An 84,519-nucleotide genomic window follows, 5' to 3' on the forward strand; every position below is an offset into this window, starting at 1 on the left:
CATGGCGCAGCTGAACGCGTACGCGCGCGGCCGCGGCATGGACATCGAGACGGTCCCGATCCGGGGCAACGTCGACACCCGCATCGGGTACGTCCACCAGGGCGACCTGGACGCGGTGGTGCTGGCCGCCGCCGGGATGAACCGCATCGGACGCGCCGACGAGGTGACCGACGTGCTGTCGGTCGACACGGTGCTGCCCGCCCCCGGCCAGGGGGCACTGGCGATCGAATGCGCCGCGCACGACGCGGAGCTGATCACCGCGCTCGCCGGGCTCGACGACCCGCTCACGCGGGCCGCCGTGACGGCCGAGCGTTCCCTGCTCGCCGCTCTGGAGGCCGGCTGCAGCGCACCCGTGGGGGCGCTGGCCGATCTCCTGACCGACGGGCGGGCTGTCAAGGAAATGCGCCTGCGCGGCGTCGTCGGCACGACCGACGGCTCGACGCTGGTGCAGTTGTCCACCACCGGTCCCGTGCCCGAGACGCACGAGGCGGCGACGGCACTCGGTCGCGAACTCGCCACCGAGATGCTCGCGCAGGGCGCGGCCGGTCTGATGGGGGAGCGAGCGCAGTGAGCCCCACCACCCTTCCCGCCCCTCCGGAACACGGGCACGTCACCTTCCTCGGTGCCGGACCCGGGGATCCGGGACTGCTGACCCTGCGCGCCGTGGAGGCGCTGGCGAACGCGGACGTCCTCGTCGCCGAGCACGAGGTGCTCGACGTCGTACGCACGCACGCGAGGCAGGGCGTCGCCGAAGTGCACACGGATGCCGACACGTCGGTTCCGGGCACGGGCACGCCCCAGCTGACGGTCGTCGACGGCGCGTCAACAACCGCTGGTGTTCCCGTTGTGCGGGATGCCTCACATCTTGTCATGGAGGCCGCGCGGGGCGGCAGGCGGGTCGTGCGTGCGGTGTCCGGTGACCCCGGGCTCGACGCGTACGCCGCCGAGGAGATGCTGGCGTGCGCCTCGGCCGGGGTGCCGTTCGAGGTCGTCCCCGGTGTCGCGGCGGCGGTCGGCGTCCCCGCGTACGCCGGTGTGCCGCTGCGCGACGCGCAGGGCGCGGACGTCCGTTTCGTGGACGCGCGCACGGCCTCGGACCGCTGCTGGACGGAGGTCGGCGCGTCGGACGGCACGGTGGTCGTCTCCACCACGCTGGACTCCGTGGCCGCCGCGGCGGGCGAACTGGTGTCCGCCGGGCGCAAGCCCGACACCCCGTTGACGGTGACCGTCGCCGGTACGACGACCCGGCAGCGCACCTGGACGGCGACGCTCGGCACGATCGCGCAGACGCTGAAGCAGGCGAAGGTGCTGCCGTCCCCGGACGGCGGCCGACCGGTGATAGCCGTGGTCGGTGAGCGCAGCGCCCCCGCCCGTCGCGACCAGCTCTCGTGGTTCGAGTCCAAGCCGCTGTTCGGCTGGAAGGTGCTCGTGCCGCGGACGAAGGAGCAGGCGGCGTCGCTCTCCGACCAGCTCCGTTCCTACGGCGCGGTGCCGCACGAGGTCCCGACGATCGCCGTGGAGCCCCCGCGCACCCCGCAGCAGATGGAGCGGGCCGTCAAGGGCCTGGTGACGGGCCGCTACGAGTGGATCGCGTTCACCTCGGTCAACGCGGTGAAGGCGGTCCGCGAGAAGTTCGAGGAGTACGGCCTCGACGCCCGTGCCTTCGCCGGCATCAAGGTCGCGGCGGTGGGCGAGCAGACGGCCAACGCGCTGGTCGCCTTCGGCGTGAAGCCGGACCTGGTGCCGAGCGGCGAGCAGTCCGCGGCCGGCCTCCTGGAGGACTGGCCTCCCTACGACCCGGTCTTCGACCCGATCGACCGCGTCTTCCTGCCGCGCGCCGACATCGCCACGGAGACCCTGGTCGCGGGCCTGATCGACCTGGGCTGGGAGGTCGACGACGTGACCGCCTACCGCACGGTCCGCGCGTCGCCGCCCCCGGCGGAGACCCGTGAGGCGATCAAGGGCGGCGGTTTCGACGCGGTGCTGTTCACGTCGTCCTCGACGGTCCGGAACCTGGTCGGCATCGCGGGCAAGCCGCACAACGTGACGGTGATCGCCTGCATCGGCCCGGCGACGGCGAAGACGGCCGAGGAGCACGGCCTGCGGGTGGACGTGATGGCCCCCGAGCCGTCGGTCCACAAGCTGGCGGAGGCCCTGGCCGACTTCGGCACCCGCCGCCGCCTGGCCGCACTGGACGCGGGCGACCCGGTGACGAGGCCGAGCGAGCGGCGGCCGGGGGCGCGGAGGCGTCGGTCGACGACCTGATCCCGGCGAGCGGCGGGGCGGGCACAGCACGCGCGTGCTGTGCCCGCCCCGTTCGCGTCAGTTGCCTGAGGCGTAGGGGAGGAAGGTCGCCCAGGTGGCGGGGGTGAGGGCGAGGCGGGGGCCGTTCGGGTTCTTGGAGTCGCGCACATGGACGGTTGTCGAGGCAGTGGCGGCGACCTCGACGCAGGACGGACCGTCGTCCGAGCTGTAACTGCTCTTTATCCACTCCAGCTTGCTGTCGGCTCCGTCAGAGGGCTTGAGGGTCATGACTCTCCCAGCACTTTTTTGATGAGGGCCAGCGACTCTCGGGGAGTGAGAGCCTGCGCCCGGATGATGCCATAGCGCATGTCGAGGACCGTGGTCTCTTTCGGGTCGGTGATCACCCGGTTGGTGAGCTGGATTTCGTTCAGACCTACGGCCGCTCCGTCCTTGAGCTTGAGCAGCCGGAAGGGACCGCCGAGGCCCGAGTTCTCCTCCCGGCTCAGAGGCAGGACCTGTAGGTCGACGTTCCGTAACTGAGCTACTTCCGACAGCCGTTCGAGCTGGTTACGCATCACCATCTTGCCCCCGATCAGGCGGAGCAGCGTCGCTTCACACAGTACGAAGCTGAAGAGAGGGCGTGCTGTTGGGGCGCAGAAGATCTCCTGACGATCCAGCCGAGCAGCTACCCGCTGCTCCAACTCCTCTTCCGCGAACTCCGGTCGCCGAGAGCTGAACACTGCTCGCGCATATGCCTCGGTCTGCAAGAGGCCATCGATGACGCAGTTGTTGTAGGAGCAGATCTCGACGGCTTCCGCTTCCAGGCGCTTCACGTCTCGCACCTTCTTCGGGTACCGGACCTCCGCTACGTCCTTCTTCATCGCGGCGATCTTGCCGCCCGCCCCCAGCACCTCGTCCGCCGCGTCCAAGTACTCCGGCCGGGGAATCCGTCGCCCCCGTTCCACGCAGGAGACCGTCTCCTCCCCGTACTTGATCGCCGCCCCGAACTCCGCCTGGGTGAGGCCGGCCGCCTCCCGCCACAGCTTCAACTGCCGTGTGACCGTACGCATCACGGCCCCGGCCTCTTCGTCGTCCAGCCCCGCTTCCCACTCACCCATGCTCGTCGCCTCTCGTCGCGCGCCCTTCCCCGGACCAACTCCGGCCGCCCGCACCCGGTCACCCCGGGCAGGGCGGACAGAAACCGGACACCTGGCGTACAGCCGACGGCCGTACGACCTGCCCGTATTCACAGTGTGCACACGCATGAGCACACTGGGTGGCGAGAATCGGGAACTCCGCATCGCGGACAGAGAGAGGACCCCCATGACGACATTCGCCCCCGAGGCCCCCTGGGCGCTGCGCCTGGTCACCGATCGGCTGCCGGTCGGGCCGCCGCCGTACGCGACGGTGACGCTCGACCCCGTCACGCAGACCGCCCGCTACACCGACTCCGCCGGGCTGCCGGTCGAGATGGGCAAGCACGGGACGTCGAGGACGACCGGCACCGCGTCCGTGTCGGGCGGCGGTGACGGGAACGGTCCGCAGCCCCAGACGCAGGACGACAGCACCACCGACTACGAATCGGACTGACCGATGGCCTCCACCATCTTGGTCGTCACCGCGCTGGAGGACGTCACGGCGGACGCGGTCGTCGCCGCACTGAACGCGCGCGAGGTGCCGGTCGTCCGCGTCGATCCCGCAGACATCGGGCCCGCCCTGACGTTCGGTTTCCGCGTCGACGCGGAGCGTCCGGCGTGGAGCGGGTGGCTGCGTACGGCGAGCCGGGAGGTGGAGCCGGGGGAGGTGACGGCGGTGTACTACCGCCGTCCCACTCCGTACGGCACCCGGTTCGCGCATCTGCCCCGGCAGCGGCGGGACTTCGCCGCCACCGAGGCACGGCACGGGCTCGGTGGCGTCCTGAACGCCCTGTCCGGCGCCCGGTACGTCAACCACCCGGCCGCGGTGGCCCGTGCGGAGTCCAAGCCCGCCCAGCTCCGCAGGTTCGCCCGGCTCGGGCTGGGGATTCCTCCGACGCTGATCACCAACGACCGTAAGACCGCTGAGGAGTTCGCCGCCGAGCACGGCCCCGTCGTCTGCAAGACGTTCCGCGGCCTGCCCGCCGGCGTCGACGGGCGCACCGGAGCGATCTGGACCCAGCGGGTCGACCCGGAGACCTTCGACGACACGCTCAGCGTGACCGCCCACCTGTTCCAGGCCGAGGTTCCCAAGACCGGGGACGTACGCGTCACCGTGGTCGGCCGTCGTGTCTTCGCCCAGCAGGTCGCCGCGCCCGACGGCGCGCTGGACTGGCGCCGGGGCGACTGGGACGCCCTGCTCCACGCCCCGATCACCGTGCCGCCGCCCGTCGAGGCGGCGCTGCACGCCTACCTGGCCTCGTTCGGTCTGGTCTTCGGATGCTTCGACTTCGCGCTCACCGGTGACGGGGACGACCCGGAACACTGGACGGCGATCGAGTGCAACCCGAACGGACAGTGGGGCTGGCTTCCCGACGCCGAGGACATCACCGAGGCGTTCGCCGACCTCCTCACCATGGAAGGGAAGGGCCGTTCATGACGCTGCCCGTCGACCTCGACACCGATGCCGCGCGACTGCGCGCCGTCATGGCGGAGGACCTCGCCGTACGTGGGGCGCTGGACGATCCGGCCTGGCGGGCGGCGGTGGAGGCGGTGCCCCGGCACCGGTTCGTGCCCGGCTTCTACCTGCCCGGCGAGGAGCGGGACGGGCAGGGGTTGACCCGGTGGCAGCCGGTCACCGCCGCGCTCGACCACGGGCGCTGGCTGGCCGCCGCGTACTCCGACACCACGCTCATCACGCAGTTCGACGGCGATGAACCCGACTGGGAGCACCCGGCCGAGCGGCACGGAGGGGCCCCGACCTCGTCCTCCACGCTGCCGTCGCTCGTGGTGCGGATGTGGGCCGACGCCGACGTGCGGGAGGGGCACACGGTGCTGGAGATCGGCACGGGGACGGGGTACTCGACCGCGCTCGCCTGCGAACGCCTCGGATCGGCCGGTGTGACGAGCATCGAGGTGGACCCGCACCGGCTGGAGCGGGCCGCGGGCGCGCTGCACGGCTGCGGCTACGCGCCCGCCCTCGCGGTCGCGGACGGGCTGTACGGGTACTGGCCCGAGGCCCCGTTCGACCGGATCGTCGCCGCCTGCTCCTTCCGGGCCGTGCCCCCGGCCCTGGTCGCCCAGACCCGGCCGGGCGGGAAGATCCTGCTGACGCTCTCCGGCTGGCTCTACGGCTACGCCCGCGTCCTGCTCACCGTCGCCGGGGACGGCACCGCCGAAGGACGCCTGCTGGGCGGCACGGTCTCCTTCATGCCGGCGCGTACGCACGCGGCGCCGGCCTTCGGCAACCCCGCCCACTGGACGGCGGAGCCGCCGGGGGAGGCGCGGGTCGCCCGGCACGGTCCCGAGCGGATCACCGCCGCGACCGAGGAGGCCTTCCACCTGCGCTTCCTCGTGCAGAGCGCCGTACCCGACGCCCAACTGACCACCGTCGGCGATGTCCTGCATCTGATCGACGTGGTGAGCGGGTCGGCCGCCGCGCTGACGCCGGACGGTGACGGTGGCTGGCGGGTGCGGGAGGGAGGTCCGGTGCGGCTGTGGGAACGGGTCGAGCGCGTTCTGGACGCCTACGACACGGCAGGGCGGCCGGGACCGGAGACCTTCACCCTGTGCGTCCACGACGGCGGACAGCACCTGCGGCACCCGCACGTGCCCTGCCTTCCACTGCCGTCGCCCTGAGGGGCGGCCCGGACGGAGCCGGACAGCCTCCGGTCGCACGGGCCGCTCGCCTTCACAGCAGGCGCGTGACTGAACACGCTGAGTGACATGAATCGAGGAACCGCCGCGCCGCGCACCCCGCTCCACCAGTTCACCGTGCCGCTCTCCGCCACGCGTCGGGGTGCCCGTCTCGCCCGCCTGCTCGCCACCGAGCAACTGGAGTCCTGGGAGCTGCCGTTGGACCCGGCCCGGCTGGTCGTCGCCGAACTGGCCACGAACGCCGTCGTGCACGGCCGGGTCCCCGGCCGGGGCTTCCGGCTCACCCTGACCGTCACCGTGGACGGCGTGCTGCGCGTCGAGGTGACCGACCCCAGGGGCGAGAGTGCGCCCGTGACCGGCGGCGTTCCACCGGAGCCCGCCGAGTCGGGCTACGGGCTGCTGCTGGTCGAGGAGTCGGCCGACCGCTGGGGTGTGGTGCCGGGGCCGTTCCCGTGCAAGACCGTGTGGGCGGAGCTGGAGCTCGTCCGGTGATCCGGGCCGTCAGCCGGTCGATCGCATGAGGCGGAGCGTCCCCTGTGGGGGCGCTCCGCCTCGTCGTTCTTCGCGGCCGGTTCCGTGCCTCGGGGTCGCTTCCTGCTTGGACTTGGACTTCGACTTGCAGCCTCATACCAGCAAGGTGTCCACCACCAGCTGGCATCACCCAACGTGACGAAGCGCTCCTGGGCGCCCCCATCGCCGCCTTCGGCTGGTGTGCGGGGTCCTGCCCGGTCAGGCCCAGGCTGCGGCGAGCCGATGGGCCATCGCGCGCAGGGTCGGGCGCGAGGGGGCGGGCGCGCCGGTCATCACCATCAGGGCGAGCGGTCCGCACAGTTCGGCGACGGCTGATGGGTCTTCCGGTACCGCGCCGAGCCGAGTCCGGACGTGATCCAGTACGGCGCGGGCCGGTGCGGCCAGCAGGTCGGCGTCGGCGACGAGGCGGCCGATCTCGGAGTCGTGCTGGGCTTCGCCGAGCAGCGCCCGGTAGGCGGCTCCCGCGGGTGAGGTCGTGAGGAAGGCGGCCAGCTTGACCAGGAAATCGGTCATCGTGCGGACCGGGTCGGCGTGTGCGGTGACGGCCAGCTCGCTGCGCGCGTCCTCGTCGCAGGCTTCGATCAGGATGTGCGCCTTGGTCGGCCACCACCGGTACACGGTCATCCGCCCCACTCCGGCGCGCTCCGCGATGCCTTTCATGGTCATCGCGGAGTAGCCGATCTCGACGAGCAGGTCGTCGACGGCGCGCAGGACGGCGACGCGGGCGGCCTCACTGCGTGGGCGCCCGGGGGCGGCGGGGCCGGTCATGCCGACAGGGTATCGGGACATGGCGTACCGCTACCCGCCGGCCGCGGCCCGGGGCGAGTGCGGCGTGCGACGCACGTGAGGTCTCCGGTCCTACGGGTCCGGCACCCCTTCGTATCGAGACACTGTGCATCGAATCTGCTAGAGTTTCGAAGCAGTAAGCCTCGTTATTGCCCGAGCGGGGCCGACCCCGGTCGTTCCCGACGTGCTTGCGGCGTCGCGCTCCCGTGCGGGCCGCGAGCGGCCGATGCCTTTGGGGCCGTCGTGTCCTGTACGTCGTGATGCCGTAACCCGGGTGACGCGCCCGGCCGTTTCTCACGCCGGTGTCGCAACGGCCTGTGTCACGCAGTCCTCTTCCGACCCTCTCAGCCACGGCGCGACCCGACCCGTCCGCGATCAGCCGAGGAGATGCAGCAGGATGCCCGACAACGACGAAGCGCCCATAGGCGGGCACAGCCGCCGGGCCGTACTCAAGACGGGTGGGTTCACCGCCACGCTGGTCGCCACCGGCGGTGTGCTGGGCACCGCCGTCGGCGAGGGCGCGGGTGCCGCACCGCCCGCCCCGGCCACCGAGGTGACACTCCATGTCAACGGCAGAACTCATCGCCTCACAGTCGAGACCCGGGTGACCCTCCTGGAGACGGTGCGTGAGCGTCTCGGCCTGACGGGCACGAAGAAGGGCTGCGATCGGGGCGAGTGCGGCGCCTGCACGGTTCTCGTCGACGGCCGGCGTGTGAAGTCGTGCCTGACCCTCGCGGTCATGGAGGACGGCCGCGAGATCACCACGGTCGAAGGGCTGGCCCGCGGCGAAGAACTGCATCCCGTGCAGGAGGCGTTCATCCGGCGGGACGCCTTCCAGTGCGGGTTCTGCACCCCCGGGCAGATCATGTCCGCCGTCGCCTGCATCGACGAGGGGCACACGGGCTCCGACGACGAGATCCGGGAGTGGATGAGCGGCAACCTCTGCCGGTGCAGCTGCTATCCGAACATCGTCGACGCCGTACGGGACGCCGCGAGGGAGCGTGCGTGATGAAGCCGTTCGACTACACGCGCACGGCACGTGCGTCCGAGGCCGTGCGGTTGGTGGCGGCCCGCCCGGGGGCGACGTTCGTCGCGGGCGGGACCGAGTTGCTGAACCTCGTCAGGGACCGGGCTCTCGCCCCGGACCTGGTCGTGGACATCAATCAGGTCCCGCTGTCGGGCATCGAACTGCGCGACGGCACGTTGCACGTGGGGGCGACGGCCCGGATGCGGGAGGTGGCCGAGCACCCGGTGGTCCGTTCCGGGTTCCCGGCGCTGTCCGAGGCCCTGCTGGCGTCGGCGTCCCCGCAGATCCGCAACCGGGCCTCCATCGGCGGGAACCTCATGCAGCGCACGCGGTGCTGGTACTACCGCGACGCCGGCAGCCCGTGCAACAAGCGCGAGCCCGGCAGCGGATGCCCGGCCATCACGGGGCAGAACCGCTGGCACGCGATCCACGGCGGCAGTCGCCACTGCATCGCCGTACATCCCTCCGACCTCGCGGTCGCACTGAGCGCTCTGCAGGCCACCGTCGTCGTTCTCGGCCCACGGGGCGAACGTTCCATCCCCCTCGAGGACTTCTACCTCCTGCCCGGCACGACCCCGCACAAGGAGACGGCACTGCGGCACGGCGAGCTGATCACCGGGATCACCGTCCCCGGGAGCCGGTCGGCCCGTCACTCGCGCTACCTCAAGCTGCGCGACCGGGCGACGTTCGAGTTCGCCGTGGTCTCCGTGGCTGCGGCGCTGACCATGGAAGGCGGCGAGGTGGGCGATGTCCACCTCGCCTTCGGGGGCATCGCCCCGCGGCCGTGGCGCTCGGCCGAGGCCGAAGCGGCCCTGCGCGGGCGGCCGTTGACCGACTCCACCATCGCGTCGGCCGCCCAGGCGCTGGTCAGCGGCGCGCAGCCGCGCGAGCACAACACGTTCAAGGTCGAGCTGGTACGCCGTGCACTGACCGACATCCTGACCGACCTGGGAGGCAGGCGATGAGCCGGATCGTGGGCAGGCCCGTGCCCCGCGTCGAGGGCCACGCGAAGGTGACCGGCGCGGCCGAGTTCACCGCGGACGTGCACGTCCCCGGCGCCCTGCACGGCGTCATGGTGCTCAGCACCATCGCCCGCGGACGGATCACCCGCCTGGAGACCCGGCAGGCCGAGCGCTCCGCCGGTGTGGCCGCCGTGATGACCCACCGGAACATGCCACGCTTGACGGTCCCGGAACCGCATCTGCTGGTCAAGCGCTTCCTCCCGTTGCAGGACACGGAGATCCACCACAGCGGCCAGCCGGTCGCTCTCGTCCTGGCCGAGACCCTGGAGCAGGCCCAGCACGCGGCGACGCTCGTGCGCGTCTCCTACGACACCCAGCCCGTCCGGACGGTCTTCGAGGACGCCATGGACGACGCCTGGATCCCCCCGCCCGAGGAGGAGCCCGGGGAGGCCCCCGTGCCCAACGAGCTCACCCGCGGTGACCCGGAGGGCGCCCTCGCGCGCGCCGACCTGCGCGTCGACGTCACCTACACCACGCCCATCCACCATCACAACCCGATCGAGCCGTCCGCGACCACGGCCGTCTGGCGGGGCCGAAAGGTGACGGTGTACGACGCCAGCCAGGGGGTCACCGCCGCCCAGGAGAGCATCGCCCAAGCCCTCGACCTGCCGGTCGGGCACGTTCGCGTGATCTCGCGGTATCTGGGGGGAGGGTTCGGCTGCAAGACGCCGTGGCCGCACACCGTACTCACCGCTGCCGCCGCCCGGGAGGTCGACCGCCCGGTCAAACTCGTCCTGTCCCGCTCCGACTCCTACAGCCTGCACGGGCACCGCTCCCAGGCCCATCAGCGCCTGCGGCTCGGAGCCCGGCGGGACGGCACGCTCACCGCCATCGACCACGTCACCACCCAGCAGGTCTCCCGGACCGAGGACGAGTTCCTGCCCAGCGCCAGCGTGCCCACCCGCCGCCTGTACGCCTGCGACAACCTCTCCCTCGCCCAGCGGGCAGTCCGGCTCGACCTGCCCACCCCGGCCTGGATGCGCTCGCCCGAGGTCATGCCGGCCCACGGTCTGGAGTGCGCACTCGACGAACTGGCCTACGCGGCGGGCATGGACCCGATCGAGTTGCGGCTGCGCAACCACACCGCCACCGACCCCGAGACCGGCGAGCCGTTCCCCAGCAAACACCTCAAGGAGTGCTACCGGCGCGGCGCCGCCGCGTTCGGCTGGAGCGAACGCGACCCGCGCCCCGGCTCGATGCGCGACGGCCGCATCCGCATCGGCTGGGGCATGGCGACCGCCGCACACAGCGCGGGCGGCATGCCCGGCGCAGCCGCCCGTGTCACCCTTTCCACCGAGGGCACGGCGCGGGTGCAGGTCGCCACCCAGGACATCGGCACCGGCACCTACACGGTCATGTCCCAGATGGCCGCGCACGTGCTGGGCCTGCCCCTGGGCGACGTCGACTTCGTGCTCGGCGACACGAACCTGCCCTACGCGTCGCTGTCGGCCTCCTCCGCCACCGTTCCGGCCGTCGGCGGCGCCGTCAACCGCACCTGCACCGAAGCCCGGCAGAAGCTGATCGGCCTCGCCGTCGCCGACCCGCGCTCCCCGCTGCACGACCTGCCCGCCGACGAGATCACCGCCGAGGACGGGACCCTTTACCGGACGAGCCGGCCCGAGCGGCGGGACAGCATCCGCGCGGTGCTCACCCGCCACGGCCGGCCGCTCGACGTCACCACCGAGGCCCCGGAGGAGAGCGGGGAGCAGTACTCCACCGGGGCCGTCTTCGCCGAGGTGCGCGTCGACCCACTGCTCGGCCAGGTCCGCGTCACCCGCATGCTCGGAGCCTTCGACCCCGGGCGCGTCCTCAACCGCAGAACGATCCGCAGCCAGGTCATCGGCGGCTTCATCTGGGCGGTCGGTTTCACCCTCACCGAACACACCCTTCTCGACACCCGGTACGGCCGGTTCGTCAACCGCAATCTCTCCGGCTACCTGATCCCCGTCAACGCCGACATCCCCGACATCCAGGCCCTCTTCATCGACCAGCCGGATCCGACCAGCCAGGCCCTCGGCGCCCGTGGGTTCGGCGAGACACCGATGTGCGGCATGACCGCCGCCATCGCCAACGCCGTCCACCACGCCACCGGACGCCGGATCCGCGACCTGCCCCTCACCCAGGACAAACTCATCGCGAGCGCGTCATGAACGACGCCTGGCAGCAGTTGCACCGCCTGTGGGAGTCGGGCACGCCCGGCGCCCTGGCCACCGTCGTCTCCACCTACGGCTCGGCGCCCAGGCAGCCCGGAGCGATCATGGTCTGCACCCCGCAGGGGAAGGTCACCGGCAGCGTATCGGGGGGCTGCGTGGAAGGGGCCGTGTACGACAGAGCCCAGGAGGCACTGCGGTACGGCACCGCGGTGCTGGAACGCTACGGGGTCAGTGACGACGACGCCGGCGCGGTCGGCCTGACGTGCGGCGGCACCATCGAGGTCCTCGTCGAACGCGTCGACCGCTCCTCCTTCCCCGAACTGGAGGACCTCCTCACCCGTCGACGGGCCGGCACCGCCGTCGCCCTGGCCACCCTCCTCGACGACGCGAGCGCACCCGGCTCGGGCCGGCACCTCGTCTGCTGGGCCGACGGCACGAGCGGCAGCACCGGCAGCAGCGCCCTCGACGAGGAGATCGCACGGGAAGCGAAACGGCTGCTGGCCCAGGGCCGCTCCGGCGTCGTCCGTCCCGCGACCGCCGCTACGGACGGCCCGAAGAACGGCACAGCCGGCAGCCCTCGCGTGTTCGTCAACTGCCTGACGCCCCCGCCGCGCATGCTGATCTACGGCGCCAACGACTTCGCCACCGCCCTGGCACGCCAAGGCGCCCTGCTCGGCTACCGGGTCACCGTGTGCGACGCCCGCCCGGTGTTCACCACACCGGAACGGTTCCCGGACGCCGACGACGTCGTCGTGGCCTGGCCCCACCACCACCTCGCCGCCGAAGCGGCAGCCGGACGCATCGACGCGCGCACCGCGGTCGTCTCACTCACGCACGATCCCAAGTTCGACCACCCCCTGCTGAAGACCGCGTTGCGCCTGGATCTCGCCTACACCGGGGCCCTGGGCTCGCGGCGCACCGCCGCGCGCCGGGTGGCGGGGCTGCGCGCCGCGGGACTGCCCGAGGAACGACTCACGCGCCTGAGCTCTCCCGCCGGACTGGACCTGACCGGTACCAGCCCGGCCGAGACAGCGCTGTCCATCACCGCCGAAATCCTCCACCTGCGCAACGGCGGCAGCCGGATGCGCCTGCGCGACATCCACGGACCGATCCACCGGAAGGCCACGCCACCGCGACAGCCGCTGCCGGAAGCGAGCGTCCCCTGACCCGTCGGCGAGCGGACGCCGTCCCGCCGGAGGCTCGGCGACGCCCGCGCAGCCGCGTTGTGCCACGTCGCCGACAAGCTCCTGACCGGCCTCCACTTCCACTTCTGTCCCACCCGCCAGGGGTTCCAGTAGTCGCGGTAGCCGGTGATCAGGCCGTCCCGGAAGGTGACGACGGCGATGTACGTCATGTCGTAGGCCGCGCCGGTGGCGACCACACGGCCCTCCGCGCGCATCTCGACCACGAGGGTGCCGGGGTCGTCGGTCCGGTGGATGCGCAGGTCGGGGATGTCGTGCAGGTCGATGTGGTCGGGGTGGTCGCGCATGTACGCGGCGACCGCCTCCCTGCCCCCCAGGCGCCGGGGCCAGCCTTCGGCGGCGAAGGGGAACTCCAGGACACCGTCGTCGTCCCACAGGGCGGTCCAGGCGGGGATGTCCTTGTCCAGCAGCAGGCGCAGGCTGTGGCGGAAGAGTGCCTCGGAGGAGGCGGGGGTGTGCTCGGGCATGGGGGTGTCTCCGTCCCGTAGAATGCGGACCGCCGGTCCGCTTTACGGGAGGCGACGATACGGACCGCCGGTCCGCTTTGTAGGCGTGGGAGGTCGATGATGGAGACGGAACCGGTGGACGGTGCGTCCGCACGCAGGCCGCGCAAGGACGCGGCGCGCAACCGGGCGGCCCTGCTCGCCGCGGCGGACGACCTGTTCGCGCGCTGCGACAGCCCCGAGGACATCACGATGTCCGACGTCGCGGCGGCGGCCGGCGTCGGCAAGGGCACGCTGTTCCGCGCGTTCGGCGACCGTACGGCGCTGATCACCGCGCTCTACGCGGCGCGGCTGGAGCCCCTCGAGGCGGCGGTGTCGCACGGGCCGCCGCCCCTGGGCCCCGGCACACCGCCGGCGGGACGCGTGCCCGCGCTGCTCGACGCGTTGCTGTGCTTCAAGCTGGACCACCGCCATCTCATGCTGGCGCTGGAGGGAGCGGGGTCCGGCAGCCCTTACCGGGCGGAGCACTACGGGCGGTGGCACGAGCTGCTGCGCTCCGCGCTGGCCGGTGTCCCGGGCCTCGCCGACCCCGGCTTCACCGCACACGCCCTGCTGGCCGCCGTACGCGCCGACCTGGTCGAACACCTCGCGGGCGACTGCGGTACGGACCGCGACGAACTGCGGTCACGGCTGCAGGAGTTCGTGCGCCGGGTGCTGGCCGGGCCGTGATCGGCGCGGGCGACGTCAGGTCGGCTCGCGCAGGGCCTGGCGGCGGTGTGGCGCGGCTCGGATGTCGGCCTCCCCGACGTGGACGGCGCGGTCGCGGAGCAACGCGCGGCAGGTGAGGGGTGCGGAGGTGCGGGGAGGCGGGAAAAGACCTTCGGACGCACCCGTCGGGGTGCCGAAGGCCGGCAGGCGCATTCCAGCGGCCTCGTGGCCCACCGCGGTGTTCCGCCGCCGGGCGGCCGGGGTTCAGCCGAGGCGGCGGACCGGGGTGCCGGCGAGGTAGGCCTCGATGTCCTCGACCGCCTGACCGTAGTACGTGCGGTAGTTGAGCTCGGAGACGTAACCGAGGTGGGGGGTGGCCAGGAGGCGGGGCGCGGTGCGCATCGGGTGGTCGGCGGGCAGGGGTTCCGTGTCGAAGACGTCGGCCGCCGCGCCCGCGATCCGGGACCCGTGGAGGGCGTCGAGCAGGGCGTCCTGGTCGACGAGTGCCGAGCGGGAGGTGTTGACCAGGTAGGCGGTCGGTTTCATCAGGGCCAGTTCGGGGGCGCCCAGGATGCCCCGGGTGGTGTCGCCCAGGACGAGGTGGAGGGAGACGAAGTCGCTGGTGCGGAGCAACTCCTCCTTAGAGGGCGCCAGTTCGACGCCCACCTCGTCCGTGCGGTCCTTGGTGAGGTGCGGGCTCCACGCCGTGACCTCCATGCCGAAGGCGAGGCCCACCCGCGCCACCCGGCCGCCGATCTTGCCCAGGCCGAGCAGGCCGAGGCGGCGGCCGTGCAGATCGGCGCCGACCGTCGACTGCCAGGGGCCGCCCGTGCGCAGGGCGTTGTTCTCCGGGACGATGCCGCGGGCGAGTCCGAGCAGCAGCGCCCAGGTCAGTTCCACCGGCGGGGTGGGGGAGCTCTGGGTGCCGCAGACCGTGACGCCGTTGCGTTCGGCGGCCGCGAGGTCGATGACCGAGTTGCGCATGCCGGAGGCGACGATCAGCCGCAACCGGGGCAGCCGGTCGAACAGGGAGGCGGGGAAGGGGACGCGTTCGCGCAACGTCACCACGATGTCGAAGTCGGCCAGCGCCACGGCCAGTTCGTCCTCGCCGGCGAAGTGCTCGGTGAAGGAGGTGACCTCCACCCGGTCCTGGAGGGAGCTCCAGTCGGCGACGGTGGTGGCGATGTTCTGGAAGTCGTCGAGCACGGCGCAGCGAAGCCGCATGTCAGTCCCCTTCGTCGGCGCGGTTCAGCGCTTCGGCCACGGCTCGGGCGAAGGCCTCCGGATTGTCCAGCATGATGTTGTGCCCGCAGTCGGGGACCGGGATCACCGAAACGCCGGCGGCCGTCAGCCCGTCCGTGCCGGGGAACGGGGCGTCCGCCTCGGGGAACAGGAACGTGCGGGGGACCGGCAGGGCGAGCAGCAGCTCGCGCATCGTCGGCTCGGTGCCGTCGACCAGGTGGGAGGCGCTGCGGTGCAGGGCCTCCAGACCCGCCAGCCGCATCGTCGACCACCAGTGCGCGCCCGCCCGGTCGCGGACCTCGCGCCAGCCGCCGCCCGCCACGAACTCCTCCTCCGAGTACGCCGCGATGCCGCTGCTGCCCGGGGCACCGGGCAGCCGGGGCAGCGGGTCGAGGTTGGCGTCGACCAGGACCAGCCGGGACACCAGCTCCGGATGGCGGGAGGCGAGGACGACGGCGACGGAACCGCCCATGCTGTGCGCGACCACCTCGGCGGCGGTGACCCGCGCGGTGCGCAGCGCGGCGGCGAGCGCGTCCGCGTGGTCCTCCAGGGTGTAGGCGAACGAGGTGGGACGGTCGCTGTGGCCGTGGCCGAGCAGGTCCACCAGGAGCGAGCGGTGACCCGCGAGGAGCGGGTGGACCGCGGTCGCGGTGAAGTACGCGGGGGAGGTGGCGCCCAGCCCGTGCACGTAGACGCGGGCCGGGTCCCGGCCCGGCAGCTCGACCCAGCGGATGCGGTCGCCCTCGGCCGTCACGGCGGCGCTGTGCACGGTGTGGTCCCCCTCGGGTGGTGTGATGACGGGCGACGAGCACCGTATCCCCTCGGTGACCGGCACCGGGGGTCCGGGCCGACTGCGCGTCGGCAAAGGCACGGGTGGGGCGGGCGTAGCGTAGGTGGTATGACGACGTACGGATCCTTCCCCGGCACGCGGCCGCGGCGTCTGCGTACCACCCCCGCCATGCGGCGCATGGTCGCCGAGACCCGGCTGCACCCCGCCGACTTCATCCTCCCGGCCTTCGTGCGGGAGGGCGTGAGCGAGCCGGTGCCGATCGCGGCGATGCCGGGCGTCGTGCAGCACACGCGGGACAGCCTGAAGAAGGCGGCCGCGGAGGCCGTGGCGGCCGGGATCTCCGGGATCATGCTGTTCGGCGTGCCGGAGGAGTCCAAGAAGGACGCCGTCGGGACGCCGGGCACCGACCCGGACGGGATCCTCCAGGTGGCCCTGCGGGACGTGCGGGCCGAGGTCGGGGACGACCTGCTCGTCATGTCCGACCTGTGCCTCGACGAGACCACCGACCACGGGCACTGCGGGGTCCTCGACGAGCAGGGGCGCGTCGACAACGACGCCACGCTGGAGCGGTACGCCGAGATGGCTCAGGTGCAGGCCGACGCGGGCGCCCACGTCGTCGGGCCGAGCGGGATGATGGACGGGCAGATCGGGGTCATCCGTGACGCCCTCGACCAGATCGGTCGGGAGGACGTCGCGATCCTCGCCTACACCGCCAAGTACGCGTCCGCCTTCTACGGGCCGTTCCGGGAGGCCGTCGGCTCCTCGCTCAAGGGCGACCGCAAGACGTACCAGCAGGACCCGGCGAACCTCCGCGAGTCGATGCGCGAGCTGGCGCTCGACCTGGAGGAGGGCGCCGACATGGTGATGGTGAAGCCGGCGGGCCCGTACCTGGACATCCTGGCGCGGGTCGCGGACGCGGTGGACGTGCCGGTGGCCGCGTACCAGATCTCCGGCGAGTACTCGATGATCGAGGCCGCCGCCGAGAAGGGCTGGATCGACCGGGACCGGGCGATCCTGGAGTCGCTGACCGGCATCAAGCGGGCCGGTGCGCGCAACATCCTCACCTACTGGGCCGTCGAGGCGGCCCGCGCCCTGCGCTGACGCCTGGCCCCTGCCGCATGCCCGCGGCCCGTCCCTCCCTGCCTGCCGAGGAGCGGGCCGGGCGGGACGGGCGGGCCGGGGGAGCCGGGCGGGTGCCGCGCTCTAGTACAGGGCGTTGTCCATGGTGGACTGCCAGTAGGTGACCTGCAGGGCGTCGTCGACGTGGACGCCGCCGGAGGGCAGGCTCACGGTGGCGATCGAGCCGTCACCGAACGGGATCGTGAGGGTGTTCACCGTGCGCCCGTTCCCGGCGCTGCCGTCGGCGGCCGACAGCAGCACGCCCGCGTAACCGGACTTGCCGGGCTCCAGGGTCGTCACCGCCTGCGGCTTGGTCTCCTCGAAGACCGGCGGCACGGACTGGGCCTCGCCGAACTTCGCCTGCGGGTAGGCGGGCAGGTAGCAGCTCTTCGAGCCGGTGTTGGTGGCGGTCAGCAGCAGGTGGTTGACCGGGCGCTCCACCTCGGTGGCGGTGATCTTCACGGCGGACGCGGAGCACTTGCCGAGGGTGTCCTTGTCCTGCGTGCCGGAGCCGTTCCCGGAGCCCTTTTCGTTCCTGTTCCCGGACCCGCCTGCCGTGCCGTTGTTCCCGCCGGCGCCCGAGGAGCCGGACGAACCGTCCTTGCCGCCCTGCGCGTCCGTACCGTTCGAGCCGTTCGAGCCGTTGTTTCCGGACGTGCCGGCGGAGTCCGCGGTGGACGGCTTCGCCTCGGCGGTGGCCGTGGTGGAGGAGGACGGGCTGTCGGCGCCCGTGTCCGATCCGCCCTCGCAGGCCGTCAGTGCCAGCGCCGCCAGGGCGACGGTGGACGCGGCGAACAGGCGGGTGCGGGCGGTGCGTACGAACATGGTGGAACCCCTTCGGGTGTGGCTGGAGTGTGCGGGCCGCTCAACTGGTTGTCAGGAACGGCTGCTTGGATGACCACAGCCTGTGGCACGGTCCGTCCCGGTCGCCAGCCACGGCGGGGCATGCGGGACAATGGAATGACGAAAACGGCTCTGAGCTGGGAAAACGGCGTCCCGCTGGGACGCGGTGCGGGGATGCGGGAAGGGGAGAAACGGTGGCGGGGGACGATTTCGCGGGGCTGCTGAGGGAGCTGAAGGAGCGTTCCGGCCTCAGTTACGGGACGCTGGGCAAGCGGTTGCACATGAGTGCGTCGACACTCCACCGCTACGTCAGCGGTGAGGTCGTACCGGTGGAGTTCGCCCCGGTGGAGCGGATGGCCCGGTTGTGCCGGGCGACCCCCGAGGAACTGCTGGAGCTCCACCGCCGCTGGATCCGCGCGGACGCCCTGCGGGGCATGAAGGAGGACAGCGGCGCGAAGGAGAAGGCCAAGTCCTCGGAGGGGGAGAAGGGCAAGCCCTCGGAGGAGCGGAAGGCCGAGTCCTCGGAGGAGGGCGGGTCCGTCGAGGGGCGGGGCGAGTCCGCTGCGGGAGGAGCCGAGCTCTCTGAAGGGCGGGCCGAGCCGGCCGGGGAGAAGACCGAGTCCGCTGCGGGAGGAGCCGAGTCGGCTGCGGGGCAGGCCGAGCCCGCAGACAAGAAGGCCGAGCCCGCCGGGGAGGAGGCCGAGCCCGCCGGGGTGGAGGCCGAGTCCGGCCGCGCCGGGAGCGTGCCCCCCGCCGGTGTGTCCCCGGGGGACGAGGAGGAGGCCGTCACCGTGGTCGGTGACGTGGCCCGGTCCGGTACACCGGCGGGGGGCCGCAGGCTCTCACGGCGGACCGCGCTGTACGCCGGCACGGCCGTCGCCCTCGTCGTCGCCGTGGCGCTCGGAGCGACGCTGCTCCCGGACGGGGGGACCGGACGGGACGGCTCCGCCGACGCCGCCGGAGCCACCGTCTCCCACTCGGAGTCCCCCTCGCCGTCGCGGACCGCGCGGTCGGCCTCCCCGAGCAAGAGCGCGTCGGCCGAGCCGTCCGCCTCCGCCTCCGCGTCCGCGAAGAAGGACGAGCCGAAGGCGAGCCCTTCGGCCTCCCGGGGCGGCAACGCCGGCGGTTCCACCGGCCGGGACGGCGGGGAAGAGGGGGGCGTCCCGATCACGGTCCAGACCACGCCGTACTACTGGGAGTCCCCCTGCGAGCAGAGCTTCCTCGTCGACCGCAGCCCGCAGAACATGCCGCCCCCGCCCTCCCAGCAGAGCGTGGTCGGCTGGGTCACCCCGCTCGGTGCCGTCGCCGCCGACCGGCAGATGGTCGCGCTCACCGTGCAGGGCACGGGCGAGGAGACCGTCGTCGTGCAAGGGCTGCACCTGCGCGTGGCGAGCAGTGGGGCACCGCTCGACTGGAAGAAGTACGCGGCGGGCGTCGGCTGCGGCGGCGAGGTGGCCACCAAGTCGTTCGACGCGTCGCTCGACCTGGGCGACGCCACGGTCACCCCGATCAACGGGCAGCGGAACTTCCCCTACAGCGTGACCGAGTCCGACCCCGAGGTCTTCTACGTCGACGCCCACACCTCCGGGCGCGACGTCCGCTGGTACCTGGAGCTCGACTGGTCCAGCGGATCGCGGAAAGGCACGATCCGGATCGACGACCACGGCAAGCCGTTCCGCACCAGCGCCTCGAAGACCGAGTACTACGGGTACATGCTGGGCGGCAACACCTGGGAGTACTTCGAGGGCACCTGATCCGGCGGACGGCGCATCCGGGCGGCGGCCCAACTGCCGCCCGGCGTAAGGTGATCGCCTGGGGCGCCGCTCCCGGCAGGGGGTGCGTGCGCACCGCTTCGTCCAGCACGAACCGTGAGGGAGAGACCCGTGTCCGGTGACGCGCTCAGCCAGGACCCCGCCGAGTTCCAACGGCGGATCGACAGCAGCAAGGCGCATCCGGCCCGGGTCTACGACGTGTTCCTCGGGGGCAAGGACCACTACCCCGCGGACCTGTCGGCGGCGGCCGCGGGACTGACGGCGAACCCGCGCGGGTACCTCGACGTGCGGCACAACCGGGACTTCCTGCGGCGCGCGGTGAACGAGCTGGTGGCGGACGACGGCATCCGCCAGTTCCTCGACATCGGCACCGGCCTGCCCACCGCGGAGAACGTGCACCAAATCGCCCAGCGCGTCGCCCCCGAGTCGCGCGTCGTGTACGTCGACAACGACCCGGTGGTGCTGGCGCACGCCCGCGCCCTGCTCACCAGCGGGCCCGAGGGGCGTACGGACTACATCGACGCGGACCTGAAGGACCCGGCCGCCATCCTCGAACGGGCGGCGAAGACACTGGACTTCGACCGGCCGGTCGCGCTGTGCCTGGTCGCCGTCCTGCACTTCGTCGAGGACGAGGAGGCGTACCCGATCGTGCGCGAACTCGTCGACGCCCTGCCCTCCGGCAGCCGCGTGGTGCTCAGCCACCTCACCGAGGACCTCAACCCCGAGAACATCCGGGCGGTGCAACGGACGTACACCGAACGCGGGTTCACGTTCGTGCTGCGCACGCGGGCGGAGGTGGAGCGGTTCTTCACCGAGAACTCCCTGGACGTCGTGGAACCGGGCGTGGTCCCCGTGCACCACTGGCGTCCCGACCACGCCGCGCCCGTCCCCGAGCGGCCGGAGGCCTCCTACCTGGAGGGCCTCGACCCGATCGAGCGGGTCCGGTACGCGGACATCAACGACGTGACGGACGCCGACATCAACGTGTACGGGGCCGTCGCCACGAAGCGCTGAGAGGGGTCCGGCCGTCCGGATCGCGGAAAACCGCGTGCAGGGGGCCCACAGTGCTGCTCGAACCCGGCGACACGGTCCTGGTCGAAAGCGCCTACGGACCCCGGAGGAGATCACGGAGGGGCTGCGCCGGCTCGCGGCGGGACCGCGCGGCTGAGCCGCGTGGTCACTCGTCCCACCAGCGTTCCCGTGCGTCGACCACGTCCGGATGGGCGGGAAAGCCGCCGCGGCGTTCGCCGTCGGGTCCCAGGGCGACGTTGCGGCCGAGTGCCACGGGCCGGCCGGCCTCGAGGCCCAGGGTGCTCGGGGCGCCGATGTACTCGTTCTCCACGTAGTAGCGCATCTGGACCCAGTAGGCCTCGATGGCGTTGTGCAGCGTCGGGAGGTCCAGCAGTTCCGGGCCGCCGTCGACGCCGCTGTCCAGTGCTCCGGCGAGGGCGAGGGTGAAGTTGTCGCCCGCGGGGACCTTGTCGCCATGGAGCTCGAAGTACTGGGACGGGGACTTTCCCATCACGGAGAGCGTGTCCCCGGTGCGGGAGGGGCCGTCCCCGCCCCGGTCGCGGTGGAGCCGGTCCCACACCGTTCCGAAGCCTTCGCAGTCGAGCAGCAGGACCTTGCGGGCCGCCGGAGCGTTCCGCACGGTCTCGGCCGCCGTCAGCAGGGGGGACGCCTCGCCCTCGTCCTCGACACGACGGGGGAGGACGACCTCGTCGTGGCGCCGGCCGGTGCCGACGTAGTGGAACAGCAGGACGTCCGACGCCTCCTCGGCGGCACGGCGGACGGCGTCGACCACCTCGGCGGGGTCGGTCCACGAGGTGAGCAGGGTGAGGTGCTCCGGGAGGAACGAGGGACCGGTGCGGGGGGACGTCAGCGCCTCCGCGAGTTTCACGGCACCGGCCGTGGACTGCACCTCGGGCGGACGGACGGCATCGTGGTCACAGGCGACCACCACGGCACGGGACCGCTCCAGGTCGGGCATGAGCGCGGGACGCCGATGCGGCGCGTCGGTGGCCATGCGTCCATTGTGGGCGCGCCCGCCGTGAAAAGCAGCGGCCCTTCCTCTCGACTCCCCGGAGGGGACGGACCGTCACCGGTCGAGCCGAGGCGCCGTCGGAGGCGCTCGGGCGTGCGGATGTCCAGTGGGACGTGCCCCGGTGCGGGGTGGGGGTGTGAACCTGACATCACTCGTGGGGAGATTGTTCATCGACGGTCTCAAGTGTTCCCTCGAAGCTCACAACAAGTCATATGTCACTCAAAGGTGTTCATCTAGTACGACAAAGTCACTGATCGGTTGACCAACGACCAAGCTGTGGCAAACTCGGCTCGGTAAAAGAGCACGGCGGGGGGAGCGACCATGGCACCAGTTCGTCCGGCCTTCGGGCCGGAGCTGCGCCGGCTGAGGACCGCTTCCGGGATGTCGCTGGCCCAGCTGGCCGGCAAGGTCCACTGCTCCAGGGAGTACCTGAGCAAGATCGAACGCGGCATCGGCACCCCCAGCGACCGGCTCGCGCGGTTGTGCGACGCCAAGCTCGGCGCGGGGGGCGAACTCGTCGCACTGCTGGAGCGTCCGGCGCGGGGCGCCGCGGAAGAGGCCGCGTCCGTCGCGTCGTCCGGCGGCTCCGGTCCTTGGGTGCTCCACCTGGGCACCGACGGGGCGACCGACTTCACCGCCTGCGCCCCGGCCCCGCCCGCGGACGAACGAATACCCGCCGTCGCGGCGAGGTGGGCCGTCACCCCGCGTTTCCTCACGGGCGGTTCGGTGGAGGAGGCGCTCACCGTCTTCCGGGGCGTGTACGGGCAGTGCCGGAGCCTCGGCCAGTGCTCCGGTCCCGCCGTGGTCGCGCCGATGAGCATCACGGCGACCGCGGCGCTGCGGGGCCTGGGCCGGGGAGAGCCGTCCCGTCACCGTGCCGCCGCGCTCCGGCTCGCGGCCCGTTTCGCCGAGTACACGGGCTGGATGGTGCAGGAGGCAGGCGACGACTCCGCGGCACGCTGGTGGACCGGCCAGGCCGCGAGCCTGGCGGAGGCGGGCGGTGACACCGAGATGACCGCCTACACGCTGTTACGCCGGGCCGAACTGGCCCTGTACCAGGACGACTCGATGTCCACGGTGGAACTCGCCAAGGCGGCCGGAGCCCAGGCCCAAGACGTCCGCACCAGGACGCTGGCCGCGCAGCGCGAGGCCCAGGGGTACGCGCTCATGGGCCACGAGGTCCAGTGCCGACGCGCGCTGGAGTACGCGTCCGAACTGTCGGACGGCACGGGGGAACACGGCGACGACGACCTGATCCTGGGCAGCACCCACCTCCCCGACCTCACCGCCTTCGTCACGGCGTGGTGCCTGCGGGAACTCGGCGAGGCCGAGCAGGCCGTCGCGCTGCTCGACAGCGGCAAGGAGTCCATCGCGCCCCACGCACTGCGCGCCCGGGCCCGTCACGGCGCCCGGCTGGCGCTGGCCCTGGCGGACGCCGGAGACGTCGAACGCGCCTGCGCGGAGATCGTGCCGGTCGTCCACCACGCCATGACGACCGACTCCACCACGGTCCGCGCCGACCTTCGGCAACTCCGGTCGGCGCTGGCCACCCGGCGCAAACATCCCGCGGTCCGCGACACGCTCCCCCTCATCGCCGCGAGCCTGCGCGGAGATCCGGACATCCGGGGAGGCGGCGACTGAGCCGGGGCCGGCGGGACTGAGCCGCCCGCGGGCGGAGCCGTCGGCGCCGTCCGCCGGCGAGCGGATCCCGCCGCTTCGGCCGTCCGGCCTCCCTCCCCTTCCGGGGGCCTCACGGAGCACGCGCCCCCGCACGCCCCGCCCCCACGGCGTTCCGTGGACCCCTGCGGCCTCCCATCGGCCCGTATGTGCCCTGTTGCCTGAGGAAGTGGCCACAGGCAACACATTGACCCCCTCCGGACCGGCTGAAAACGTCGATCTCATCCACCGAGTTCAGGCCCCGGCCTCACCGATCCCACACCCGGGTCCTGCCACCTCCTGAGTCCGCCCACCGCCCGCCCACCGGCAGGCGGCCCCTCCCGACCCGCACCGGTCGGGACACCGCCGGCTCCCGGGCACCACCGCGCCCATCCGGAAACACCGGATGCGCATCCCGCGAAACGAGGAACAGCATGGCACCTTCCGTCTTCATCAACTTCCGTCGCGCCGACACCGGTGGTGCCGCCCCCCACATCGACACCGGGATCCGGGGGACGTTCGGCGAGGCCGAGGTCTTCCGCGACCAGCGCTCCATCGACAAGGGCGCCCACTACCCCGACCAGATCAGGCGGAAGCTGCGCAAGTGCGAACTGCTGCTCGCCCTCATCGGCAGGAAGTGGGAGACAGCCGTGGACGAGGACCACCGCCGGTGCCTCGACGACGAGACCGACTGGGTCCGCATGGAGATCGCCCTCGCCCTGCAGTGGGGACTGACGGTCCTCCCGGTCCTGGTCGACCGCGACGAGATGCCCGACAGGGCGGATCTCCCCGAAGACATCCGGGCCCTGACGACCCGCCAGGCCCTCTACTTCCGCCCCCACCAGGAGGAGATCTACCTCCCGCCCCTGATCAAGGCGATCCGCGCGGCCGTCCCCGAACTCCGCCCCAGGCGACGGCGGAACGGCGCCGGTGGGGGCGGTGGCGGCAACGTGGAAGACGTCGGCGGCATCCAGTCCAAGAACGGCGTGGTGATCCTCGGCGGCAGCGGCCGGGGAGTGGTCCACAACCACCCCTCCGCCGACGACCCCGACGACTTCGACGACGACTTCGGCGACTTCGACGACGACCAGGACAAGGAACGATCGTGAGCTCCACCGACGACTTCTCCGGGGACGCCGCTCCCGGGAACGACGGTCCGGACCCGGACACCTCGTACGACACCGGCACCCCCGCCGACACGGCGGACACCGAGTCCACGTTCGCCGGGGACGACGCCCCCGCCGGGGACGACGCCTTCGGCGGCCCGGCCGAGGAGGGGCCGGCCGGCCGGGCGGACGACGGGACCCCACAGCCCTGGCGGACGCAGGACACCCCGAAGGACCCGCACACGACCCCGGAGCACCAGCCGCCGCCCGGACAGTGGGACGTCGGCCCGGTCGAGAGGCTGGAGTCGCTCAACGGTTCGGTCGCGTACCACGGCAACGCCGTCACGCTGAACATGGGCACCCCGACCGCCGAGTTCCAGTGGATGGACCTCGACGCCACCGAGACCAGCCGGACATGGCGGCTGCACGAGGAGGTCCCGGACCCGGAGCGGATGGCCGGGATGGCCGAAAGGCTCCGCGAACACCACCTCCTCGTCCTGGTGGGCGCGAAGGGCAGCGGGCGGGAGTTCACGAGTTGTGTGCTGCTGGCCGAGCGGTGCGGCAGCGCACGGCTCGGCGTCCTGCACGGTGATCAGGACCGGCTGGCGCGGGCCCTGATCGAGCGGAACGGCCGCCGGCTGAAGCGGGGGTACGGCGTCCGCGTGAACGTGGGCCCCCACCGGCCCGACCCGGCCACCTTGGATGCCCTGGCCCTGCGGGCCCGGGAGCGCGAGGCGTACGTCGTGGTGATCGTCGAGGACCCGCAGGCCGACCTCGGCGACCTGGGCCCGTTCGCCGTCCACCACCGCAGGCCCGAACCGCTCCCGGTGCTGAAGGCGCACCTGAGGGCAGCACTCGCCGAGCACCGCACGCAGTGTGCGGAGAACTGCACCCACGACGACACGGAGGAGTTCCGCGACCGGGCGATGGAGGACCCCCGGACGCACAGGAAGCTCGGCGCCGCCCCCTCCGTCCACTGGATCACCCGCTTCGCCCGGGACCTCGCCGGGTGCCTGCACGAACCCGAGGGAGCGCTCGACGCCCTCCTCGACGCCCCCGTGGGCGACCTGAGGAGTCTGGTCAGGCGGTTCCTGAAGCTGTCCGAGCAGGTGACGGACCCGGCGGCGGCCGGCCCGCACCACCAGGCCCTGCGCATCGCCTACCTCCTCGGCCACGAACTGCCGCTGTCCGACGTCATCCGGGCCGGCACCCTGCTCGGCATCGACATGCTGAGCGTCGAGAACCGGGACACCGCACCCGCCCGGCCCGTCTTCGAAGCCGACCTCGACCGCCTGGTGCCGCCGGGCGGGGGCATCGCCGCCGAACCGGGCGCAGGGGCGGCCGACAACCCCCGGCGGGCCCGGCTCGCGGACCCGGAGCTCATGTCGACCGCCGTCGAGGTCGTCTGGCACGACATCCCCTGGCTGCGCGAACCGCTGGTGGCGTGGCTGAGGAGGCTCGGGGCCGACGACCTGGAGCGGGTCCGGGCACGGGCCGGGGTGATCGCGGGACACCTGCTCCGGTACGACTTCGACAGCGTCTACCGCGACCTGGTGAAGGGGTGGGCGATCAGCAAGTCGGTGAGCGACCGGCGGTGCGCCGCCCTGGCCCTGGCCGTGGCGCTGGAGGCCGACAGCCCCTGGCTGACGGACCGCATCACCAGGCAGGTCGCCTCCTGGGCCGACAGCCCCAGGTGGCCGTTCCAGGACAGTGCCGCCCGGGCCTACGGCACGTCCCTGGGCACCCGGGACGTGTCCGCGACCCTGCCGGCCCTGCAGGAGTTGGCGGGCAGGCCGGCGCTCGTCCCCTACGTCTCCGTCGCCTACTCCCTCACGGCGCTGTTCCTCGCCGAGGACGGCACGGAACCGGTCACCGAGGCGCTCGGGCGGTGGATCCGGTCGAGCAACGACAACCTGCCCCGGCACGCGGTCCGGGCCCTGCTCGTCCTCGGGCCCTTCGCCGTCGGGCCGGAACTGCCGTCCCGGCCCAGGCTCGCGCAGCAGGCGATGGACGACCCGGACCAGGAGGAGACGCTCCTGCTGCTGTGGCAGCGCGCCCTGGTCGACCCGGCGCACTCCGGGCAGGCCTGGCAACTGCTGCAGCAGTGGCTGCTGGCCGCCGACCAGGACGAGGAACTCGCCCGTTTCCTGGAGAAGTTCGTGCCGCGCGTCTGCGTGCCCCGGCTCGTCCGCCGAACGCGGTTCCATCTGCGGCGGTGCGCACGAGAGCACCCGGAGGCCACCTGCGTACGGCGGGTCCTGGACTCCCTGGACCGCCCCTGACCCGCCACCCGCACCCCGGCCCACGCCACCCGCGAACCTCGCCCGATCCCGGCACTCCACGCCCGGACCTCACGGCCCCTGGGCCTCCCGGCTCCCGACCCCTAAGAATTACGGGCCTCACGGCTCCTGACTCCTATGAATCCTAGGCTCTGCGGTCCCCGGACCTCACGACCCTTAGGTCTCACGGTTCCCGACTCCTACGACCTCTGGGCCTTACGGTCCCCGGACCTCACGGCTCCCGGCTCCCGCGGCGCCCGAGCCCCGCGACTTCAGGACCCGACCTCAGACCTCACGACCCCACCACCTCAGGAGGACCGACCATGGCACGACGGCCCAAGGGCCTGTTCGCCACACTGCGCGACGCATACCGCGCGTGGCGGCGCTCGAAGCACGACGGAGACCAGGAGGCCGGCACCGGAACCGCCGACCAGGACGGCACCGGCTCGTCGCCGGTCGTCCCGCGCAAGGACGCGTTCGTCCGGTCCCGCCCGCAGGAGGAACCGCTCCTCCTGCCGGCCCGCGACGACGTGTTCTCCTTCCAGGCCTTCCCCACCCTCCACTGGACCAGCCAGACCATGTCGCAGGACATGCTGAAGACGCGCGTCCGGCAGCACGAGGAGACGGCCCGCGAGGAGCTGCTCCGGGTCGCCTGGCCGGCGGCCCGCGAGTGCGATCCGGCCGACGTGGTCGCCGCGGAGAACGCGGTCAACGCGAAACTGTCCACCGAGGGCAACTGGTGCTACGAGGACGCCGAGGGCTCCATCCGCTGCATGGCGCAGGTCCGGCTCAGGGTGGACCCGGACCTGCGCAAGCACGTACTGCCGCACCACCTCAAAGAGCTGACGCTCAAGGAGACGCAGCGGCTGGGCGTGATCCGCGCCGAGCGGGCACGGACGCTCACCGAGGCGTGGCTGGACGTGATCAGCCGGCTGGAGCTCATGGGCGAACTCGACGCGCACCAGCGGCGCCTGCTGGTCCCGTTCGCGGCCACCCTCGCGGACCCGGACTTCCGCGCGGTGATGGAGGAGCTGCGTCACCAGCGGCGTACCAGCGTCGACGCACTGGTGGCGGCCCTGAAGGGGGCGCGCGGCGACCACCAGGAGGCCGGCCTGTTCGAGTTCGCCGACGCCTACGACAAGGCACTCAGCGCCTTCTGCCGGGAGATGGGCGTCGGCCCGTTCTCCTGGGTCGAGGACGCCGTCGCGGCCGACGGGACGGACCGGTGAACGCCGGGCGGCGCGCGGTGAGCGCACTCGGCGCCCTCGCGGTCGTCCTCGGCGGGCTCACCGGCTGTTCGGCGGGCGGCCCCAGGGCGGGCTGCCGCTGGATGGACGACCAGAGCGTCGAAGCCGACGCCGACGCGACCGTGATCCTCGTCGACGGCACCGCGTCGACACGGGGCGGCAAGTCCGGCGCCGGGGACGTCGACTACGGCCCCCTGATCGGCGACCTGCTCGCCAAGGACGAGAAGAGCGGCCAGGTCATCTCCATCGGCACGTTCGGCGGCCCCGGCGGGGAGATCGACTGGACGGTGCGACGGCGGTCCGCCGACTGGCGGCGGAGCAACGACAACACCGCCAACCAGGAGAACAACCGCCAGGACGCGAACAAGTGCCTCGAGGACGACATCGCCGCGGCCCGGCGGGTGGTGCCCGCGGGCAAGGGCACCGACGTCCTCGCCGGGCTCGCGGCCGGAGCCGAGATGTTCGACGGCGTCCGGGGCGAGCGACGGCTGCTGGTGCTCACCGACGGGCTGTCCACCACCGGCTGCGCGAACCTGACGAGCGCCCGGTTCGGCTCCCGGCAGGACCTGAAGACCATCGTCTCGTTGTGCGGCGCCCAGGGCGAGTTCGGCGAACTCCCCGACCTCAAGGGAGTGCGGGTCACGTTCATGGGACTGGGCCACTCCGCGGGCGGACAGCCCTCCGCCGACAGCGCCCGGCGGGCCTGGCTGGGCGAACTGTGGAAGGACCTGTGCGAACGCGCGGGCGCCGACCGCGGGTCCTGCGTCGTCGGCAAGGCCCCCGTCGGCAGGACCGGAAAGTCCGGCGAGCACACCGAAGGCGCCCTCCCGGACGACCCGGTGGTGCCGTTCGGTGAGCGCGCCCGGACGTACCACCTGCCGGGCGCCGCCCTGTTCGCCACCGAATCCGCACGGTTGCGCGACACGATCCGGCCCGCCCTCGTCGACATCGCCGTGACCGCGCGCACCACCCCGTCCCTCGAACGCGTCGAGGTCCACGGGTACGTCGACCCGCGCGGCACGCGCGCCAACGACCGGGAACTCTCGCGGGCCCGCGCGGACGCCGTGGCCGACGTACTCGTCGAGCACGGGGTGCCCGCGGACCGGGTGAAGGCGTACGGCGAAGGCGTGTCGCGCAGGTGTCCCGATGCCGCCGTCGAGGAGAGCGGGACCCGGGAGCAGCGGCTGCAATGCGCCCGGCGCGTGGACGTGAAGATCATCGGAAAGTGAGGCCGGACGCACCGTCATGAAGAAGACCGAGATCAACGGCTCGCCCCGCAGGGACGGCCCACGCGACGCACCCATATCCTGCCCGGCCCACCAGCGCGTCACGGGCATAGGCATCGGGCCGCGCCCCGCGGGACGTCCGGCCGACCCCGTGGACAACCGGGAGCAGGTCACGCTGATGCGGGCCTTCGCCACGGCCAACACCGGTCTGAGCAGGGCGCAGACCCCCCTGGGCGAGCTGGGCAGCGCCCTGCTGCAGACCTACCAGGCCGCGCTGACGGCGATCGACGCCGTGGAACGGCTCGCGGTCGGCCGGACGGCCGGCGAGGCGCGGCGCCAGAGCGCCGCCGTGCGTGCCCGGCACACCGAGGACGGACCGGAGGGGCTGCGCCGCGGCCGTCTGCCATGGGCGTGGCTCCAGTGGTGCGCGCTCGGCGTCAACTCCCTGTTCGACCTGCCGTTCATCGGCGAGGCCACGGCACAGGCGCTGAGCATCGGCGGGGACGGCCTCATGGACAGGATCGCCCACGCCCTCGCCTACCTCGTCACCTTCGGCGTGGCCGTCCTCCAGTTCGCCCTGGGCCATCTGCTCGGCAGGTCGCTCTTCCGGTGGCGGGTGCGCGTCGGCCGCCGCCCGGAACGCGTACGGCGCACTCCGCGGATGTTCTGGCGGCACCTGTGGCGACTGGACGACCCCCGCACCGAGACCCGCCGGCCCGACGACCTGCCCTGGCCCTCCCTGTTCTGGCCCGTCCTGGCCAACCTCCTGCTGATCACGCTGCTCGCCTTCACCGCCTCCTCCCGGGTGCAGCAGAGCAATACGTCCGACTTCGGTGTCGGCGGCGGCCTCGTCGCGGTGTTCCTCGTCGTCTCGCTCAGCCTCGCCACCCTGGCGGCCACCGTCCTCGCCCACAACCCGTACGCCGACAGCGACAAGGAAGCCCGGTCCGCGATGACCGCCGCCCGGAAGAAGGTGGACAAGCTGGTGCCCCACGCGCGCGAGCTGGTCGTCGAGCACAGCACCTCCTGGCACCGGCTGCGCGCCGCACTGGAACGGGCCCGGGTCGACGCGTACCAGGTCGTCGACGACGCCTGCGCGCTGATCGTCGAACAGCGGGCCGAGACCGCCCTGGCCGGCACCGTGGACCTGCCCCTGCGGGACTACGCGTGGCCCACCACCAAGGAGGGGGAGAGCGGAGCCGCCACCCCCCGGCTGCGCCTGGAGATCCTCGGTCAGAGCCAGGCCCTGTTGCACAGCTACGCCCCCGGCCCGCTGGAGGACTGGCTGGAGGCGTGCGTCGGGGAACTGAACGGCCAGTTCGCACTGCCGGACCCCGGACCGGCCGACACCGCGCAGCGGATCCCCGCCCCGTGACCGGCCCCCGCCGCCTCGGCGAACAGGAGCTCAAACACCTGGAGCTGCTCCAGAGCGTGATCAGCCGCCTCGGCAGCAACTCGTTCGTGGTGAAGGGCTGGAGCATCACGCTCAGCGGCGTGCTCATCGCCGTGGCGGACCGCAGCCCCGCCTGGAAGCCGGTCACCGTGACCGTCGCCGTGGCGGTCGGCTTCTGGCTGCTCGACGGCTACTACCTCCGCCAGGAACGGCTGTTCCGCACCCTCTACGAGAAGGTCGTCACCGGCGACGACCCGCCGCCCCCGGCCCTCACGATGGACGCCGAACGGTACGGCGGCCCGGTCTCCTGGCCCGATGTGCTGCTGTCCCGGCCGCTGCTCTTCTGCTACGGAGTGCTCGTCGTCGCCGACAGCCTACTGATCCTCGCCCTGGACTGACCCCACCCGCTGCCTGCCCCCGGCGGCCGGGTCCTCCGGCGCCGTCCACGGCAGGAGGATGCCGTCCCCGGGGCGGCGCGGCACCACGTGGACGTGCAGGTGCGGGACCGTCTGCGTGGCCGCCGCGCCCCGCGACGTGATGATGTTGCAGTCGCCCACCTCCGCGGCGAGTTCGGCGGCGTACCGCATCGTCGTCGCGGAGACGGCCGGGTCGGCCGCCACGTCGGGTACGTGCGTCATGGGCAGCACCAGCACGTGCCCGCGGGTCACGCCCCCGCCCCGGGGCGTGATCGCCAGCGCGTCCGCCCAGCGTCGTACCACCCGCGCGGGGGCGGCCCCCCGCACGATGAGGCAGAACGGGCAGTCGGTCCCCGGGCCCCGGTCGGCGGTCCCGTTCTCCCGGTGCCCGCCCTCGGCGCGGTCGGACATGTCACTCCTCCAAAGCCGGTGGCCTCGTGTGCACGACGCGGCCCGACCTCCCACCGGGGAGAGGACGGGCCGCGCGGGGTGTGTGGGCCGTGCTCAGAGGCGCTCGGGCGTGCGGATGCCCAGCAGGGCCATGCCCCGGTGCAGGGTGCGGGCCGTGAGGTCGCACAGGAACAGGCGGTTGGCCACCTGCTCCGGCGAATCGGCCTTCAGCACCGGGCACTTGTCGTAGAACGACGTGAACAGCGACGCCAGCTGGTACAGGTACGCGGCCAGCTTGTGCGGGGCGTACTCCGCGGCCGCCTCGAAGACCGTGTTCCCGAACGCGTCCAGGTGCAGGCCCAGCGCGCGCTCCGCCTCGTGCAGCGCCAGCTCCGGGTGGGCGGCGGGGCGGACCTCGCCGGCCTTGCGGAGGATGGACCGGATACGGGCGTACGCGTACTGGAGGTAGACGGACGTGTCGCCGTTGAGCGAGACCATCTGGTCCAGGTCGAACTTGTAGTCGCGGCTCGGCGACGTCGACAGGTCCGCGTACTTCACGGCCCCGATGCCGACCTGCGCGGCCCGCTCCCGGATCTCGTCCTCGGTGAGGTCCTTCGCCTTCTCCCGGACGACCTCCGCCGCCCGCTGCACGGCCTCGTCGAGGAGGTCCTCGAGGCGTACGGTCTCGCCCTCACGGGTCTTGAAGGGCTTGCCGTCCGCGCCGAGCACCGTGCCGTAGCCCATGTTGTGCGCGGTGACGTCGTCGCCGAGCCAGCCGGCCCGGCGGGCCGTCTCGAAGACCATCTTGAAGTGCAGCGACTGGCGCACGTCCACGACGTACAGCAGCGTGGTCGCGTGCAGGTCCTGGACCCGGTTGCGGATCGCGGTCAGGTCGGACGCCGCGTAGCCGAAGCCGCCGTCGGCCTTCTGCACGATCAGCGGGACCGGCTGGTCGTCCTTGCCGCGGATGTCGTCGAAGAACACCACGAGCGCGCCCTCGGAGCGCACCGCGACGCCCGTCTCCTCCAGGAGGCGGGCGGTCTCCGGCATGCCCTCGTTGTACGCGGACTCGCCGACGATCTCCTCGTCGCGGATCTCCATGTCGAGCTTCTCGAAGACCGAGTAGAAGTAGACCTTCGACTCGTCCACGAACTGCTGCCACAGCTCCAGCGTCTCCTTGTCGCCGGACTGCAGGGCGACGACCCGCTTGCGGGCCCGCTCCTTGAACTCCTCGTCCGCGTCGAAGAGCGCGCGCGACGCCTTGTAGACCCGGTTCAGGTTCGACATGGCCTGCTCGCCGTCTACCTCCTCCGGCGGGGCCAGCTCGCCCGGGTGCTCGAACAGGTACTGGATGAGCATGCCGAACTGGGTGCCCCAGTCGCCGATGTGGTGCCGGCCGATCGTCTTCTCGCCGGTGAAGTCGAGCATGCCGCGCAGGGCGTCGCCGATGACCGCCGACCGCAGGTGGCCGACGTGCATCTCCTTCGCCACGTTCGGCTGGGCGTAGTCGACGACCGTGACGCCCGCGTCCGCCTTCAGCGGCACACCGAGGCGCTCGCCGTCCGCGAGCCGCGCCGCGAGGTTCGAGGTGATCGCCCGGTCGGCGACGGTGATGTTGAGGAAGCCGGGGCCGGAGACCTCGACGTCCTTGATCAGGTCGTCACCGGTGGTGATGTGGGCGACGACCTCGGCCGCCAGCTCCCGCGGGTTCGCCTTCGCCTTCTTGGCCAGCGCGAGGATGCCGTTGGCCTGGAAGTCCGCCCGGTCGCTTCGTCGCAGCAGCGGGTCCGCGGCTGCCTCCGGCCGGGTGGCCGAGAGGGCGGACGTGAGCTGCTGGTTGACGAGATCGGTGAGCGATGTGACCGAGGCCATGAGAGGGGGTGCCTGTTCTCCTCGTGGGTTCAGATAGACACGGCCAGTGTCTCACGAGGGGTGAAGCGGTTTTCTCGCCGCGAGCGGGCGGGACGCCGGTCGCGGCCGCACCTCGGTCGTCGGCACGGACCGCGCCCCTCGGGGTCGCGGGTGAGGCGCGGGTGAGGAGCGGTTTTCGCGGATGCGGGCCGTACGGGGAGAATGGAGCGGTCAGCCGTGCGACCGTACCGGCTGCCCGAGCAGAGAGAAGGACGTGCCGATCGTGGCTCAGAGCACCGAGACCACCGACTGGGTCTCCCGTTTCGCGGACGACGTCATCGAGGAGTCGGAGCGTCGGGCCCCGGGCAAACCTGTGGTCGTCGCGTCCGGCCTCTCCCCCTCGGGGCCGATCCACCTCGGGAACCTGCGCGAGGTCATGACCCCCCACCTCGTCGCCGACGAGATCCGCCGCCGCGGCCACCAGGTGCGGCACCTGATCTCCTGGGACGACTACGACCGGTACCGCAAGGTCCCGGCCGGCGTCCCCGGCGTCGACGAGTCGTGGGCCGAGCACATCGGCAAGCCGCTGACCTCCGTCCCGGCGCCGAAGGGCTCCGCGCACCCGAACTGGGCCGAGCACTTCAAGGCCGCGATGACCGCGTCGCTGGCCGAGCTGGGCGTGGAGTTCGACGGGATCAGCCAGACCGAGCAGTACACCTCCGGCGCCTACCGCGAGCAGATCCTGCACGCCGTCCGGCACCGCGCCGACATCGACGCGATCCTCGCCCAGTACCGCACCAAGAAGGCCCCGGCGAAGAAGCAGCAGCAGAAGCCGGTCGACGAGGCCGAGCTGGAGGCCGCCGAGGGCTCCGGCGCCGCCTCCGAGGACGACGGCAGCTCCGGCGCCGCCGGCTACTTCCCGTACAAGCCGTACTGCGGCAACTGCGAGAAGGACCTGACGACGGTCACCTCCTACGACGACGACTCCACCGAGCTGACCTACGCCTGCACGGCGTGCGGCTTCTCGGAGACCGTCCGGCTCAACGAGTTCAACCGCGGCAAGCTGGTCTGGAAGGTCGACTGGCCCATGCGGTGGGCGTACGAGGGCGTGATCTTCGAGCCGAGCGGCGTCGACCACTCCTCGCCCGGCTCGTCCTTCCAGGTCGGCGGGCAGATCGTCGGGATCTTCGACGGCAAGCAGCCCATCGGGCCGATGTACGCCTTCGTCGGCATCAGCGGCATGGCGAAGATGTCGTCGTCGAAGGGCGGCGTGCCGACCCCGGCCGACGCGCTGAAGATCATGGAGCCGCAGCTGCTGCGCTGGCTGTACGCACGGCGCCGCCCCAACCAGTCCTTCAAGATCGCCTTCGACCAGGAGATCCAGCGCCTCTACGACGAGTGGGACCGGCTCGACGCCAAGGTCGCCGACGGTTCCGCCCTGCCCGCAGACGCCGCCGCGTACTCCCGCGCGGTGCGCACGGCGAGCGGCGAGCTGCCGAGGACGCCCCGGCCGCTGCCGTACCGCACGCTCGCCTCGGTGGCCGACATCACCGCCGGTCACGAGGACCAGGCGCTGCGCATCCTCAGCGACCTCGACCCGTCGAACCCGCTGGGCTCCCTGGACGAGGCCCGCCCGCGCTACGACAGGGCCGAGGCGTGGATCAACACCCACGTCCCCGCCGACCAGCGCACCATCGTCCGCGCGGAGCCCGACGCCGAGCTGCTGAAGTCGCTCGACGAGCGGGCGCGGCAGTCGCTGCGGCTGCTGCTCGACGGCCTCGCGGACAACTGGTCGCTCGACGGCCTCACCCACCTCGTCTACGGCGTGCCCAAGGTCCAGGCGGGCTTCTCCGCCGACGCCACGCCCAAGGAGCTGCCGGCGGAGATCAAGACCGCCCAGCGGTCGTTCTTCGCCCTGCTGTACCACCTGCTGGTCGGGCGGGACACGGGGCCGCGGCTGCCCACGCTGCTGCTGGCGGTGGGGCAGGAGCGGGTGCGGACGCTGCTCGGGGAGTAGAGCCCCACTTGTACGACGACAGGGGGCGCCCGGTGCCGGCCGGGCGCCCCCTGTCGTCGTGCGCGCGTGCGCGCTACGCGATGTGGTCCTCCTCCAGTTCCGCCGTGTGGCGCTGCTGGAAGCGTTCGGCGAGGCTCTTCAGCTCGCTCGGGTTCAGCGTCCTGCCGTAGGTCGCCTGGATGTTGTCACCGAGGACGCGGGGCGTGGGATAGCTGCCGTCTATCGACTGACGGAACACCTGGTAGTACGCCTCCTCGTCCGGGTCGGAGGCGGTGCCGCCGCCCTCGCCCAGCTCGCGGGTGCGGCCGCCGGGGACCACCGGGATGGGGAAGCTGCCGGTCTCCTCCGGGGAGGGCTCCTGGAGGGGCGGCTCCTCCTGGTACTGGTCCTCGTACTGCTCGGCCTGCTGCTGCTCCGCGTACCAGCGGGCGTACTCCTCGTCGGGGTCGTACGTGGGGTCGTAGCCGCCGTGGTACTCGACGGTCTGCGGGTCGCGGGCGTGCAGCCACGGATTGCCCGTGACGTCCCCCCGCGGCTCGGGGGCGGGGTCGCCCTCGAGTTCCAGGCGCTGCTCGCCGGGAGGCACTGCCGCGCCCACCTGTGCCGGCCCGGAGGCACGACCGCCCGCGGCCGCGTCGGCACGGCCGCCCGCGGTGATCATCTCCGGTGCCTCGGGCGCCGGGGGTATCAACGCCGGTTCTATGCCCGCGGCCGCGAGTCCCGACGGGGCCGTCTCGGCCAGGGGCACGCCGTACTTGGCGAGGCGCAGGGGCATCAGGGCCTCGACGGGGGCCTTGCGGCGCCAGGCGCGGCCGAAGCGGGAGCGGAGGCGGGCCTGGTAGACCAGGCGCTCCTGCTCCAGCTTGATCACCTGCTCGTAGGAGCGCAGCTCCCACAGCTTCATCCTGCGCCACAGCAGGAACGTCGGCACCGGCGACAGCATCCAGCGGGTGAGCCGGACGCCCTCCATGTGCTTGTCGGCGGTGATGTCGGCGATGCGTCCGATCGCGTGCCGGGCCGCCTCCACCGACACCACGAACAGCACCGGGATCACGCCGTGCATGCCCACGCCCAGCGGATCGGGCCACGCCGCCGCGCCGTTGAACGCGATCGTCGCCGCCGTCAGCAGCCACGCCGTCTGCCGCAGCAGCGGGAACGGGATGCGGATCCAGGTCAGCAGCAGGTCCAGGGCCAGCAGGACGCAGATGCCGGCGTCGATGCCGATCGGGAAGACGTAGCTGAAGTTCCCGAAGCCCTTCTGCAGGGCGAGCTCACGGACGGCCGCGTACGAACCCGCGAAGCCGATTCCGGCGATGATCACGGCACCGAAGACGACCACGCCGATGAGAACCCGGTGCATCCGTGTCAGCTGCAGTGGCGCGGCCACCCGTACTCCCCTCCCAGTGCGTGTTGTTGCGCGCAACAGAGTGGCACATGTGTGCGGGGGACGGGTGGCCGGTTCCGGTTCAGGGCCGGCTCAGCTCTCGCTCGACGCCTTCGAAGCGGACTTCGAGGCGGATGCGGACGCGGACTTCGAGGCGGACGCGGAAGCTGACTTCGAGGCCGGCTTCGAGGGGGAGCCGGAGGCCGACGAGGACGGCGCGGCGTCCGTGCCGTTCGCCTTCGTCACCGAGGCCACCGCCTCCTTGGCCGCCTTCCGCGCGTCCTTCATCAGGTCGTCGGCGTCCGGCGTCTTGTCACCGGCGAGGCCGGCGCCGTTGTAGTCGAGGGTGACGACCACGTTCTCGACGCGTGCCACGACCGTCTGCTGCTTGAAGGTGCCTTCCTTCTTCTTCAGGTCGTAGCGCACCGCCGTCGCCTCGTCACCGGTCCCGGTGACCGGCTCTGACTCGACGCCCTTCGCGCCCTCGGCCGCCTGCGCGTCCTGCACCTGCTTGGCGTAGTACTCCTGGGCGAGCTCGTCGCCCGGACCACGGGTGGTGTCCGAGTCGAAGCGCAGCAGCGACACGTTCAGCCAGCGGAACTGCGAACCCTTCACCCCGTTGTCGTCCAGGCTGTTCCAGGAGCAGCTGCCCCGGGTGGAGACGTCGTCCGAGGAGCCCTCCTTGCCCGCCTTCGCCTTCGGCGCCAGGTCGTCCAGGGTCTTCTCGGACAGCACCGTGCACGGCTCCGGGAGCCTCTGGTACGCCGCCGCCCGCACCGTCGGGGACGGGCTCGCGGACTGCGAGGCGGAGGCGGAGGCGCCCTTGTCCTCACCGTCGTCGGAGCCGGAGTCCGAGGAGCAGCCGGCGGCGACCAGGGGGACGGCGACCGCGCAGACAAGGACGCGGGCAAGGCGCTTCGCTCGCGGTGATCGCGGGTCTCGCTGTACTCGTCGCTGCATGGTTCCTTCACTCATGACGCTCGTGTTCCCTGCGGTCGGAACGGGTCCGAGGGGTCACGGTACGCGGTGAGCCCTCCGTGCGGTCCTCCTTCGCGTGCTTCGCCCGCGGGGGCGGAGGTGCCGCGGACCGTGCTCAGCCGTTCAGCGAATCGGCCAGCTCCGAGGCCAGTTTCCGTGCCCTGTCCTGCATTTCCTTGCTGTCCGGGACGACGCCGACGGTCACCGGCTGCTCCGCGTACTCGACGGTCACGATCACGTTGGACGTGCGGAACGCCACAGTCACCGTGCGCTGCTCGGCGGTCGAACCGGAGCTGCTCAGTTCGTCGTCGAGGAACGCCTCGTCGCCCAGGTCCTCCAGGAGGCGGGGCTGGAGGTCGGAGGGGGCGGCGGACGGCGAGGCGGTGGTGGGCGCCCCGGACGGAGGGGGCGAACCGGCTTCCGTGGAAGGGCTGGTGGACGGGGCGCCGGTCTCCCCGGCCGTCACCGCCGGCTCCGGGAGGTGCGCCGCCGCCTGCCTGTCCGCGAAGAGTTCCCCGGCCTGGGCCTCGTCGCTGACGGCGTTGTCGTAGGAGACGACCCGTTCGAAGTCGACCAGCAGGTGGTCGGTGGCCGCCGCCGACTCCACCTTCCAGCGGCAGCCCACCTTGCGGTCGGTGTCGTACGTGAGGGTCGCCTCTCCCGCGTACGCCTCCTCGCGCCGCTCCGTGTCGGTCATCTCCCCGATGCCGGGCAGGAGTTGGTCGAGCGTCGTGTGCTCGACCACGCCGCAGGGCTCGGGGAGCGTGGCGTACTTGCCGGGCTGGGCGGCCGGGGTGGCGGTACCGGCGCTTCCCGGGTTGGAGTCGTCCGACCGGCCGCCGTCGTCCGGGCTGCCGGTGCAGCCGGCCAGGACGGCCGCCAGGAGCGCGGCGACGCCGGGTACGTACGCCTTCCGCTGCACGGTCGGGCTCCTCTCGCTGGTGGGTGCGGGCCGGTGCCCGCCGGGTCTCCCCAGTGTCCCCGCTGGTTAATCGCTTGCCGCACGGGGGCGCCCCCGGCAGACAATGTGTATCGCACGCACTGCCGTGGACGCCGGTCCGTCATCCCTTTTCGCCGACCTCGGCGCCGGTTTTGCGATTCATGACGTGTGTTGGCTTTCTGGGGGAATGAGGACGTTATGTCGTACGTGGAACTTCCGGGTGCGAAGGTGCCGATCCGCATGTGGGCGGATCCGGCGGCGGTGGAGGAGGTCGCCCTCCAGCAGCTGCGGAACGTCGCCACCCTGCCGTGGATCAAGGGCCTGGCGGTCATGCCGGACGTGCACTACGGCAAGGGCGCGACGGTCGGGTCGGTCATCGCCATGCAGGGCGCGGTGTGCCCGGCGGCGGTCGGCGTGGACATCGGCTGCGGCATGTCCGCGGTGAGGACGTCCCTGACGGTGAACGACCTGCCCGGTGACCTGTCGCGGCTGCGGTCGAAGATCGAGCAGGCGATTCCGGTGGGGCGGGGCATGCACGACGACCCGGTCGACCCGTCCCGCTTCCACGCCTTCGCGACCGGTGGCTGGGACGACTTCTGGGGGCGCTTCGGCGGAGTGGCGGACGCGGTCAGGTTCCGCCAGGAACGTGCCACGAAGCAGATGGGAACGCTCGGATCCGGCAACCATTTCGTGGAGGTGTGCACCGATACTTCCGGTTCCGTCTGGCTGATGCTGCACTCCGGTTCCCGCAACATCGGCAAGGAACTCGCCGAGCACCACATCGGCGTCGCCCAGAAGCTCCCGCACAACCAGGGCCTGATCGACCGCGACCTCGCCGTCTTCGTCGCGGACACCCCGCAGATGGCGGCGTACCGCAACGACCTGTTCTGGGCGCAGGAGTACGCGAAGTACAACCGCTCGATCATGATGGCGCTCCTGAAGGACGTGGTCCGCAGGGAGTTCAAGAAGGCGAAGCCGACCTTCGAGCCGGAGATCAGCGCGCACCACAACTACGTGGCCGAGGAGCGCTACGAGGGCATGGACCTGCTCGTGACCCGCAAGGGAGCCATCCGCGCGGGTTCCGGCGAGTACGGGATCATCCCGGGCTCCATGGGCACGGGTTCGTACATCGTCAAGGGCCTCGGGAACGACAAGTCCTTCAACTCGGCGTCGCACGGCGCCGGCCGGCGCATGAGCCGCAACGCGGCCAAGCGGCGCTTCTCGACGAAGGACCTGGAGGAGCAGACGCGGGGCGTGGAGTGCCGCAAGGACTCCGGCGTCGTGGACGAGATCCCGGGCGCCTACAAGCCGATCGAGCAGGTCATCGACCAGCAGCGGGACCTCGTGGAGGTCGTCGCGAAGCTGAAGCAGGTCGTCTGCGTGAAGGGCTGACGCGACGGAGACGCGACGGAGAGCGGGCCCCGCCTGAGGGGCCCGCTACTTCGCGTGGGTCACCGCGTAGATCATGACGAAGGCCACGATGTGGATGCCGAAGAGGAAGTAGCCGAGGTAGTACCAGACGTAGCGTTCGCGCTTCTTCTCCAGGGCGAGGCGGCGCCTTTCGGTGTCGTCGGGCATCAGGGCTCCCGGTGGACCTTGGTGTTGGACGCCTGGGCGCGGGGGCGGACGACCAGCAGGTCGATGTTGACGTGGGGCGGGCGGGTGACCGCCCAGGCGATGGTGTCGGCGACGTCGTCCGCGGTGAGGGGCTGGGCGACGCCCTCGTAGACCTTGGCGGCCTTCTCCGCGTCGCCGCCGAAGCGGGTGAGGGCGAACTCGTCGGTCTTCACCATGCCGGGCGCGACCTCGATGACGCGCACCGGGCGGCCGACGATCTCCAGGCGCAGGGTCTCGGCGAGGACGTGGGCGCCGTGCTTGGCGGCGACGTAGCCCGCGCCGCCCTCGTAGGTGGCGTGGCCGGCGGTGGAGGAGACGACCACGACCGTGCCGTCGCCGCTGGCGTCCAGCTTGGGGAGCAGGGCCTGGGTGAGGTTGAGGGTGCCGAGGACGTTGGTCTCGTACATGGCGCGCCACTGGTCCGGGTCGCCGGTGGCGACCGGGTCGGCGCCGAGCGCGCCGCCGGCGTTGTTGACGAGGACGCCGACGGTCCTGAAGGCGGTGGCGAACTCGTCGACGGCCGCGCGGTCGGTGACGTCGAGGGGGTAGGCCGTGGCCGCGTGGCCGGCGGCGGTGATCTCCTCGGCGAGCGCCTCGATGCGGTCCTTGCGGCGGGCGGTGAGGACGACGCGGTAGCCGGCCTCGGCGAGGCGGCGGGCCGTGGCGGCGCCGATGCCGCTGCTCGCGCCCGTGACGACGGCGATGCGGGACGCGGCGGGCGGTGCGGCGGTGGCCATGGGCTGCTCCTCGGACGTACGGGCTCGTGGTCGGGGCCTGGACGGCCAGCATAGGCGGGGTCGGCCGGGCGGCGGCGGGGGCGGGGACCCGGTGGGAGAATGGGACGGGTGGTCCTGCGGGGCAGGAGGTGGGTCATGGGTGAGGCGCGCGAGGTCATGGACCGGCTCACCGCGGCGGTCACCACGGACCTGGACATGGACGTCGTGGCGGAGCTGTACGCGCGGAACGCGGTCGCCTGGGTGCCCGAGGCGGGGGAGCTGCACGGGCGGGACGAGATCGTCGAGTACTGGCGTCAGCTGACGACGGCCGTGCCCGACGCCCGGTACGAGCCGCTGCACGCGTTCGAGGTGGGCACCACCGCGATCGACGAGGGGTACTTCGGCGGCCGGAACACCGGGCCGTTGCCGGTGCCGGACGGGCGGAGCGTGCCGGCGACCGGGAAGGAGGTCAGGATCCGCGGGGTGGACGTCGCCACCGTCGAGGACGGCAGGATCGTCAGCTACCGGCTCTACTTCGACCAGCTGGCCTTCCTGGAGCAGCTGGGGCTGCTTCCGGAGACGGTGGTCTGAGGACGTCGGCCGTCGCGCGGCGGAGCGGGGGTTCCGTGCGCGTGCGGCTTCGCGTCCGGGTGCGTCACCCGATGGACGGCGCCCGGCACGGGCGGGGCGTGGGATACATCCGTGGACGGCGAGGCGGCGGTGCGAGGCGGTGGCGGGGTGGCGGGGAACACGCGGGCCGGGCTGCTGGCGGAGCTGGCCGTGGTGTCCCGGCGGTACATGGCGGCCCACGCCCTGCTCAACCAGGCGCTCGCCGACCATCTGGGCCTGCACCCCACCGATCTGCAGTGCCTGAACCTGCTGACGCTGGAGGGCGGCCCGGTGCCCACGGGCCGGGTCGCGGAGCTGACGGGGCTGACGGCCGGCTCGGCGACCCGGCTGGTGGACCGGCTGGAGCGGGCGGGGTACGTGGTGCGGGAGCGGGACGCGGTGGACCGGCGGCTGGTGCTGGTGGCGGTGGTGCCGGAGCGGGCCGCCGAGTTCGGGCGGGTGTGGGAGCGGCTGGGCGGCGGCTGGATCGCGCTCTTCGACGACCTCGACGACGCGCAGCTCGCCTTGTTCGTCGACCACATGAGGCGTACGACGGAGTTCGGCGCGGAGCAGGCCGCCCGGCTGCGGTCGGGGGAGGCCGCGGACGGCCGGTCGGCCCCGGCGCCGTAGCGGTCCCGGGCCCGGTGGACTTCACATGCCCGTGCGCGCCGACTCCGATCGTCCATGCACACTCCTCGGCCCCCGGTGGGCCTCGCGTGCCCGTGCGCGCCGCCGGGCGCGTGTGCCGGGTGCGCGTGCCGGGTGCGCCGTCGTCCCGGCGGACGTAGTGGCGCGGGCCTCGCGGACCGCCGACGTGGTGACGCTGTCACTGGACGCGCCGACCGCCGTGCGGGCCCTGGGCCCGCTGGAACCGCCCGGGGCGGGACGCTGCCGGTGAGGGGGTCGGCGGGCGCGGTCGGCGGCTGCGCTGTCCGGTTCGCAGCCCACCGGGGGACCGGTGCGCCACCGCCCTGGCCGGGGAGGACGACGGGACGGGGAGCGCGTGCGCTGCTCGGTGCCGCGCGTTTCACGGGCGGTGCGGTGAAGGCGCAGGCGCGCCTGGCGGAGGGTGGGGTGTGGGGCGGCCGGTGCCGGTGCCGTGGGCGTGTGGCCGGGGATGGAATAGGAGGGGGTGGGGAGCCGTTCCAGGGGTATAGTTGAAGCGTAAACAACCTGGAGGGTGAGCGGCCATGCAGTTCGGGATCTTCAGCGTCGGGGATGTCACGCCCGACCCGACCACGGGGCGTACGCCGACCGAGCGCGAGCGGATCAAGGCCATGGTCGCCATCGCGCTGAAGGCCGAGGAGGTGGGCCTGGACGTGTTCGCGACCGGGGAGCACCACAACCCGCCGTTCGTGCCGTCCTCGCCGACCACCATGCTCGGCTACATCGCCGCCCGCACCGAGCGGCTGGTGCTGTCCACCGCCACCACCCTGATCACCACCAACGACCCGGTGAAGATCGCCGAGGACTACGCGATGCTCCAGCACCTGGCCGACGGCCGGGTGGACCTGATGATGGGACGCGGGAACACCGGCCCGGTCTACCCCTGGTTCGGGCAGGACATCCGCCAGGGCATCAACCTCGCGGTCGAGAACTACGCCCTCCTGCACCGGCTGTGGCGCGAGGACGTCGTCGACTGGGAGGGCAGGTTCCGCACCCCGCTGCAGGGCTTCACCTCCACGCCCCGCCCGCTGGACGGCGTGGCGCCGTTCGTCTGGCACGGCTCGATCCGCTCCCCGGAGATCGCCGAGCAGGCCGCGTACTACGGTGACGGCTTCTTCCACAACAACATCTTCTGGCCGGCCGACCACACCAAACGGATGGTCGAGCTGTACCGCGACCGGTACGCCCACTACGGGCACGGCACCCCCGAGCAGGCGATCGTCGGCCTCGGCGGCCAGGTGTTCATGCGGAGGAACAGCCAGGACGCGGTGCGCGAGTTCCGCCCCTACTTCGACGTCGCCCCGGTCTACGGGCACGGGCCCTCGCTGGAGGAGTTCACCGAGCAGACCCCGCTGACCGTGGGCTCCCCGCAGCAGGTCATCGAGAAGACGCTGTCCTTCCGCGAGTACGCCGGTGACTACCAGCGCCAGCTGTTCCTGATGGACCACGCGGGCCTGCCGCTGAAGACCGTGCTGGAACAGCTCGACCTGCTGGGCGAGGAGGTCGTGCCGGTGCTGCGCGAGGAGTTCGCCAAGGGCCGCCCGGCGGACGTGCCGGACGCGCCCACCCACAGCTCGCTGCTGGCCGGAGCCAGGACGAAGGAAGGCGCACAGTCATGAGGCTCGTCGTCGTCTCGGCGGGACTGGGCGTCCCGTCCTCCACCCGGCTGCTCGGCGACCGGCTGGCCGCCGCGACCGCCGCGCGGGTCCCGGCCGACGTCGAGGTCGTCGAGCTGCGCGACCTCGCCGTGGAGATCGCGCACACCTTCACCAACGGCTTCCCCGGCCGGGCGCTGTCCGGCGCGTTCGACGCGGTGACCGGGGCCGACGGGCTGATCGTGGTCACACCCGTGTTCTCGGCGTCGTACAGTGGGCTGTTCAAGTCGTTCTTCGACGCGCTGGGCGTCACCGACCCCGAGGCCCTCGCCGGGAAGCCGGTGCTGATCGCGGCGACCGGCGGCACGGCCCGGCACTCACTGGTCCTCGACCACGCGCTGCGGCCGCTCTTCTCCCACCTCAAGGCCGTCGTCGTCCCCACCGGCGTCTACGCCGCCTCCGAGGACTGGGGCGCCGAGGGCCTGAACGGCCGTGTCGAGCGCGCGGCCGGGGAACTGGCGGCCCTGACCGCCGGGCCGTCCACCACCCGTCCGCCGACCGGACGGGACTCCTTCGAGGAGGTCACCCCGTTCGAGGAGCGACTGGCGGCGCTGCGGCCCGCCGGGTGAGATACGGGTAAGAAGCGGCACCCGCCGCCGTCCTCCGCAACCGCCGGGCGGCGGCGGTTGGCACACTGGGCGCGTGCCGCACACCGTTCTGCTCGCCGAAGACGACCGCGCCATCCGCAACGCCCTGGAACGCGCCCTCACCCTGGAGGGCTACCGGGTCACGGCCGTCGCCGACGGCGTCGAGGCCCTCGCGCAGGCCCACCGCGGCCGGCCCGACGTGCTGGTGCTCGACGTGATGATGCCCGGCATCGACGGACTCCAGGTGTGCCGGGTGCTGCGCGCCGAGGGCGACCGCACACCGGTGCTGATGCTGACCGCGCTGGTGGAGACCGCCGACCGGATCGCGGGACTGGACGCGGGCGCCGACGACTACGTCGTCAAGCCGTTCGACGTCGAGGAGGTCTTCGCCCGGCTGCGCGCGCTGCTGCGCCGGGCGGCCCCGGTGGCGCCGGATCCCGGGCCGGTGGTGGAGGAGGCGAAGCCGGACACCTCCGGCCGGTTCGTGGAGGCGGCCGGGCTGCGCATGGACCCCCGGGCGCGCCGGGCCTGGCGCGGCGGACGCGAACTGGAGCTGACCCGCACCGAGTTCGAACTGCTGGAGCTGCTGATCCGCCACGCGGGCATCGTCCTGGACCACTCCACCATCTACGACCGCATCTGGGGCTACGACTTCGGCCCCGGCTCCAAGAACCTCGCCGTCTACGTCGGCTACCTGCGCCGCAAGCTCGACGAACCCGGCGCACCGCAACTGATCCACACGGTGCGCGGGGTGGGCTACGTGCTGCGGGAGGGCTGAGTGCCGTACGGGCGGCCGGTCTCGCGGAGGCGGCTGCGGCTGCTGTCGCTGGGGACCACGTTCGCGGTGGCGTTCGCGGCGGTCACCGCCACCGTCACCGTGCTGGTCGGCATCCTGTCGTACAACGCCGCCGCCCGGCTGGTGCGGGTGGACCAGCAGTCCGTGTTCGACGAGGTCGTGCAGGACCTGCGGAGCGAGGTCCGGGACAACCGGATGACCCCGCACGACTTCTCCTCCGCCGCGCCCGGCCACGACCTGGTGCGGCCCGCCCGGACCGACGTGCAGGTCCTCGGCCCGGACGGCAGCGTCTTCGACCCCGGCGACCCGGGGCTGCCGGTGGTCGACGCCGACCGGCGGGTCGCGGGCGCCACGACGGCGGGACGGGTGGCCGTGCACGCGGGCGTCGACGTCGGCGACGACGTCTACCGGGTCGCGACCGTCTCGCTGGGCGGCGGCCGGGGCGCGGTGCAGGTGGCGCAGGAGTTCAGCAACACCGAGGACCTGCTGCGGGCCCTCCAGCGGCGCACGCTGATCCTGATGGTGGCGGTGGTGGTCGGAGCCGGGCTGTTCGGCTGGTGGCTGGCCCGGCGCATCACCCGCCGCCTGGTCGTCCTCACCCACACCGCCGAGGCCGTCGCCCGCACCCGGCGCCTCGGCATCCAGGTGCCCGTCGCCGGCTACGACGAGGTGGGGCGCCTCGGCCGCGCCTTCGACCGCATGCTGGGCCGGCTCGCCCAGTCCGAGGAGGACCAGCGCCGGCTGGTCCAGGACGCCGGGCACGAGCTGCGTACGCCGCTCACCTCGCTGCGCACCAACATCTCCCTGCTGCGCCGCATCGACGAACTCCCGCCCGGCACCCGTGAGGAACTCGTCGCCGACCTCACCCAGGAGGCCCGCGAACTGACCGACCTCGTCAACGAGCTGATCGATCTCGCGGCCGGGCAGTCCGACACCGAGCCGTCACAGCGGGTCGACCTCGCGGACATCGCCGAGGACGTCGCGGGGCTGGCCCGGCGGCGCACGGGGCGGGAGATCCTGGTCCGCGCGAGCGGGGACACCACGACCGACGGGCGGCCCGGGATGCTGACACGGGCGGTGTCCAACCTGGTCGAGAACGCGGTCAAGTTCGACCGGGACGGGCGCGGCCCCGTCGAGATCCACGTCGCCGGGCCCGCGCGGCCGGGGACGGTGCGGGTGGAGGTGCGCGACCGGGGGCCGGGCATCGCGGACGACGACCTGACCCGCGTCTTCGACCGCTTCTACCGCGCCGCCGACGCGCGCTCCCTGCCGGGGTCGGGGCTCGGGCTGTCCATCGTCCGGGAGATCGCCCTCGCGCACGGTGGCGCGCCGTACGCCTTCCGGCGGGAGGGCGGGGGGACGGTGACCGGGTTCACGGTGGAGGGCGTACAGCGGTCGGCCGGGTGAGCGGCGTTCCCGCGCGGTGGGGTGTGGGCCGGTGGTCGGCCGGGTGAGTGGCGTTCCCGCGCGGTGGGGTGTGGGCCGGGACGGGGCGCGCGATCCGGTGCGGGAGGTACCCCGGCGGGCGGCCGTGCCGCGACACCAGGGGGGGCGTTGAGGTCCTCCTCCCCATGGATGCCCCCGGCTCCGCTCGAGCGGGGGGGATCCCATCGCCGGGGGCACCTCTCAGGCCTTCACGGCACTGGGGGAGGCGCGACTCCGTCCGCGGCCGCGAGGGGTGGCAGGCGTAGGCGGGTGCCGGGGTGCGCAGGTATGTGGGCGGGGGCGGTAGAGGGCCGCTGCATGGTGCGGGGAGGGTGGCATGTTGACCGACGCGGAGGCCGCGGCTCTGGCGGCGGTGGACGAGGAGGCGCTGGGACGGACGCTGCTGGAGCTGATCTCCGTGCCCAGCGTGACCGGGAGCGCCGCCGAGTCCCAGCTGCAGCATCAGCTGGCCGGGCGGCTGGAATGGCTCGGGCTGGACGTCGACCTGTGGGCGATGGACCTGCCCGCACTCCGCGCCGACCCGGACTTCCCGGGGACGGAGGCGCCCCGCGAGGAGGCGTGGGGGCTCGTCGGCACCACCCCCGACGGCGGTGACGGGCCCACGCTGATCCTGCAGGGGCATGTCGACGTCGTACCGCCGGGTGATCCCGCCGCGTGGGACGGCGACCCGTTCGTGCCCCGGGTGACCGGGGACCTCGTGCACGGGCGCGGGGCCTGCGACATGAAGGCCGGTCTCGCGGCGCACCTCACCGCGCTCGCCGCGATCCGCGCGGCAGGCATACGGCTGCGCGGCCGGGTGGCGGTGCACTGCGTCGTCGGCGAGGAGGACGGCGGTCTCGGCGCCTTCGGCACCCTGCGGCGCGGTCATCGCGGCGACGCCTGCGTCATCGCCGAGCCCACGGCCGGCACGCTGATCACCGCCAACGCGGGTGCGCTGACGTTCCGCGTCACCGTGCCCGGCAGGGCGGCGCACGGCAGTTCGCGGGAGCGGGGGGTCAGCGCCGTCGACGCCTACCTTCCCCTGCACCGGGCACTGGCCGCGCTGGAGACCGAACGGAACCGGGACCCGGACCCGCTGCTCGCCGAGTACCCGATCCCGTACGCCCTGTCGGTGGGCACCGTACGTGCCGGGGACTGGGCGAGCAGCGTGCCCGGTCTGCTGGTCGCCGAGGGCCGGCTCGGCGTACGCCTCGGCGAGGACCCGGCGGACGCGCGCGCCGAGTTCGAGCGGTGCGTGGCCGAGGCGTGCGCCGCCGACCCCTGGCTGCGGGACCATCCGGCCGCCGTGAGCTGGCCGGGCGGGCAGTTCGCGAGCGGCCGCCTGCCCGAGGGGCACTCCCTGGCGGACACGGCCGGTGCCGCGTACGCCGACGCGACGGGCCGCCCCCGGCCGAGGCGGCGCGGCGCGACGTACGGCAGTGATCTGCGGCACTACGTCGGCGCCGGCATCCCGACGCTGCAGTACGGCCCCGGGGACATCGCGGTGGCGCACAGTGAGCGCGAACACGTCTCCCTGCGCGAGACGGTGGAGGCGGCCCGGACCCTGGTGCTGACGGTGCTGCGGACCGTCGGGACGAAGTGAGGCGACATGCCTCCCGGCCCGTCGGGAAGGGGACGTCCGCCCGGGCGGCGACAGGAGGCGGCGGGCGGCGGGGGGACGTCGACCCGGGGTTTCCCGTCGGCCATCCAGGGAGGCGCGCCCCGTGCGGCCGGATGCGGGCGGTGTCCCCGGCGGCCGTGACCGTGGACGCGCCGCCGTTCACTCCCGCAGGGGCAGTGCCGTGAGCGCGCCCGCCCGGAGGACGTAGACGTACCCGGGCGTCGCCGCGAGGGAGTGGGAGGCCGTGTCCTGCGCGGGACCGGAGTAGGTCCATGCGGCCTTGTGGTCCCGCAGGTCCACCGCGTACAGCAGTCGACGCTCGTCGAAGGGGGTCAGCAGGGCCAGCCCGCCGCGCAGCAGGGGCGCGCCGGGCCACAGCCGCAGCGGGGCGCGGTGGTCCCAGCGGAACTCACCGGTCGCGGCGTCCAGCGCGATCAGCCGCCAGGCGGCCTGCCCGGCCGTGCCCCGGGTGTCCTCGGGCGCCGCCACGACGTACACCACGCCGTCCTGGACGGCCGGCGCGCCGTAGACCGGTCCGCCGGGCCAGGTGCTGGGCTCCTCGGCCCCCCAGCGCCAGAGCGTCTCACCGCTGCGCGCGTCGAGCGCCAGCACCTCGCCCTGGCTGACGTGGATCCGCCCGTCCCGCACCACGGCCGCGCTCGGTGCCGGCAGGTCGCTCTCCTCGTCCACGTCGTACCGGGCCGGGTCGACCAAGCGCTTGCCGTACAGCGTCCGGCCGGTGTCGGCGGCGCGGGCGGTCAGCCCGAGCCGGGTGACGCAGACCAGCCGCCCGCCCTCGACGACGGCGCTCAGCGGCTCGGCCCCCACGCCCTTCTCCGGCAGTGCCTCGCGCCAGCGCTCCGCGCCGCCGACCAGGTCGTACGCGCTCAGGAACGGCCGCGCGGGCTCCCCGCCCCGGCCGGGCAGCCGGGCCAGGACGTAGACCGTCCGCCGGTCGGCCGTCAGCAGGGCCGTCGGTTCGAGGGCGGGGGTGCCCAGGGAGTCGTGCAGCGGGCTCGTGCGGCCCGTCTGCGGGTCGAGCCGCAGGAGCGCGGGGCGGACCGGGGACGACCCCGTCACGCCTTCCTCCTCGTCGAGGACGGCGAGCGGTCCGCCGTCCGTGTCCAGGACGTCCCGCAGCGGGTCCCGCGTCCACTCCTTCCGCCCGGTGGCGGCGTCCACGGCGGTGTAGCGGGGCCGGAGCGCGTCCCTGACCAGGACCACACCGCCCGCCGCCACGGGCCGGACCTTGTGGTCGAAGGTCCCCGCGAACGTCCAGGCGGCCTCGGGCGGGCCCGCCCCGGCGTCCGCCGCGGTCCTCCGCTCGCCGTTCCCGGGGTCCTGCCGGCCCCGCCGGGTGTACGCGACGGCGCCCGCCGTCAGGGCGCCGGCCGCGAGGAGCCCTCCGCCCAGTGTGAACAGGGCCCGGCGCCGTGGCGGTGGCGGCGCGTCGGTCTCCGTACGCTCACCGGAGTCCGGACCGGGCGCCGGTGAGCGGACGGGACGCGGATCCCACAGGCGCGTGGTGCGCGCGGCGAGGTCGGCGAGGACCGCCTCCGGCAGCGACTCCGCGAACGTGCCCCCGCCCGCCCCGAGTTCCGAGGAGAGCAGGGGCGGTGCCGGGCGGTCCGCGGCCTCCTTGCGCAGGCAGGACGCGATGACCGTCCGCAGGCCGTCGGGTACGTGGGTCAGGTCCGGCTCCCCGTACCGGACGCGGTACAGGATGTCCGCCGCGCTCTCCCCCGGGAACGGCGGACGCCCGGTCGCGGCGAAGAGCAGCACACCGCCGAGGGCGAAGACATCGCCCTCGGGCCCGTGGTCGTGCCCCGTCGCCTGCTCCGGTGACATGTAGGCCGGGGTGCCCACGACCTGCCCGGTCGCGGTGAGCCGCTGGGCGCCGAGCGCACGGGCGATGCCGAAGTCGATGATCTTCGGGCCGGCCGCGGTGAGCAGGACGTTGGACGGCTTGAGATCGCGGTGCACGATGCCCGTACGGTGGATCTCGCCGAGCGCGTCCGCCAGGTGGGCGCCCACGGCGCGCACGGTGTGTTCGGGCAGCGGTCCCGCCAGGCGCACCGCTTCGTCGAGCGAGGGCCCGAGCAGGTACTCGGTGGCCAGCCAGGGCACGGCCCCGTCGGGGTCGCAGTCGACCACGGTCGCGCCGTGCCGGGCGCCGATCGCGCGTGCCGCCTCCGCCTCCAGACGGAACCGGACGCGGAACTCGGGTTCGGCGGCGAACCGCGGGTGCACCGTCTTGAGCGCGACGGTGCGCCCACCGGACGAGCGGGCCAGGAAGACCGTCCCCATGCCGCCGCTGCCCAGCCTGCCGATCAGCCGGTAGCGGCCCAGGCGGTCCGGGTCGTCGTGGGCGAGGGGCTGTACGGGGCTCATGTGACGCTCACTCCACCGGGACGCCGTAGAAGTACCTGCCGTACTGGACCACGCAGATCCCGTCGACGGTCAGCAGCTCGTACGGTTCGAGGCCGCCGGTGTCCTGCTCGCCCACGGCCTGGAACTTCCACAGCCGCTCACCGTTCGCCGTGGTGAACGCGGTGACCTGGACGGCGTCGAGGGAGAGCGCGGTCGCGCCGGACGCGCTGACGGCCACGGAGGGGGGTGCGCCGCTCCCGGCCAGGAAGCCGGTCCCGCGGCTCCACCGCTTCCGGCCGTCGGCCGGGTCGAGGGCGTACACGGTCGGGTCGTTGTCCGCGACGTACAGGGTGTCCCCGGTGAGGACCGGCATCCCGTACACGCCGTGCGGGTTCTCGTGGCGCCTGCGCCAGAGCTCCCGGCCGGTACGCAGCTCGTACGCCCGCACCTCGCGGTCCTGCGCGGCGTACAGGGTTCCCGTGCCGGACAGGGCGCACGAGGCGCTGATGGTCAGGCCGCCGATCGTTCTCGCCCACACCTCCCTGCCCGAGGCGCGGTCCAGCGCGAAGAACTCCTGCAGCCCCTCGGGCTGCTTCCTCCGTTTCCTCCTGTCCTTGGGCCGGGGCGCGTCCCGGCACGACACCAGGAGGTCGCGGTGGGGTGCGGCCCAGGCGACGTACTCGTTCTCCGCGAGGGGTCTCCGCCACAGCGGTTCGCGCCGTACGACGTCGTACGCGAACAGGGTGCGGGTCTTCCCGTCGGTGCCGTCGGTCTTCGTGCCGGTGCCGGCCGTCTTCTCGACGGTGCCCCTGAACCAGACCACCGCACCGTCCCGGGCCACCAGCTCGGGGCTGTGCATGTCCTCACCGGCTTCGAGGAGCTGCTCGTAGGGGACCTTGTGCCGGCGGGCACCGTTCTTCACGGAGCGCCACAACAGCCCCTGGACGCCCAGCACCACGAGAAGCTCGTCGTCGACCCGCAAGGGGTGGGCGGCGAGGTCCAGCGGTTCCTTGCGCCGCCACAGCTCCCTGCCGGTACGGACGTCCAGGGCGGTGAGGGAGTCCCCCGGCAGCAACAGCACGTCGCCGTGCAGGGCGGGGCTGCCGAAGAGCAGCGTGTCCGGCATGTCGTACGCCCACAGCGCCGTCGGGGGCACTCCGGGGACGGGTTCGTGCGGCTTGCGCGCGGCCGGGTTCCTCGCCGCGGCGGGGCGCGGGCGGTCGTCGGTCGCCCACGCCGTGACGCCGCCGCCGAGTGCCAGTCCCGCCGCGCCGGACAGCACCCCGGTCAGCAGGGTCCTGCGGTCGAGGTTCGCGACACGGCGCGTGGTGGGCCGGGCCGGTGCGGCGCCCCGCTCGCCCGCCGGGCCGGTTCCGGACGCCGGGCCCGCGCCGGCGGCGGCTGCCGGGCTCGCGTCCGGCACGGTCGGCGTGGCCGGGACGGCGGGCGCGGCCTCCTCCCGGTCCTTCCGCTCCTCCAGCGCGAGCACGGCCGACGCCTGCTCCGCCAGGGCGGCGGTCAGCCGGGCCGGCAGCCAGCCCGCGCTCACCGAGGCCGCCGCGCCGGAGGGAGCGAGGACGGCCGCGAGCACGGACGGCTCCGGCCGCCGCGCCGGGTCCTTGGCCAGGCACCGGGCGAGCACCGCACGCAGCTCCTCGGGGACGGAGGCGAGGTCGGGCTCCTGGTGCGCGATGCGCTCGGCGGCCCGGTGGCGCGCGGCGCCCCGGGAGACGTCCCCGGCGACGGGACGCACGCCCGCATGGTCCGCGTGGTCCGTGTGGTCCGCGTCGGGGGAGTCCGTGCCCGCGTCGTTCGCGCCGAAGGGGTTCGTGCCCGTGGCCGCGTACGCCAGCAGGGTGCCCAGCACGAAGACGTCGGCGGGCGGCCCCGGCCGGTGGCCGGCGACCTGTTCCGGCGTCAGGTAGCCCAGCGTCACGGCCAGTCCGCCTCCCGGCCCCTCCGCCGCCGCCGTGGCCGCGCCCAGCGGGCCGAACGCGCTGATCCGAGGACCGTCGGCGGCCAGCAGCACCACCTCGGGACCGAGCCCCTGGAACGCCCCGCCGACCGCCGTGCGCGTGCGCTCGAGGGTCTCGGCGAGGGCCGCGCCCAGGACCCGTACGACCGGTTCGGGCAGGGGCCCCGCCAGGGCCACGGCCTCGGCGAGCGAGAGGGAAGGGGTGAACGGTGAGGCGAACCAGGGCACCGGGTCGTCCGGGGCGGAGTCGAGTACGGGCAGCGCCCACGGCCCCGCCAGCCGTGCCGCCGCGACCTCCTGGCGGAAGCGGCTGCGGAAGACGGAGACCGTCGCCAGCCGTGGTTCCGCCGCGGTGACGGTGACGGTGCGTCCGCCGCCCCCTCGGGCCAGGTAACTCCGGGTGGTGCCCGCACCCCGCAACACCGCGAGTGTCCGGTACGGTCCGAACTGCCGTGGATCCGCCCCGCTCAGAGCCCTCACAGTCCCCAACCCCCCCTTGAGACAAGGACGGTGAGCAAGCCTAGGCCACTACGACATGCACACGTCGTCCCGCGCCGTCACAACGGAGTCACAGCGGCGGCAGGGCGAACAGCCGCTCCCCGCACTGCATGACCGGTACGCCGTCCACCACCGCCACCAGCCACGCGCCCGCCGGATCGCCCGGCGGGACGAAGCGGTACTGCTCCTCCATCGTGCTGATCCGTACGGCGAGGACACCGGCCGCCGGGTCGGCCGGCGTCAGGTGGACGCCGTCGCCCGCGACGACGGGGGCGACACCGGCACGCGGCCCCGATCGGCCGCCGAACGGATCCCACGTCCCGCCCATGTCGAACTCCGCGCCGGAGCCGGGGTCCCGGCGCGCCACCCTGCGCAGGACGTCGCCGTCCGCCGCGTACAGGTGGTCGCCGCGTACCGTGGGCGGCCCGAAGCCGGCGGAACCCTCGGCGAAGTCCTGACTCGGCAGCTCCCAGAGCCGCGCGCCGTCCGCCGGACGCAGGGCGCGCAGTCGCGCGCCGCCCAGGTAGACGCCGTCGTCGTCCGCGGCGGGCCGCAGCGCGGCGCCGGTACCGGTGTCCTGCCGCCAGGACTCCGCGCCGTCCCGGGTGCGCAGCGCGTGCACCACGCCGTCCTCCCCGGCGAGCAGGAGCAGCCCGTGGGCGAGGGCGGCCCGTGCGGTCGTCCCGACGCCGGAGGGCGCCGTCCGACGCCAGCGCCGGGTGCCGTCCCCGGTGGGCACGGCCGTGATCCCGCCGGAGCCGTCGAGCCCGTACACGGTGTCGCCGTCGGCGGCCAGGAGCGTGCGCAGCCCGCCGGAGCCGCGCCATCGCACGCTTCCGGTGTCCGGTGCGAGGGCGACCGGCGCGCCGTCCTCGTCAAGGGCCAGGGGCCGCCCGGCGGTCACCACGGCGCGGATGTTCCCCGTCCGCCAACGCTCCTTTCCGGTACGGGCGTCGAGAGCCACCACGCCGTTGCCGGGGAGCGCGGCCAGCAGCAGTGTTCCCGCCGCGGTCGGTGGGAACGGCGGCTCGGGCGCGAGGCCGGAGACCTCCCACAGGGGATCCGGCTGAGTGCCGGGGGCGCCCGTCCAGCGCGGCACGGGAGCCGCGGCCGCGTCGCTCCGGGTGCCGTCGTCGGCGTACCACCGCCAGGCCGCGGTGCCCGCGCCGGCGAGGAACAGTGACCCGCCGGCCGCGGCGAGCACCGAGCGCCGTCGCGGCGGCCGCCGGGCACCCGGGCGTCCACCGGGGACCGGGTGCCCGGCCAGCTCGGCGGCGCGGCGCTCGCGTGCGGCGATGTCCAGCAGGACGCCCGACGGCAGCCAGTCCGCCGGAACCGGGACGCGGGCGGCCGCCCGCCCGGGGAGCGCACGGCCGCCGCCCCCGCTCCACAGCTCCTGGAGCTCCGCCGCCGTCGGCCGCAGCGCGGGATCCTTGGCCAGGCACCGGACGAGCACCTGGCGCAGCCCGTCCGGTACGGAGGTGAGGTCGGGCTCCTCGTGGACGACGGCGAAGTCCACCAGCGCGGCATGGGCGCCGAACGCGTGGTGTCCGGTGCTCGCGAAGGCGAGCAGTGCTCCCAGGACGAAGACGTCGCTCGGAGGCCCGAGTTCACCGCCCAGGACCTGCTCCGGTGACATGTAGCCCGCGGAGCCCGGCCGCTGCGCGGCCAGGGTGAGGGCCGTCGCGTCCGGCATGCGCGCGATGCCGAAGTCCACGACGCGCACGCCGTCGGCGGTCAGCAGCACGTTGGACGGTTTCAGGTCCCGGTGCACGACTCCGGCCGCGTGCAGCGCCCGCAGCGCGTGCGCGAGCAGGGCGCCCAGCACCCGGACCGCCTCCGGCGGCAGGGGTCCCCGGTCGGTGACGGTGCGCTCCAGCGTGGGCCCGGGGACGAACTCCCCGGCGAACCACGGCACACGGCCGTCGAGGTCGGCGTCGTACACCCTCGCCACGCACGGATTCCGTACGGCGCCCGCCGCGCGTATCTCGCGCCTGAAGCGCGCCAGGAAGTGCGGGTCACCCGCGTTCTCGGACCGCAGGGTCTTCACCGCGGCCAGCCGCCGCCCCGCCTGCCCCAGGTAGACGGTCCCCATGCCGCCGGCCCCGAGCACCCCCAGCAGCCTCCACGGCCCGAGCCGTTCCGGATCGCCGGTCCCCAGCGGCCGTACCAGTTCCGTCACGGCGCCGATCGTAGGGGGTCGTGGCCGGAGACGGTGGGGCGTCGACCATGCCGGTGTCCGTGGGACCGGCCGCCGGTCTCCTGCGGGTTCAGTGCCGGTGGCCGTCGTCGCCGTGTTCCTCACCGGTCGCCGGCTCCGGTGTGCCGGCGGGGGCGGGCTGCCCGGTGCGGACGGTGAAGGCCGCGGTGCGGACGGTGCCGTCGTGCCGGAAGTCGAGGAAGAGGCGGTACGTCCCGGCGGTGGGCGCGGTGGCGGTGAAGGAGACGTCGGGGCCGGGTGCGGTGGTGCCGTCGCCGGGTTCGCCGTTCGGGTGGACGTGGAGGTAGGCGAGGTCACCGGAGCGCAGGGCGACCAGGTGGCCGTAGGCGCCGAGGTAGGGCTGCAGGTCGGTGACCGGGCGGCCGTCGCGGCTGACGCCCAGGGTCAGCTCGGAGGGCTTGCCGGGGCGCAGGTCACCGCGGAGCGTGACGGTGTAGCCGTCGACCGAGGCGGTGGCGGCGGGTTCGGGCAGGGCGGCGCCCCGGTACGTGCCGGAGACGGCGAGGTCCGCGCCCAGGGTGAGGCCGCCGGTGCCCGCGGCGGCCGGGGTGAAGTCGGCGAAGACCCGGTAGGCGCCGGCGGCGGGCAGGTCGACGGGGGTGCTCCAGGTGCCGTCGGCGGCCCGTACGGGGTGCAGGTGCCGGTAGGTGACCAGGTCGCGCGAGGCGAGGACGAGGTGGAGTTCCTTGCCGTGCTCGCGCCGGTAGGAGGTCACCGGTCGTCCGTCCCGGTCGCGGACGGTGAAGCGGAGTTCGCTCTTCTCGCCCGCGGTCACGCGGGGCGTTTCGAGGTCCAGGGTGTATCCCGCCTGGGAGATCTGCAGGCCGGCGGGGACCGTGTCCGCGTGCCCGCCGTGGCCGGAGGGCGCCGGGCTCCCGTGTTCCGCGTGGGCCGCCGGTTCCCGGTCCGGGGCGGCGGGGCCGGCCGCCGCGCCGACGCCGTAGGCGGTGCCGAAGGTGGCCGCGAGCGCGGCGGCGAAAGCAGTGATCCTCATGCCGGTGTTCATGACGTGCCCTCTCGTGCGGGTGCCGTGTCGCCGCTTCTGCTGGACTGAACTCCGACTATATACCCCTGGGGGGTATGTGCAAGCGAGGTGTCGATGTTTGCCAAACATACCCGGTGGGGGTATATCTGGTTGACGTTGAAGGTACCCCTGGGGGGTACGCCTTCGTCTCGTTCCGTCTCGTCTCATCTCGTCCAGGAGGAACCATGTCCTGCCGCCCCCCTGACGGCAGCTGCTCCACCACCACCGCCACGGCGACCGAGGGCACCACCGCCACCGTCCACGACGTCTCCGGGATGACCTGCGGGCACTGCGAGGCCACGCTCACCCAGGAGATCGGCGCCCTGGACGGTGTCCTGGCGGTCGACGTCGACCTCGAGGCCGGCCGGGTCACCGTCACCACGGCGGGCGAGCCCGACGGCGCGCCGCCGGCCGCGGCCGACGACGACGCCGGCTACGGACTCACCGGCCGCGCGGCCTGAAGGGCCCGCACACCGGCCGGGCCCGGCCCTCTTCCCCTCCCCACACCCCCTCCGTCCTGATCAGCCCGAGGAGCAGCAATGGCCACCACGGTCCCCGACACAGCCGAGGTCGAACTCGCCATCGGCGGCATGACCTGCGCCTCGTGCGCCGCCCGGATCGAGAAGAAGCTCAACCGGATGGACGGGGTCACCGCCACCGTCAACTACGCGACGGAGAAGGCCAAGGTCCACTACAGCGGTGACGTGTCCGTCCCCGAGCTGATCGCCACCGTCGAGGCGACCGGGTACACCGCCCGCGAACCCGAGCCGGTGCGTACCGGGCCCGCGCCCGGCGCGGAGGGCGCCGAACCCGCCGACGAACTGCGGCCCTTGAGGGAGCGGCTGGTCACCGCCGTACTGCTGGCCGTCCCGGTCGTCGCGATGGCGATGGTGCCGGCGCTGCAGTTCGCGTACTGGCAGTGGCTGTCGCTGACGCTGGCGGCACCCGTGGTGACGTACGCCGCCTGGCCGTTCCACAAGGCCGCCCTCACCAACGCGCGGCACGGCGCGGCCACCATGGACACGCTGATCTCGGTCGGCACGTCGGCCGCGTTCCTGTGGTCGCTGTGGGCGCTGTTCCTCGGCACCGCCGGCACGCCCGGCATGACCCACCCCTTCGAGCTGACCATCGCCCGCGGCGACGGCGCCGGGAACATCTACCTGGAGGCCGCCGCCGGGGTGACCGCCTTCGTCCTGGCCGGCCGCTACTTCGAGGCCCGCTCCAAGCGCAGGGCCGGGGCCGCGCTGAGGGCCCTGCTGGAACTGGGCGCCAAGGACGTCACCGTGCTGCGGGAGGGCCGTGAGGAGCAGGTTCCGGTCGGGGAGCTGAAGACCGGGGACCGTTTCCTGGTCCGTCCGGGCGAGAAGATCGCGACCGACGGCACGGTCGTCGAGGGCGCCTCGGCCGTCGACGCGTCGATGCTCACCGGCGAGTCGGTGCCGGTCGAGGTCGGCGTCGGGGACGCGGTCACCGGTGCGACCGTGAACGCGGGCGGCCGGCTGGTGGTCGAGGCGACGCGGGTCGGCGCGGACACCCGGCTCGCGCGGATGGCGAAGCTGGTCGAGGACGCGCAGAACGGCAAGGCCGCCGCCCAGCGGCTCGCCGACAGGATCTCCGGGGTCTTCGTCCCCGTGGTCATCGCCCTGGCCCTGGGCACCCTGGGCTTCTGGCTCGGCAACGGCGCGGGCCTGACGGCCGCGTTCACCGCCGCCGTCGCCGTCCTGATCATCGCCTGCCCCTGCGCCCTCGGGCTCGCGACGCCGACCGCGCTGATGGTCGGCACCGGACGCGGCGCCCAGCTCGGCATCCTCATCAAGGGCCCCGAGGTCCTGGAGTCCACCCGCCGCGTCGACACCGTCGTCCTCGACAAGACCGGCACCGTCACCACCGGCCGCATGACCCTGCTCGCCGTCCACACCGCCGACGGCACCGACGAGACCGAGGTACTGCGCCTCGCCGGCGCCCTGGAACACGCCTCCGAGCACCCGATCGCCCGGGCGGTGGCGGCGGGCGCCGCCGACCGGGTGGGCGCCCTGCCCGTGCCCGAGGACTTCGCGGGCGTCCCCGGTCTCGGCGTGCGGGGCGTCGTCGACGGTCACGCCGTCCTCGTCGGCCGCGAGAAGCTGCTCGCCGAGTGGGCCATGGAGCTGCCCGCCGGCCTGGCGCGTGCCAAGGCCGGCGCCGAGGCGGCGGGCCGGACCGCGATCGCGGTCGCCTGGGACGGCGAGGCACGCGCGGTCATCGAGGTCGCCGACGCCGTCAAGGACACCAGTGCCGAAGCCGTCGCCCGGCTGCGCGCCCTGGGCCTGACCCCGATCCTCCTCACCGGGGACAACAAGGCCGTCGCCGAGTCGGTGGCCGCGGAGGTCGGCATCGACGAGGTGATCGCCGGCGTCATGCCCGAGGACAAGGCCGACATCGTCAAGCGCCTCCAGGACGAAGGCCGTTCGGTCGCGATGGTCGGTGACGGCGTCAACGACGCCGCAGCCCTCGCCCAGGCCGACCTGGGGCTGGCCATGGGCACCGGCACCGACGCCGCCATCGAGGCCGGCGACCTCACCCTCGTCCGCGGCGACCTGCGCGTCGCCGCCGACGCCGTCCGCCTCGCCCGCAGGACGCTCGGCACCATCAGGTCCAACCTCTTCTGGGCCTTCGCCTACAACATCGCCGCCCTGCCGCTCGCCGCCGCCGGACTCCTCAACCCGATGATCGCCGGAGCCGCCATGGCCTTCTCCTCGGTCTTCGTCGTCGGCAACTCCCTGCGCCTGCGCGGCTTCAGGGCCGCGAACTGAGACGCCTCCCCGGCGGGGGAGAGCGGACCGCCGGGCCCGTCCTCCCCCGCTTCGGCGTGCCGCGGACCCGTCAGGCCGAACGCGCCCGCCGGGTGACCTCCAGCACCGAGGCCAGAAAGCGGCGTACCGTCTCCAACTCGCCCTCCTCGAAACCTTCCGCGGCCGTCACCACCTCGCCGATCACCGGCCCGAAGAAGGCCCACCCGAGTCGTGCGGCCCCCTCCTCCACCTCCAGCAGCACCCGTCGCCGGTCGGCCGTGTCCCTGCCGCGCCGGACCCACCCGAGCCGCTGCTGCGCGCGCTGCCCACCCTGATCCGCCCGAGCCGGGCCCGTACCCGTGCCTTCCTCGCCTGGGAGACGGCGGACACCCACCCCGACGAGACCTGGCAGCGCCTCTACGCGCTGGCCGCCACCGTCCCCGGCCGCAGACTCATCGCCGGCACCCGCCCCCGGGCCGCCGGTCTCCGCATGCCGGTACTGGTCCTGCTCGCCGGGCGCGGGCGTGCCCACGACGCCGCCGAGGTCGCCGACAGGGCCCGCCGGACCCTCCCGCGGGGCGAGGTGGCGCTGCTCCCCCAAGCCACCCACCACTCCCTGCCGCTCACCGAGCCGAAGGAGCTGAACGACCGGCTGATGGACTTCCTGGGCTGACGTCACCGGCCGCCCGTCCTGATCCAGGGCCAGAAGACGACGCAGGTCACGAAGGGCGCGACGAGCACGGTCAGCATCCACAGGCCCACGCTCGCCGGCGAGTAGACGTAGTACTGCCACCGCTCCGGCAGGAGCGAGGGCGCGAGCACGAGCAGGACCAGCGCGGTCCAGGTGGCCAGCACCACCGCCGCCATACGTACCGCCACCATCGTTCCCGGCCTCCTCGACGACCGCTCGTCTCCCGGAGAGGAACAGTAAGGCGGCCGGTACGGTCCTCCGCGGCCGGGAGGTCACCGGCGGTCGTGCCGCCCCGGCGACGGCTCCAGGGAGGAGGGGGGCTCCTCGGAGGGGTCGTCCCGGTCGAGCGTGCCCCAGCGCCCGGGCTGTTCGGTGATGATGCGGCAGGCGTCCGTGATCACCTGGTCGGCGATCCAGCCGAGGGGCTCGATCTCCGTCACCAGCGGTTCGTTGTCCGGTCCGCGTGCCGTCTCGGAGCCGTGCAGGACCCAGGGCCGGGTGCGGGCGTCCTTGACGCGCGGCAGGTGGCAGTAGTCGTACAGCCGGCGGGCGACCCAGACGCGCACGGGCCGCTCGCCCCACCAGTCCTCGAGGTCCAGCGGGCTGGCCGACAGACCCGGCAGCCTGATCCCGGTCAGATCGTCCGTACTGCTCGTCCTCGGCAGGTCGCTCGCCGGTCCGCGGGACCAGCGCACGTAGAGGCCGCGGCGGCGGGTGATGAGCCGGGCCAGCTCGTCGAGGCTGCTGAACGTCGGCAGGTCGGCGGTCCTGGTCATGGTGCTCGTGGCCGGGGCGGTCAGGCGGTCAGGAGGGAGTCGTCTTCGGTACGGGCCCCGGGCAGCCGGCGGCGGGCGGCGACGAGGGCGGCGTCGATGCCGCGGGTGCCGGTCGACGCGCGCAGCGTGTACGCGACGTCCTCCGTGCGCCGGCGTGCTTCTCCGGTGCCGTTCCCGGCGTGCGGGGCGCGCGGGATCTCGTACCGCTCGATGAGGTTCCTCAGCACGACGGGGTGTGCCAGGGGCATCGGGGGCCTCCCTCGTCACCATCGCTCACACGGGTCGTCCACCGACCCGTGTGCCCCGGGCCCCGGCCGCCAATCCGGTGGATTCCGCACCGGCGGGCGGGAGGTCCGGGAGACCGGCGCCCGATCCGGTCGGCCGACGGGGCAGGGGGCCGGCCCCGGTCGCGGCTGTTCTGGACCTGCTTGCCCATGGCCTGGCGGACGGCGTCCCCGGTCATCCAGCCGTCCTTCTCGGGCACGGGAAAGGGCGGGATCCGAAGAGACCCCGCCCACCACCGCCGGAACCGGCTCAGGGCCACACCAGGCAGTACGCCTGATGCCCCGCCTCGTGCAGCCGGTGCGAGAAGTCCTGCCACTCGTGCAGCGATTGAGGGCGGTGGGGCGCTGACCTGGGGCTTCTCGGCGAAATGTGCGTTGACCTGGGAAAACATGTCTCCCGAGTTCTCACCGGTCAACGCCGTTTCACAGGCTCATGTGCCCCGGATGTGTCCTCGAAAGTGATTGGCTGGCCACGGGGGGCAGGTGCCGCGGTGTGGCTTGCGGGGCGGCAGTCCGCGGTCGTCAGCAGCCCGTGCGAGGGCTGGGGCGAAGCTATGCACCATCCCTGGGCCGAGTTGCCTAAAGACGTTGTTTCACTTGGCGAGTCGGCGATGGGCGATGAGGGCTGCGGCTATGCCGACGAAGACGAGGAAGTGTTCGGCCTTGCGTTCGTAGCGGCGGTGCAGGCGGCGGCAGCCGGCCAGCCAGGAGACCGTTCTTTCGACGACCCAGCGGTGTCGGCCCAGTCGGGTGGACGACTCGATGCCCTTGCGGGCGATGCGGTGGCGGATGCGACGCTCGCGAAGCCATTTCCGCAGGTGGTCGTAGTCGTAGCCCTTGTCGGCGTGGAGCTTGGCAGGACGCCGGCGGCGCGGTCCGCGGCGGGAGCGGATGGGCGGGATCCCGCGCACGAGCGGCTGCAGGCCGAGGCTGTCGTGCATGTTCGCGCCGGAGATGCCCAGCGACAGCGACACGCCGTTCCGGTCGGTGATGAGGTGGATTTTCGATCCGCTCTTGCCACGGTCGGTCGGATTCGGTCCGGTCAGAGGCCCCCTTTTGCCGCCCGGACGCTGACCGAATCGATCGCGCACCGCGACCAGTCCAGCTCGCCCCGCGCACCGAGTTCGTCGAGGACGACCCGGTGGAGCCTGGCCCACACCCTGGCCTGGCTCCACCGGGCGAAGCGCCGGTAGACGGTGGGCCAGGCCGGCCCGAACACCGGCGGCAGCTGCCGCCAGGCGCAGCCCGAGGTGGCCACGAAGATGATCGCTGCCAGGCATTCGCGGTCACCGGCCCTCCGTTTGCCGCCACCCTGCGGACGTATGACCTCCGTCGGCGGGACCACCCGCCGGAAAAGCGTCCACAACTCGTCCGGCACCAACCGCTCAACCAGATCCGTCATGCACCGCTCAACGAACGATCACGCCATCAGAAACGGCGTCTTACGCTCCGGACGTACACGCACCTTCTGCCGTCCAGCGGGACCCGCACCCGCAAGGCGATCGACGACGCGCTCACAGAAGAGGCCGAGACAGAAGGCAACGGCGGCCCACCCGCCATCCAGGGGACATCATCGTCGGACACACCGCTGTGCCCTCAATGCGCTTCGGCTGCCTGACGGCCCCTGCAGCGCATGGCGAGGGCAGAAAGCGAATGCTCCGTTGGCGAACCATGCCGGCGGCACGGGCGAAGGAGGCGCACCGACCAAGGTCGCAGGAGGAACGAAGCCAGATGATGGGGCACGCGTCTGATGGGAACCCACGTTCTGAGGCCGGAGGCCCCTCCGGTCCTCCGACACGAAGGACGGCGCCGGTCCGGGTATCCAGGCGTCACCGCGAGGCAGGAGCGACGACCGTGACCATCTCGATCACTCACCGGGATCCCGCGGCGCTGGGAGGCGGCGGCAGCATCCTCGTGCGTCAGCGCCGGGATCACGCCCGGCTCGACAAGATGATGAACTGCTGGCTGGCCGGGGGTTCGGATGACGAGCTTGATGCCCTGTGGCAGGACATCGTCCAGCTGGTGTTCAGCCACGCCTTCGCGGAGGAAACCGTTCTGTGGCCCGTCCTGCGTCGAGTAGCCCCCAACGGCGAGGAGCTCACCGGTCGCGTGGAGGAGGAGCACCAGGCGATCAACGATCTGGTCGCACAGGTCGAGAAGTCGCCCGACGACCCTCGGCGAGCCGAATGGATCCGGCAGGCGTTCACCCTCATCCGCCAGGACATCCGAGACGAGGAGGACGAGCTGCTGCCCCATCTGCGGGACGCGTTCGGCGACCGCCGGTTGCGGCGGATCGGCGCTATGTGGGAGACGGTTCGGGCGACCGCTCCGACTCGCCCCCACCCCGGCGTCCCGCGGCGTCCGCCGGGCAACGCCGTGCGAGGTGTCCCCCTGAGCCTTTTCGACCGGCTCCGTGACCTCGCACCGGCCGGTGGCTCAGCCGCCCGCCGCGTCGCGTTCACGGCCTCCGCCGCCGCAGGAACTGTGGCCGCCGTATTCTGCGTGGTTCGTGCCACCCGTCGTCCGGAGGGCCGCTGACGCCGGGGAATGCTGCTGTTCATGCGGCTGTGGCCGATGGCGGGCGCTTCCTGTCGTCTGCCGGTCGTCGGCACCCGCCGCCGGAGCGACCGCCTCACTTGTCGCGATCGTCGGCGGTTCGTCCGTGGCGGGAACCGGTGTACGCGGCGTCGCGGAGGCGTCGCAGCCGTTCGGTGGGGTGCAGGCGGGGCAGGTTGTGCGTGTAGGGGTCGTAGGACACGGTGCTGGTGGGCGGAGCGGTGTGCGCTGCCTCCAGGCTCAGGGTGGCGAATGTGCGCCAGGGCTCGTCCGGGGCGGCCGCCCGCAGTGCGAACCGGACGGGTCGGTGGGCGAGTTCCTGCCACAGCGTCGGCCGCACGTCCTCTCGGCGTGCGTCGGGGTCGTGCAGCGGGAAGGCCGCCAGCACGCGCTCGCGATCACCCACTCGGTAGGACAGCAGGGTCGAGTACGGCCCCTTCAGGGCATCGGGCCGGGGGAGAGGCAGGTGGCGGCCGAACCGGCCGGGGCGGCTGGACGTGAACAGCAGGTCGAGCGTGCTGCCCGGGCCGTCGGCGCCCTCGACGCGGACAGCCAGTCCCAGACCGTCCGGCAGCCCTCGGGGGAGGCCCAGCGCCCGCGACCAGCGCACCGTCACCGGGTAGGAGCCGGGCCCGTCCAGCCACGGGACCCCCCACCCGGCCCCCGCCCCGGCGGCGACGGTCAGCGTCCCTGTGCACAGCACCCCGTGCGGGTGCAGGGCCGGTGCCGACCGCCACCGGGCGAGTCCGTGGGCGATCCTGCTGATGATCATGCGGTCCTTCAGGGCTGAGGGCGGATGACGGCGCGTACACAGCCGTCAGTCTTCTCCTTGAACATGTCGTACGCCGTCGGCGCCTGGTCGAGCGAGAGGCTGTGGGTCGCCAGATGGGCCGTCTCGATGTCACCCGCGGCCAGCCGGTCCAGCAGCATGGGGATGTAGCGCTGCCCGTGCATCTGGGCGCCGCGCACGGTGAGCCCCTTGTTGATCACCGCGCCGAGCGGGAACTTGTCGACGGCTCCCGCGAAGACGCCCAGGATGAAGACGGTGCCCGCCTTGCGGCAGGCGTGGATCGCCTGGCGTACGGCGGTCGGCCGGTCCGTCTGTAGCCGGAGCTGCTGCTTGGCCTGGTCGTACAGGTGCATCGGTCCGTCACTGTGCGCCTCCATGCCCACGGCCTCGATGCACACGTCCGGGCCGCGTCCGCCGGTGCGCTCGCGCAGTTCCGCGGCGACGTCGGTGGTCGTGTAGTCGATCGTCTCTGCCCCGACGTACCGCTCGGTCATGGCCAGCCGCTCGGGGATGCGGTCGATGGAGACGACCCGCTCGGCACCCTTCAGGAACGCCGCCCGGGCGGCCATCTGCCCCACGGCGCCGCAGCCCCAGACGGCGACCACGTCACCGGGCTTCACCCCGGCCAGGTCGGCGCCCATCCACCCGGTGGGCACGGAATCGGAGACGAACAGGGCGCTGGTGTCGTCGATGCCCTCGGGGACCTTGAAGGCGCCGTAGTCGGCGAAGGGTACACGGACGTACTCGGCGTGGCTGCCGCGCAGGCCGCCCATGGCGTGCGAATAGCCGAAGATCCCGGCGGGCTCGTAGCCGAAGAGGGCCTGGCCGATGCCCGGGTTGGTGTTGGTGTTGTCGCACAGGGACCACAGGTCGTTGGCGCAGTACCAGCAGCGTCCGCAGCCGACGAAGGAGCAGACGACGACCCGGTCGCCGACCTTGTGCCTGCGCACGGCGGAGCCGGTCTCCACGACCTCGCCGACGAACTCGTGGCCGATCACGTCACCGGCGCGCATGGCCGGGATGTAGCCGCCGATGAGGTGCAGGTCGGAGCCGCAGGTGGTGCCCGCGATCAGCCGCACGATGACGTCCTGGTCGTTGCGCAGCTCCGGATCGGGGACCTGCTCGACGGACAGCTTGTTCACGCCTTCCCAGCACAGCGCCTTCACAGTACTCCCTCCCCACCGGAGCGACGGGTGAACACCTCGACCAGCCTGCCGCCCGGCGTGGGGCGGGTCGTGGGCGGCGCGTCGGGCCGCAGCACCTCACCCGCCTCCAGCAGGGACTTCGCGTCCCGCAATGCGCGCCGCAGCTCCTGCCGTGGGTCCTGCCCGGCCAGACGCGCGGGCACGGAGCTGGACGCTGCGGACACGGGCTCCTTGAAGCGCGCGGCCAGTTCCGTGCCGCGGTCGCCCGGTGCCGGGCGGATCCGCACGTCGATGCGCTCCGCCAGCTCGTCCAGAGGCGGCGGCAGCTTCCCCTCCGACCCCACGTCCGTGGGCGGCCGGTTGACCGTCACGGTGAGCCAGCGGTCGCCCGCCCGCTCGTCGGCCCGGTGCGTCGGCCGGGACCGCCGCACGGCCGCCGCCCCGACGGCCGCGACCGGAACCGCCCACCACAGCTTCCTCATCGAACGCCCTCCGCTTCCGGTGTCCCGGTGGCCACCGTCCGGCGCCGGGTTTCCGTAGCCCCGCGGACGAAACGGCCACGGTCACCGAGGCCGGTGTTCAGCGCTCTCCCGTCGTCACCCGTCCGACTGGAACTTGGGGCCGTTCGGCCTGCGATCGGCTGAGTGCGGGCGCGGTCCGTTACCGGAGCGAACTACCTTCCACGAGGGGCAGGGGAGCGCTGGCCATGGTGGTGCGGGCGGAGCTGGTGCGGCCCGGTCTCCAAATCGTGTCGGCGGAGCAGTACGACCAGTCCTTCACGATGCACGGCACGGTCATGCTGCGATGGTGTTCGCGATGTCCGCGGGGTTCAGCTTCTGGTGGCCGAAGATGACGGGCACCATGCTCGACGCGCGGCTGGAGAAGGTGCACTTCTGGACGCTGTTCGTGGGCTTCCACACCACGTTCCTGGTCCAGCACTGGCTCGGCGCCGAGGGCATGCCCCGCCGCTACGCCGACTACCTGGCCACCGACGGCTTCACCGCGCTCAACACCATCTCCTCCATCGGCGCCTTCCTCCTGGGCCTGTCCACGCTGCCCTTCCACCTCCTGCCCGCCGCCCCGCCACAACTTCGTCACCCTGCCCCGCGTCCGCTCCGAGTCCCCTGCCTTCGACCTGCACCACCCCGCGCTCGCCGGCCTCGACCAGGCGGAGAACACCGGACAGCGCGACGCGCTCGACACGAGTGGCCACAAGGGCGACCGGGGATGACGGACGGGCACCTCCACGGTCCGGCCCCCGGTGTCGTCCCGGGCATTGCGGCGGAGGCGGAAGGCTTCCTCCTGGCCCAAGAACACCGGCAAGACGCACACCGGGAGGCGCAGGCGCTCTGCGGCGCCCTCCCCTGGCTGACCACCGCGCAGGCGGAGGACCTCACACGGCACTACGTCGCCCACCGTCTCCGCCTGTCCCGCCAGATGTTCGAGGCGACCCTGCGCCGTGCCGACGAGCTGGGACGGGAGTACGAGGCCCGGTACCTGCGGCTGCGACGCGACCTGCTCAGACGCCACGGTGCCTGGGCGTCGTGCCTGCTGGTCCGCGCGGCCGCCGTCAGCGGTGCGCTGTGGACGTTGGCCCGCTGAGCGGACCCGGACGGCCCGCCTCCGTCTGGGGCCGGGGAGCAGGTGATCCGGGGCGCGCTGGGTACTCGCCGCCGCATGATGAAGCGCGCGCTGTGGCAGGGACTGCTGGCGGGTACGACCGGGGTGCTGGTGATGACGCTGGGCGAGAAGGCGGAGCAACGGGTGACCGGTCGGCCCGACTCCCATGTCCCCGCCCGCACTCTGGAACGCCTGACCGGCATGCGGGAGTGCTCGGGGCGTCAGCCGGTGCCGGTGAACCTGGCCATGCACGCGGGGCAGGGCGCCCTCCTCGGGGTCCTGCGATCGGTGATGGCGCACGCCGGGCTGCGCGGGCCCTGGTCGTCGGGGAAGTTCGCCGTCGTCCGGGTCACCTCCGACCAGATCCTGGAGAACGCCACCGGCGTCGGCGCCCCGCCCCAGACGTGGCCCCGCCGCGAACTCGCCGTCGACCTGCTGCACAAGACGGTGTACGCCTTTGTCACCGGCGCCGTCGCCGACGCCCTGGCCGCCCGGTCGGGCCCCGGTCCGGGGCAGCGGCACGCCGCGATGCGCCCCGGCCGCCGGTCCGACGTGGGACCTCTGCCCCGGCGACGGTGACCGCCACGCCGCGGCCGCGAGGCGGTCGGGCGGGCGCGGCGTGGTCACTCGCCGGTCGTCCTGGCCACCAGCGCGCCGTACGTCAGTTGCAGGGCGTCCGCGCCGGCCAGCGCGGTGAGCGCCCCCATGGCGGTGCGGGTGGCGCGCGGCCAGAGCAGCTGTCCGGCGGTGAGGGTCGAGGCCACCCAGACGCTCATGCAGAACGGGCACGTCAGCAGCTCGCCGACCGTGTCCTCGGCGCCTTCGGACCGTGCCTCCTCGTGCAGCTCGGCCGGCCCCTGCGGGCCCTGGAACGTGGTGAAGGGGGCCCTCAGCGGGCTGGTCACCGACGCTTTGCTCAGCAGCCGGCTCAGCCGGAAGGTGGCCACCGCGGTCAGTACCACATCCCAGGGCTCGGGCCGGTCCGGCACGGGACGACCGCGCATCCTGACCACCGCCGCCCACCCCGCCGTGTAGACGCCGAAAGCCGTCATGGCCGCCGCATAGCCGCGCAGCGGGCGGTCCTCTCCCGCCGAGTAGGTGCGTTCGGTGCGGCGCAGTCGTCGCCTCAGCCGCTCCACGACACCGCCGTCAGTTGCCGTGCCCATGGCCTCTGTCCTCCCCTGCCCGCTCCGGTGCCCCGGCCGCTCGGTCCTCGTCCGCGCTCTCCGTGCCGTCCTCACGGCGCAGCCTGATCTCCACGTGCCCGCCGACGACGCGGGTGTCGAAGGCGGGCTGGGGCGCGGTGGCAGGGCCGCGGACGTTCCAGCCGTCCGAGAGCCGGAAGACGCTGCCGTGCCAGGGACATTCGACACACCCGTCGGCGACCGTGCCCTCGGACAGCGGGCCCGCCAGATGACTGCACCGGTCGGCCAGTGCGTGGAAGGTGCCGCCGGTCTCGCGCACCACCAGGACCGGCACGTCGTCCACGGCACGCCGCACGGGCCGCCCGGCGGGGAACTCGTCCACCGTGCCGACCCGGTGCCAGCCTTCGCCGACGACGTGCGGTACCTCTTCGGCGTGGTTGGCTCCGGAAGCCTGCCGGTAGGCGAGGTGGCCGCCCAGCATGCCGCCCAGGCCGACCGCAGTCAGCCCGAGGAAGCCGTACGCGCGGCCCGCTCCGGCCCGTCCGGTGAGGCGGCAGAGGAGCGAGGCGCCGTACAGTCCCACGGCCGCCGTGTTGGCCACGGCGTGCACCAGCCCCACCCGTTTCTGCTGCCGGTGGAGTTCGGCCCAGTCGACCGCGCCCGCCAACGCGGCGGGGGCGGCTGTGGCCAGTCCGACGCCCACCAGGAGACCGGCCCCCCGGGAACGGCCGGGCCACAGGTCGAGCACGGCGGCGGACATCCAGCTGCCGATCGGCACCTGCACCATCAAGGGGTGCACGGGATGACCGAGCCACCTGCCGTGCAACGCGTCCCGAGCCCGGCCCAGGGGGAGCGCTCGCACACTCCTGGTGAGCTTGTCGATCGCCGCGTCGGCTCTGGGATCACGCTCCAGGGCGTCGAGCAGGCACAGCATCCGGTTTTGGCCCATACGGCGGCGACCTGGCTTTTTGCTCATGGGCGGAGGGTCCCCCGGAGGGCACGGGACAAACGGCGGCCGGGCCAGGACGTCGGCTCCGCCTCCCGGTCGACCGGACGGGTGCCCCGGCCGGCCAGGAGGACGCGGAGTCAGCCCTTGCCCATGGCTTTGCGTACGGCGTCCTTGGTGCGGTCCATCAGCGCGGCGACCGGCCCGAGGGCCATGTTCTTCGCCCCGGACTCGACCCCCGGGTGGGGCCGGGTCGGTGCCATCGCCTCGGCGGCCTTGATCGCCTTGGCCATCGCGGCCAGGTTGGTGACGTCGGTGCTGCGGCGGATGTGGGTGAACTCGTAGCGTTCCTCGGCCCGCGCGTGCTCCTGGACGCCCTTGCGCAGCTTCAGCAGCTGGGGCATGAACTTGGGGTCGTCGGTGTCCATCTCGTCCAGCGCGGACAGGGTCTCCTTGGCCGCCTTCTCCTCGGCGAGACGGTCCTTCACGACCTGCTCGCCACCGGGGAAGCCCTTGCGGGCGAAGGGGTGGACGACCTCTTCCTCGGCGGTCTCGTGCACCGCCAGCAGGCGCACCAGGCGGCGGAAGGCGTCCCGGCGTTCCTCGCCCGTGGTGGCCTCGACCTCGTCGAAGAGGTTGCGGATGTCGCCGTGCTGGCGCATCAGCAGGGAGACGACGTCGTCGTCCTTGGCCATGTCGTCCCCGGCGTGCGGGGTCTTCAGCTCGGACATCGCGGCCTCCCTACTTCTCGCGCTGGGAGGGGTCGGGGTGCTCGCCCTCGGTCTGGACGCGGTACTCGCGTCCGAACATCTCCTGGTGCTCGTGGATCACCCGGTCGCTGGGGGGTGCCTCGCCGCCGTGGAGGGCCTCCTGCATCTGCTCGAACCGCTCGTGAGCCTCGCGGACGTAGCCGGCGTCCAGTGTCGTGAGGTCCATCTGGGTGTCGAGCAGCTCCCGCAGGTAGCCCTTGTTCGGCGTCTGCTGCTCCGTCGACATGATCGTCAGCGCGTGCAGCTTGGAGAGCGGGTTCGTCTCGTCCTTGGCGTAGGGGTCGCGGACGTTGTCGACCGGATCGCGGTGGTGGAACCTCGTCGGCCGGCCGGGCATGACCTCGGTCAGGTTGTCGACGATCGACTCGGCCTTGCGGTGCTCGATCATCTCGTACAGGTTCGCGTACCGGTACAGGTGGTCGAAGTCCTCCAGCACCCCGAACTGGTACGCCTGCCTCAGGTACGGGTCCGGCTCCATGCGCGCCACCCACGCCGTCAGGTCGACCGCGACCTGCTCGTAGGCGATCGTCGTCTCCAGCACCGAGGAGACACCCGGGAGCAGCCAGTTCACCACCTTCTGCTGCTGCGCCTCGATGTACCGGACCCGGGCCAGCTGCCGCTTGATCTCCGGGTCCACCGTGTGCCGGGCGAGCTGGTGGCTGAACAGGATCGCCTCCACCTCGATCCCGTTCATCGTGATGATCCGGCACCGGGTGTACGGATCGCACCGGTCCGAGTCGATCGGCTCCACGTTCAGCTCACGCCAGCTGCGCAGCTGCCGGTCCAGCGGGATACCCCGCTGCTCCAGTGGGTTGAACGTCATGGGCCGTGCCTCCTGAGGACGAGGGGGGCCGCGCGCCGCCGGGGTACCCCGATTCAGGCGACGAGCACAGACGTGGCCCTCAGTCTGTTCACGACGGGCGACTTCCAGCCACCGCACACACCCGCAGGGCCGTATGGTCCCCCTGGCGGGCCAGCCGATCGGGCGGATGCCGTGCTCATCGGCGAGCGTGTCCTCGCCTCACCGGACCCGGCACGGCGGTCGGCGGCAGGCGACGGCGACCGCCCCACCCAGGGCACATCACCACCCCCAGCAAAACAATGTGCCCTCAATGTGCCCTGGCCGCCTGACGGCCCCTCCCCGGCAAGTAAAAGGGCGAGGCCCGAAGACCCCGCCCAACCCTACGAAACCCCGGCTCAGGGCCACACCAGGCAGTACGCCTGATGCCCCGCCTCGTGCAGCCGGTGCGAGAAGTCCTGCCACTCGTGCAGCAGCTGGTACACGTTGAACGCGTCACGCGGGCCGCCGCGGTCCGGGACCGTCGACCAGATGAAGGCCGCCGCACCGACGGCCTCCTCGCCTATGCCGCGCAGCGGGTCGACCACCGTCATGGGGAGCTTCACGACCGCGTAATCGGGGTGCAGGACGACCAGCTCCAGGGGCGGCACCTTGTGCAGCGGGACGCCCTCGATGCCTGTGAGGACCATCGCGGCCATGGTCTCCGGCTTGATCTTGGTGAACATGCCGCCCATGCCGAGCTCGTCGCCGCCGAGTTCCTCGGGGCGCATCGAGATCGGGACGCGGGCCGCGGTGGCGCCGTCCGGCGCGCCGAAATACTTGTACGTCACCCCCACCCGACCACCATTCCTGCTCCCCGCCCCGCTCAGGGGGCCGATCCGCTCCGGTTCACCGCGTGTCTGACGTGTCCTGTCCGTGTCCTCCGCCTCGCGTCGGTGCCTTCCCCGCCGGGCACGTCGAGGACCCAGGTCATCGGTCCCCTCGCCCAGTCCGCCACCGCGATGCATATCTCCACCCGACTGCTTTTCTAGGACGCGTGGCCCCCGCCGCGCAACCCGATCATCGTGTCAGTGACCTCCCCCACGGCCGCCCGCCGAAACGTACGGTCGGACAACTGCCCGCGGGAGCTTCGCAGCCTCCGGCCGGCCCCGACCGTGTGAGCTGTGTGTATCAGACGCCAGTTTCGCAGATCACGGCCGATCGGGGACCGGATACCGCAGGCCGCCCCTGGCCTACCCTGGACACGTCATACGCACCCGGAGCCGGGAAACCCCGGAATGTCGGAGAAGGTCGGAGAAGTCGCAGGTCATGAGCGAACTGCCCTATTCATACGAAGCCCCAGCCTCGCAGGCACTGTTCGACCGTGCCGCGGCCGTCACGCCCGGCGGCGTGAACTCGCCGGTGCGCGCCTTCCGCGCCGTCGGCGGCACGCCCCGGTTCATGGTGTCGGGCACCGGCCCGTACCTGACCGACGCCGACGGACGCGAGTACGTCGACCTCGTCTGCTCCTGGGGGCCGATGATCCTCGGGCACGCGCACCCCGAGGTGATCGCCGCCGTGCGGGAGGCCGTCGCGCGCGGCACGTCCTTCGGCACGCCCGGTGAGGGCGAGGTCGCGCTCGCCGAGGAGATGACCGCCCGGATCGAGCCGCTGGAGCAGGTGCGGCTCGTCTCCAGCGGCACCGAGGCCACCATGTCGGCGATCCGGCTCGCCCGCGGCTTCACGCAGCGCACCAAGGTGGTCAAGTTCGCCGGCTGCTACCACGGGCACGTCGACTCGCTGCTCGCCTCCGCCGGCTCCGGGGTGGCCACGTTCGCGCTCCCCGACACGCCCGGCGTCACCGGCGCCCAGGCCGGCGACACCATCGTGCTGCCGTACAACGACCTCGACGCCGTGCACGCCGCCTTCGCCGCGCACCCCGGTGAGATCGCCTGCGTGATCACCGAGGCGTCGCCCGGCAACATGGGCGTCGTACCGCCGCTGCCCGGGTTCAACCAGGGGCTGAAGGACGCGTGCGCCGCGAACGGCGCGCTGTACATCTCCGACGAGGTCATGACGGGGTTCCGGACCAGCCGCGCCGGGTGGTACGGCGTCGACGGCGTCCGCCCCGACCTGATGACCTTCGGCAAGGTGATGGGCGGCGGCTTCCCGGCCGCGGCCTTCGGCGGGCGCGCCGACGTGATGGCCCACCTCGCCCCCGCCGGGCCCGTCTACCAGGCCGGCACGCTCTCCGGGAACCCCGTCGCCACCGCCGCCGGGCTCGCCCAGCTGCGGCTGCTCGACGACGCCGCGTACGAGAAGGTGAACGCCGTCTCGGCGCGGATCCAGTCCCTCGTGACCGAGGCGCTGACCAAGGAGGGTGTCGCGCACACGCTGCAGAACGCCTCCAACATGTTCTCCGTGTTCTTCACCGACCGCCCGGTGCGGAACTACGAGGAGGCGAAGGCGCAGGACTCGTTCCGCTTCACCGCGTTCTTCCACTCCCTCCTCGCGAACGGCGTCTACCTGCCGCCGTCGTCCTTCGAGTCCTGGTTCGTGTCCACCGCGCACGACGAGCGGGCCCTCCAGCGGATCGCCGACGCCCTCCCGGCGGCGGCCCGAGCGGCAGCGGAGGCGACCGCGTGAGCACCGTGAAGAAGGACGACGACATCACCGTCGTCCACCTCATGCGGCACGGCGAGGTCGAGAACCCGGACGGGATCCTCTACGGGCGTCTCGCCGGCTACCACCTCTCCGAGCTGGGCCGGCGCATGGCCGACCGGGTCGGCGAGCACCTCGCCCCCCGCGACGTCACGTACGTCGTCGCCTCCCCGCTGGAGCGGGCGCAGGAGACGGCCGAGCCCATCGCCAAGGCGCACGGCCTGGACATCGCCACCGACGGGCGGCTGATCGAGGCGGAGAACGTCTTCCAGGGCAAGACCTTCGGCATCGGCGACGGCGCGCTGCGCCGCCCGGCGAACTGGAAGCACGTCGTCAACCCGTTCAAGCCGTCCTGGGGCGAGCCGTACGTCGACCAGGTCATCCGCATGATGGGCGCGCTGAACGCGGCCAAGGACGCGGCGCGCGGACACGAGGCGGTGCTGGTCAGCCACCAGCTGCCGATCTGGATCGTGCGGTCGTACGTGGAGAAGCGGCGGCTGTGGCACGACCCGCGCAAGCGGCAGTGCACGCTCGCCTCGCTGACCACCTTCACCTACCAGGGGGACAGGATCGTCTCCGTCGGCTACAGCGAGCCGGCCCGTGACCTCGTCCCCGCGCATCTGCTCGCGGGTGCCAAGCCGGTGAAGGGGAAGGGCAAGGCGTTCGGGGCGTGACGTCCGCCGGACCGGCGTGACACCCGCCTGGGACCAGCCTTTCGAAAATCGTTGCGAAACCCCCGCATGCGGTCGGGAACCCCGGGCTTCGTCACGTCCTCTGAGTGAGTGACCACCAGAGGACGTGACGAACGGGGTTGCCATGCGCAGTCTCACCCGCAGGGGAATGCTCGGGCTCGGGGCGGGAGCTGCGGCTGCCGTCCCCCTGGCGGGCTGCGGCGGCCACACGGGTCCGGGCGGCGGGAGCGACACGGGCGGCACCCGCCCCGACGACCGGCCCGGCACGCCGAAGCCGAAGCCGACGAACACCGCCCGCCCGATCGGCGACGGCTCCACCTCCTTCACCGGCAAGCAGCCCCACCAGCCCGAGGCGCCGGTGCCGCTGGAGCCGGGCCAGACCCCGCCGCAGTTCGTCGTCTTCTCCTGGGACGGGGCCGGCGAGGTCGGCAACGGCCTCTTCCCGCGCTTCCTGGACCTCGCCAAGGAGCACGGCGCGTCCATGACCTTCTTCCTCTCGGGCCTCTACCTGCTCCCCGAGTCGAAGAAGCGCCTCTACGACCCCCCGAACAATCCGCGCGGCGCCTCCGACATCGGCTACCTCACCGACGGCCACATCAAGGACACGCTGAAGAACGTCCGCCGTGCCTGGCTCGAAGGGCACGAGATCGGCACCCACTTCAACGGCCACTTCTGCGGCGGCTCCGGCAGCGTCGGCAACTGGACCCCGCAGCAGTGGCGCAGCGAGATCGAGCAGGCCAAGTCCTTCGTCAAGGAGTGGCGGACCAACTCCGGCTGGACCGACCTGGAGCCGCTCCCCTTCGACTACGACAAGGAGCTCGTCGGCGCCCGCACGCCCTGTCTGCTCGGCCAGGACAAGCTGCTGCCCACCGCCCGCGAGCTCGGCTGGCGCTACGACTCCTCCTCGCCCGGCGGCCGCCAGGTCTGGCCGTCGAAGAAGCAGGGCATATGGGACCTCCCCCTGCAGCAGATACCGTTCCCCGGCCACTCCTTCGAGGTCCTGTCGATGGACTACAACATCCTCGCCAACCAGTCGGTCAACTCGACCAACGCGCCCGCCCACAACCACCCCGGCTGGCGGCGGCAGGCGGCCCAGGCGTACATATCCGGCTTCGAGCGGGCCTACGGGACGAACCGCGCGCCGCTCTTCATCGGCAACCACTTCGAGGAGTGGAACGGCGGCATCTACATGGACGCCGTGGAGGAGGCGCTCAAGCACATCGCGCGGGAGAAGGAGAAGGGCGGCGACGTGAGGCTCGTCTCCTTCCGCCAGTTCACCGACTGGCTGGACGTGCAGAAGCCCGAGGTGCTGGAGCGGCTCCGCACCCTGGACGTCGGCCAGGAACCGGCCGGCGGCTGGAAGGCGTTCGCGAAGGACACCGGCGGCGCGACCGGGACGAGCACCGCCGGAACGGGCGCCACCGGAACGGGCACCGGCAACGCCGCCTGAAATGCGGGTTTCCGCCCGCACGGGGGGTGCGCAAGATCCCCGGAACGGGCATGCGAAACTTTTCACATGAGTGCCGCCAGCCGCGCCCCCCAGCGCTCGAACCGAGCCGAACACAGCCCGGACCGTGCCCTCCGTGTCCTCCGCGTCCGCCGTCGCACCACCCTGGCCGCCGGCGCCGCCGCGGCCGCACTGCTCGTCTCCGCGTGCGGATCGGGCGGAACCTCCGGCGGGGGCGGCAACACCAACTTCGTCACCGGCACCGACGGCATCTCCACGGTCGCCGAGGGCGACCGGATCGCCGCTCCCGAGCTGTCCGGGAAGACGCTCGAGGGCGAGCGGCTCGACGTCGCCGACTACAAGGGCAAGGTCGTCGTCCTCAACGTCTGGGGCTCCTGGTGCAACCCCTGCCGCGCGGAGGCCAAGTACTTCGCCAAGGTGGCCAAGGAGTACGCGGACCAGGGCGTGCAGTTCGTCGGCATCAACACCCGGGACGGCAGCACCACGGCCGCCCTCGCCTTCGAGAAGGACTTCGGCATCCCCTACCCGAGCCTGTACGACCCCACGGGCAAGCTGATGCTCCGCTTCGAGAAGGGCACCCTCAACCCGCAGGCGGTCCCCTCGACCCTGGTCCTGGACCGGGAGGGGAGGATCGCGGCCCGCTCGCTGACCTCGCTCAGCGAGGAACGCCTGCTGAAGATGCTCGAGCCGGTCGTCGCGGAGAAGTGACGTGACGGCCCTGCACACGCTCGCCGCCGAGACGGGCTACAACGGCACGGTGCTCAACGGCGCCCTGCTGGTCGCCCTGCCCATCGCCGTGCTCGGCGGGCTGGTCTCCTTCTTCTCGCCCTGCGTCCTGCCGCTGGTGCCCGGCTACCTCTCCTACGTCACCGGCGTCTCCGGCACCGACCTGGCCGAGGCCCGGCGCGGCCGGATGGTCGCCGGCGCGTCCCTGTTCGTGCTCGGCTTCACCGTCGTGTTCGTCTCCGGCGGCGCCTTCTTCGGCTACTTCGGACAGACCCTCCAGGAACAGTCGGGCGTCCTGTCCAAGGTGCTCGGCGTCCTCATGATCCTCATGGGCGTCTTCTTCATGGGCCTGATGCCCTGGCTCACCCAGCGCGAGTTCCGCTTCCACAAGCGCCCCGCGACCGGACTGGTCGGCGCCCCCGTCCTCGGCGCCCTCTTCGGCATCGGCTGGACCCCCTGCATCGGCCCCACCCTCGCCTCCGTCCTCACCCTCTCCGCACAGCAGGAGAGCGCCGGACGCGGCGCCGTACTGACCGTCGCGTACTGTCTGGGACTGGGCGTGCCCTTCGTGCTCGCCGCCGTGGCCTTCCGCAAGGCGCTCGGTGCCTTCGGCTGGGTCAAGCGGCACTACGTCTGGGTCCTGCGCACCGGCGGCACCATGATGATCGCGACCGGTGTGCTGCTGCTGACCGGCGCGTGGGACAGCCTCGTGGCGGAGATGCAGACCTGGTCCAACGGCTTCACTGTGGGGATCTGACCCGATGAGCAAGACGACAACCGACGACTCCCACCGGGCCGCCGACGACACCTCCAAGGCCGCCGACGACCAGGACCTCGGCGCCGCCGGTTCCCAGCTGTCCACCGTGCCCACGGAGGATGCGCCGAACCTGCCCTCCCTCGGCGTCGTCGGCTGGGGCCGCTGGTTCTGGCGGCAGCTCACCTCCATGCGGGTCGCGCTGCTGCTCCTGCTGCTGCTGTCGCTGGGCGCGATCCCCGGCTCGCTCATCCCGCAGACCGGGATCGACGAGACGGCGGTCGCCGACTTCCGCGAGCGCCACGACGTCCTCGCGCCCCTCTACGACAAGCTCGGGCTCTTCGACGTCTACAGCTCGGTGTGGTTCTCGGCGATCTACATCCTGCTGTTCGTCTCCCTCATCGGCTGCATCGTGCCCCGCACCTGGCAGTTCGTGGGCCAGCTGCGCGGCCGCCCGCCGGGCGCGCCCCGCCGGCTGACCCGGCTGCCCGCCCACACCACCTGGCGCACCGAGGCCGCACCCGAAGCCGTCCGCGAGGCCGCGCTCGCCCTGCTGAAGAAGCGCCGCTTCCGCGCCCACCTCGCCGGTGACGCCGTCGCCGCCGAGAAGGGCTACCTGCGCGAGGTCGGCAACCTCCTCTTCCACATCGCGCTGATCGTGATGCTGATCGCCTTCGGCTGGGGCCAGCTGTTCAAGTCCGAGGGCAACAAGCTGGTCGTCGAGGGCGACGGCTTCTCCAACACGCTCACCCAGTACGACGACTTCAAGTCCGGCAGCCTCTTCACCAACGACGACCTGGTGCCGTTCAGCTTCGACGTGAAGGAGTTCACCGGCACCTACGAGCGCACCGGCCCCAACAAGGGCACCCCGCGCACGTACGAGACCGAGCTCACCTACACCGAGGGCGCCGACGGCGAGGAGAAGACGGCCCTCGTCAAGGTGAACAAGCCCCTCGAGATCGGCGACGCCAAGGTCTACCTCGTCAGCCACGGCTACGCGCCCGTCGTCACCGTCCGCGACGGCAAGGGCGAGGTCGTCTTCCGGGACGCCGTGCCGCTGCTGCCGCTCGACTCCAACGTCACCTCCTCCGGCGTGGTCAAGGTCCTCGACGGCTACCGCAACCGGGAGGGCGAGAAGGAGCAGCTCGGCTTCAACGCCTTCTTCGTGCCCACCTTCGGCGGCTCCGCCAGCGGCACGATGCTCTCCCAGTTCCCCGCGCTGGACTATCCGGTGCTCGCGCTCTCCGCCTACCACGGCGACCTGAAGGCCGACTCCGGCATTCCGCAGAGCGTGTACCAGATGGACAAGACCAAGATGAAGGAGTTCAAGGACGCCGAGGGCGAGCTGTTCAAGAAGCTGCTCACGCCCGGCGAGACCATGACGCTCCCGGACGGCGCCGGCTCGGTCACCTTCGAGAAGGACGTCAAGGAGTGGGCCGGCTTCCAGGTCGTCCAGGAGCGGGGCGCCGGCTGGGCGCTCGGCGGCGCCGTCGCCGCGATCGCCGGTCTCGCCGGCTCCCTGTTCATCCAGCGCCGCCGCGTGTGGGTGCGCGCGGTGCGCGGCGCCGACGGCGTGACCGTCGTCGAGATGGCCGGCCTCGGCCGCAGCGAGTCCGCGAAGGTCCCCGAGGAACTCGGCGAACTCGCCGGCATCCTCTACGACCGGGCACCGGGCGCACCCGACCCCTCCCCGGACCCGACCGGTCCCACCGACACCGATCCCGAAGCCGTACCTGCCGAAGGGGCTGAGAAATGACTCTCGCCGCCGCAACAGATCTGGCCGCCGCGGCCAACGAGAACCTCGCGGAGATCAGCAACGTGCTGGTCTACTCCGCGATGGCGGTCTACACCCTCGCCTTCTTCGCGTACATCGCGGAGTGGACCTTCGGCAGCCGCAGCAAGGTCGCCCGTACCGCCGCCGCCCTCAGCCCGAAGGCGGGCGCCCAGGCGAAGAAGGCGCCGGCCGTCACCGTGAAGCAGGCCGGCGGCACCGCCGTACTGGAGCGGCCGAAGGTCGTCGTGCGCGCCGCCACCGGCTCCCGCGACGTGCCCGACGGGCCCGGGGCGCACGGCGGCGACGAGAAGGGCGACCTCTACGGACGGATCGCCGTCTCCCTCACCGTGCTCGCGTTCTGCCTCTCCTTCGGCGGCGTGCTCACCCGCGCGCTGTCCGTGCAGCGGGCGCCGTGGGGCAACATGTACGAGTTCAACATCACCTTCTCCACCACCGCGGTCGGCGTGTACCTCCTGCTGCTGGCGCTGAAGAAGAACATCCGCTGGCTCGGCCTGTTCCTCACCACCACGGTCCTCCTCGACCTCGGTCTGGCCGTCACCGTCCTCTACACCGAGAGCGACCAGCTCGTCCCCGCCCTGCACTCGTACTGGCTGTACATCCACGTCTCCACGGCGATCCTGTGCGGCGCGGTCTTCTACGTCGGCGCGGTCGGCGTGATCCTCTACCTGTTCAAGGACACGTACGAGAACAAGCTCGCGAGCGGCGGCAAGCCCGGCAGTTTCGCCACCTCCGTCCTGGAGCGCCTGCCCGCCGCAGCGTCCCTCGACAAGTTCTCCTACCGGGTCAACGCGGCCGTCTTCCCGCTGTGGACGTTCACGATCATCGCGGGCGCCATCTGGGCCGGCGACGCCTGGGGCCGCTACTGGGGCTGGGACCCCAAGGAGGTCTGGTCCTTCATCACCTGGGTCGCCTACGCCGGCTACCTGCACGCCCGCGCCACCGCCGGCTGGAAGGGCCGCAAGGCCGCCTACCTGGCCCTGCTCGCCTTCGGCTGCTGGCTGTTCAACTACTACGGCGTGAACATCTTCGTCTCCGGCAAGCACTCGTACGCCGACGTCGGCCTGGGCGCGCTGCGGTCCGTCGGGTTCTGAACCCACGCACCACGAAGGCCGGTTCCCTGTGACCTGAGTCACGGGAACCGGCCTTCGTCGTCCGGTTCCCGATGTTCTCGCTCCACACCTGTGGATGCCGGACGATGGGCTCCCGCACCATCGCGGCGCACTCCGGATCGTCCAGCGGCACGATCCCCACACCGTGCCCGGCCGACCGCCCGGTCATGCCCGCCGTGGAAGGTGACCGCCTCGTCGATCACCACCCGGGAGGTGCCGAACCGCCGGACGAGTCCCGAGCGGTGCCGGCGCGGGGGAGCGTCGTCACCCTCGTCGTACCGCGGTACGACCGCTGCCGTCCCGCCCCACCGCGCGGAAGGCGGCGGTCTCCGCGTGCGCCGACGGGGATGCCGCCCTCTTCCAGCCTGGCGCGGATCTCCGTGAGGGCAGTGCCCGGACCGATCGGCTCCATGGGGTCGGTGTCCCCTGCCGACGGCCTGCCGTACGTGCTCTGTACCCTGGCCCGATCATCGTCGCGCGGGCGGTGGTCGGGGCTGGGAGGAACGTCATGGGTGCGCCGGTACTGGAGGAGCTGCGGGAGGTCTGCCAGCCGCAGGCCAAGATGGCGAGCCGCAACGGCGAGCACTGGGCCGGCCGGCTCTACATGCGCAAGGTATCCCTGCGCACCACCCGGCACCTGGTCCGCACCCCGGTCACCCCCGACCAGCTCACCTGGACCATGGTGGTGTGCGGAGTGGCCTCCGGCGCCGCGCTGATGATCCCCGGCCTGGCCGGCGCGGTACTCGCCGTGGTCCTCATGCAGCTGTTCCTGCTCTTCGACTGCGTGGACGGCGAGGTCGCCCGGTGGAAGGGGCAGAACAGCGCGGCCGGCATCTACGTCGACCGGCTCGGCGCGTACCTCGCGGACGCGGCGCTGATGGCGGGCGCCGGCTACCGGGCCGCCGAGTCGGGCGTCGGCGGCTGGCTGTCGGTCGGTATCGCCACCGCCCTCGGCGTCGTCCTGCTCAAGGCCTCCACCGACCTGGTGGACGTCGCCCGCGCCCGCCGCGGACTGGCCGTCGCCGACGACGAGTCCACCCGCCCGCGCTCGGAGGGCGTCGCCACGGTCCGCCGCATCGCCGCCGCGTTCAAGATCCACCGGGTGACCAACGGCATCGAGGCGTCCCTCGTCCTCCTCGTCGCGGCGGTCGCCGACGCGGTCACCGGCGGCATCGAGCCGACCCGCTGGGCCCTGGGCGCGCTCGCCGTCATCACCTGGGTGATGGTCCCGGCCCACCTGCTGTCGATCCTGTCGTCGTCCCGCCTGCGCTGACCCTCCCCCTCCGGGAGCGGCGCCCGCGGAGTCACCTCGTCGAAAACGCGTGAGCACTTTCCAGGGAAGTGCTCACGCCCTTCACATCTGAGCGTCGCGTCAACGGAATCGACCGAGATGCTCACACAACCGGGAACCGTCGTAGGTCGGCCGGAACGTGGCAGCGCTCCTCGCGCGCGGCGTCCGATTCACTCGCGTGGGTGAACATCACCGGTTTGCCCGCTTTCCGGGCCCCGTTCTCCTTACGTTTGGCGCACATGCCGACGACATATGTCGCCCCTCTTCGGGGGCTGACATGAAGGAGACCCATGGTCAAGCCGCCCCATGAGGCGATGCACCGCATCTTCCAGCACGATCCCGGACTCTTCAGTCGCGTCTCACGCTTCCTCGGAGTCGACATCCCGAGGCCCGTCAGGGCCACACCCCTGCCGGCCGACCTCACCGAGACCAGCCCCGTCGAACGCCGGGTCGACACGGTCCTGCGGTTCGAGACCGCGGAGCAGGGCGACTTCCTCCTCGCGATCGAGGCCCAGGGCGGCAAGAACCCGGACAAGCCGGCGAGCTGGGCGTATTACACCAGTTACCTCTGGACCAAGTACCGGCTGCCCACCGCGCTCCTCGTCGTCTGCCAGGACCACGCCACGGCCGAATGGGCCCAGCGGGCGGTCAGCAGCGGGCCGCCCCAACTGCCCACCCTCACCCTGCGTCCCGTGGTCGCCGGTCCGCACAACATGCCCGTGATCACCGACCCCGAGGAGGCCCGCGCCGACCTCGTCCTGACCAGCCTCGCGGCCATCACACACGCCGCCGAACCCGCCGTCAATGCGATACTGAAGGCCCTCTCCACCGCACTGCGGGACGTGCCCGAAGACATCGCGGACCCCCTCGTCGAATTCACCGCACAGGGCCTGGGCAAGCACCCGGCCAAGCACCTCTGGAGGAACCTGGTGGCTGTGGACCTCTCCTTCTACAAGTCCTACCTCGTCGAAGAGATCCGGGAAGAAGCCCGCGCGGAAGCCCGCGCGGAAGCCCGCGTCGAAGGCGAGGCGCGCCGCGCAGCCGAGGATGTCCTGCTCGTCCTGGAGCAGCGCGGCCTCGACATCTCCGACGACGTCCGCGGTCGTGTCACGGACTGCACCGACCCCGACCTCCTCCGCCGCTGGCTCACCCGCGCCGTCACCGTCCCGAAGGCCGAAGAGATCTTCGAATGACGCCGACTCCCTGGCCGCCCGGCTCCGTGCAGGGGCGCAGCGCGGCGTTCAGGAAGAAGATGGCGGTCGAAGTGCCGTACGGCGTAAGGCACTTCGGCGAACACGGGTGCGATTGGCTTTATGCTTGGCCCTGCCCCCATGGGCCGAGATCGCACGCCGGGAGGCATTTGTGTCAGCGCTGGAGCCGGACGACCCGCACTCCGTCGGGGCGTACCGCTTGCTGAGCCGGCTGGGCGCGGGCGGTATGGGCCAGGTGTTCCTCGGGCGTTCCCCGGGCGGGCGGCTCGTCGCGGTCAAGGTGGTGCACGCCGAGCTGGTGCGCCGGCCCGAGTTCCGGGACCGGTTCCGCCGCGAGGTCGAGGCGGCCCGCAAGGTCAGCGGCGCCTTCACCGCCCCGGTCGTCGACGCCGACCCGGACGCGCCCCTGCCGTGGCTGGTCACCAGCTACATCGCCGGTCCCTCGCTGGAGCAGGCGGTCGTCGAGCGGGGGCCGTTCGAGGCGGGGGCGGTCCTCGCGCTGGCGGCCGGGCTGGCCGAGGCGCTGGTGTCGATCCACGCCGTGAACCTCGTCCACCGCGACCTCAAACCCTCCAACGTGCTGCTCGCCGAGGACGGGCCCCGGGTCATCGACTTCGGGATCGTCCGCAGCGTCGAGGCCGACTCGATCACCGGCACCGGCCTCGTGGCCGGCTCGCCCGGCTTCATGTCGCCCGAGCAGGTCAACGGCGACACGATCACCCCGGCCAGCGACGTCTTCTGCCTGGGCGCGGTGCTGGCCTTCGCGGCGACCGGCGCGAATCCCTTCGGCGAGGGACCGACCCCCGCGCTGCTCTACCGCGTGGTGCACAACACCCCCGACATCGGCGCCGTCACCGACCCGGCCCTGCACGCCCTCATCGGCGACTGCCTCGCCAAGGACCCGGCCCGCCGCCCCACCCCGCAGGAGATCCTCGCCCGGGTCGGCGCACTGGGCGACGAGAACACGATGGCCCTGCGGCACCTCGGCCCCTGGCCGCAGCAGGGCAACGCCGCCGGGTCCCCGACCCCGGCCGGTACGCCCGTCCCGGGTGCCCGCGCCACGGATCCGGGGGCCCCGACGAACGTACTGCCGCGCGACGGCGGGCCCGGCACCCTCCCGCAGCAGGCGACCATGGTGGCGCCGCACTTCCACGACCAGGCCACCCGGGTGGGTGCCGCCCCGGAGCCGGCACCCGCCGCCACGGAGCCGACCGGCCGCCGGGCGGGCCGGGAACGCGGTGGCAGCCGGCGGGCCTTCCTGCTCCTCGGCGTCGGCGGGGGCGCGGTCGCCGCGGTCGGCGCCGGGACGGGGTTCTGGCTCAACCGGTCGGCCGCCGCGGACCGGGACCGGGCCACGCCCCCCTCCTCGGCCTCCCCCTCGTCCTCGCCCTCCGCCACCCCGCAGCCCGTCCGGCCCGTCGGGCACTGGCCCCTCGACGAGACCTCGGGCGCGGTCGCGCGGGACACCGCGGGCGGCCGTCACGACGGCGCCGCGACCGGCGTGACCTGGCTGCCCGGCGGAGGCGGCGCCGTCTTCGACGGGCGGGGCGGCCAGATCATGACCGGGGGACCGGTGGTGGAGACCGGGGAGGGCCGAAGCTTCACGGTCGCCGCCTGGGTCCGGCTCTCCGCCGCACCAGGCGACTGGGCCACCGCCGTCAGCCAGGACGCCCAGGACGCCAGCGGCTTCTACCTCCAGTACGCCGTCGAGGAGAACCGCTGGGCCCTCTCCCGCCCCGGCCTGCGCGTCGCCGGCCGCGGCGAGCCCGCCGTGAACGTCTGGACCCACCTCGCCGGCGTCTGCGACGGCCCGGCGCGCACCCTGCGGCTGTACGTCAACGGCGTACAGGAGGCGGAGGGCGAGGACACCAACCCGGTGCCCGCCACCGGCCCCTTCATCATCGGCCGGGCGTCCTACGGCGGCCAGGCCGTCGACTTCTTCCCCGGCGCCGTCCGGGACGTACGGGTCTTCGACCGGGCCCTCACCGCCGCCCGGATCAAGAACCTCGTCGGCTGACCCGCCCCGGCGCCCCGCCCGCGATCGTCCGGGGCCCGGGGGGGGGGCGGGGGGCGGGGGGGGGGGGGGGGGCGGGGGCGGCGGGGGGGGGGGGGGGGGGGGGGCGGGGGGGGGGGGGCGGGCGCGGGGGCCGGCGGGGGGCG

At 72.8% G+C, this 84,519-nt stretch carries 77 protein-coding genes and 4 pseudogenes; 47 read left to right on the forward strand and 34 right to left on the reverse strand.

Features of this window, described 5'->3' with window-relative positions; all coding sequences use genetic code 11:
• Together ACH5AO_RS24055 and ACH5AO_RS24060 are read left to right on the forward strand one after the other, a co-directional pair.
• Positions 1 to 571 (forward strand): annotated as a pseudogene (locus ACH5AO_RS24055) (hydroxymethylbilane synthase); the annotation flags it as partial.
• Positions 568 to 2,265, forward strand: coding sequence for a uroporphyrinogen-III synthase (locus ACH5AO_RS24060; protein WP_398927873.1), 1,698 nt, complete (start codon positions 568 to 570; stop codon positions 2,263 to 2,265). The pseudogene ACH5AO_RS24055 and the gene ACH5AO_RS24060, both read left to right, overlap by 4 nt.
• 57 nt (positions 2,266 to 2,322) lie before the next feature.
• Here the strand turns inward: ACH5AO_RS24060 and ACH5AO_RS24065 are convergent, their stop codons facing one another.
• Complete coding sequence (locus tag ACH5AO_RS24065) at positions 2,323 to 2,532, reverse strand: DUF397 domain-containing protein (protein ID WP_398927875.1); 210 nt, start codon at positions 2,530 to 2,532, stop codon at positions 2,323 to 2,325.
• Positions 2,529 to 3,362, reverse strand: a complete 834-nt coding sequence (locus ACH5AO_RS24070) for a helix-turn-helix domain-containing protein (protein ID WP_398927877.1) — start codon at positions 3,360 to 3,362, stop codon at positions 2,529 to 2,531. The genes ACH5AO_RS24065 and ACH5AO_RS24070 overlap by 4 nt, the downstream gene beginning before the upstream one ends.
• Positions 3,363 to 3,567: 205 nt before the next feature.
• On the opposite strand from ACH5AO_RS24070, the gene ACH5AO_RS24075 reads away from it, so the two are divergent.
• The 4 genes from ACH5AO_RS24075 (at position 3,568) to ACH5AO_RS24090 (ending at position 6,527) form a co-directional block, all read left to right on the forward strand.
• Positions 3,568 to 3,834 (forward strand): putative ATP-grasp-modified RiPP, encoded by a 267-nt coding sequence (locus ACH5AO_RS24075; RefSeq protein ID WP_398927879.1) that lies wholly within the window; start codon positions 3,568 to 3,570, stop codon positions 3,832 to 3,834.
• A gap of 3 nt (positions 3,835 to 3,837) precedes the next feature.
• Entirely contained in the window at positions 3,838 to 4,818 is a 981-nt protein-coding gene (tgmB, locus tag ACH5AO_RS24080; RefSeq protein ID WP_398927881.1) for an ATP-grasp ribosomal peptide maturase, read from the forward strand.
• Positions 4,815 to 6,017, forward strand: a complete 1,203-nt coding sequence (gene tgmC / locus ACH5AO_RS24085) for an ATP-grasp peptide maturase system methyltransferase (protein ID WP_398927883.1) — start codon at positions 4,815 to 4,817, stop codon at positions 6,015 to 6,017. The genes tgmB and tgmC overlap by 4 nt, the downstream gene beginning before the upstream one ends.
• An 87-nt stretch (positions 6,018 to 6,104) precedes the next feature.
• Positions 6,105 to 6,527 carry an ATP-binding protein gene (locus ACH5AO_RS24090; protein ID WP_398927885.1) on the forward strand — a complete coding sequence of 141 codons (423 nt, stop codon included), beginning with the start codon at positions 6,105 to 6,107 and terminating at the stop codon, positions 6,525 to 6,527.
• Positions 6,528 to 6,764: 237 nt separating this feature from the next.
• On the opposite strand, the gene ACH5AO_RS24095 is transcribed toward ACH5AO_RS24090, so the two are convergent.
• The gene (locus ACH5AO_RS24095) at positions 6,765 to 7,334 is read right to left on the reverse strand and encodes a TetR/AcrR family transcriptional regulator (protein ID WP_398927887.1); all 570 of its coding nucleotides are present in this window, start codon (positions 7,332 to 7,334) and stop codon (positions 6,765 to 6,767) included.
• Between the two features lie 415 nt (positions 7,335 to 7,749).
• Between ACH5AO_RS24095 and ACH5AO_RS24100 the strand changes: the two genes are divergently transcribed.
• Genes ACH5AO_RS24100 through ACH5AO_RS24115 form a run of 4 tightly spaced genes read left to right on the forward strand, consistent with a single transcriptional unit; the run spans position 7,750 to position 12,720 of the window.
• The gene (locus ACH5AO_RS24100) at positions 7,750 to 8,361 is read left to right on the forward strand and encodes a (2Fe-2S)-binding protein (protein WP_398927888.1); all 612 of its coding nucleotides are present in this window, start codon (positions 7,750 to 7,752) and stop codon (positions 8,359 to 8,361) included.
• On the forward strand, positions 8,361 to 9,344 hold the full coding sequence (locus ACH5AO_RS24105) for an FAD binding domain-containing protein (RefSeq protein WP_398928142.1): 984 nt from the start codon (positions 8,361 to 8,363) through the stop codon (positions 9,342 to 9,344). The genes ACH5AO_RS24100 and ACH5AO_RS24105 overlap by 1 nt, the downstream gene beginning before the upstream one ends.
• Positions 9,341 to 11,551, forward strand: a complete 2,211-nt coding sequence (locus ACH5AO_RS24110) for a xanthine dehydrogenase family protein molybdopterin-binding subunit (RefSeq protein WP_398927890.1) — start codon at positions 9,341 to 9,343, stop codon at positions 11,549 to 11,551. Before ACH5AO_RS24105 ends, ACH5AO_RS24110 begins: the two co-directional genes overlap by 4 nt.
• Positions 11,548 to 12,720 carry an XdhC family protein gene (locus ACH5AO_RS24115; protein ID WP_398927892.1) on the forward strand — a complete coding sequence of 391 codons (1,173 nt, stop codon included), beginning with the start codon at positions 11,548 to 11,550 and terminating at the stop codon, positions 12,718 to 12,720. Before ACH5AO_RS24110 ends, ACH5AO_RS24115 begins: the two co-directional genes overlap by 4 nt.
• Positions 12,721 to 12,830: 110 nt before the next feature.
• Here the strand turns inward: ACH5AO_RS24115 and ACH5AO_RS24120 are convergent.
• Positions 12,831 to 13,223, reverse strand: a pseudogene (locus ACH5AO_RS24120) (nuclear transport factor 2 family protein); the annotation flags it as partial.
• 96 nt (positions 13,224 to 13,319) lie between these two features.
• Between ACH5AO_RS24120 and ACH5AO_RS24125 the strand changes: the two are divergent.
• On the forward strand, positions 13,320 to 13,928 hold the full coding sequence (locus ACH5AO_RS24125) for a TetR/AcrR family transcriptional regulator (protein ID WP_398927894.1): 609 nt from the start codon (positions 13,320 to 13,322) through the stop codon (positions 13,926 to 13,928).
• A 243-nt stretch (positions 13,929 to 14,171) separates the two neighbouring features.
• On the opposite strand, the gene ACH5AO_RS24130 is transcribed toward ACH5AO_RS24125, so the two are convergent.
• Positions 14,172 to 15,131, reverse strand: coding sequence for a D-2-hydroxyacid dehydrogenase family protein (locus ACH5AO_RS24130; protein WP_398927896.1), 960 nt, complete (start codon positions 15,129 to 15,131; stop codon positions 14,172 to 14,174).
• A gap of 1 nt (position 15,132) precedes the next feature.
• The gene (locus ACH5AO_RS24135; protein WP_398927898.1) at positions 15,133 to 15,918 is read right to left on the reverse strand and encodes an alpha/beta fold hydrolase; all 786 of its coding nucleotides are present in this window, start codon (positions 15,916 to 15,918) and stop codon (positions 15,133 to 15,135) included.
• A gap of 129 nt (positions 15,919 to 16,047) precedes the next feature.
• On the opposite strand from ACH5AO_RS24135, the gene hemB reads away from it, so the two are divergent.
• Entirely contained in the window at positions 16,048 to 17,040 is a 993-nt protein-coding gene (gene hemB / locus ACH5AO_RS24140) for a porphobilinogen synthase (protein ID WP_398927899.1), read from the forward strand.
• 102 nt (positions 17,041 to 17,142) lie between these two features.
• On the opposite strand, the gene ACH5AO_RS24145 is transcribed toward hemB, so the two are convergent.
• The gene (locus tag ACH5AO_RS24145) at positions 17,143 to 17,883 is read right to left on the reverse strand and encodes a DUF4232 domain-containing protein (protein WP_398927901.1); all 741 of its coding nucleotides are present in this window, start codon (positions 17,881 to 17,883) and stop codon (positions 17,143 to 17,145) included.
• 212 nt (positions 17,884 to 18,095) lie between these two features.
• Between ACH5AO_RS24145 and ACH5AO_RS24150 the strand changes: the two genes are divergently transcribed.
• Positions 18,096 to 19,655 carry a helix-turn-helix domain-containing protein gene (locus tag ACH5AO_RS24150; protein ID WP_398927903.1) on the forward strand — a complete coding sequence of 520 codons (1,560 nt, stop codon included), beginning with the start codon at positions 18,096 to 18,098 and terminating at the stop codon, positions 19,653 to 19,655.
• A gap of 129 nt (positions 19,656 to 19,784) precedes the next feature.
• Positions 19,785 to 20,687 (forward strand): SAM-dependent methyltransferase, encoded by a 903-nt coding sequence (locus tag ACH5AO_RS24155; protein WP_398927905.1) that lies wholly within the window; start codon positions 19,785 to 19,787, stop codon positions 20,685 to 20,687.
• 163 nt (positions 20,688 to 20,850) lie between these two features.
• Here ACH5AO_RS24155 and ACH5AO_RS24160 read toward each other — a convergent pair whose 3' ends face one another.
• Positions 20,851 to 21,699, reverse strand: a complete 849-nt coding sequence (locus ACH5AO_RS24160) for a hypothetical protein (RefSeq protein ID WP_398927907.1) — start codon at positions 21,697 to 21,699, stop codon at positions 20,851 to 20,853.
• A gap of 339 nt (positions 21,700 to 22,038) precedes the next feature.
• Here ACH5AO_RS24160 and ACH5AO_RS24165 point away from each other — a divergent pair, with 339 nt between their 5' ends.
• The 7 genes from ACH5AO_RS24165 (at position 22,039) to ACH5AO_RS24195 (ending at position 31,022) form a co-directional block, all read left to right on the forward strand.
• Positions 22,039 to 23,358: a helix-turn-helix domain-containing protein gene (locus ACH5AO_RS24165; RefSeq protein WP_398927909.1), complete on the forward strand. Its 1,320-nt coding sequence runs from the start codon at positions 22,039 to 22,041 to the stop codon at positions 23,356 to 23,358.
• 449 nt (positions 23,359 to 23,807) lie between these two features.
• Positions 23,808 to 24,482 carry a TIR domain-containing protein gene (locus tag ACH5AO_RS24170; RefSeq protein ID WP_398927911.1) on the forward strand — a complete coding sequence of 225 codons (675 nt, stop codon included), beginning with the start codon at positions 23,808 to 23,810 and terminating at the stop codon, positions 24,480 to 24,482.
• Positions 24,479 to 26,761, forward strand: a complete 2,283-nt coding sequence (locus ACH5AO_RS24175; RefSeq protein WP_398927913.1) for a hypothetical protein — start codon at positions 24,479 to 24,481, stop codon at positions 26,759 to 26,761. Before ACH5AO_RS24170 ends, ACH5AO_RS24175 begins: the two co-directional genes overlap by 4 nt.
• Before the next feature lie 320 nt (positions 26,762 to 27,081).
• Positions 27,082 to 27,987 (forward strand): hypothetical protein, encoded by a 906-nt coding sequence (locus tag ACH5AO_RS24180; protein ID WP_398927915.1) that lies wholly within the window; start codon positions 27,082 to 27,084, stop codon positions 27,985 to 27,987.
• Entirely contained in the window at positions 27,984 to 29,234 is a 1,251-nt protein-coding gene (locus ACH5AO_RS24185) for an OmpA family protein (RefSeq protein WP_398927916.1), read from the forward strand. Before ACH5AO_RS24180 ends, ACH5AO_RS24185 begins: the two co-directional genes overlap by 4 nt.
• Before the next feature lie 16 nt (positions 29,235 to 29,250).
• Positions 29,251 to 30,606, forward strand: coding sequence for a hypothetical protein (locus ACH5AO_RS24190; protein ID WP_398927919.1), 1,356 nt, complete (start codon positions 29,251 to 29,253; stop codon positions 30,604 to 30,606).
• The gene (locus ACH5AO_RS24195) at positions 30,603 to 31,022 is read left to right on the forward strand and encodes a hypothetical protein (protein WP_398927921.1); all 420 of its coding nucleotides are present in this window, start codon (positions 30,603 to 30,605) and stop codon (positions 31,020 to 31,022) included. The genes ACH5AO_RS24190 and ACH5AO_RS24195 overlap by 4 nt, the downstream gene beginning before the upstream one ends.
• On the opposite strand, the gene ACH5AO_RS24200 is transcribed toward ACH5AO_RS24195, so the two are convergent.
• Together ACH5AO_RS24200 and argS are read right to left on the reverse strand one after the other, a co-directional pair.
• On the reverse strand, positions 30,999 to 31,451 hold the full coding sequence (locus ACH5AO_RS24200) for an HIT family protein (protein WP_398927923.1): 453 nt from the start codon (positions 31,449 to 31,451) through the stop codon (positions 30,999 to 31,001). The genes ACH5AO_RS24195 and ACH5AO_RS24200 overlap by 24 nt on opposite strands.
• Before the next feature lie 93 nt (positions 31,452 to 31,544).
• Complete coding sequence (gene argS / locus ACH5AO_RS24205) at positions 31,545 to 33,302, reverse strand: arginine--tRNA ligase (protein ID WP_398927925.1); 1,758 nt, start codon at positions 33,300 to 33,302, stop codon at positions 31,545 to 31,547.
• A 253-nt stretch (positions 33,303 to 33,555) separates the two neighbouring features.
• Between argS and lysS the strand changes: the two genes are divergently transcribed.
• Complete coding sequence (gene lysS / locus ACH5AO_RS24210; RefSeq protein ID WP_398927927.1) at positions 33,556 to 35,298, forward strand: lysine--tRNA ligase; 1,743 nt, start codon at positions 33,556 to 33,558, stop codon at positions 35,296 to 35,298.
• 73 nt (positions 35,299 to 35,371) lie between these two features.
• Here the strand turns inward: lysS and ACH5AO_RS24215 are convergent, their stop codons facing one another.
• The 3 genes from ACH5AO_RS24215 to ACH5AO_RS24225 form a co-directional block, all read right to left on the reverse strand.
• Positions 35,372 to 36,685, reverse strand: coding sequence for a DUF2637 domain-containing protein (locus ACH5AO_RS24215; RefSeq protein ID WP_398927929.1), 1,314 nt, complete (start codon positions 36,683 to 36,685; stop codon positions 35,372 to 35,374).
• A gap of 90 nt (positions 36,686 to 36,775) precedes the next feature.
• The gene (locus ACH5AO_RS24220; RefSeq protein ID WP_398927931.1) at positions 36,776 to 37,657 is read right to left on the reverse strand and encodes a DUF3558 family protein; all 882 of its coding nucleotides are present in this window, start codon (positions 37,655 to 37,657) and stop codon (positions 36,776 to 36,778) included.
• 118 nt (positions 37,658 to 37,775) lie between these two features.
• A complete protein-coding gene (locus ACH5AO_RS24225) occupies positions 37,776 to 38,582 on the reverse strand; it encodes a DUF3558 domain-containing protein (RefSeq protein ID WP_398927934.1) in 807 nt (268 codons plus the stop codon).
• 216 nt (positions 38,583 to 38,798) lie between these two features.
• Here ACH5AO_RS24225 and ACH5AO_RS24230 point away from each other — a divergent pair, with 216 nt between their 5' ends.
• Positions 38,799 to 39,992, forward strand: a complete 1,194-nt coding sequence (locus ACH5AO_RS24230) for an RtcB family protein (protein ID WP_398927936.1) — start codon at positions 38,799 to 38,801, stop codon at positions 39,990 to 39,992.
• 45 nt (positions 39,993 to 40,037) lie between these two features.
• On the opposite strand, the gene ACH5AO_RS24235 is transcribed toward ACH5AO_RS24230, so the two are convergent.
• Both ACH5AO_RS24235 and ACH5AO_RS24240 read right to left on the reverse strand, forming a co-directional pair.
• On the reverse strand, positions 40,038 to 40,178 hold the full coding sequence (locus tag ACH5AO_RS24235) for a hypothetical protein (RefSeq protein WP_398927938.1): 141 nt from the start codon (positions 40,176 to 40,178) through the stop codon (positions 40,038 to 40,040).
• A complete protein-coding gene (locus tag ACH5AO_RS24240) occupies positions 40,178 to 40,954 on the reverse strand; it encodes an SDR family NAD(P)-dependent oxidoreductase (RefSeq protein WP_398927940.1) in 777 nt (258 codons plus the stop codon). Before ACH5AO_RS24240 ends, ACH5AO_RS24235 begins: the two co-directional genes overlap by 1 nt.
• 135 nt (positions 40,955 to 41,089) lie before the next feature.
• Between ACH5AO_RS24240 and ACH5AO_RS24245 the strand changes: the two genes are divergently transcribed.
• From ACH5AO_RS24245 to ACH5AO_RS24275, 7 genes are all read left to right on the forward strand, one after another.
• Positions 41,090 to 41,524: an ester cyclase gene (locus ACH5AO_RS24245; RefSeq protein ID WP_398927942.1), complete on the forward strand. Its 435-nt coding sequence runs from the start codon at positions 41,090 to 41,092 to the stop codon at positions 41,522 to 41,524.
• 147 nt (positions 41,525 to 41,671) lie between these two features.
• Positions 41,672 to 42,172, forward strand: a complete 501-nt coding sequence (locus ACH5AO_RS24250; protein WP_398927943.1) for a MarR family winged helix-turn-helix transcriptional regulator — start codon at positions 41,672 to 41,674, stop codon at positions 42,170 to 42,172.
• Positions 42,173 to 42,732: 560 nt separating this feature from the next.
• Positions 42,733 to 43,827 (forward strand): LLM class flavin-dependent oxidoreductase, encoded by a 1,095-nt coding sequence (locus tag ACH5AO_RS24255; protein WP_398927945.1) that lies wholly within the window; start codon positions 42,733 to 42,735, stop codon positions 43,825 to 43,827.
• Complete coding sequence (locus ACH5AO_RS24260) at positions 43,824 to 44,432, forward strand: FMN reductase (RefSeq protein WP_398927947.1); 609 nt, start codon at positions 43,824 to 43,826, stop codon at positions 44,430 to 44,432. The genes ACH5AO_RS24255 and ACH5AO_RS24260 overlap by 4 nt, the downstream gene beginning before the upstream one ends.
• A gap of 73 nt (positions 44,433 to 44,505) precedes the next feature.
• On the forward strand, positions 44,506 to 45,228 hold the full coding sequence (locus ACH5AO_RS24265) for a response regulator transcription factor (RefSeq protein ID WP_398927949.1): 723 nt from the start codon (positions 44,506 to 44,508) through the stop codon (positions 45,226 to 45,228).
• Positions 45,229 to 46,653 carry an ATP-binding protein gene (locus ACH5AO_RS24270; protein ID WP_398927951.1) on the forward strand — a complete coding sequence of 475 codons (1,425 nt, stop codon included), beginning with the start codon at positions 45,229 to 45,231 and terminating at the stop codon, positions 46,651 to 46,653.
• Between the two features lie 355 nt (positions 46,654 to 47,008).
• Complete coding sequence (locus tag ACH5AO_RS24275) at positions 47,009 to 48,274, forward strand: ArgE/DapE family deacylase (RefSeq protein ID WP_398927953.1); 1,266 nt, start codon at positions 47,009 to 47,011, stop codon at positions 48,272 to 48,274.
• A gap of 177 nt (positions 48,275 to 48,451) precedes the next feature.
• Here ACH5AO_RS24275 and ACH5AO_RS24280 read toward each other — a convergent pair whose 3' ends face one another.
• The 4 genes from ACH5AO_RS24280 to ACH5AO_RS24295 all read right to left on the reverse strand — a co-directional run bounded on the left by ACH5AO_RS24280 (position 48,452) and on the right by ACH5AO_RS24295 (position 56,362).
• Positions 48,452 to 50,683 (reverse strand): PQQ-binding-like beta-propeller repeat protein, encoded by a 2,232-nt coding sequence (locus ACH5AO_RS24280; protein WP_398927955.1) that lies wholly within the window; start codon positions 50,681 to 50,683, stop codon positions 48,452 to 48,454.
• Positions 50,684 to 50,690: 7 nt separating this feature from the next.
• On the reverse strand, positions 50,691 to 53,057 hold the full coding sequence (locus ACH5AO_RS24285) for a PQQ-binding-like beta-propeller repeat protein (protein WP_398927957.1): 2,367 nt from the start codon (positions 53,055 to 53,057) through the stop codon (positions 50,691 to 50,693).
• A gap of 148 nt (positions 53,058 to 53,205) precedes the next feature.
• Complete coding sequence (locus ACH5AO_RS24290) at positions 53,206 to 55,317, reverse strand: PQQ-binding-like beta-propeller repeat protein (RefSeq protein WP_398927959.1); 2,112 nt, start codon at positions 55,315 to 55,317, stop codon at positions 53,206 to 53,208.
• Between the two features lie 88 nt (positions 55,318 to 55,405).
• Complete coding sequence (locus tag ACH5AO_RS24295) at positions 55,406 to 56,362, reverse strand: hypothetical protein (protein WP_398927961.1); 957 nt, start codon at positions 56,360 to 56,362, stop codon at positions 55,406 to 55,408.
• A 203-nt stretch (positions 56,363 to 56,565) separates the two neighbouring features.
• Here ACH5AO_RS24295 and ACH5AO_RS24300 point away from each other — a divergent pair, with 203 nt between their 5' ends.
• On the forward strand, positions 56,566 to 56,841 hold the full coding sequence (locus tag ACH5AO_RS24300; protein ID WP_398927963.1) for a heavy-metal-associated domain-containing protein: 276 nt from the start codon (positions 56,566 to 56,568) through the stop codon (positions 56,839 to 56,841).
• Between the two features lie 78 nt (positions 56,842 to 56,919).
• The gene (locus ACH5AO_RS24305) at positions 56,920 to 59,172 is read left to right on the forward strand and encodes a heavy metal translocating P-type ATPase (protein WP_398927965.1); all 2,253 of its coding nucleotides are present in this window, start codon (positions 56,920 to 56,922) and stop codon (positions 59,170 to 59,172) included.
• Between the two features lie 70 nt (positions 59,173 to 59,242).
• Here ACH5AO_RS24305 and ACH5AO_RS24310 read toward each other — a convergent pair whose 3' ends face one another.
• Positions 59,243 to 59,413 carry a hypothetical protein gene (locus ACH5AO_RS24310; protein ID WP_398927968.1) on the reverse strand — a complete coding sequence of 57 codons (171 nt, stop codon included), beginning with the start codon at positions 59,411 to 59,413 and terminating at the stop codon, positions 59,243 to 59,245.
• A 228-nt stretch (positions 59,414 to 59,641) separates the two neighbouring features.
• On the opposite strand from ACH5AO_RS24310, the gene ACH5AO_RS24315 reads away from it, so the two are divergent.
• The gene (locus ACH5AO_RS24315; RefSeq protein ID WP_398927971.1) at positions 59,642 to 59,824 is read left to right on the forward strand and encodes an alpha/beta fold hydrolase; all 183 of its coding nucleotides are present in this window, start codon (positions 59,642 to 59,644) and stop codon (positions 59,822 to 59,824) included.
• Between the two features lie 2 nt (positions 59,825 to 59,826).
• Here ACH5AO_RS24315 and ACH5AO_RS24320 read toward each other — a convergent pair whose 3' ends face one another.
• From ACH5AO_RS24320 to ACH5AO_RS24335, 4 genes are all read right to left on the reverse strand, one after another.
• Positions 59,827 to 60,033, reverse strand: coding sequence for a hypothetical protein (locus ACH5AO_RS24320; RefSeq protein ID WP_398927973.1), 207 nt, complete (start codon positions 60,031 to 60,033; stop codon positions 59,827 to 59,829).
• Between the two features lie 81 nt (positions 60,034 to 60,114).
• Positions 60,115 to 60,618 carry a DUF6098 family protein gene (locus ACH5AO_RS24325; protein WP_398927975.1) on the reverse strand — a complete coding sequence of 168 codons (504 nt, stop codon included), beginning with the start codon at positions 60,616 to 60,618 and terminating at the stop codon, positions 60,115 to 60,117.
• Positions 60,619 to 60,638: 20 nt separating this feature from the next.
• Positions 60,639 to 60,866 (reverse strand): DUF5133 domain-containing protein, encoded by a 228-nt coding sequence (locus ACH5AO_RS24330; protein ID WP_398927977.1) that lies wholly within the window; start codon positions 60,864 to 60,866, stop codon positions 60,639 to 60,641.
• A 629-nt stretch (positions 60,867 to 61,495) separates the two neighbouring features.
• A protein-coding gene (locus ACH5AO_RS24335; protein WP_398927978.1) for an IS5 family transposase occupies positions 61,496 to 62,304 on the reverse strand; the annotation gives its coding sequence in 2 pieces (ribosomal slippage) (positions 61,496 to 61,962 and positions 61,962 to 62,304; 810 coding nt in all).
• 452 nt (positions 62,305 to 62,756) lie between these two features.
• On the opposite strand from ACH5AO_RS24335, the gene ACH5AO_RS24340 reads away from it, so the two are divergent.
• Positions 62,757 to 63,440 carry a hemerythrin domain-containing protein gene (locus ACH5AO_RS24340; RefSeq protein ID WP_398927980.1) on the forward strand — a complete coding sequence of 228 codons (684 nt, stop codon included), beginning with the start codon at positions 62,757 to 62,759 and terminating at the stop codon, positions 63,438 to 63,440.
• Positions 63,441 to 63,534: 94 nt separating this feature from the next.
• Here ACH5AO_RS24340 and ACH5AO_RS24345 read toward each other — a convergent pair whose 3' ends face one another.
• The 4 genes from ACH5AO_RS24345 to ACH5AO_RS24360 all read right to left on the reverse strand — a co-directional run bounded on the left by ACH5AO_RS24345 (position 63,535) and on the right by ACH5AO_RS24360 (position 66,191).
• A complete protein-coding gene (locus ACH5AO_RS24345) occupies positions 63,535 to 64,230 on the reverse strand; it encodes a phosphodiesterase (protein WP_398927982.1) in 696 nt (231 codons plus the stop codon).
• Positions 64,231 to 64,238: 8 nt separating this feature from the next.
• Positions 64,239 to 65,390, reverse strand: a complete 1,152-nt coding sequence (locus tag ACH5AO_RS24350) for a zinc-dependent alcohol dehydrogenase (protein ID WP_398927984.1) — start codon at positions 65,388 to 65,390, stop codon at positions 64,239 to 64,241.
• A 20-nt stretch (positions 65,391 to 65,410) separates the two neighbouring features.
• The gene (locus ACH5AO_RS24355) at positions 65,411 to 65,875 is read right to left on the reverse strand and encodes a hypothetical protein (protein WP_398927986.1); all 465 of its coding nucleotides are present in this window, start codon (positions 65,873 to 65,875) and stop codon (positions 65,411 to 65,413) included.
• 178 nt (positions 65,876 to 66,053) lie between these two features.
• The gene (locus ACH5AO_RS24360; protein ID WP_398927988.1) at positions 66,054 to 66,191 is read right to left on the reverse strand and encodes a hypothetical protein; all 138 of its coding nucleotides are present in this window, start codon (positions 66,189 to 66,191) and stop codon (positions 66,054 to 66,056) included.
• Between the two features lie 6 nt (positions 66,192 to 66,197).
• Here ACH5AO_RS24360 and ACH5AO_RS24365 point away from each other — a divergent pair.
• The 3 genes and pseudogenes from ACH5AO_RS24365 to ACH5AO_RS24375 all read left to right on the forward strand — a co-directional run.
• A pseudogene (locus ACH5AO_RS24365) lies at positions 66,198 to 66,624 on the forward strand (cbb3-type cytochrome c oxidase subunit I); the annotation flags it as partial.
• Positions 66,621 to 66,995 (forward strand): hypothetical protein, encoded by a 375-nt coding sequence (locus ACH5AO_RS24370; protein WP_398927990.1) that lies wholly within the window; start codon positions 66,621 to 66,623, stop codon positions 66,993 to 66,995. The pseudogene ACH5AO_RS24365 and the gene ACH5AO_RS24370, both read left to right, overlap by 4 nt.
• Positions 66,996 to 67,070: 75 nt before the next feature.
• Positions 67,071 to 67,592 carry a hypothetical protein gene (locus ACH5AO_RS24375; RefSeq protein WP_398927992.1) on the forward strand — a complete coding sequence of 174 codons (522 nt, stop codon included), beginning with the start codon at positions 67,071 to 67,073 and terminating at the stop codon, positions 67,590 to 67,592.
• Positions 67,593 to 67,636: 44 nt separating this feature from the next.
• On the opposite strand, the gene ACH5AO_RS24380 is transcribed toward ACH5AO_RS24375, so the two are convergent.
• The 5 genes from ACH5AO_RS24380 to ACH5AO_RS24400 all read right to left on the reverse strand — a co-directional run bounded on the left by ACH5AO_RS24380 (position 67,637) and on the right by ACH5AO_RS24400 (position 71,680).
• Entirely contained in the window at positions 67,637 to 68,179 is a 543-nt protein-coding gene (locus ACH5AO_RS24380) for a DUF1360 domain-containing protein (RefSeq protein WP_398927994.1), read from the reverse strand.
• The gene (locus ACH5AO_RS24385) at positions 68,163 to 69,134 is read right to left on the reverse strand and encodes a Rieske 2Fe-2S domain-containing protein (protein WP_398927996.1); all 972 of its coding nucleotides are present in this window, start codon (positions 69,132 to 69,134) and stop codon (positions 68,163 to 68,165) included. Before ACH5AO_RS24385 ends, ACH5AO_RS24380 begins: the two co-directional genes overlap by 17 nt.
• A 110-nt stretch (positions 69,135 to 69,244) precedes the next feature.
• Positions 69,245 to 69,835 (reverse strand): hemerythrin domain-containing protein, encoded by a 591-nt coding sequence (locus ACH5AO_RS24390; protein ID WP_398927998.1) that lies wholly within the window; start codon positions 69,833 to 69,835, stop codon positions 69,245 to 69,247.
• A 10-nt stretch (positions 69,836 to 69,845) separates the two neighbouring features.
• Positions 69,846 to 70,697 carry a hypothetical protein gene (locus ACH5AO_RS24395; protein WP_398927999.1) on the reverse strand — a complete coding sequence of 284 codons (852 nt, stop codon included), beginning with the start codon at positions 70,695 to 70,697 and terminating at the stop codon, positions 69,846 to 69,848.
• A 374-nt stretch (positions 70,698 to 71,071) separates the two neighbouring features.
• The gene (locus tag ACH5AO_RS24400; protein ID WP_398928001.1) at positions 71,072 to 71,680 is read right to left on the reverse strand and encodes a hypothetical protein; all 609 of its coding nucleotides are present in this window, start codon (positions 71,678 to 71,680) and stop codon (positions 71,072 to 71,074) included.
• A gap of 301 nt (positions 71,681 to 71,981) precedes the next feature.
• On the opposite strand from ACH5AO_RS24400, the gene hemL reads away from it, so the two are divergent.
• The 7 genes from hemL to ccsB all read left to right on the forward strand — a co-directional run bounded on the left by hemL (position 71,982) and on the right by ccsB (position 79,839).
• Complete coding sequence (gene hemL / locus ACH5AO_RS24405) at positions 71,982 to 73,298, forward strand: glutamate-1-semialdehyde 2,1-aminomutase (RefSeq protein WP_398928003.1); 1,317 nt, start codon at positions 71,982 to 71,984, stop codon at positions 73,296 to 73,298.
• Between the two features lie 41 nt (positions 73,299 to 73,339).
• Entirely contained in the window at positions 73,340 to 73,987 is a 648-nt protein-coding gene (locus ACH5AO_RS24410; protein WP_398928144.1) for a histidine phosphatase family protein, read from the forward strand.
• 166 nt (positions 73,988 to 74,153) lie between these two features.
• Positions 74,154 to 75,455, forward strand: coding sequence for a hypothetical protein (locus ACH5AO_RS24415; RefSeq protein ID WP_398928146.1), 1,302 nt, complete (start codon positions 74,154 to 74,156; stop codon positions 75,453 to 75,455).
• Between the two features lie 66 nt (positions 75,456 to 75,521).
• Complete coding sequence (locus ACH5AO_RS24420; RefSeq protein ID WP_398928005.1) at positions 75,522 to 76,181, forward strand: TlpA family protein disulfide reductase; 660 nt, start codon at positions 75,522 to 75,524, stop codon at positions 76,179 to 76,181.
• Between the two features lies 1 nt (position 76,182).
• Positions 76,183 to 76,956 carry a cytochrome c biogenesis CcdA family protein gene (locus ACH5AO_RS24425; protein WP_398928007.1) on the forward strand — a complete coding sequence of 258 codons (774 nt, stop codon included), beginning with the start codon at positions 76,183 to 76,185 and terminating at the stop codon, positions 76,954 to 76,956.
• Between the two features lie 4 nt (positions 76,957 to 76,960).
• Positions 76,961 to 78,709 carry a cytochrome c biogenesis protein ResB gene (locus ACH5AO_RS24430; RefSeq protein WP_398928009.1) on the forward strand — a complete coding sequence of 583 codons (1,749 nt, stop codon included), beginning with the start codon at positions 76,961 to 76,963 and terminating at the stop codon, positions 78,707 to 78,709.
• Positions 78,706 to 79,839 carry a c-type cytochrome biogenesis protein CcsB gene (gene ccsB / locus ACH5AO_RS24435; RefSeq protein ID WP_398928011.1) on the forward strand — a complete coding sequence of 378 codons (1,134 nt, stop codon included), beginning with the start codon at positions 78,706 to 78,708 and terminating at the stop codon, positions 79,837 to 79,839. Before ACH5AO_RS24430 ends, ccsB begins: the two co-directional genes overlap by 4 nt.
• Before the next feature lie 67 nt (positions 79,840 to 79,906).
• Here the strand turns inward: ccsB and ACH5AO_RS24440 are convergent.
• Positions 79,907 to 80,367, reverse strand: a pseudogene (locus tag ACH5AO_RS24440) (hypothetical protein); the annotation flags it as partial.
• Here ACH5AO_RS24440 and ACH5AO_RS24445 point away from each other — a divergent pair.
• From ACH5AO_RS24445 to ACH5AO_RS24455, 3 genes are all read left to right on the forward strand, one after another.
• A complete protein-coding gene (locus tag ACH5AO_RS24445; RefSeq protein ID WP_398928013.1) occupies positions 80,366 to 81,130 on the forward strand; it encodes a CDP-alcohol phosphatidyltransferase family protein in 765 nt (254 codons plus the stop codon). The pseudogene ACH5AO_RS24440 and the gene ACH5AO_RS24445 sit on opposite strands and share 2 nt — an antisense overlap.
• A 308-nt stretch (positions 81,131 to 81,438) precedes the next feature.
• Positions 81,439 to 82,341, forward strand: a complete 903-nt coding sequence (locus ACH5AO_RS24450; protein WP_398928015.1) for a hypothetical protein — start codon at positions 81,439 to 81,441, stop codon at positions 82,339 to 82,341.
• Positions 82,342 to 82,510: 169 nt separating this feature from the next.
• Positions 82,511 to 84,376: a LamG-like jellyroll fold domain-containing protein gene (locus ACH5AO_RS24455; RefSeq protein WP_398928017.1), complete on the forward strand. Its 1,866-nt coding sequence runs from the start codon at positions 82,511 to 82,513 to the stop codon at positions 84,374 to 84,376.
• Positions 84,377 to 84,519 lie beyond the last annotated feature (143 nt).

It is taken from the genome of Streptomyces sp. NPDC018964 (genome assembly GCF_044390325.1).
GTDB lineage: Bacteria > Actinomycetota > Actinomycetes > Streptomycetales > Streptomycetaceae > Streptomyces.

Coding starts and splice junctions, on each gene's coding strand:
- ACH5AO_RS24105 (WP_398928142.1), top strand. CDS start 8,361: ATGAAGCCGTTCGACTACACGCGCACGGCACGTGCGTCCGAGGCCGTG.
- ACH5AO_RS24235 (WP_398927938.1), bottom strand. CDS start 40,178: ATGCCCGACGACACCGAAAGGCGCCGCCTCGCCCTGGAGAAGAAGCGC.
- ACH5AO_RS24300 (WP_398927963.1), top strand. CDS start 56,566: ATGTCCTGCCGCCCCCCTGACGGCAGCTGCTCCACCACCACCGCCACG.
- ACH5AO_RS24130 (WP_398927896.1), bottom strand. CDS start 15,131: ATGCGGCTTCGCTGCGCCGTGCTCGACGACTTCCAGAACATCGCCACC.
- ACH5AO_RS24260 (WP_398927947.1), top strand. CDS start 43,824: ATGAGGCTCGTCGTCGTCTCGGCGGGACTGGGCGTCCCGTCCTCCACC.
- ACH5AO_RS24090 (WP_398927885.1), top strand. CDS start 6,105: ATGAATCGAGGAACCGCCGCGCCGCGCACCCCGCTCCACCAGTTCACC.
- tgmC (WP_398927883.1), top strand. CDS start 4,815: ATGACGCTGCCCGTCGACCTCGACACCGATGCCGCGCGACTGCGCGCC.
- ACH5AO_RS24110 (WP_398927890.1), top strand. CDS start 9,341: ATGAGCCGGATCGTGGGCAGGCCCGTGCCCCGCGTCGAGGGCCACGCG.
- ACH5AO_RS24245 (WP_398927942.1), top strand. CDS start 41,090: ATGGGTGAGGCGCGCGAGGTCATGGACCGGCTCACCGCGGCGGTCACC.
- ACH5AO_RS24100 (WP_398927888.1), top strand. CDS start 7,750: ATGCCCGACAACGACGAAGCGCCCATAGGCGGGCACAGCCGCCGGGCC.
- ACH5AO_RS24190 (WP_398927919.1), top strand. CDS start 29,251: ATGAAGAAGACCGAGATCAACGGCTCGCCCCGCAGGGACGGCCCACGC.
- ACH5AO_RS24180 (WP_398927915.1), top strand. CDS start 27,082: ATGGCACGACGGCCCAAGGGCCTGTTCGCCACACTGCGCGACGCATAC.
- ACH5AO_RS24165 (WP_398927909.1), top strand. CDS start 22,039: ATGGCACCAGTTCGTCCGGCCTTCGGGCCGGAGCTGCGCCGGCTGAGG.
- ACH5AO_RS24240 (WP_398927940.1), bottom strand. CDS start 40,954: ATGGCCACCGCCGCACCGCCCGCCGCGTCCCGCATCGCCGTCGTCACG.
- ACH5AO_RS24280 (WP_398927955.1), bottom strand. CDS start 50,683: ATGAGCCCCGTACAGCCCCTCGCCCACGACGACCCGGACCGCCTGGGC.
- ACH5AO_RS24160 (WP_398927907.1), bottom strand. CDS start 21,699: ATGGCCACCGACGCGCCGCATCGGCGTCCCGCGCTCATGCCCGACCTG.
- ACH5AO_RS24395 (WP_398927999.1), bottom strand. CDS start 70,697: ATGACGTTCAACCCACTGGAGCAGCGGGGTATCCCGCTGGACCGGCAG.
- ACH5AO_RS24315 (WP_398927971.1), top strand. CDS start 59,642: ATGCCGGTACTGGTCCTGCTCGCCGGGCGCGGGCGTGCCCACGACGCC.
- ACH5AO_RS24390 (WP_398927998.1), bottom strand. CDS start 69,835: ATGTCCGAGCTGAAGACCCCGCACGCCGGGGACGACATGGCCAAGGAC.
- ACH5AO_RS24375 (WP_398927992.1), top strand. CDS start 67,071: ATGATGAAGCGCGCGCTGTGGCAGGGACTGCTGGCGGGTACGACCGGG.
- ACH5AO_RS24345 (WP_398927982.1), bottom strand. CDS start 64,230: ATGATCATCAGCAGGATCGCCCACGGACTCGCCCGGTGGCGGTCGGCA.
- ACH5AO_RS24170 (WP_398927911.1), top strand. CDS start 23,808: ATGGCACCTTCCGTCTTCATCAACTTCCGTCGCGCCGACACCGGTGGT.
- ACH5AO_RS24070 (WP_398927877.1), bottom strand. CDS start 3,362: ATGGGTGAGTGGGAAGCGGGGCTGGACGACGAAGAGGCCGGGGCCGTG.
- ACH5AO_RS24320 (WP_398927973.1), bottom strand. CDS start 60,033: ATGGTGGCGGTACGTATGGCGGCGGTGGTGCTGGCCACCTGGACCGCG.
- ACH5AO_RS24125 (WP_398927894.1), top strand. CDS start 13,320: ATGATGGAGACGGAACCGGTGGACGGTGCGTCCGCACGCAGGCCGCGC.
- ACH5AO_RS24095 (WP_398927887.1), bottom strand. CDS start 7,334: ATGACCGGCCCCGCCGCCCCCGGGCGCCCACGCAGTGAGGCCGCCCGC.
- ACH5AO_RS24325 (WP_398927975.1), bottom strand. CDS start 60,618: ATGACCAGGACCGCCGACCTGCCGACGTTCAGCAGCCTCGACGAGCTG.
- ACH5AO_RS24450 (WP_398928015.1), top strand. CDS start 81,439: ATGGTCAAGCCGCCCCATGAGGCGATGCACCGCATCTTCCAGCACGAT.
- ACH5AO_RS24230 (WP_398927936.1), top strand. CDS start 38,799: ATGTCGTACGTGGAACTTCCGGGTGCGAAGGTGCCGATCCGCATGTGG.
- ACH5AO_RS24410 (WP_398928144.1), top strand. CDS start 73,340: ATGCGGCACGGCGAGGTCGAGAACCCGGACGGGATCCTCTACGGGCGT.
- ccsB (WP_398928011.1), top strand. CDS start 78,706: ATGACTCTCGCCGCCGCAACAGATCTGGCCGCCGCGGCCAACGAGAAC.
- ACH5AO_RS24400 (WP_398928001.1), bottom strand. CDS start 71,680: ATGCATCGCGGTGGCGGACTGGGCGAGGGGACCGATGACCTGGGTCCT.
- ACH5AO_RS24220 (WP_398927931.1), bottom strand. CDS start 37,657: ATGAGTGAAGGAACCATGCAGCGACGAGTACAGCGAGACCCGCGATCA.
- ACH5AO_RS24145 (WP_398927901.1), bottom strand. CDS start 17,883: ATGTTCGTACGCACCGCCCGCACCCGCCTGTTCGCCGCGTCCACCGTC.
- ACH5AO_RS24380 (WP_398927994.1), bottom strand. CDS start 68,179: ATGGGCACGGCAACTGACGGCGGTGTCGTGGAGCGGCTGAGGCGACGA.
- ACH5AO_RS24355 (WP_398927986.1), bottom strand. CDS start 65,875: ATGAGGAAGCTGTGGTGGGCGGTTCCGGTCGCGGCCGTCGGGGCGGCG.
- ACH5AO_RS24370 (WP_398927990.1), top strand. CDS start 66,621: ATGACGGACGGGCACCTCCACGGTCCGGCCCCCGGTGTCGTCCCGGGC.
- ACH5AO_RS24305 (WP_398927965.1), top strand. CDS start 56,920: ATGGCCACCACGGTCCCCGACACAGCCGAGGTCGAACTCGCCATCGGC.
- ACH5AO_RS24255 (WP_398927945.1), top strand. CDS start 42,733: ATGCAGTTCGGGATCTTCAGCGTCGGGGATGTCACGCCCGACCCGACC.
- ACH5AO_RS24360 (WP_398927988.1), bottom strand. CDS start 66,191: ATGACCGTGCCGTGCATCGTGAAGGACTGGTCGTACTGCTCCGCCGAC.
- ACH5AO_RS24330 (WP_398927977.1), bottom strand. CDS start 60,866: ATGCCCCTGGCACACCCCGTCGTGCTGAGGAACCTCATCGAGCGGTAC.
- tgmB (WP_398927881.1), top strand. CDS start 3,838: ATGGCCTCCACCATCTTGGTCGTCACCGCGCTGGAGGACGTCACGGCG.
- ACH5AO_RS24295 (WP_398927961.1), bottom strand. CDS start 56,362: ATGAACACCGGCATGAGGATCACTGCTTTCGCCGCCGCGCTCGCGGCC.
- ACH5AO_RS24385 (WP_398927996.1), bottom strand. CDS start 69,134: ATGAGCAAAAAGCCAGGTCGCCGCCGTATGGGCCAAAACCGGATGCTG.
- ACH5AO_RS24075 (WP_398927879.1), top strand. CDS start 3,568: ATGACGACATTCGCCCCCGAGGCCCCCTGGGCGCTGCGCCTGGTCACC.
- ACH5AO_RS24115 (WP_398927892.1), top strand. CDS start 11,548: ATGAACGACGCCTGGCAGCAGTTGCACCGCCTGTGGGAGTCGGGCACG.
- ACH5AO_RS24415 (WP_398928146.1), top strand. CDS start 74,154: ATGCTCGGGCTCGGGGCGGGAGCTGCGGCTGCCGTCCCCCTGGCGGGC.
- ACH5AO_RS24200 (WP_398927923.1), bottom strand. CDS start 31,451: ATGTCCGACCGCGCCGAGGGCGGGCACCGGGAGAACGGGACCGCCGAC.
- ACH5AO_RS24430 (WP_398928009.1), top strand. CDS start 76,961: ATGAGCAAGACGACAACCGACGACTCCCACCGGGCCGCCGACGACACC.
- ACH5AO_RS24275 (WP_398927953.1), top strand. CDS start 47,009: ATGTTGACCGACGCGGAGGCCGCGGCTCTGGCGGCGGTGGACGAGGAG.
- hemB (WP_398927899.1), top strand. CDS start 16,048: ATGACGACGTACGGATCCTTCCCCGGCACGCGGCCGCGGCGTCTGCGT.
- ACH5AO_RS24065 (WP_398927875.1), bottom strand. CDS start 2,532: ATGACCCTCAAGCCCTCTGACGGAGCCGACAGCAAGCTGGAGTGGATA.
- ACH5AO_RS24445 (WP_398928013.1), top strand. CDS start 80,366: ATGGGTGCGCCGGTACTGGAGGAGCTGCGGGAGGTCTGCCAGCCGCAG.
- argS (WP_398927925.1), bottom strand. CDS start 33,302: ATGGCCTCGGTCACATCGCTCACCGATCTCGTCAACCAGCAGCTCACG.
- hemL (WP_398928003.1), top strand. CDS start 71,982: ATGAGCGAACTGCCCTATTCATACGAAGCCCCAGCCTCGCAGGCACTG.
- ACH5AO_RS24420 (WP_398928005.1), top strand. CDS start 75,522: ATGAGTGCCGCCAGCCGCGCCCCCCAGCGCTCGAACCGAGCCGAACAC.